This window comes from Thioalkalivibrio sp. ALE11 (assembly GCF_000381205.1).
In the GTDB taxonomy this organism is placed as follows: domain Bacteria; phylum Pseudomonadota; class Gammaproteobacteria; order Ectothiorhodospirales; family Ectothiorhodospiraceae; genus Thioalkalivibrio.
This window is the reverse complement of record NZ_KB906166.1, coordinates 57672-173014: the sequence shown is the minus strand read 5'-3', so window position 1 is coordinate 173014 and position 115343 is coordinate 57672. Positions and strand designations below refer to the sequence as shown.

The following is a 115343-nucleotide window of genomic DNA, read 5'->3' as shown; positions in this document are numbered from 1 at the left end:
GGACCTCGTCGAGGCGCGGGTTGTCGAGGCCCTCGATGATCTCGCCGGTGGACTTCTTGCCGCCCTGCTCCGGGTCGTACAAGTGCACCGCATCGCGGCGAATGTGATAGACGCCGCGAAAACGCTTGCCGCTGCCGATCGGCCAGGTGACGGGGGCGCACTGGATCTTCAGCACCTCCTCGACCTCGTCCAGCAGTTCGATCGGCTCGCGCCCCTCGCGGTCCATCTTGTTGACGAAGGTCATGATCGGGGTGTCGCGCAGGCGGCAGACCTCCATCAGCTTGATGGTGCGGTCCTCCACGCCCTTGGCCGCGTCGATGACCATCAGCGCGGAGTCGACGGCGGTCAGCGTGCGGTAGGTATCCTCGGAAAAGTCCGCATGCCCCGGGGTATCCAGCAGGTTCACCATGCGCCCCTTGTAGGGGTACTGCATCACCGAGGAGGTGACCGAGATCCCGCGCGACTGCTCCATCGCCATCCAGTCGGAGGTGGCGTGGCGCGCGGACTTGCGCCCCTTGACCGTACCGGCGAGCTGGATCGCGCCGCCGTACAGCAGGAGCTTTTCGGTCATGGTGGTCTTGCCCGCGTCCGGATGCGAAATGATCGCAAAGGTCCGGCGGCGGGCGGTCTCGTCGACAAAGGACATCGGTCGGGTCCCGTACGGGGAGAAAGCCCGACATTCTAACGTATTCCGCCCGCCGCATTGGGCGGCGGGCGGGAACGGTTCAGCGTACGGCGGCTTCGGTGCGCATGGCCGTGCGCTGCTCGGCGAGGCTCTCGCGCGCGGCCGCCAGCTCTGCCTCGCTCATGCGGGACTCCAGGCGTTCCACGTGCTCGCCATCGTCGCCGAGGCTGTACCAGACCCAGGCCTGGACGCGGTCGCGATTCACGCCGCGGCCGGCCATGTGCAGGCGCCCGAGCCCGCGCTGGGCCTGGGCGTTGCCCTGCTCCGCCGCGAGCACATACCACTCGACGGCGTCGTCCACCGAGCGCTCGACCCCGCGCCCGGTCTCCAGCAGGTAGCCCCAGTGATACTGGGCGGAGGCCAGCCCCTGACCGGCGGCGCGTTCGATCCATTCCGCGGCTTCGGCCGGATCGGCCGATTCGTCCGCCAGCAGGTCACGCCCGAGGTGATACTGGGCATCCATGTCGCCCAGTTCCGCCGCGCGACGGTAGTGTTCGCCGCTTTTCTCCGAGTCCACGGGAACCCCGCGTCCGGTGGCATGGAGGTAGCCGAGGAAGTAGTGCGCGCGCGCATGCCCCTGCTCGGCGGCCTGCGCGAACCATTCGGCTGCCGCCGCGTCGTCCTGTTCGGTGCCACGCGCGGTGTAATGGGCCATGCCCACGTCGAACTGCGCGTCACGGTCGCCGCGTTGCGCATTGCGTTCACGGATACCGAACCAGACACCCAGCAGTTCCTGCTGGCGTTCGGCTTCGTCGTAACCGAATTCGGTGGCCACCGCGGGGCCGGCGGTCAACAGGAGCGGCAGGGCCGCGGTCAGGGCAAGAAGGGACTTTTTCATCACAGCCTCGATACGGAACCGGTCGTAAGGCCCTGAGAATAGACACATGCCCGTGGAACCGCAAAACCGACAGTGCATTTTTGCGCACCCTGACCGCAGAATGCGCCAGGGAAACGCTGATCAGCGTTTCCCTAGGCCCCCGCCGGTTCCTCGCAGCTGCGGCGCAGCACCCAGGCATCCTCGCGGCCGCTGGGAAGCGGGTAGTAACGCGGTCGGGTGCCGATGTGCTCGAAGCCTTCCGAGCGGTAGAGCTGCACGGCTGCGGCGTTGGAAGGACGCACCTCGAGGAACAGGGCCTCGGCGCGTTCATCGCAGGCACAGGCCAGCAGCCGGCGCAGCATGAAGCGCCCCAGCCCGTAGCCCTGCCAGCGCGGATCCACCGTCAGATTCAGCAGATGCGCCTCGCCGGCGGCCACGGTCAGGATCGCATGCCCCACCTGACGGCCATCCACGGACAGGATCCAGCCGTCGTAACCGACCTTCAGGCAGTCCTGGAAGATCCGCGCGGTCCAGGGATAGTCATACGCCTGGCGCTCGATCACCATCACGCGATCGATGTCGGCCAGCTGCATGCGCCGCAGTTCGGGTCGGGTGCGGGCTTCGGCACTCATCGGTCATCTTCCCTCGTGCAGGAGTCGACCCCCGGATGGAGCCGGTGGTTCAGTCGGTGGCCGCGGACGGCAGGCACGCACGCGCCCGCTGCAGGTCCTCCCAGGCACGCGCCTTTTCCCGCGGCGAACGCAGCAGATAGGCCGGATGCCAGGTCACGACCAGCGGAATGCCGCGATACTCGTGGACGCGCCCGCGCAGGCGCCCCACCGCGGTCTCGGTCTCCAGCAGCTGGTGCGCCGGGACCCGCCCCAGCGCCACGATGACCTCCGGGGCAATCGCCTCGATCTGGCGATCCAGGAAACCCCGGCAGGCCCGTGCCTCCTCCGGCTTCGGATCCCGATTGTTGGGCGGCCGGCACTTCAGGATATTGGCGATGAACACGTCGTGCTCTCGATCCAGTCCCAGCGCCGCCAGCATGTTGTCCAGCAGCTGCCCGGCCCGCCCGACGAAGGGCTCGCCGCGACGATCCTCCTCGGCACCCGGGGCCTCGCCGACGAACAGCCAGCGGGCGCCGGTATCGCCCACCCCGAAGACCGTCTGCCGCCGGCTGGCCGCGAGCTCGCTGCAGGCAGTGCAGCCCGCGACTTCGTCTCGCAGGGCCTGCCAGTCGATGCCCGTGGCCGCCACGGACGACTCCCGCGGCGCCTGCTCCACGCTCAGGCCGGCCACCGGTTCAGGTAGTGGCTCCGGGGACGCTTCCGGCGCGGCGCCGGTATCCGCCGACGCGCGCGCCCGCCACAACGGGATGCCCATGTCGGCGAGGATGCGCCGCTTGTGCCGCGAGAGTTCCACGCCCGCCTCCCCGCTCAGGCTTGCGGGGCACGGCCGCGACGCCGGTGGCGCTGCCAGCGCACCAGCGTCAGCAGCGGCCCGGACAGCGCGTACACCACGAACCCGGCCAGCAGCATCTTGGGCGGATCCAGGGCCGCCAGCATCAGCGCCCCGACCACGCCCAGCATGGCCAGGAACGGGACCCGGTGGCGGAAATCCATGTCCTTGAAACTGAAATAGGTCAGGTTACTGACCATTGCCGCGCCGGCGAGCACGGTGATGATCAGCACCGCCACCGCCCCGGTGTCCCCCAGCTCCGCGGCCATGCCGAGGTCCTCGACCACCCAGACGGTCCCCACCAGCAGTGCCGCACTGGCGGGACTGGGCAAGCCCTGGAAGAAGCGCTTGTCGGTCACCGCCAGGCGGCTGTTGAAACGCGCGAGTCGCAGCGCCGCCGCCGTGGCAAAGAAGAACGCGGCCACCCAGCCGAAGTTGCCCAGGTCCTGCAGCTGCCACAGGTACACCACCAGTGCCGGGGCCAGACCGAAGGAGACCAGATCGGAGAGCGAATCGAACTGCGCGCCGAACTCGCTCTGGGTATCGGTCATGCGCGCGACCCGGCCGTCCAGGGTATCCAGCACCATGGCCACGAAGACCGCGATGGCCGCGGTAATGAACTCCCCGTCGATGGCGGACACGATCGCCAGGAATCCGGAGAACAGGACCCCGGTGGTGAACAGGTTGGGCAGCAGGAACACCCCGCGCCGCCGCCGCGAACGCGGAGGCTCGTCGTCCAGCTCGTCCTCGCCACGGATGATGTCGGGGTCTTCGTCGGGATTCATTCGGCCAGCTCCACGGCGCCGCCCTGATCACCCGGCTCGCGCGGCGGGAGCCCGCCCAGCAGGGTCGTCCCCGCCAGCACGACCTGCCCCGGCCGCACCATCACGTGCGAGCCCCGGGGCAGCCACAGCTCCGCACGACCGCCGAAACCGGCAAACCCGATGCGCTTGCCACGGCCCAGCCGGTTGCCGGGCAGCACCTCCGCCATGCGGATGAACCGCGGCCAGTGCGTCACGCCGAGAGCCAGGGTCATGCGGTCATCCTCGTCGGTGGCCAGCGCGAACGCAAGCCGGCCGGCGAGCTGCGGATCGGGCTCGCGATCCGTCTCCTGCCCCGGCCAGACGCGCTCGCGCACCTCGACCTCCTGCGGGGCATGGATGTTGTATTCGCCGAGATAGCGCTGGCGCATGCGGATGCGCTCGGCCTCGCGCCCGGTGAACGGGTCGGTGGTGGTCTCCACCGATTCCACTACGCCGTCGACCGGGGCCACCAGGCCCAGGGCCTGGGCCGGCGCCCGGCGCCGCAGGTCGCGGAACAGGGCCATCAGGGCCAGCATCAGGATGACCAGGAACAGACCCAGATCCGCCAGCCCGGACAGCAGCGTGATCACCGCCATCCAGGCGGTGACGATGACGAACAGGCGGCCTTCCTTCGCTACCGGAAACAGCATGCCTCCTCCGCGGCCCGCGCCCGGGGCCGGTGGTGCCGCGGATCAGTTGCGCGACTTGTCGACCAGCTGGTTGGCCTGGATCCAGGGCATCATCGCCCGCAGCCGCTCACCCACCTGCTCGATCTCGTGGGCGGCGTTGCGGCGGCGATTCGCGGTCATGGAGGGATAGTTGGTATCCCCTTCCTGGATGAAGCGCTTGGCGTACTCGCCGGTCTGGATGTTGTGCAGGGCCTCGCGCATGGCCTCGCGGGACTGCTGGTTGATGACCTTCGGGCCGGTCACGTACTCGCCGTACTCCGCGTTGTTGGAGATGGAGTAGTTCATGTTGGCGATGCCGCCCTCGTACATCAGGTCGACGATCAGCTTGAGCTCGTGCAGGCACTCGAAGTAGGCCATCTCCGGGGCATAGCCCGCCTCGGTCAGGGTCTCGAAGCCGGCCTTGACCAGCTCCACCGCGCCGCCGCACAGCACGGCCTGCTCGCCGAACAGGTCGGTCTCGGTCTCGTCCTGGAAGCTGGTCTCGATGATGCCGGTGCGGCCGCCGCCGATCGCCGAGGCATAGGACAGCGCGATGTCACGCGCCTTGCCGGAGGCGTCCTGCTCGATGGCGATCAGGTCGGGAATGCCACCGCCGCGGGCGAATTCCGAGCGCACGGTGTGACCCGGCGCCTTGGGCGCGATCATGATCACGTCGAGGTCGCCGCGCGGCTCGATCTGGTTGTAATGGATGGTGAAGCCATGGGCGAACGCCAGGGTGCCGCCCTGCTTGAGGTTGGGCTTGATCTCCTCGCTGTAGAGCTTCGCCTGGTATTCGTCGGGGGCCAGCACCATGACCAGATCGGCGGCGGCCACCGCGTCGGACACGTCGGCCACCTTCAGGCCGGCTTCCTCGGCCTTGGCGCGCGAACCGGAACCGGCACGCAGGCCGACGGTGACGTCCACGCCGGAATCCTTCAGGTTGTTCGCATGGGCGTGTCCCTGCGAGCCGTAGCCAATGATGGCCACCTTCATGCCCTGAATGATGGAGAGGTCGGCGTCTTTGTCGTAATAGAGCTTCATTGCGGTTTCCTTGGCAATCGGTGAAAGGTGTTCAGATCTGGAGCGTGACGTCCCCGCGCGCGATGCCCATGACCCCGGAGCGCACCACCTCCTGCACGGGGAAGGGCTCCAGGGCCTGAAGGAAAGCATCCAGCTTGGAGCCCTCCCCGGTGATTTCGATGACGTAGGTCTTTTGCGTGACGTCGATGATGCGGCCGCGGAAGATGTCGGCGAGGCGCTTCACTTCTTCGCGGTCGCCGGGTTCGTCCACGCGGACCTTGACCATCGCCATCTCGCGCTCGATATGCGGATAGGAGGTCAGGTCGAGCAGCTTGATCACGTCGATCAGCTTGTTCAGCTGCTTGGTGATCTGCTCGACGATCTCGTCCGAGCCGCTGGTGACGATGGTCATGCGCGAGAGCGTGGGATCGTCGGTGGGCGCGACGGTCAGCGATTCGATGTTGTAGCCGCGAGCCGAGAACAGGCCGGCCACCCGCGACAGGGCACCGGATTCGTTCTCCAGCAGGACACTGATGATGTGACGCATACGGAATCCTTCCCTGTCAGACCAGGATCATTTCGTTCTGACCGGCACCGGCCGGGATCATCGGGTAGACGTTCTCGGACTGATCGGTGATGAAGTCCAGGAACACCAGGCGGTCCTTCTGCGCCAGGGCCTCCTTCAGCGCGCCCTCCACGTCGCCCGGCTTGTCGACCTGGATGCCCACGTGGCCGTAGGCCTCCGCCAGCTTGACGAAATCGGGCAGCGCATCCATGTACGACATCGCATAGCGGCCCTGGTAGAAGAACTCCTGCCACTGCCGCACCATCCCCATGTAGCGGTTGTTCAGGTTCAGGATCTTCAGCGGCAGCTGGTACTGATAGCAGGTCGACAGCTCCTGCATGCACATCTGGATGCTGGCCTCGCCGGTGATGCAGCCCACCGTCGCATCCGGATGTGCCAACTGCACGCCCATCGCGAACGGCAGTCCCACGCCCATGGTTCCCAGACCGCCGGAGTTGATCCAGCGGTTGGGCTTGTCGAAGCCGTAGAACTGCGCCGCCCACATCTGATGCTGGCCCACGTCGGAGGTCACGAAGGCGTCGCCGCCGGTCAGCTCCCAGAACTTCTGCACCACAAACTGCGGCTTGATCAGCTCGGAATCGCGATCGTACTTCAGGCAGTCCTGGCCGCGCCATTCGCGGATCTGGTCCCACCAGGCCTTCAGCGCGTCGGCGTCGGGCTGGCCGCCGTTCTCGTCCAGCGCGCGGATCAGCTCGCGCAGCACCGGCTCCACCTCGCCGACGATGGGCACGTCCACCTTCACGTTCTTGGAGATGGAGGCCGGGTCGACGTCCACATGCACGATCTTCGCGTGGGGGCAGAACTTCTCGATGTTGCCCGTCACGCGGTCATCAAAGCGCGCGCCGATGGCAATCAGCACGTCCGCGTGGTGCATCCCCATGTTGGCCTCGTAGGTCCCGTGCATCCCCAGCATGCCGACGAACTGCTCGTCCGAGGCCGGATAGGCGCCCAGCCCCATCAGGGTGTTGGTGATGGGGTAGCCCAGCTTGCGAGTGAATTCGGTCAGCGCCTCGGAGCCGCGACCCAGCACCACCCCGCCGCCGGTATAGATCATCGGCTGTTTCGCCGACAGGATCAGCTCGATCGCGCGCCGGATCTGTCCGGTGTGGCCGCGGGTCTTCGGGTTGTAGGAGCGCATGTGGATGCTCTCGGGGTACTCGAACTCGCAGCTGTCGGCGGTGACATCCTTGGGGATGTCCACCACTACCGGGCCGGGCCGGCCGGTGGTGGCAATGTAAAAGGCCTTCTTGATGGTGGTCGCGAGATCCTTCACGTCCTTGACCAGGAAGTTGTGCTTCACGCAGGGCCGCGTGATCCCCACGGTGTCCACTTCCTGGAAGGCATCGTTGCCGATCATGCTGGTCGGCACCTGGCCGGTGAACACCACCAGCGGCACCGAATCCATGTACGCATCGGCAATGCCGGTCACTGCGTTGGTCGCCCCCGGACCGGAGGTGACCAGGGCCACGCCGGGCTTGTCCGAGGATTTGGCGTAGCCCTCGGCGGCATGGATCCCGCCCTGTTCGTGGCGGACCAGCACATGCGAGACCTGGCTCTGCTTGTACAGCGCATCGTAGATGTGCAGGACCGCGCCGCCGGGGTAGCCGAAAACCAGGTCAACGCCTTCGGCCTGCAGGCTGCGGACGAAGATTTCGGCACCGGTGATGGCGGTGGACGATGCAGAGGTCTCGGACATGACGGTTGTTCCTTACCAGGGGCTGTCGGGCGATCGTGATCCGAGCGGACACGCCGAATCAAAATAGCCCACCATACTAATATGAAATCGCCCGCGCTTCACGCCATACGGCGCGCCAGCGAGCACGGTCCACGTGAGGGGCGCAACGCCACGGCACCCCCGCCCTTCCCGGGGCGAGCGGAACCCAACGCCGGAGGCCCCGTCCGGAGATTGCCACGGCCCCTGGCGGGGCCTCGCAATAACAGGAAACAACCCGCGGGGCCCCGCAAGGGCGAAAGACAACTGGCGTGGCCTCGCGATGACGGGACGCAACCAGCACCGTCATCGCGAGGCGCGCAGCGCCGTGGCGATCTCCGGGGGCGGCCCCGGCGGAGCCGATCGTCAGTCGGGTTCGGCGCCGGCCTGAGCGGTGGGCAGCTCGGCGAAGTGCTGGCGCGCGCGCGCCACCAGGTCCCCCGGCAACCCTTCCTTCTCCGCGATGGTCAGGCCGAAGGACACCCCCGGCTCGCCGATCAGCAGGCGATAGGTGGGCGACAGGGTATCCGGGTCGAACTGCATGGAGGCATTGAGGATGCCCGACTGCTGCGCCGCATAGTCCTTCAGCGGCGCCAGGTGGGTATTGACGATCCCGCGGGTGCCGCGCGCGCGCAGCTCGTCCAGCATCGCCATCGCCAGCGCCGCGCCCTCGTCCGGGTCGGTCCCGGTCCCCAGCTCGTCGAGCAGGATCAGGCTCTCCGGGCCCGCGTTGTCCAGGATGCGCTTGAGCACCGCCACGTGCCCGGCGAACGTCGACAGGTGGTGCAGCAGGCTCTGGTTGTCGCCCACGTCCACCATCACCTGGTCGAAACGGCCGATGCGGCAGTCCTGCTCGGCGGGGATGTGCAGCCCGCACCAGGCCATGGTCACCAGCAGGCCGAGAGTCTTCAGCGCGACCGTCTTGCCACCGGTGTTGGGGCCTGTGATCAGCAGCAGCGGCTGCTCGTCGTCCAGACGGATGGACAGCGGCACCGGCTGCGGCCCGTTGCCCTCGGCGAACTGCAGCAGCAACAGCGGATGATAGGCCTCGTCCAGCTCCACCCCGGGGCGGTCTTCCAGGACCGGCGCATGGGCGTTCATCTGCGCGGAGAGCTGCGCGGCGGCCGAGGCCAGGTCGATCCAGGTCAGCGCCGTCAGCATCAGATCCAGCGGCTCGCCGTATTCGCGCACGGTGTCGGTCAGCTCGCGCAGCAGCCGCTGCTGCTCGTTGTTGATCTGGCCGTTCACGGTGTCCAGCTGGTTGTTCAGCGGCACCGCCTCGATCGGCTCGATGATGTGATCGCGCCCGCCCATCGCAGTGCCCCGGCGCACGCCCTTGACCGCGCCGGCGGCATCCCCGCGCAGCACCATCACCGCACGCTCCTGATGCCACTGGACCTTCAGCGCTTCCTCGCCCGACTGCGCCAGGTCCGACTGGGTCAGGCGCTTGTGCACCACCGTCTCGACCTCGCCGCGCAGCCGGTTGCGCTCGCCGAAGGCCTGCACCAGCGATTCGCTGGCGTCCTCGCGCAAGGCCCCGCCGGGGTTCAGGCAGGCAGACAGGCGCTGCTCCAGCGCCTCCGGCGGGTACAGCTTGTTCAGGTCCGCGGGGTAGATCTCCGGGGTATCCGCCAGCTGATCGGCCAGCTCGCGCGCATGGCGCATGATGGTCTGCAGGTTGTGCAGCGCCTGCACCGGCAGCGCGGAACCCGGGTTGCCGGCCTGGCGCAGCGCCGCACGCACATCCGGCAGCTGCCCCAGGCGCGGCAGCGTGCCCGCGTCCAGACGCTGGCGGGCCACCGTCACCGCCTTCTGCAGCGCGCGCGCCGCCTCCAGGTTGGGGGCGGGTTCCAGCCCGCGCGCGGCATCGGCGCCGTAGGGCGTGGCGGTCAGGCGTTCCAGCAGGCGCTGGATCGCGGGAAATTCGAGGGCCTTCAGATCAACCTGCATGGGCTTGGACCTTGTGGATGTCGTTTCTTCACGGCGTTTGTTCGAACCCCCGTCATTGCGAGGTTCTTCACCCCCCCGTCATTGCGAGGAGCGCAGCGACGAAGCAATCTCCTCGAGCTTGCAGAGCGCGTGCAATCGAGACTCCGGTGGTTCCGGATGGAGATTGCTTCGTCGCCTGCGGCTCCTCGCAATGACGGGGGGCGCCATGACGGGGGCCGGATGGTTCGCAATGACGCCGGGTGGATGGTTCGCCATCACGGGAGATGGCGGTCCGGTGCTAATCCTCCTCGGCCTTCTTGAACATGCCGAGGTAGGCCTTCTTGTCCAGCATCGGCTCGCGCATCACCGCCAGCATGTCGTCCAGGTGTTCCGGCGTGCTCATGCCCACCAGCGAGGTCCCCAGACCCGGCGTCGAGCGATTGAACTGCATCGCGCGCTGCGCCGGATTGGCCAGCCCCGCCAGCTCCTTCTCCACCACTTCCACCGACTGCTGCGCCAGGTGGCCCTTGAGCATGGTGTGCGAGGCCATCATGTAGATCTCCAGCTGATGCGCCGCCTGCAGCGGGCTGGCCACGTTGCCCTGCCCGGTGGCCGTATTGAAGCGCGTGAAGCCTTCCAGCATCACCTGATTGAACGGCAGCATCGCCAGCTTGAAATGATCGCGCGCGAAATCGTCGCCGGTCACGGTCTGCGCCGCTCGCTGAGCCAGCCCCTGGATCGAGGTCAGCGACTGGAACACCGCGGCGTCGGTCTCCTCGCGAAAGCCCTCGAAGGTCGAGATCCCGTAGGCGCGGATCTTCTTGTCGCGCACCGCACGCTCCAGCATCTCGAACACCGGCTCCAGCTTCCAGTTGGTGCGTTCCTTGCCGATCTCGTGGATGTGCACCTCCGGCTGGTCGATGATGAACGCATCCAGGGTCTCCACACCCATCAGCGAGCGCGACAGCTCCATCTGGTAGTGGATATATTCCGGCGTCAGCAGATGCGCGCCCTTGGCCAGGTCCTCCTTCGTGCCCATGCCCGGGGCCTCGATCTCGCGCTGGAACCAGGCGTCCATGTCGTCCGGCTGACCGCCGCGCAGGGTCAGGAAGCCCCCCTTGGAGATCAGGAACATCGCCTCGCGCGGGACCCCGGCCTCCAGCGCCGTGCGCACGCCCGCGCCCACGGCCGCCAGCGAGCGGCCATAGCGGTAATGCGCGGAGGTGTCCACCACGTTGATGCCCTCGGCCAGCCCGCGGGCCACGATCGCGGAGATGGCCGCGTCCACCTCGGCGGTGGCCGCCCCGCCAAAGGTGCCGATGCCCAGACTGGACAGGCGCATCCGCGCGCGCGAGAACTCGCTGTAATGGCCCTCGGCCGCGCGCCCGTCGGCGAGGAACGACTCGGCGTACTTGCGCGTCGCCTTGGCGTTGGCGTAGCCGGGAATCAGTTTCTGCGAAGCTTCCATATTCCTCTCTCGAACCGCCGCAACTGGGGCAACCGCCGGATCCTGGTCTTCCGGCGCATCGCATCGGGAATGCGAATCCTAGGGAAACACCGCTCGATGTGCACGTTTCCCTCGACAGACGGAGGGTGCCCGACCTGCGTCCCCCCGATCGTTTGCGGCCAGCCCCGGAATGCTGCGAAGCTGGCGGCTCCATCGTGCCGCCCGGAATACCGCCCGAGATGACCGCCCCCGAAGACCCCGAACACGCCCCGCAGACGGGCGTCGAACCGCAAGACGAAGCCGGCTTCGAGGCCCTGGAACGCGGCGACTTTGCCGAAGCCCACCGAATCTGGAGTGAACGCGCCGACGGACCGCATGCCGGCGCCCATCTTGGCCTGGGCGTGCTGTACGCCAGCGGCCTGGGCGTCGAATCGGACGTGCAGCGGGCCCGCGAGCACTGGAAACGCGCAGCCGAGCTGGGCCTGCCGGATGCCTGCTTCAACCTCGGCCTGCTGGCCGAACAGGGGGTCGCCGAGGGTGATCCCGCGGAGGAGGCCGAGACCTGGTATCGCCGCGCGGCGCAGGCCGGTCACGCGAACGCCCAGTACAACCTGGGCGTTCTGCGCTTCGCCAGCGAAGTCACCCCGGAAGCCGCCGCGGAGGCCGTCGCCTGGTGGGAGAAAGCGGCCGAACAGGGCGATCCCGATGCCCTGAACAGTCTGGGGGTGGCGTACGAAACCGGCCGCGGCTGCGATGCCGACCCCGCCGAAGCCGGCCGGCTGTACGCACGTGCCGCCGGCGCCGGTCATGCCGGGGCGGCCTGCAACCTCGCCCGGCTGCTGGAACAGGGCCACGGCGTGATCGCCGATCTGGCCGAGGCCGTGCGCTGGTACCGCCAGGCCGCGGAGGACGGCGACAGCGAGGCCGCCGCCCGCCTCGGCAACCTGTACCGCGACGGCAAGGGCGTGGAATGCGATCCGGCGCAGGCGGCACACTGGTATCGCGTCGCCGCCGATACCGGCCATCCCGCGGCGCGTACCAACCTGGGCGTGCTGCTGGACCGCGGTCACGGGATCGCCCGGGACCAGCGCGAGGCCGCTCACTGGTACCGGCTGGCGGCCCGCCAGGGGCAGATGCAGGCGCAGTACAACCTGGGCATCTTTCTGGCCGAAGGCCATGGCGTGGAACAGGATCTGGTCGAGGCCTGGGTTTGGTTCTCGCGCGCGGCCGACCAGGGACACCCCTCGGCCGCCGACGCCCGCGACTATGTCCATCAGCACCTGTCACTGGAGCAGCAGCAGGATGCCCTGGCCCGCAAGTCGCGCGAGTAACCGCCATCGGCCGCCGGAGCGGCGTTTCCCCGGACCCGGCCTCATCCGACCCGCCCCCCTTCAGTCGCGCAGCAGATAACGCTCCGTGAACAGGTCACCGAAGGCCAGCAGGCTCACCGCCACCACGGTCGCCACCAGCCATGCCCCGTCACCGCTGCCCAGCGCCCCGCCCACCGTCAGACTGAGCACCAGCACCACGGGGATCATCACCGACCGCGCCAGCAGCACCGCCGGGGCATTCTCGGTATCGATGCGGCCGGTCAGCCGGATCAGGGCGGTCGCCAGCACCAGCAACAGGGCCCCGACCCCCATTTCCTGCAGTCCCTCCCACAGGCCGATGAACATGAAGACGAATGCGCCCTGGATGCCCGACATGATCAGCGCCGGCTTGATCAGCCGGAACATCGCCTCGGCCCGGGGCAGATCGGTGAGCCGAACGCGGGGTCGCCCGTCGGATGGGCTCGCGGCCGGGTCGCCGATCCACAACACTTTCACCGCACCGCCACGGCCCGAATCACGCCAGTCCGGTCGGCGTCCCTCCGGCGGCAGGCGCCACAACGCCCGGACCCCGAGCGCCAGTACCGCCAGGGTCTCCAGCCACACCACCAGCAGCACCGCCCCGAACGGGACCCACCCCGCCAGCGCCGCGATCAGCAGCAACCCCAGCCCGAACAGCGGCCCCCAGTGAGCCAGCCGCGCTTCCGCCGCACCTCCGCCCGGAATCTCCATTCCCGCCCTTCCCTGTCCGTTTCCCACCATCCCTGCCGGCGCACTCCGCAGGGTCCGGGACGATCATAATGGAAGCCCGGCACCGCATGGAAAACCGACCCGCCCCGGTTACAACAACCAGTCGCGGTAGGCCCCGGTCGACAACACCTGACGCACCATCTCGGTCGCGTTGTGGACCTCCAGTTTCTCCAGCACCCGGGCACGGTGGATCTCCACCGTGCGCACGCTCAACCCCAGTTCCGCGGCGATCACCTTGTTCAGCCGCCCCAGCAGCATCTGCTCCATCACCTCCCGCTCGCGCGGGGTGAGCCGCTCCAGCAGACGTTCGATCGCCCGGCGCCCCTGCTCCTCCCGGCGCTGCGCGCGGTCGTGCTCCAGCGCGCCGTGGATGCGGTCCAGCAGCACCTCCTCGTCGAAAGGCTTTTCCAGGAAATCGAAGGCACCGGCATTCACCGCGCGCACCGCCATCGGGATGTCGGCGTGGCCGGAGATGAACAGGATCGGCATGCGCACCTCGCGCACGCCCAGCGCCGCCTGCAGTTCCAGCCCGTTCATCCCCGGCAGGCGCACGTCCAGCACCAGACAGCCGGGATGGGCAGGACCGATGCGATCGAGGAGCTCCTGCGCGGAGGCACAGGTCACCACCGGCAACCCGGCCGTGCGCAGCAGCAGATGCAGCGAGTCGCGCACGTCGCGATCATCATCGACCACGTAGACCTTTTCGTCAGGCGTAACCATCCCCGGCCTCCCCCGGCCCGGCGGGATCCGCCCCGCACGGCAGACAGACCCGGAACCGGGCACCCGCGCCGGGCGCATTGTCCGCCACGATGGTCCCGCCATGGCCTTCCACGATGGATCGGGTGATCGCCAGGCCCAGACCGGTGCCCCCGTCACGGTGGCTGACCAGCGGCTGGAACAGATCCTCGACCGCCCCCGGGGGCAGACCGGGGCCCGTGTCCGTGATCACCAGCTCCACGGCCCCGTGATCGGCCGGGCCCAGGGCCACCCGCACCCGGGGCTCGCCCCCCTCGGCGGCGGCTGCGGCGATGCCGTTCTGCACCAGATTGATGACCACCTGCTGGAGTTCCACCGCGTCCATCCACAGCGGCGGCAGACGTGTCCCGGGCCCGTCCAGACGCAGCTCGACGCCCTGGCGGACCGCCTCCGGCTGCAGCAGCGCCAGCGCCTCGCGCACTGCCGCCGCGGCGTCCACCGGCCCGCCGGCGGCGGGCTCGCGGGCCAGCATGGACCGCGTGCGGCGCACGATGGAGGCCGCGCGGTCCGCACCCTCGGCGATGCGATCCAGCGTCGGCGCGACTTCGTCCGCGGGTGCCCCCTGCTGCATCTGGCGCCGGGCGGCACGGGCATAGCTGGACAGGGCGCACAGCGGCTGATTGAGCTCATGTGCCAGGGAGCCGGCCAGCGTCCCCGCGGCATTCAGCCGGCCGGCCCGGTTCAGGGCATGCAGATGCTCGCGCGCCCGCGCCTCCGCGGCGATCCGTTCCTGACGCACCGCCGCGATCACCAGCGCGGTCAACGCCAGCAGCGCCAGCTGGGCATGCAGGCTGAGCAGGTCATACGGCAGACCGGCCCCCGCGAACGGCCCCTTGCCCGCCGCAGTACACATCAGTGCCACCATTGCGGCCGCGGCGACCGCGGCCGCGGCCACATGCACCCGATGACGCAGGGCCGTGGCGATCACTACCGGGAACACCGCGTAGGACAGCGGCATGGCCACGACGTCCGGGAGCCCCGCACCGTAGATGCCGAAGGCCAGTACCGGCGCCAGCACCACCCATCCGGCCGCCTCGCCGTCGCGGGCTCGCCAGCGCCCCGCGGACAGCACCCGTGGCCACGCCAGCAACAGCGGCGTGAACAGCACCACCCCCATCAGATCGGCCGCCCAGCAGAGCCCCAGCACCTCCGGGAAACCGGTATCCAGTCCGGTGATCGCCAGGGTGCCCGCCATCGCACTGACCCCGGCACTCACACCGGCACCCACGCCCAGGAACACCATCACGTCGCGCAGCTGAGAGAAATCCGCCCGGAAGCGGCAGCGCATCAGCAGCCAGGCCCCGATCGCCGCCCCGCCCGCCTGACCGGCGGCCATCAGCAGCGCACCGGCCAGCTCCGCCCCCATCACCAGCTGCACCGCCACCGCCACGACCACCAGCGGCACCAGCAACGAGTAGCCGTAGCGGTACACGAACGCCAGCCCCACACCGGTCGCCGGCCAGACCAGCGGCAGCGGCGGCTCCTCCAGGGCGAACAGGGATCCGGCCCACCAGGCAAGCAACAGGTAGATCCCCACCAGCGCCACATGGGGCGCCCACACCCGCGCCGAACCGTGCCGGCCGGCCGGTTGCTCCTGCTGCGCCGATGCCTCCACTCGCTCCATGACCGTTCGCCTCATCCCCGTTCCCCGAAGGTAGCGCATTTCGTGCCGAACCGAATGCGGGAAATCCCGTACGGGTTTCTCCCGATATCTATCCGCTGTCACGAGCCCTACCCTCAAAGAAAGGCAACCATCCTGAAGGACATCCCATGGTCACCGCATCCTTCCCCGATCTCGCCGGACAACGGGTCCTCGTCACAGGAGGCGGCAGCGGCATCGGTGCCGCGATCGCCCGGGCCATGGCTGGCGCGGGCGCGTGGGTGGCCATCAGCGACCTGGGGGCCGGGGAACACTGCGACGCCACCCGTGATGCCATCCAGGAAGGCGGAGGCGAAGCGATGACCCTGCAGGCCGATGTCAGTGACGAGGCGCAGGTACAAGCGCTGTTCCGGCAGGTGGTCGACACCTGGGGCGGCCTCGACACCCTGGTGAACAACGCCGGTATTCAACAGGACGCCACGTTCTCCGAGATGACACTCGCCCAGTGGCAGAAGGTGCTGGACGTCAACCTCACCGGCCAGTTCCTCTGCGCCCGGGAAGCCATCCGCACCTTTCGGCAACAGGGCACTGCCTCCCGGGGCTCCCGCGCCAAAGGGTGCATCGTCTGCATGTCTTCGGTACACGACACCATTCCGTGGGCCGGACATACCAACTACGCCGTCTCCAAGGCCGGCGTGCTCATGCTGGTGCGCAGCCTCGCCCAGGAGATGGCCCACCTCGGCATTCGCGTCAACGGCGTGTCGCCCGGCGCGATCCGCACCGCCATCAACCGCGAGGCCTGGTCCGATCCGGAGGCCGAGGCGACGCTGCGCACCCTGATCCCCTATGACCGGGTCGGCGATCCCGACGACGTGGCAGCGGCCGTGCTCTGGCTGTCGTCCGACGCCTCCGACTACGTCAACGGCACCACCCTCTACGTGGACGGCGGCATGTCGCTCTACCCCGGCTTCCGGGACAACGGCTGATGGTTTCCCGCGATTCGCCCGGATCCCGGCGCATCATCGGGAGTAAACGGTGATGCGACCCGCAGCGGACATCCGCCTGGGTCGCGCAATCTGCGGCGACCTGGCACAGGCCGAGCGTCGTGAATGGTGGCTGGGCAACGGTCGCGGCGCCTACGCCGCCGGCACCGTGGCGGCGACCCTCACGCGGCGCTACCACGGCCTGCTGATCGCCCCGGTCGAACCACCCCTGGGGCGCCGGCTGCTGGCAACCCGCGCCGAAGCCACCCTGCTCGTCGACGGTGACGCGATCCCGCTGTTCACCAATCGCTGGGCGGACGGTGCCGTGGATCCCGAGGGCCACCGGTGGCTGGAGTCGTTCCACCTGGATGGACGCATGCCGGTCTGGCGCTACGCCCTCGGCAGCCTCGTCCTCGAGTGCCGGATCTGGCTCATGCCCGGCGAGGACACCGCGCGGATGGCCTGGCGGGCGGATCCCGGCCCCGGCCGGGAGAAGACGCCCCTGCAGCTGCGGGTGGCGCTGCTGGTCAACGACCGCGACCACCACCAAAGCACGCCGTCCGATGCGCCGGAGCCCGCCGTGCACGCCGCCGGCGGCGAACTGCGCGTCGAACATCCGGGGCACACCTGGATGGGGGCCGTGGCCGATGGCGTGTGGCAGACCGTAACGCCGCAGTGGATCGAGGCCTTCGACCTGCCGCTCGAGCGGGAACGGGGGCTGCCCGACCGGGACCGTCACCTGCACGTGGCCAGCGTGGTGCTGCCCCTGGAGCCCGGGCGGTGGACAGGCCTGGGCGTCGCGCGGGAGGCCGTGCCCGAGGCCGACACCGGCGGCGCCCTGGACGCCTTCCGCGCCGCCGACGACGGAGAAGTGGCTCACTGGCCGCGGGCGGCCCCCGAGATCGTGACCGCTCCCGCATGGATCCGGCGGCTCGCCCTCGCCACCCGGGACTACCGCTTCGCCCGCCCGCTGCCCGACGGCAGCGAAGGGGCCTCGGTGATTGCCGGCTACCCCTGGTTCGGCGACTGGGGGCGCGACACCCTGATCGCCCTGCCCGGCCTGACCCTGGCCACCGGGCATCCCGACGAGGCGCGGCGCATCCTGGAAACCTTCGGCTGTTTCCTGGATCGCGGCATGCTGCCCAACGTGTTCCCGGGCGCCGGCGACAGACCGGAATACAACACCGCCGATGCGGCCCTGTGGTATGTGCATGCTTGGTGGTGTTACTGGCGCGAGACCGGCGACTTCCGCGCCGTCGCCCGGGCCCTGCCGGGGCTCGCGTCCATCATCGACCATTACACCGCCGGCACCCGGTTCGGCATCGGCGTCGATCCCGCCGATGGCCTGCTGCGTGCCGGCGAGCCCGGCATCCAGCTCACCTGGATGGACGCCAGGATCGGCGACCGCGTAATCACCCCGCGCACGGGCAAACCGGTGGAACTCAATGCCCTTTGGCACAACGCCCTGGCCGCCATGGCCGAGCTCGCCGAGGCCGCCGGACAGGAGGGCGAGGACTACCAGCATCACGCCGGGAACGTCGCGGGCGCCTTCGTGCGTTTCGACCGGCCCCGTGGCGGCCTGCTGGATGTCGTCGACGGCCCGAACGGGGACGAGCCGGCGGTGCGGCCCAATCAGATCCTGGCGGTCAGCCTGCCGTTCTCCCCGCTGGACCCTCGCGCGCAGGCGCGGGTCGTGGCGGAAACCGGGCGTCACCTCCTGACCTCCAGCGGCCTGCGTTCCCTGGCCCCCTGCGAAGCCGGTTATCGCGGGCGCTATCGCGGCGGGGTCGAGGAACGTGACGGTGCCTACCATCAGGGCCCCGTCTGGGGGTGGCTGCTGGGCCCCTGGGCGCTGGCCGAGTACCGGATCACCGGCGATGCCGATGCAGCCCGCGCCCGGCTGCTTCCCGTCGGCGACCACCTGACCGACGCCGGACTGGGCCACGTCAGCGAAATCTTCGATGGCGATCCGCCCCATACACCCCGGGGCGCCCCGGCGCAGGCCTGGTCGGCCGCGTGCGTGCTGGAGGCATGGTGGCGTCTCGAGCGTGTGACATCGGGCCGCGCCCCGGGCCCGTACCAGTCCCCGGTACCGAACCACGAAGGAGGGTGACATGGACCACGACCATCGACATGACGCCGAACGACAGCGACTGGAACAGCAGCGCCATGGCGAAATCGACTGGCGCCGCTGGGGGCCCTACCTCGCCGAGCGCGCCTGGGGCACGGTGCGCGAGGACTACAGCGCCAAGGGCGAGGCCTGGGAATACTTCGACCATGACCAGGCCCGTTCACGGGCCTGTCGCTGGAGCGAGGACGGGCTGGGCGGGATCTGTGACCAGGAGCAGCGCCTGTGCCTGGCGCTCGCCCTGTGGAACGGAGTCGACCCCATCCTCAAGGAACGCGCCTTCGGCCTGACCGGCAATCAGGGCAACCGGGGCGAGGACGTCAAGGAACGCTATTTCTACCTGGACGCCACGCCCAGCCACAGCCTTCTGCGGTACCTCTACCGTTACCCGCAGGGCGAGTATCCCTATGCCGAGCTGGTGGCGGAGAACCGGCGCCGCGGCCGCAGCGACCCGCCCTTCAACCTGCGGGACCACCCGGTGTGGGAGGCCGGCTACTGGGATGTGGTCATCACCTGGGCCCGGGCGGCGCCCGGAGCCATCCACTGCCGCATCCGCGCCCACAACCGCGGGAATGCCCCGGCCACGCTCCACCTGCTGCCCACGATGTGGTTGCGCAATACCTGGGCCTGGGGTGACGACGATGTCGTGCAGCCGCGCCTCACGACGACCGGAGCGCCCGCGGGCGCGAACTGGGCCGTCCGGGTGACGGCGCCCGCCCCGGGGCACTGCTATCTGTACGGGGCCGGGGACGCCGCCCTCCTGTTCACCGAGAACGAGACCCATCAGGAGCGGCTGTTCGGCGTACCGAGCGCCTCCCGTTACGTGAAGGATGCCTTCCACCGGCGGGTAGTGAACGGCGAGACGAGCGCCGTCAACCCGGTCCCGGAAGGCACCAAATGCGCCGCCTGGTACGCCGCCGAGACACCTCCCGGCGAGGCCTTTCACGTGGATCTGGTGCTCTCGGAGGAAGCGCTGGACACCCCCTTTGCCGACCACGAAGCCGTCCTCGCGGCGCGCACGGCCGAGGCGGATGCGTTCTACGCCGATCTGCTGCCGGACGCCGGCACGGCGGATGCCGCAACCCTGCGTCAGGCGCTGGCGGGCATGATCTGGAATCAGCAGTTCTACCACCACGAGGTACGGCGATGGCTGAACGGGGACCAGCTGCCGCCTCCGTCCGAACGCCGGGCTGGCCGCAACCGGCACTGGCGCCACCTGCGGGCCCGCGACATCCTCTCCATGCCGGACACCTGGGAATACCCCTGGTTCGCCGCCTGGGATCTGGCCTTCCATGTCCCCCAACTGGCCCTGCTGGACCCGGAACTGGCCAAAGGTCAGGTGGAAACGCTGCTGTCGGAGCGCTACCTGCACCCCAACGGCCAGATCCCCGCGTACGAATGGGCCTTCGAGGACGTGAACCCGCCGGTCCATGCCATGGCGGCGCTGGAGGCCTTCCGCGCCGAGCGTGCCCGGCACGGGGCCGGCGATACCGCCTTCCTGCAGCGGGTCTTCCAGAAGCTGCTGCTCAACTACGCCTGGTGGATCAACCGCAAGGACACCGAGGGTCACAATCTGTTCGAGGGCGGATTCCTCGGTCTGGACAACATCTCGGTCTACGATCGCTCCCGATCCCTGCCTCCGGGCTACACCCTCAAGCAGGCCGACGCTACCGGCTGGATGGCCATGTTCGCCCTCAACATGACGGTGATGGCCCTGGAGCTGTGCCGCAGCGACCGCAGCTACGACGACATGGCCGTACAGAGCTTCGAACAGTTCCTCGCCATCGCCGAGGCCATCGCCGGCAGCGAGGAGTCCGGCCACGCCGGTCTGTGGGATGAGGCATCGGGGTTTTTCAAGGATGTGGTGGTGACCCCCGAGGGTACCGGCCACCCGATCGACGTCTACTCGTGGGTGGGCCTGATCCCGCTGTTCGCGGCCGAACTGGTGGGCCCGGAGCTTTTGAGCTGCGCGCCACGTTTCCGCCGGGCCCTGCACGAGCACCAGGGCGGTGCCTACCGGGGCAGCGTGGTCTGCGCATGTCCGGACGCGGAGAACGAACACGGCGAACACCTGCTGGCGCTGGTGGATGCCCGCCGACTGGCGGCGGTCCTGCGCCGCCTGCTGGACGAAGACCAGTTCCTCGCCCCGCACGGAATCCGCAGCGTAAGCCGCATCCACGCCGACTACACCGACCTGGGCGAGATCCCCGGCATCGGCCACACCACTATCGAGTACATCCCGGGGGAGAGCACCTCCGACCTGTTCGGCGGCAACTCCAACTGGCGCGGGCCGATCTGGCTCCCCACCAACTACGCGCTGGTGCAGGCACTGCGCAGGTTCCACCGTTTTCTGGGCGACGGCTTCCGCATCCCGGCCCCCTGCCTGGACGGCGCGGAAGTCACCCTGGCCGAGGCCGCCGACCTCATTGGCGAACGCCTCACCGGTCTCTACCGGCCCGACGCCTCCGGCACCGCTCCGGCACTGGCCGGCGACGGCCCCCTGTGCGGTCCCGAAGGCGAACCCCTGCTGCAGTTCTACGAGTACTTCCACGGCGAGGACGGCCGCGGGCTGGGCGCGGCGCACCAGACCGGCTGGACCGGGCTGCTGGCGAAACTGCTGGCCGATTCGCACCGGCCACCGACGTTGTAGGGGAAAACCCCGATTCGCCGCGGTCGGCGGGGGCCTATGTTCAGGACAAGGCGTTCATGTGAACGCCGACCGCACAAAAAACAGGAGGAGAACCGCCATGCCTGCTTCCACTCTGAACCGTCGCAACTTCCTGCGTCTGGGCGGGGCCGGCGCCGCCGGCCTGGCCCTGGGCGCCGCCTTTCCCGGTCTCGCCCTGCAGGGCCTGGCCGGCACCGCACGCGCCGCAACCACATCCAGCCGGGCCATCGTCGGGGACGTGATCGACTACAGCATTCGCCCGGGCGACTGGCCCGGCGCCTTCGGCCACGTGACCATGCGTCTGCACCAGGCCGTGCACGCCTCCGGCCACGCCTGGTTCATCCGCACCGACGCCTCCGATCCCGAGTTTGCCGAGCGCGAGGGGCTGGTCCACGTGCCACTGCTGAACACCGCCCAGGGGCGCGGCAGGGCCAACGAGCTGTTCCTGCGCGGGGACGGCGTGCCACCGGTGATCCGCTCCGTGCCGCCGGCCGACGACTATTCGCCGCTGATGGAGATCAAGCGGGTACGGGCGGCCGGTCGCGAAGGCGAATCCGACCCGGCGAGTCTGGACAGCGCCGAAGCCATCCGCTCGGCGGAGGAGGCCGGCGCCGTGACGGTGGAGTCCACCGGGGTGTTCGTGAACTATCCGCTGATGGCCTGGCCGGAAGGCAGTCTGACGGTGGACGACGACAAGCAGGAATATCTCGGCGGCGGCCAGTTGCTGGAGCCGCTGGATACCGGCTCCGGCCGCGTCACCCTGAAGCTCCACGAGGCCTTCCCCGGCAGCTACTACCTGGTCACCGACGCGTCCCTCGGAGGGCCGGCCGAGATGATGAGCGTTCCGGTCTCGGCACCGCTGGACGATCTGGTCGACGTGGGCGGCACCGACAAGGTGTGGGTCTTCACCAACGGCATCGAGGGCTCCGGCGTGATGGGCCACCAGCCCGCGGTGTTCGGCAACCCGGCGGGACACCCGGCATGGAGCCCGTTCTGGGACCACTTCGCCCTGACCTGGGAGGATCCCTCGCAGGCGCACCTGCTGACCTCCGCGGCCGACATCCGCGCCGCGCTGGAGGCGGACGAGCTGGTGTCCCACGACGGGACGCCGAACAGCCCGCGCGGCTTCGTGGTCAACTGCCCGGTCCCGGTAACCGGCGACAATCAGACCGGCTGACCGCCACGCGCCGTCCCCCGGCCCTCGGCGCCCCTGGCGCCGGGGGCCTTCCCCTGCTGTCCATCGACAAGGAGCCATCATGAAACGCAACCTTCCGGCCACGACCCTGCTGTCCGTCCTGCTGGCCCTGGCGGCCACGCCCGCAGCGGCCGGCGATGTACCCGGCCTGATCATCAAGACCAGCCCGCACTCGCCGGCAGAGACCCTGGACCGTCTGGAACACGCGCTGGAGGCCAACGACATCGGCATCGCCCTGCGCTGGGACCACGCGGCGAAGGCCGAGGGCGTGGACATCCCGCTGCGGGACACGGAACTGCTGCTGTTCGGCAACCCGGCGGCGGGCTCGCATTTCTTTACCAGTGCACAGAGCGCCGGCATCGACCTGCCCATGAAGGCCCTGGCGTGGGAGGACGCCGACGGCCGGGTGCGACTGGGCTACAACGACCCCGGCCACATCGCCGAGCGCCACGGCATCGACGACCGCGACAAGGTCATCGGCAACATGCAGCGGGCACTGGACAACCTCACCGACGCCGCCATCGCCCCCGACTGATCCCCGGCGCCGGACGCCGCCGTCACCCGGCCCGCCAGCGGGCCTCCAGCTCGCCGGCGGGAACCGGGTGGCCGTAATGAAAGCCCTGGATGCTGCGGCAGCCCAGCTCCCCCAGCGCCGCCACCTGCCCGGCTTCTTCGGCCCCTTCGGCCAGCACCCGCAGGCCGAGGCCGGCGCCCAGGGCGACCACCGCACTGCAAACGGCCCGGTCATGCGGGTCGTCCGGCAGGTCGCGGACGAAGGCGCGGTCGATCTTGATCTTGTCCACCGGCAGGGTCTTCAGGTAGGCCAGCGAGGAATACCCGGTGCCGAAGTCGTCCACTGCGATCCCCACGCCCAGCTCGCGCAGGCGGCCGAGGATCGTCCCCATGCGCTCCACGTCCGCCATCATCGCGCTCTCGGTCACTTCGAGTTCCAGGGCACCGCCCGGCACGCCGTGGGTCTCCAGCAGCCCCGCCACCCGTTCCACCAGGCCGTCGTCGGCCAGCTGCAGCGGCGATACGTTCACCGCCACCGTGACCGCCTCCCAGCCCGCCGCGCGCCAGCGTGCCACCTGGCCCACCGCCTGCTCCAGCACGCGATCGCCCAGCGCGCCGATCAGGCCGCCGGCCTCGGCCACCGGGATGAAATCTCCCGGCGACACCCGCCCCTCCCGGGGATGATGCCAGCGCACCAGCGCCTCGGCCCCGGTCGCGCGTCCGGTCACGCTGTCCACCTGCACCTGATAGAAGGCCTCGAACTGATCCTCCGCCAGCGCGGTGCGCAGTTCGCGCAGGCGCCGGTTGTGGTGCTCCACTGCCGCGTTCATTTCCGCCGAAAAGAAGCGCACCCGGGCGCCGCCTTCCCGCTTGGCCCCGGCCATGGCGAGATCCGCGTTGCGGATCAGCGTGGCCGCCTCCTCGCCCGCCGCCGGATAGCTGGCAATACCGGCGTGCGCGCCGCTCTCCAGCGGTCGCCCGTTCACCTCGTAGGGCTGCGCCAGCGCCCCCGCCAGCCGCTCGGCCAGACACGAAAGCTCGCCCGGGTCGTCGAATGCGGGCACGACCACCCCGAACACGTCGCCGCCCACCCGCGCCACGGTATGGTCGGCCGGGACCTCGGCCTGCAGCCGCTGCGCGGCCACCGCCAGCACGGCGTCCCCGGCGCGGCGGCCGGCCATGCCATTGATGTGCTGGAACCCGCTCATCCCGAGAAATACCACGGCGGCCCGATGAGCGTGCAGCCGCGCCTGCTGCAGGACCTGCTGCAGACGGTCCTGGAACACCGGCAGGTTGGCCAGACCGGTGGTCTCGTCCTGCGTCTGGCGCTGCAGCAGCGCATCCTCGTAGGTCTTGCGCTCGGTGATGTCTGTGCCGTAGAGGTTCACGTAGCCGGCATCGGTAACCGGCACCACATGGATCTGGAACCAGCGCTCGCCCAGCCGCACCTCCAGGGTGCGATATTCGCCGTCGTCCAGTGCCGCCGCCGCGGTATCACGCCAGTGTTCCGGGAGACCGTCCCCCTGCTGGATGCCCCATTCGGCCAGCAGCTCGGCGCTGGCCGGATTGGCGTACTGCAGGACCCCGGCCCGATCCGCGCGCAGCACCGGAAACACGTTTTCGTCCGGGAACCGGGCCATGCTGCGGATTTCCTCTTCCGCCCAGCGTCCCAGCGCAGCCTCGCGCTCGGCCAGCCGCTCCAGGGTTTCGGCGGAACGCTGCTGCAATACGTCGAACGCCGTGCCCAGCCGGGCCAGCTCATCCCCGCCCTGCATCCCGGAGCGATAGCGCAGGGGATGCTCGGGATCTCCCGCCGCACCCTGCATGGCCCGGCGCAGCCGCTGGATCGGGAGCAGAACCAGGCGATCCATCAGCATCAGCATCGCGGCCGCCGCCATCAGGGCCAGCAGCACCGCACCCGCGATGACCGGCAGACCGGCCGCCCCGTCGCCCGGCATCGTCGGGATACCGGGCTCCACCCGGTACAGCAACCCCAGCAACAGGGCCTGGAGCAGCAGAACCCCCAGCAGCACCACGGCACTGACCCGACGCCCCAGACGCCCCCCGAAACAACGTTGCAGACTACCCATGGTCTTTCCCTCCGTCGGCGGGCCCGAGCAAACGCACCAGTTCTTCGCCGGCGCTGCTGTTGGACGCCGATCCCTCGATGGCACGCCGGGTATCCGCCTGTACCTGTTCCAGCCGGGATACCAGCTCGTCCAGTTCCTCCGCCTGCTGCGATGCCCGGGCCGCGGCATCGTCCGAGGTGGCCGCGGCCCGCCCGATGGTATCGGCAATGGATTCCACCTCGCCGGCCGCCTCCTCGCTGCGCGCGCGAAGATCGTCCATGCCGTTCGCCAGTGTCTCGATCCGGCCGGTGATCCGTTCAACCGCCCCGGACAGCTCGTCCACCAGCGAGGCCACCTCGTCCGCGGAGCGCCCCGCGCTGTCCGCCAGACCATTGACCTCCTCGGCGACGACCGCAAACCCCCGCCCCTGTTCGCCGGCGCGCGAGGCCTCGATGCGGGCATTCAGGGCCAGCAGATTGGTCTGGCCGGCGATGTCGCGGATATCGCCCGCCATGCGGTGGATCTCGGAAAAACGCTGCTTGAAGGTGCGAACCTCCCCGGCCAGGGAGCGACCTTCGTCGGCCCCCTCGTTCATGCCCTCGCGGGTCGCGCCGATTTCCCCGCGCACCTCCCCGGCCTGGCGGTCGGCCTCCTTGAGTTCGAGACAGCTCTGCTGCGCCGCCGACTCGGTCTGCCGCGCCTCGTCCACGGCCTGGCGAGTGCGTTCCAGCACCCGGTCGACATCCGCCAGACGCTGTTCGGAGGCCTGATTGACCTGACCGGCATTGTCACGCACGCGGGCCGCGAGCGCGGCCAGACGCTGCGGATCGCACGACGCAGCGCCGTCTGCAGGGGCCTCGGGCACCGGCTCGGCGGATGCCGGTTCGGCATACCGGGCGTGGCACCGGAACTGGGCCGCCGTCGCACTGACCGTGGCCACCAGGAACGGCACGACCAGGGTAAGCGCGGCCTTCAGCCAGTCGACCGGCGCGGCCCCCACCAGCGCCTCCCACTGATTCACGACGATGAGCACCGGGCCCACCACCATCGCCACCTTGAACGCCCGCAGCGGGATGCCGTGGCTGCCGGCCGTTTGCAGAAATCCCTGCGCCGTCATCGTTGTCCCCTCTCCCAACGCTCGTTTCCTGCGAAACTAGACCGCAGTAGAAACCCTGACATCGGGGTAATCACCTATCCCTCGCGGCCCCGGACCGGCACGCAGGCCGCCCGGAAGGGCTTGATCGGCCCGTCGCTGTGTGGACACTTCGCCCGCATGAGCGAGGAGATGCCCATCGACGCCCTGCGCGGGGACTTTGCCGCGGCGCTGGCCGCCGGTCCGGTGGTGGTGTCGGCGGCAACCGGCTCGGGCAAGTCGACGCGCCTGCCGGTGTGGGCGCGGGACCAGGGGCGCGTGCTGGTGGTGGAACCCCGCCGAGTGGCGGCCACCAGCCTGGCGCACTGGGTGGCCGGTCTGCTCGGCGGAAAGCCGGGGCGCGAAGCGGGCTTCGCGGTGCGCGGCGAGGTGCGCTGCGACCGCGACACGCAGATCGTGTTCGCCACACCCGGGATGGCCCTGCAATGGCTGGCGCACAACGGCCTCGCGGATTTCGCGGTGGTGGTCCTCGACGAGTTCCACGAACGCCGCTGGGATACCGACCTGCTCTACGCCCTGCTGACCGAGGCCGGACGCCACCGCCTGGTGATCACCTCGGCCACCATCGACGGCGCGCGCCTCGCCCGCGATCTCGGCGGCACCCACCTCGAGAGCCCCGGCCGTTCCTGGCCGGTCGCGCTGGAACACCTCGCCGCAGAGCCGCAGGCGATGCCCCATGCGAAGGACCTGGCCACGCGCGTGGCCGAAGGCGTACGCACCGCACTGGCGCGTACCGACGGCGATATCCTCGCCTTTCTGCCCGGGCGCGGCGAGATCGCCGCCGCGGCGCGGGCCCTGAAGGACGAGCCGGTGGCCTGCATCGAGCTGCACGCCGGCGCCAGCGCCGAGGCGCAGCGCCATGCCCTGCAGCCGGGCCAGGAACGCCGGGTGATCCTCGCCACCAACGTCGCCGAGAGCTCGGTGACCGTGCCCGGGGTCACCGCCGTGGTCGACAGCGGTCTGGAGCGCCGTACCGGACGGCGCAACGGCCGCACCGTGCTCGCGCTGCAGGCGATCGCCGCCGACAGCGCGGAGCAGCGCCGCGGGCGCGCGGGCCGCACCGCACCGGGGCTGTGCCTGCGGCTGTGGGGGCGCAATGCCCCGCTGGCTGCGAACACCCCGCCGGAGCTGCAGCGCGAGGACCTCACCGAACCGGTACTGGCGGCCGCCTGCTGCGACCGCCCGGCGCGCGAACTCGCATTCCCCGATCCCCCGCGCGAGGAGGCCCTGGAACGCGCCGAAGACCGGCTGCGGGCGATGCACGCGATCGACGCGGATGGCCGCGCGACCGAGCACGGGCAGCGCCTGTTCGCCCTGCCGGTGGACACCGCGCTGGCCCATCTGGTGCTGGCCATGCCGGATGCGGCCACGGCCGCGTTCATGGCCGATCTCGCCGGCGCCCTCGGCCGCCGCCGGGCGGTCGCGGTGCCGCCCAACGACGAACGCGAGCGGCAGGAGGCGGTCGCCGCCCTCGGGCGGGCCTGTGATGCGACGCTGCGGGTCGCCGCGGTGCGCGGCCACGCCCCCGAGGGGGTCCATATACGCCGGGAGGAACGCCGCGAGGCGCTCCATCTGGCCCGTCAGGTGCGCGAGCTGGCCGGCCTGCCCGCCCGGGAATCACAGCAGGAACCGCAGCAGGAGCCGGAGTCCGAATCTCTCGCGGCCACCGCGCCGCGGGCGCTGACCGCCGCGGTCGCCGCCGCTCCCGAGCTGGCCTTCGTCCGCCGCGAGCGCCGCCGCTTCGCGCTGGGCAACGGCGGCGAGGAGGCGGAAATCGGTCGCGATTCGCTACTGGCCGAGGATGCCGAGGCGGCCGTGGTGTTCGACAGCCACAGCCTGCCCGGCAAGGGCACCCGCGACACCCGCACCATCGCCACGGTGCTCGCGCCGCTGGAGCCCGATGCCCTGATCGACGCGGGGGTGGCCACGCCGGCCATCGCCGATCCCGAATGGTCCGCCGACGGACTGGTGGTCCGCCGCGACTGGTGGCATGCCGGGCGCGTACTGCACAGCGACCGCACCCGCCCCGCAGGCGCCGCGGCACGCGAGGCACTGGCCGCGCTGATCCTGGAGGACCAGCTGCTCGCCCCCGCCGGCTCGCGCCTGCGCGACGACCTGGACGCCTGGGCGCTGTATCTCGCACTGGGCTTCGAGCAGGGCGAGGTCCCGGACGCCCGCGACTGGCTGGCCCGCCGCCTGCAGACCCTGGGCGTGGAATCGGACGAGGACGTGGCCCTGCTGGAACCGGAGGATCTGGTGTTCGAGGGCGTACCCGAGTGGGAACGCGAACGGTTCGATCGCCGCTATCCGCGCGAGGTGCGGCTCTCGGGCCTGCACATGCGCATCCATTACAACGTCGCCCGCCGTACCGTCACCGCAGAGAAAATCGACGGCAACCGGCGCGACGACCCGAAGCGCTGGGAACTGCCCGCCTGGCAGGGCTGGCACGTTCGCTTCCAGCGCGCCAGCCGCGTGGTCGACGTCCGTTAGCCCCTGGCTGGCCGCGAGATCACGTAGCGGTTGCGCCCGGCCGCCTTGGCCCGGTACATCGCCTGATCCGCCTCGCGCAGCAGCTGTTCCGGGCCCGGTTCGGGGTCGTGTCCGTAGAATGCGATCCCCAGGCTGGCGCTGATCCGGAACACGTTTTCGCCGTCCTCCACGGGCGCCGCGGCGGCCGCCAGCAGGCGTTCCAGCAACGGGACGGTGGCTCCCGGGTCCACGTCCTCAAGGACCGCGACGAATTCGTCGCCCCCCAGCCGGGCGAAGGTATCGCCCTCGCGCAGGCAGGCCCGCATGCGTTCGGCGACCACCCGCAGCAGACGGTCCCCGGCGTCGTGACCATAGCCGTCGTTGACCGCCTTGAAACCGTCGAGGTCGAGGAACACCACCGCCAGCTGGGTTCCCCGGCGCCGGGCCCGGACCATGGCCTGGTGCAGGCGATCGAGCAGCAGGACCCGGTTGGGCAGCGCGGTCAGGGCATCGTAATGGGCACCGTGCTCGAACTCGCGCAGCAGATCCTTCTGCCAGGTGATGTCGGTGGAGATGCCCAGCAGGCTGTCGGGAAGAGTGCGGGACGAGTCCGTGTAGACCGGGGTCTTGACCTCCCAGCAGACCCGGTGGCCACCGTCCTCCTCGAGCGCCTCGATCTCCTCGCGGCTGTCCTCGCCGGCGAGCACCCGGCTGTCCACCTCGTGCAGACGGGCGACCGTGGCCGGCGGGAAGAAATCCTCGTCGCCGCGTCCGTAGAGCTCGTCCGCCGTGCAACCGAACACCCGCAGGGTCTCGCGGTTGCCATAGGTATAGCGACGCTGCCGGTCCTTCACATAGACCGCGACCGGCACACGGTCCAGGGCCTCGTGCAGCACCTGGATGTGGTGCAGGGAACGGTGCAGCTCCTGTTCCGCGGCCCGACGCGCGGTGATGTCGTAGTAACAAAAGCCGACATAGCCCCGGAACTCGCCGTGCGGGTCATGGCGCGGCCCGCCCTCGTCGAGGATCCAGCGATACTCGCCGTCGGCGCGGCGCAGGCGGTATTCCAGGGTAAAGGTCCGGCGCGCGGCGACGGCGGTTCGGTAGCTCTGCATGCAGGCGGCGCGGTCGTCGGGGTGGACCCCCTCCAGCCAGCCGTCGCCCTGCTCCTGCGCCAGACTGCGGCCGGTGAAACGCAGCCAGGGCTCGTTGACATATTCCACGCCCCCGTCGGCCCCGGAGACCCAGATCAGGACCTGACCGGCGTCCGTCAGCTGACGGTAGTACTCCCGGCACTCCTCCAGCTCGCGGATACGCTCTGCCGCGTCCCGGAGCACCCGTCGCCAGGCGACCGGGATCGGCTCCTCGGGGAGATCGGTAAAGGGAAGCGCCGCACGCAGCTGCGACTCGAATTCGTCGTCCATCCGGGGCACCTGATCCATGCCCGCCTGTGCGGGGCCATTGTTCGAGCTTATACCATGACGGGCCACGGTCAACGGCGCCGGCGGGCTATCACCCCCCAGCGGCACTGCGCAGCAGGGGGTGGGTGCGGAACAGCCGCTCCAGGCGCTGTTCCAGTTCGGCGCGCACCGGGCCGCTGCGGTCGGCGTCGAGGCGGGATACGAACAGGTTGTCGTACCACTCCTCTTCCTCGTCCATGTCCCAGTCGACCTCGCGCAGCAGGGCCTGCCCGGCCTCGGGCAGCAGGGCGGGCAGCTCGCGGCCGGTGAGCTGTGCCCACACGCCGGTCCAGCAGCGGGCCAGCGCCAGCGGATGGTAGCCGCCGCCCCCGAGCACCAGCAGCTTCGGCGTGCCGTCGCCGTGGCGCGGGCTGGTCTCGATCACGTCGTCGATGCAGGCGAGGAAGCACTGGGTGGAGATGCCGAACTTGCCCAGCGGGTCCGGCAGCAGCGCATCGGTGCCGGCCTGCACCACCACGCAATCCGGCTGCCACCGGGTACGCGCCGCCTCCCAGATGCGGCTGAAGGCGCTGTGGAATTCCGTGTCGTTGGTCTCTTTCGGCAGCGGCAGGTTGACCGCGTTGCCCAGCCGGCCGGTGTCCTCGATGCGCCCGCCCTGGAACGGATAGCCGTATTCGGTATCCATGTGCAGGGACACGGTAAGCACGTCCGGGTCGTCGGCGAATGCCGCCTCCACACCGTCGCCATGATGGGCGTCGATATCCAGGTACAGCACCCGTGCCCCCCTCTGGCGCAGGCGCATGATGCCCAGGGCGCAGTCGTTGAAGTAGCAGAAGCCGCGCGCCTGGTCGGGGGCGGCATGGTGCATGCCGCCGGCCGGATTGAAGGCCATGCCACCCTCCAGCACGACCTCGGCACCCTGGATGGAACCATAGGTGGCGGTGGCCGGGGTGGAGAAGAAGCCGGCGAAGAACGGGTTCTCGAAGTTGCCGATGTTGTGGCGGTCGCGGTAGCGCTGGAACACCTTGCCCAGCGCCTCGGCGCGCTGCATGGCGGTCACGTAGTCGCGGGTATGCAGCCACTCGAGCTCGGCGGGCATGGCCTTGCGGGTCACCGCCATCTCGCCGGGGGTGACGGCATCGTAGGCCTCAATCAGGTCGATGGTCAGCGACACCCGCGGGATGCCGAGCGGATGGTTGTCGCCGTAGCTGTGCCCGCGATAGCGCGGGGCGTGCAGCAGCGTCGCGTGGCGGCGCGCCGGACCGGATGCGGCGTCCGGGGCAGCGACGGGGGCGGCTTCGGGGGTGGCATTCACTGGTGGCGCAGCCTCAGGTAGATCTCGGGCAGACGGCGCGGCAGCTCGTCCACGTGGTCGATGATGGTGTAGTGGCCGGGGCCGAAGATCGCCGGCAGGTATTCCGAGCCGGATGGGTCCAGGGTGACGCAGAACGGGTGCACGCCGGCGTCCACCGCCTCTTTCATGGCCATGCGCGTGTCCTCGTGCAGGTAGCGCTGATCGCCGCCGTCGTCGTAGTCGGCCGGGCGGCCGTCGGACAGGATCAGCAGCAGGCGGCGCTGGGCCGAGCTGCGCCGGAAGGCCTCCAGCGAGTGGCGAATGCCCGCGCCCATGCGCGAGGCCAGGCGCCCGGAGACCCCGGCGATGCGGTTGCGCACGGTGGCGCTCAGGTCTTCGTTGAAGTCCTTCAGCCAGTAATAGTTGACCTGATCGCGCTGTTTGGAGGCGAACCCGGCGAGCGCACAGGGATCGCCGACCCGGTCGATGGCCTCGGCGAACAGCATCATGCCCTCGCGCACGCGGTCGACGATCTTGCCCTGCCCGCCCGGATGACGCGCCATGATGGAGGTCGACATGTCCGCCAGCATCAGCACCGAGGTGTCGCGGTGCTGCACCGCGCGACGGCGGTAGATGAAGGCCTTGGGCGACAGCCCCGCCTTCTTGTCGGCGACATAATCGATCACTGCCTCGGTATCCAGCTCGTCGCCGTCCATCTGTTTGCGCAGCGGCGCCGGGCGCATCGGGCGCTGCATCTCCAGACCCCGGGTCAGGCGCTTCAGGGTGTCGGCATGCCGGGTGAGGATCTCCGCCGCGCGGTCGGGCTCTTCGTCGTCCAGCACGCGCTCGTAGAGGTTGACCCAGTCGGAGATGTAGCGCTGCTCGCGGTAGTCCCACTCGGGGTACAGGATGCCGTCCTTCTTCGGCGTGTACGGCGCCGCGCGCTTGGCCACCTGGGCCGGCTGCGGGATCCCGGTGCCGATCCGCCCGCCGGTGCCGGAGGTCTCCTGCTGCGGGGTCTGGATGTCCGCGTCCGGGTCCTTCTGTGCGTCCTCCGGGGCCTGCTGCGGCTGCTCTTCCTGCTTCTCGTGCTCGAACTTGTGCTCGTCGTGCGCCTCGTGGTCGCGGAAGTCCGCCAGCTCGCCGTTACGCTCGCGCTGGGGATAGACCGGCAGCGCCGCGTTCAGCGACAGCCCGGGCAGGTAGGCCTCGGCGCGTTCCTCGATGGTGATCTCGGGGAAGGCCCCGTCGGCGAACAGCTCCTCGGCCACCTCCCAGGCGGTCACCACGTCGGCCTCGGGCGCCAGCATGCGCGCGAGCCGTGGATCCTCCGGCTCACGCCCCTCCAGCAACGCCCGGTGCGCCCGCAGGGCGAAATCGAAATAGGTGCCGGCCGGTTCGGCCGGGCGCTCGTAAGCCTCGGCCAGCCGCACCAGCCGTTCGAGAAAGCGCGGGATGCGCGGCGCGACCCGGGCGTTCACCCGCAGGTCCTCGGCCAGGTCGAACAGGATCTGGAAACGGAACATGCGCTCGCCGAAGGCGGCGAACAGCGGCCGCCAGGTGATGCGCGAGCGGTCGTCCAGCGGCGGGTGCTCGCTGCCCGCGCGCTCGAACAGGCGCTCCACGCGGGACAGGGCGTAGGTGTCGTAGGCCAGATGGGCGGCGGCGTGCTGGGTGGCCACCAGGGCCTCCTCGCGCGAGTCCATCACCGCCGGCATGAACAGCCGCCGGCCGTCGGTCTCCAGCATCGGCCGGCCCTCGCCGGGCTTCCAGCTGGAATCCGCCAGCGGGATGTCGGCGTCCAGCCAGGCCAGCATCACCAGCCGCAGGAAGCGTCCGTGCATGCGCGGACGGAACCCCGGCAGCGCGTCCAGCAGCAGCTTCAGGCTCTCGTCGCTCTCCAGGCGGAAATACGCCTCGCCGCGCGAGCGCCCGGCCTTCAGCAGGTCGGCCCCGCGCCGCGCCCAGGACAGCAGACCACCATCGCCGACCAGGTTGCGCGCGATCGGCGCCCCTTCGAGGTAGCAGTCCAGGGTCAGGCCGCGCTCGTCGAACAGGGTCTCGGCCGGGTCGATCAGGGCCCGCAGCCCCTCGATGCCGCGACCGGCCGCGAGCCTGTCGAAATCGGTCTCGAAATAGGCCCGCGCGTCCGGCAGGCTGCGCTCGCACCAGCGCAGACCGGTCGCGTACCACTCGCGCTCGCCGTCCTCGCCCCAGGCGGCGAACACCCGGTCGGCCTGGCTCATGAACCCCTCGAGCGCATCGGCGGAATTCACCCAGCGGGCGAACTCGGCGGCCTGCGCGCGCCACGGTTCCACCCCGCCGACGTGTTCGGCCATCCGCGCGGAATGCCGCATGAAGCTCTTGCCGGCCTCGCGGTCATGGAAGAACAGGTCGCGCGCGGTCTCGATCCACCGCCGGGCGGGACCGGCACCGAACTCGCGGATCGCCGGCAGGGCCTCCTTCGCGTCGCGGTGGGCGACGAAGCTCATGTCCTCGAGGTGCTGCAGGATCTCCTCGATCTCGACGAGATCCTCGGCCTCGGTGTTCGCGCCCCCGTCGTTGCGGGCCTGCTCGCTCACGCGGCTTCCGACTCGGGGAAGTGGGCGTCGAAGATCTCCTCCAGCGCCTGGATCAGCTCGGGGTCATCGGTGATCGGCGCGATCATCGCGGCGCGGCAGGCCACGCGCGGGCTCAGGCCCGCCTGCATCAGCTCCCCGGCATAGGCCAGCGCGCGGGTGGAGGTCGCCTCCTCCAGGCCGTGGTCCTTCAGCGCCCGCGCCTTGCGCCCGGCGGCGACCAGCTTCTCCACCCGATCGGCGTCCAGACCGCCGGACTCCTTGGCGACGATCTCGCGCTCGACCTCTTCCGAGGGGTAATCGAAATGGATGCCGACGAAGCGCTGCTTGGTGGACGGCTTCAGGTCCTTCAGCACGGTCTGGTAACCGGGGTTGTAGGAGATCACCAGCATGAAGTCCTCGTGCGCATCGATGATCTGCGACTTCTTGTCCAGCGGCAGCTGGCGCCGGTGGTCGGTCAGCGGGTGGATGACCACGGTGGTGTCGGTGCGTGCCTCGACGATCTCGTCGAGGTAGCAGATCGCCCCCTCCTTGACCGAGCGGGTCAGCGGCCCGTCCTGCCACACGGTCTCCTCGCCCTCCAGCAGGAAGCGGCCCACCAGGTCGGAGCTGGTGAGGTCCTCGTGGCAGGACACCGTGACCAGCGGCTGGCCGATGGTATGCGCGACATGCTCCAGAAACCGGGTCTTGCCGCAGCCGGTCGGCCCCTTGAGCATCACCGGAAGGCGCTTGGCATAGGCCGCCCGGAAGATCTCGACCTCGTCGGCCTGGGGCTTGTAGAAGGGCGCGCCGCCCTGGCTGCCATCCTGGCCGGGCTTGTCGATGACGTCGCGTTCCACTCCGCGCATGCGGTTGATCAGGTTCTTCATGCTGGCTCCTGTAGGCCGCCTCGTATGTCGCGTCGCATGACGATTCCGGGCACATTCCCGGGGGGCGCACCCCCGGAATCGTCATCGCGCGGGGATTGTTGTATGATTTCGGGTTTGATTATACCCAACCAGTTCACTCGGATTCAGCGCGTAAATAGAGGACCCGCAATGAAACTTGTCAAACTCGTCAAGCTGAACAACCTGCAGTACAACCCGAACCGCGACCCGGAAGTGTACCGTCGCCCGGTGAACGAGGAATTCCGCCTGCAGGCCATGCTGAACGGCTCGGGCACCGCGCAGTGCCGCTTCACCGTGGAGGGCGAGACCCTCTGCGAAAGCAGCGTGTCCCTGCCCGGCAGCTTCGACTGCAAGTTCAGCTACGACACCGCGGGGACCCGCATGGGTGACCTGGAGATCGAGGGCAACGGCGAGACCTACCACCAGAAGATCCGGATCGACGTCCTCGAGCACGCCTGGATCGGCTGAAGGCCGCGCCATGCTCCCGGCCGGCGGCACACGCAGGCCGGCGAATCGAAAAGGCCCCGTGGCTTGAGCCCGGGGCCTTTTCTGTTGGGGGCCTTTCTGACGGGTCTCAGCCCCAGTCGTACATGCGGATGAACTCGGGGAGCTTTTCGACCATCTCGTCCCGGTCGAAGAAGCGATCCGCCCGCGCCAGACGCATCTCGTCACGAATGTCCGCATCCCCGCCGAAACAGAACACCGGCAGGTTGATCTGGTATTCCATGCGCAGGGTGCGGATCACGTCCAGCGGATCGAACACCTCGATCTCGTCCAGATCCAGCAGCAGGAAGCGATACAGCAGGACCTCGTTCCAGTCTCCCAGACCCTCCAGATCGGTGGTCGCTTCCATGTGCCAGTCGTCGGGCAATGGCGCCCGCAGGCGCTCGGTCATCTCGCCGTCCCGGCTCATCAGGATCATGCGCTTTTCCAGACGGCGCTGGATCGTCGGTTCGGCCATCTCGGTGTCTCCTTCGAAATTCAGGCGATGCCGCGGTACAGCGCATCGATGCGGGCGCTGACCGCATCGGCCACCGCCGGGTCAAGGCAGCCGGCCAGGCGCGAGCGCAGATGCAGACGCTCCGGCAGCTCGCCCGCCACGCGCTCGCCGAGGACGCGGTCCACCGCGGGGTCCTCGCACCACACCCGCGCGATGTGCTGTCCTTCCACGTGCAGGCGCAGGCGCCCGCAGGCCACCCGTGTCTCGAACACGTGATTGTCACGATTGACCCGGATCCCCTCCGGCACGGACGGGCGCGCATCCCCGTCCGCGAGATCGTCCAGTTCTTCGTAGCCGGCCGCCAGCCAGGCCTCCAGGGTCACCGCGTCCGGCGTCACCTCCACCGGCGGCGCCTCGAAGCGGCGTTCCGCGACCCGGCGCAGCGAGTCGCGCAGGGCCGCGGAATCCGGCGCCCGCCCCAGCTCCCCGGCGCAGTCGGTCATGCCGGCCTCCAGTACCGGACGCAGCCATTCGCGATACCCCTCGCTGGGGGCCCGCACACAGGCGAGGAAATCCTCCACCGGGAAACGACCGAGAAAACTCGCGCCGAATACCGAGCCCTCGTTCAGGGTGGCCGCACCGGTACCCATGATCTTGCGGCCCTGCACCCAGACATCCTGTCCTCGGGGTTCCACCCCCTGCAGGCCCAGCTCGCGCAAGACGTCCACGGCCATGGCCAGGCCCTGCGCGAACAGATGCCGGGGGCCGCGCTTGAGGACACGGCTCGGCCGGATCACGAAGAAGCAGTCCTGGTCGGCATCCACCCATACCGAACCACCGCCCAGGGGGCGCCGCACCACCGGGATGCCACGCGCGGCACAGTGGTCCAGATCGAGGTCGGCTTCGGGGTCCTGACTGCCGCCCACCGAGACATGCGCCTCGCGCGAGCGCATCCACAGCACCCGGGGCGGAGCGTCCGGCGGGGTGGACGCCGCCAGCCCGGTATACAGGGCATGCAGCTCCGTCGCCGACCGCTCCCCGGCATCGATCCATTCCGGAGCGGCCGGGGTCGTCATCGCGCCTTATTCCTCCGACGGCTGACCGGCGGCCGCGTCGCCCTGCTGCTCCTGATCCTTGTCATCGTTCCCCGGCTTGTAGAAATAACGGAAATAGAAGTCGGAGCGCGACAGATCCTCGTACAACTTGGCCCGTTCTTCGACTCCGGTGCGCATGATATCCACCAGCGCCTCGGCCTGCTGGCCGTCGATGATGTGCATGCCGCCCAGCAGCTCCTGGTCGGTGTCGAGGAAATGCTGCGCCAGCTCCTCGGGCTCCTGCACGAACACCAGGAACGCCTTGCATTCGGGATCTTCGAGGTCCAGCGGCTGCATCACCAGTTTGCCGAGCCACGCCTGACGCGCGACCTGGTTGAACTGATGGATGTCCAGCTTGCGACCCTTCTTGTACTTGTTGAGTTCGTTGCGGATCTCGCCCATGTTGGCGATTTTCATTGATTTCATGGCCTGCTTCCTGCCGCGAGTGAACGGGGAGGATAAACAACCCCGCCCCCCCTACGTAAGAAACCCCGGCGGACCGGGGTTCTTGAGTGCAACCAGGGGTTTTTCCCGGGCCGGGATTCAGTCATCCCACTGGAAGCCGGAGGACGCGAATCCGGCGGCCTCCTGCAGGGCCTCTTCCACGGCTCCCGGGGCATTGCGCAGCTGGATGAAACTGTTCGACCCCAGCATGCTCAGGTCGGGGAAATGCAGCGCCATGCGAAAGCGCATGTGGAGCGCCTCCACGTCGCCGCCATTGACCAGGACCTCGTAGGGCACGTAGGCGGTGTGGCGACGTGCGTTGACGTCCACGGTCTCCAGGGCGTTGCGATCGGACGCATCCTCCTCGGCCCCGTCCGCGACGCGGATCGCCACGCCGACCAGGGTTGCGTCGCGCCCCGGGATATCCACGCGATAGACCTCGCTGACACCCCCGGCCCGCTCCTCCAGACCTGCACTCAGCGCCTCGAGCGCTTCCGCACGCGAGCCCTGGCTGCCCAGCTCGTAGGGCGCGTCGAAACGTTCCATGCCGAAGGCATAGCGATACCGGTTGAGGTCGCGCTGGCTCTTGCCGTCCTCGTGGCCGAAGGTCTCCTCGGCCCCGAGGGCCTCTTCCAGCGACGCCGCGACACCGTCCAGCGGCTGCTCGACACGGTAGGCGTGCTGGAAATAAACCGGATGCGTGTAGCTGACCTGCACTTCGCCGTCGACCTCGGTGATGCCGACGCGCATCGGTGCGATATAAGCGGCACGGTCATGCGAGGCGGCCGCCTCCAGCAGGTCGTCGCTGGTTGCCACCAGCACGCGGGCCGAATCGGTGACGTCGTACTCACCGAGGATCTCGAAATCCGCGCCTTCCAGACGCTCGCGCGCCTCGTCGGCCACGTCGGAGACGCCGGCCCCGCCGTCGGTCCAGGCCAGCACAAACGGGCGATACTCGTCCGCGGTGGCGGACGCAGCCGCGGCCATCAGGGTCACGGCCGCCAGCCCGGCCGTCAGAGACCGGACGATCCCGGTCGAGCCGCCGGCTTGCAGCGGCTTGCGATGAAACAATGACATGGATACTGCTCCTTCGATCAATGGGAAGCGGGACATCGCCGTCGACCCCGGCCGGGGCCGCAACCCCGGGGCCGGTGGATCGACGGGCCGACCTCAGAAGCGGTAGCTGTAGCCCAGCTCCAGCTCGTACTGCTTCATCTCGATCTCGATGTCCTGGTCCTCATCAAACGCGTTCGATCCGGAGACCGAATTGCTGGGCGCGTACATGGCCGCGAAGCTCAGCTCGTGCTGGTCGCCGAAGGACTTGGTGAAGCCCGCGGTGTAGTGATGCTTCATCACCCCCGGGGCGAGGATGTTCATGGTCACCTCGTCCGAATCGATCGGGTTGTCGCCGCGGTTGTAGCCCACGCGCACCTGCCAGTCGTTCGGCAGCTCGAACTGGGCACCGATCTTGTAGACATTGATGTCGTCCCAGCCGAAGCCCCGACCGTCGGAGGTACCGAAGAACGGAGCCGACCCTCCCTGCATCTGCGCACCCATGGCGGCCTGCAGGTCCTGTGCATCGGGGCCCGAGTTGGAGATCGCGTCCACGTCGGAGTAGTTGATGCGCTGGTAGTCGGCCACCAGGGTCACCGTGGGCGTCACCTCCCAGGCCACCCCCATGCCCCAGGTCGACGGGATGTCGAATGACCCGCTCTCGGCGAACAGCCCGGCATAGTCGTCGAAGTCGGAGTTGCGGATCTTGGAGCGGTAGTTGGCACCCAGCCGCACCCCTTCGGCCACCTGGGCCTGGATGCCGATCTGCGCGCCGTAGCCCCAGGAATCGTCCGTGCCGTTGCCGCTGAAATTCTCCGAATCGTCGGACGCCCCGAAATCGGCAAAGGTCTGGATCCCTTTCGCCTCGAACCGCTGATAGGAGATGATCGGGCTGAAGCCCACGCTCACCCGGCCGTCGGCGAACTTTTGCGCGTAGGTCGGGATGATCGCCAGCTGTTCGAGGTCGACGCCGGCCGATCCGTCACAGAACGGGCCGGATTGGCTTCCAATCGGCACGAAAGTGCCGGAACCCGGAGGATTCTCCATCTGGCAGAACTGAGAGTTTTCGAACCCCGGGTAGTTGGTGTTCATGCCACCGTTGCCGAGGAAGGCGATGCCCCAGGAGCGGTCTTCATCGATCTGCTGGACGAAACCCAGCGACGGGATGAAGAAGTTCTTGCTGTCACTCTCGACCTCGCCCGGGGCCAGAGGGAAGGTCCCCGCTTGCCCGGGCTGGCCCGCCTCATACGAACGTTCGGGCCGAAAGTAAGTCAGGGCCCCGTCGAAGCGGGTTTCCATGCCGGCGATGCCGGCCGGGTTGATGCCCGGGGCGTAGGCGTCCTGCGAGATGGCCATGCCGACGCCGCCCATGCCCTTGGCCTTGATGCCGTAGCCATGGGCGAAGTAGCCGTTGGTGGCCTGTGCGGTACCGGCGGCCCCCAGGGCCAGGCCGACCGCCATCGTCATCGCGCTGCGGCGAATGAAGCGTGCTTCCATTGTTGTCTCCTTTGGTGGTCTTCTTGTTGTAGCCGGGGGCGGATTGGCTCCCCCATCGGCTCGGGATACCCGCACCGCTGACCATACGGACGGGCATCTTTTTCGGCGGCCCCCTGCCGCTCGAAATTTCGGCGGCCCCCCTGCCGCTCGAAACCTGAATATTCAAAACCGCTTATCGGCGCCCAGACGTGCGAAAGCCCCGCAGGGCGGGGCTTTCGTCGGGGACTTGATTGTTATGCTTACCGGGCCGATGTTTCGTCCTCGGCCTCATCGTCGGCGTCGAAGTCGAAGGTCCCGACGTCTTCGCCATCCATCTGCCGCTTCACGAATCCGACGTCGCTGCTGTTCAGCGCGAACGGGAACGACAGGATGTCCGTCGGGCTGGAATCGCCGTAGGGGCGATTGCAGGCCGAGACCTCCTCGTCCGACTTGCCGGGGCAGCCGGAGGTCTGGAACGGCTTGCCGGAGGCGATCAGTTCCTCGACCTCGGACTGCGGCAGACCGAAGTCTACCACCTGGCCGTCGTCGTTGAATTTCATGTCGTCGATGCGGCCACCGGCGTAATCGATGATGAAGCGGCCCAGCTGCACGCGGCGCCACTGATCGCGCGGGACCGGCTTCCAGTCTTCCATCAGCGAGCCTTCCTCGGGGAAGAAGGCGAACATGTGGTTGTGGCCACCCAGGTCGCGGATGCGCTGGCAGACCTGCAGGATCTCTTCCTCGGTCTCGCCCATGCCGCAGATCAGATGCGCGCCGAACTTCTCCGGGCCGAAGATCTCGGCGGCCCACTCGATGGACTGCCAGTACTTGTCCCAGGTATGCGGGCTCTCGACCGACTTGCCGCGGGTGCGCTCGAAGATCTCCGGGGTCACCGCATCCAGCGCGACGGTGAAGATGTCCGCGCCCTTGTCCCGCAGGAGCTGGAGGTCTTCATAGCTCATGGTGGTCGGGTTGGACAGGATCGACACCGGGATGTGATTGACCTCGGCGACCCACTTCTCCAGCAGCTCGACGGTGTCGGCATCGGAGTTGGGATGGGTGATCATGGAGATGCACATGCGCTCGAACTGGCCGGCGTCGGCGTTGTTCTTCACGCGCTCGATCACCTCGTCGTATCTGGCGGTGGGCCAGTCGACGCGGATGAAGTTGCGGTCGGCGTAGTCACGCGATTCCTCGCGGTGGCGCGCCAGCCCGCAGTAGGAACAGTTGGCGCGGCAGCCTTCCGGATAGGTGACCAGCAGGTTCAGACAGTGGGTGCAGGACGTGCGATGCATGGTCCCCGGCACCAGGCCCAGCGTAATCGCGGCCGCCGTGGACATTTGCACGTACTCCGGCGAACGCATGTCCGGGGTCTTGATGTGATAGTCCGGCCGATAGAAGTTTACCGGCGCGACCATCTCCTCTGCACTTGCACTCATTGTTTTCCTCCAGCGTTGTCTCGGGGATGCGGGGCATCCATCGACCGAGCCCGATTACGCGGCCCGATCACCATCGTCGAAATACTCGGAAAATGCAATCCATCCACGACGCTGCGTTGCGTCTTCGTTCGCCCGCGGCGTGCGCCAGTGCTGATTGAGAAACGCACGCCGGCGGCAGGCGCGCTCCAGCGCCGGGCCATACTGGCTGCGCATCTCGTCGTCGTAGTCCTCCAGCGCCTCGTCATCGCCGCCCAGGTCATCCACGATCGCCTGCGCGGCCGCCTCGCCGGAGACCACCGCCGCGGCGATCCCGGCCCCGGTGATCGGATGGGTCAGCCCGGCGGCGTCGCCCACGAACAGCACCGGCCCGTGGACCAGCTGCTCGCGCAGACCGCCCACCGGGATGGCACCGCCGGTGCGGTGCACGATCTCGGTGCCCAGCAGCCCCTGCTCCACCAGCTGCGCATGCAGCGTCTCCAGCGGGGTCTTCATGTCGCGCTCCAGGCGCTTGTCGGCGCCCAGCCCGAGGTTGGCCCATTCCCCCTTGGGGAACAGCCAGGCATACCCGCCGGGGAAATCATCCGACAGCCAGACGTCGGTCGCGGTGTACGGCCGCAGCAGCGGCACGGTGTACTGGCGGGTCTGTACCACCGGCAGCGGATCCAGCCCCAGGGCCGCGGCCACAGGGGAATGCGGGCCGTCGCCGGCCACCAGGAAGCGGAAACCGATCTCCTGCTCTTCACCCGCGTGCTTCACCCGGGCGACGCGCCGTTCCGGATCCACACCGATCAGCGGGGTGGACATCGCCACCTGGGCCCCGGCAGCCTCCGCGGCACGAATGATCGCGCGGTCGAACTCACCGCGGTCGACCATCAGGCCGGGGAAGTCGGACTGCTCTACCGCACCCGAGGGCAGGAAGCTCTGCATGGAATCGATGCGCTGATGCAGCACGCCGTCCGGCTTCGCATAGGCGCCCATGGGGTTGGGGATGAACTCGGCGCATTGCACCGGCTCGCCGCGTGCACGGTTGCGTTCCACCGCCAGCACCGACAGCCCCGCTTCGGCCGCCACGCGGGCGGCGGAGGCCCCGCCGGGCCCCAGCCCGACCACCAGTACGTCGACCGAAGCGGGCAGCATCAGGCGCACCCCGCCGGGTTGGGGATACCGTTCATTATTCGGCGGCCTCGTCGGTTTCCGCCTGCGCCAGGGCCTCGCGCAGGGCGGCGATGAAGTCTTCCGGGGTCAACTGCAGCATCTCCACCTCGCGTGCCGCGAAGAAGGCGCGCACACGGTCCTCCATCTCGGCGACGGGCGTATCGCGCAGGCTGGCCTCCAGATCCGCGATGGTGCGGGTCGGCTTGACGAAGACGTCGCCTGTGATCCAGAGCTGCTTGATGTGGCTGCGCTCGGGGTCCACCGCCGCGCCCACGCGCATCAGGCCGCCGTCGCAGCGATACACCGCCTCGTGCAGCGGGGCATCGGTCGCGGGGCGGTTGCGCTGGTACACCCATTCGTCGCTGTCGATTTCGGCCAGCGCCTCGCGGAACGCGGCGTCTTCTTCCTCCAGCAGGCCGGCCGGTGCCGCCTCCACCGCGAACTCGCGCGCGATCGCCTCGGCGATGGTGCGCTTCACGTGGTCCAGATCCGGGGTCTCGCCGAGCAGGGTCGCCATGTTGGCGACGCGATCGCGCGCCGACTCGATCGCCTTGTCGGAAAGCTTCTCCGCCGGGATGCGCAGGATGCTCAGCATGTCCTCGACGTCGAACTCGATCAGCAGCGTGCCCTGGTAGAGGATCGACTCGCCGTCGAAGGCGCCGCCGGTCCCGGAGATCTTGCGGCCGTCCACCTCGATGTCGTTGCGCGGACGGAAGCGCGCATCCACCCCGAGCTTCTGCATGCCCTCGGCCGCCGCGGTGCAGATCCGTTCGGCGATGCGCCCCATGTCGGCGGTGCCGAGGAACTGCTTGTCCAAGTAAAGCTCCCAGCCCAGCTGGGTGCTGTCGAAATAGATCGCGCCACCGCCAGTGATCCGGCGCTGGATCGCGATCCCTTGCTCGCGGCAGTAATCGGCGTGGATCTCCTGATCCACGTTCTGGTGGAAGCCCACCAGCGCGCAGGGCTCGAACTGAAGAAAGCGCAGGGTATGCGGCGAATGGCCCTCCTGGTGGCACTCCAGCAGGGCGCGGTTGAACGCCATGTTCTCTGCGGCCGGGCGCAGGCCGGTATCCAGGATGCGCAGCGTCTTTTGATCACGTTCAGGCATGACAGCCACCCCCCGAGGCCACGGCCCCGCCTTCGGTCACGATGCGAATACCGCCCAGGCCCTCGCGCGCCTTGCGCTCCTGTTCGCGCCGGCGGGCCTCTTCGGCAACGATGGTGTCCAGATCCAGTTCAACCCCGCTGGCGTTGTCCGCGGCCTCGGCCATCACCTCGTCGCCCACCGCGATGGAACAGCAGGCGGGCGTGACGCGTACGTTCTTGCCCAGCCGCGCAGCCAGCTCGACCACGCCCTCCGCCGGGTGAGCGATCCCCGACAGCCCGGCCATCACCGCATAGCTGTCGATCTGGCTCTTGGCCTCGCCCGGCGGCCGGGCGCACCCGAGCAGCAGCGGGGTGTCGCCCAGGCGTTCGCGGGCGTCATGGAAGAAACGGCCCACCGCGTGCACGTCCGGGGTTTCGAACGGCCGACTGGCAGGGGCATAGAACGGCATGACCACCACCAGCACCACCGCATCGGGCAGATGCCGGGCCAGCATCTCGAGCGCGTTCCACTCGCCGAGCAGCTTGCCGTAGTGGAGACCGACCACGATATGCGGCACCACCTTCATGTTGGTCTTGACCAGACTCTCCAGGGTCCGCTCGAAGTCGTCGACGCTGCGGCGCAGGTGATACACCTGCGTAATGGTGTCCTGCGCACCGATCACGTCCATCATCGCCGCGTCGATCCCGGCCTGCTCCATGGACAGCGCGATGTCGTCGTCCACCAGGGCGGTGTGCATCGCGATACGGAAATCCGGGAACTCGTCCTTGATCCGGCGGATGGTCGAGTAATAGGGCCCGTACTCCACCTCGTTGCGGTGGTTCGAGCCGCCGGTGAGCAGCATCCCCTGGGCGCCGGATTCGATCACCTGATTGACCTCCCGCCACAGGTCTTCGGGGCTGCGCACCGGAATCATCGGTTCCAGGATCTTGGCCTTGCAGTGGTCGCAGGCCAGCTTGCAGTCCCCGCCGGTGATCGACATCGCGGGCCAGGCGCTTTTCCCGCAGTCGGCCAGTTCGCTGGTCTGGTAGGACTTGAAGGTCGGGGTGTAAAAATGGACCGAGTCACTGCCCGCAATCGCGCCGCCTCCCCGGGCCTGAAGATCCTCCACCAGCAACGGATCCACGGGGACGTCTTCCAGGGGTTCAACCCGCCGGATCACATCGTTCCAGCTCGTCATCGGCTCTCTCCGGGTGCGCGCAATTTGTTGAACGTTTTACTGCGGTATTAGTGACAAAAAAGAGGCCGCCGATCCCTCGGGAACGACGGCCCCTTCGCGAAAGACCTTCAGCAGCCGCCGAAGCCGTCCGCTTCCATCTTGGCTTCGAACGCCGCCAGGGCATCGGAGCCGGTCTTCAGCTCGGCGCTTTCGCCGTCCCAGTCTTCCGGCTTCAGCTTGATCAGCCAGCCTTCGCCGTAGGGATCTTCGTTGATCAGGCCCGGGTTCGCGGCGACCTTGTCGTTGGTCTCGGTGACTTCGCCGGTGACCGGGGTCTTGGCCGGGCCAACCCACTTGCCGGATTCAACCGTGGTGCAGGACTTGTCCTTCTTGACCGACTTTCCCACTTTCTTGGGGGTGTACGACACGATCGTGCCGGCCAGCGAGCAGGCATAGGAGGTCAGGCCGACGGTGGCGGTACCATCGCTCTCCTTGCGCACCCAGACGTTGTTTTCAACGTTGTACATCAGATCTTCCGGAATATCACAACCCCGAACAGCGCCCATAATTACCTCCTGGATGAGTAAAGCGGGAAAGACTAGAAAGTTATCGTTTTGTCACTACGCAGGATCAGGTCAGCGAGCTCGCTGGCCCGATTGACTTCATCGACCTCGTCCACGAGATCGGAAGACGCGTCGATTCTATACCCCGGCAAAGCGGGCTGGCAAACGTGCAAACGAACCCCGGCACGCTTTGCGTCCCGGATGAACTCGCTGATCGGCTTGCCCCCTTCCATGGCCCTCAGATTCTCCGCCACGCCCTGCTCCATCAGCTTCACCCCTTCCATGGTGAAAAAGATGTACACGTCCACGTCCATCGACGCCATCACCGCGCCCAGATAGAACGGCGTGGCGCAGCGCGCGGGCGTCGACGGGCCCGAAGTCATCACGAACACGACGGTCTGTTCGTCGTTATCGAGATAGTAGTCGTCGTCGAGATCGGCCATGGTCACCCCTCAGCGCAGCTTGCGCTGGCACTCGATATCGTCTTCACGCGCCCGCCGGCAATAGCCTTCGTGCGCCTTGTCACCGGTGACGAACTCCGCCAGCGCCGCATCCGCCCCGTTGGTCGCCTCGACCCGCGCGATCCACGCGTTGTACGGGTCCGAATTCAGCAGGACCGGGTTCTCCAGCACGTCCTCGTTACCCTCGACGATCTTGCAGTCGATGAAGTTGGGGATCGGGCCGGCCCACTTGCCGCTTTCGATCGTCGCAACCGGCTTGCCCGGCGGGCGCCGGGTTCCGGGACGCCGCACACGCACGTGGATGATCTTGCCCGCAATGGTCTGGGACAGATCGGTCATGCCGACGGTCAGCGTGTCATCGTCCTCCCGTCGCAGCCAGATCTGGTATTCGTCGTCGTAGAACAGTTCAGGATGGAACTCGCAGCCGTTGCAATCCATGATTCGCCTCGTTCCCGGACGCCCACGCGCCCGTGCTCCACAAAAAAACGGGCGCAGTGCGCCCGTTTTGTCGTATCAAGCCTGGATGCCGAAAGAAGGGGATCAGAGGACCCCCTTCTCCTTCAGCAGGCCGATCGAGTCACTCACGTTCTCGTGAATGCCCAGCTTGCGCGGCGACAGGCCCATGGCCAGGCCCAGCAGCTGCGTGAAGTAAAGCACCTTCACGTCGGTCTTGATGCCGAACTCGGTTTCGGCACGGACCTGGTGCATCTCCAGACCGGAGTGGCAGGTCGGGCATTCGGTCGCGATCACCTCGGCGCCGGAATCCTCGGCCGACTGCAGCAGGTTCAGCACCAGCTGGGTCGAGGTATCCGAGTCGGACAGCGTATGGGCGCCGCCGCAGCAGGACGTCTTCAGCGGGAAGTCAACGTTGACGCCGCCGGCGGCCCCCAGCAGGTCATCCATGAAATGCGGCTGATAGCTGGAATCGGAGCCCGGGCCGTTGTCCTTCTCCGGGAAGATCTGCCGCGGCCGGGTGTACATGCAGCCATAGTAATTCGCGATCTTCAGGCCGTTCAGGCTCTTGGTCATCTTCTGCTTGATGCCCTCGGGACCCAGCTCCTCCATCAGCCATTCCAGCAGATGCAGGGTGCGCACGTCCCCGGAATACACCGGATCGTCCGACTTGCGGGCCAGGTCCTGAACCGTATTCATCGTCTCGTCGGACGTCGCGGTCTCGTACTCGGCCTTCTTCAGATTGTGATAGCAGCCATTGCACGGCGCCATCACCGTGTCCATGCCCATCTGCTCGGAGGCGATGGCCATGTTCCGGGCCGACAGATAGGTCTGCAGCATCGGATGGACGTTCTTCACCTCCATCGCGCCGCAGCAGTTCCAGTCCCGCAGGTTCTCCATCTCGAGGCCCAGCGCCTTGACCAGCACGCGGGTCGAACGGTCGTAGGGACCGCCGGAGCCCTCGAGGGCACACCCGGGATAGTAAGCAACCTTAGCCATGAGCGGCCTCCTTCTGTTCGCGCACGTAGTTCTTCAGCACGTCCCCGGTCTTGCCCCAGGACTTGGTGCGCGGCGTATGTACGGTATTGAAGCCCATCGCCATCAGGTGCTTCACCGGCAGGTGCTTCATCATGCGGAAGATGAACACCTTCAGCCATTCCTGGACCAGCGGCTGGCCGGACTTCTTGAAGAAGTTCTGCATGACCTTGCCGTCTTCAATCCGACCGGTCTTGTAGATCTGGTCGGCGAACTCTTCGTCGAACATCGTGGAGGGGGCCTTTTCGGTGATGCCCTCTTCCTCCATCCAGTGCGCCAGCGCCTTCATCACGCCCTCGGGCTTCACGTCCTTGGGGCAGATGTTGGTGCACTTGTTGCACGACACGCACTGCCAGATGATGTCCTTGTCCTTGACCAGCTCTTCCTTCATGCCAAGGCGGGTCAGGTAGATCCAGTAGCGCGGATTGAACTGCACGTTCTGCGCATACATGGTGCAGGAGTTGGTGCAGGACCCGCACTGCCAGCAGCGGTGCACGTACTCGCCGCCGGTGTAGCTCTGGATCTTCTTCTCGAAATCGTCGTCGTAGTCGCGGACCGTGCGCGGGGCAATCATGGTGTTCCAGTGCCCGGACACGTCCACGCCGTCGACCACCAGCTCGTCGTGCTGCTGGAGCCGCTCGTCCTCGATCAGTGCCTTCTCGTGTATTGCCATGACGTCTCTCCGAAAACCTGTCCAACCAGGCTCAAACTCGATTCAGTTATTATTCAGTGCAACGAAGCCTGCTCGCCCTTCAGGCGCCCCTCGGGAGAATCGATCCCGAGCAGTTTCACCACAAGCTCCAGCGGATCCTCGCGGGCCCCGAACTGGGCATCGATCAGCCCCAGGCTCATCGACAGCGACTTGGCGTAGTCGGAATACGCCTGCACCCAGAGCAGATCCGTCACGAAATGGAGATCCCGATAGAACCCCATGTCGTGCAGGGCCTCGTAGAACCATTGCCGCATGCCCAGCAGCGCTGCATAGCCGTCGTCGATCGGGATCTCCCGCAGGGTGTCGTTCCCGCGGATGAATTCCCGCATCGCGCCGGCCGTGGTACCGGAGTCCCACACCCAGCGATTGGCCAGCGGCAGCGCCTCCGGATCCGCGAAGTGCAGGATCTCCGAACCGAAGTCCCACAGTCCGCGCCGCAGCTTGCGATCGTCGCCGGCGAGATCGGCGAAGGCCTGCACCCGTTCATCCGGATGAACATCCGGCCGTACCAGACTGCGTACGCCTTCGACCACCGCGCCCTGACGCTCCGCCAGCAGCGGCCCCAGCTTGCGCCGCACCGAGAACACCAGGCCCCCCAGGGTCCGCACGTCGGCATCGTCGATCTCGTCACCCTTCGCGACGACCTCGGCGAACACCTCGTGTTTGGACTGCAGCGCCTCAATGAAGGTCTGCAATCCCTGAACCCCGCCGGCGTCGGCGATGTTCTCCTGCAGCGTGTTCAGCTTCGTTGCAAGGATGTCCCTGTCAAAGGTGACACGAGGCGGTACCGGCGTCAGATCCGGCACCGCCTCGTCCTTGACCACCTCAGCCGGCTTTCTGAACCAGCGCATGCAGGTCCGCCACGGCCCGGCCACCCGCGGCCGCACCCTGGGCGATCGAGTCGTCGATCGTCTCGGGGCCGTACGCCGCGCCGCAGGCATAGATGCCCTTGCGCGTGGTACCGCAGGTGTTGGTGTACTGCTCGGCCTTCTCGAGGAAGCCGTGCTTCTCGAGACCAACGCCGAACACCTGGGAGATCTCCGGGTTGTCGGCGTTGGGGTCCATGCCGATCGCATGCACGACCATGTCGAACGGGATCACGATCGGGCGCTTGACCAGGGTGTCCTCGCCCTTGACCAGCAGGCGGCCGTCACCGGAGGACGTCACTTCGGCGATACGCGCCTTGACGAACTTGGTCTTGAACTCTTCCTGGGACTTCCAGTAGTACTTGTCCTCGTACAGACCGAAGGTACGGATGTCCATGTAGTAGATGAACACGTCGGTCTCGGGGGACAGTTCCTTGATCTCCATGGCCATGTTCGCGGACACGGTGCAGCAGATCTTGGAGCACCACTCGCGACCGATCTGGCGGTCACGCGAGCCCACGCACAGCAGGATGCAGACCCGCTCCGGCACACGGCCGTCGGAGGGGCAGGCGATGTTGCCCGAGGCGACCATCTGTTCCACCTGGGTGGTGGTCAGCACGTCCTCGTAGGTGCCGAAGCCCCACTCCGGCTTGTTGATGGAGTCGAAGTGGGTAAAGCCGGTGGCCAGCACGACCGAGCCGGCCTGCACGGTTTCGCCATTGGTCAGCGTGGCGGTGAAGTTGCCCGCCTCGCCGTCCAGCTTCTCGACCTTGGCACTCTTGTGCACGGCCACGCTGGAGTCGTCCTCGACGCGCTTGACCATGCGGCCAATCGCCTCGGAAGCCCACTCGCCGGAGGGGACCAGCTTGGCATAGCCCGACAGGATCGGGGCACCGCCCAGGACGTCTTCCTTTTCGACCATGACGGCCTTGTAGCCGGCCGAGGTCACGTTCGCGGCGGCGGACAGGCCCGCCGGACCTCCGCCAACAACCAGTACAGTATCTTGCATCACACCTTGCCCCCGTATGCGAGTTCAGGATTGTAGAGGTATTCGATGTTCCCGGCCTCGACCTCCTTGAGGTACTCCTGGAAGGTCTTCTTGGCTTCGGACCAGGACATGCCCATCTTCTCGACCAGATCTTCGCAGGGCGACGCGTGCCACTGCAGCTGGACGATCTTGAACGGATCCGCGCCGCAGGCCAGGGCCGCGAACTGGACTTCCGCCATGATCGGGATCTGGAAGTTCTGGTTATGCGCCTTGCCGATCCACTGGTTCTTGTCCATGGTCGTGACGCAGCCGGTGTCGTTGGCCAGCATCACGTCGGCATTGGCCTCTTCGCGTGCCACCCGGATCTTGCGGTCCATCGTGAACGAGCGGGTGAACTCACGCTCGGAGATGATGTGCCGGAAGCCGAAGCCGCAGCAGTCGTACCAGGTGGAGTAGTCGATCACCTGAGCACCCAGTGCCTGGGCGGTGGAGGTGATGATGGCGGTACGGTTGCCGCCCAGCACGGACTGATCGTAGACCGCGTCCTCGTGCACCATCTTGTAGTAATGGCAGGCCACGTGGGCGGTGGTGCGGATGTTGGACACGTCGATGGTCTGCAGCTCGGACGCGATGCGGTTGCGCATCACGTGGACCCACTCGGAGTAGTGGATGATCTCTTCAGGGATCACGAGCTTGCCGTCGACCAGACGGCCCAGCTTGCCGAGGATCTTGGTGACCTTCTCGCGCAGTTCCGCGGACTCCACCAGGAACTTGCGGATCTCCTTGTAGTTGCCGAAGGAGGTGCCGCAGTGGACCAGCGGATAGAAGTGGCCCAGGTCGTGGCCGTGCTGCTTGCCGGAGACGTAGGCCTGGTGGAAGTTACGCAGGAATACCGCGGCCAGCGACTCGACGTTGCCGATGCCGGAACCGTGGTAGTTCCACGCGGTGCAGGACGTCTGGTCGGTCTCGTCGAGGTAGTCCTTGCCGGGTTCGAAGCCGAACTGGTTCATGAACCACAGCAGCGATGTCGGATAGCCCGGGATGTTGCCGCACTGGCCACAGGACTTGTGGTGCCACAGCTGCTTGGTCGGGACCTGCTTGTCCCAGCCGAACAGGGTCTGCACGGTCGCCGGCTCGTGACCGTCGGTGATGCGGTGGATAATGATCTGACCGTCCTTCTCGAGCTCGTACATGTGCTCGCGGACGTCATCCATGCGGTCGCCGAGGTCGATGGTGCGGCGGTCGACGTGCTTGCGCACCCAGTCGGTGGCCTTGACGGCTTCTTCCTGCGACAGATCGGTCGCCTGGAAGAAAGAACCGTGACCGGCAACTCCCTGGCCGTCGGTGTTGTGATAGCCCGGCTTCATGGCGCCGGCGCCGGCACCTTCACCGTTCTGGTTGTGATTGCCTGGGGTCTGTTCACTCATAACGCTTCTCCTGATGTCGCGGAACCGGAGGGACAGAGACGATTACTCGTCGTCTTCCTCTTCCTGCTCCTCGAGCCAGTCTTCGTAATCCTCGCGCTTCTCGTCGATGAAGTCCTCGATCACGTCGAAGAGGTTTTCATCCATCAGTTCGAGGGACTTCAGAACGCCGGTCATTTCCCAGATGGTGTACATCTCGACCGAGGTCTTGAGCGAGACCTCCCAGGCGGTTTCCACGGTCTGCAGAGTCTTCACCGGGATGGCCTTGCGCAGGACCTGGAGATCGCCTTCCACCTTCTGGATGTTGGGACCCCAGTCCGGGAAGTGATCGGGCTGGATCATGTCGGGCGAAAGCTGGTTACCCGTCGTGATCAGCTTGAGCATCACGCGCCCGAACGGACGAAGCACGTCCTTGGCCGACTGCATCTCGTGCTTGATGGCCACCTCGCGCATGATCGCGACGAGACCGCCGGGGGAGTTCTTGAACGGGCAGCGGGCGGCGCAGGTCATGCACTGGGCGCAGGCCCAGATCTTTTCCTGCATCGCGTCGTAGATCTGCTCGACGTTCTCGGTCCAGAGCAGCTGGACGATCTCGCGCGGGGAATAGTCGTAGAACTGGGCGGAAGGGCACGTCGCCGTGCAGATCCCGCAGTTCAGGCAGCCGTTGAGATCATGGTCGTAGCGAAAATCTCCGCGGATGTCGTCGAAGATTTGCTGCATCTCAGCATATGTCGCCATATGTCACCTCTTCGCTGTGGGCGAGCAGGCCTCTTTTGTACGGACCTTGCAGCCAGCCTAGATCGGGTCCAGGCATCAATCCAGTTACCTCACGGTAACCGCGTCTACCGGCAGCCCGGGGCCGTTCGCGGGACCGGACCCGGGCTTCGATGCGTCAGGAGACCTCAGGCCTTCTTGACCAGGAAGTAGAACTTGCCGCCCTCTTCCTTGTGCTCCATCAGTTCGTTGCCGGTCTGCTTGGAGAACGCCTCGAAGTCCTTCACCGCGCCCGGATCGGTGGCGATGATGTGCAGCACCTGACCGGCGTCCATGGAGGCCAGCGCCTTCTTGGCACGCAGGATGGGCAGCGGGCAGTTCAGGCCGGAGGCGTCGAGCTCTTGATCGAAGTTGGCCATGGCTTTCTCTCCTTTGTGAGTCTTCGTAATGGTTGACCGTTACCGGTCGTGGATCCGCCGAACTCCCCCTTATAGGGGAAACGGAATCGGAATACAACCAGATGCTAATCGGGCGTGACAATCGAGCGGCCGGACTGCGCCCAGCCCATGATGCCGCCCCGCAGGTTGTAAACGCCCTCCACGCCCTGCTGGGACATGAAGGCGCAGGCCTGCGCCGAACGCGCCCCGCTCTGGCAGTAGAACACCACGGGGACTTCGTCCTCGGTGAACTCGTCCTTGCGCGGCGGCACCGCCGCCAGCGGCACGAGTTCGGCGCCGGGGATCACCCCGCGTCCGGTCTCGCCCGGCTGGCGCACGTCCACCAGACGGAAGGCTCGACCTTCCGCGCGCCACTGTTCCAGTTCATCCGGGGTGATTTCCGAGAATCCGTACACGGCCAGCTCCAGTTTCCGGTTAACGTCCGGGCGGTGTAGCAGGTGCGCGCTACCCATGCATAAAGGCCACGCACACGGTGGGCGCGGAGCATATCGAAACCGCGCACAATTGCAAATGGCTGCGGGCGACTGACGTTACCATTCGGCAACGCCGGCCGAGGGAACCGGTCTCGCCCGCGGCGGTCAGACGTGGTAAGGTCACGCCCGCCTAAACAGTCCTGCGGAGGATTTTCCGGTGGAAAAGAGTGATTTCCAGGTAGACGGCCACTACGCCGTGACGATGAAGGACGCTCAGGGCAAGCTGCGCCCGGCGAACATCTACGTCCATCGCATGGAGGACGATCACATGATCGTTCGTTACACCTCCGGCGGCGACGTGGGCCTGCTGTTCAAGCTCAAGTACGACGACGTGGTGAAGATTGCACGCACCCACAAGGTTCTGGACCGCAAGAAGTTCATGGTCCCCGATTCCGTGCTGGATCCGAAACTGTGGAAGGACCGCGACAGCATGCGGGCTTACTCCTCGGCCCCCGGCCTGGGCAAGTAACCCGCAAGCGGCAGCACCACGCTGCGGGGGCCGGCACAGCGCCGGCCCCCGTGTCATGAAAAAGATCTTCCTCACGCTCCTGATCCCGCTTCTTCTGGTGCTCTTTCTGACACCGGCGAGCACCTCTGCGGATACCTCCCTCCCGCGCCTCGGCGAAGCCTCGGGCGGCGTCCTGACACCCGCCGAAGAAAGCGAGCTCGGCCGCTCCCTGCTGCGCGAAGTACGCCGCTCCCTGCCGGTCGTGGACGATGCGGAAATCCGCTTCTACGTGGAATCGCTGGGCCGCCAGCTTGCCAGCCACAGTGACGGCGAACGCATCACCTTCCACTTCATCCCGATCGACAACGATCAGGTCAACGCCTTTGCGATGCCGGGCGGCATCATCGGTGTCCACACCGGGCTGATGCTGGAGACGCGGGACGAGGCGGAGCTGGCCGCGGTCATGGCGCACGAGATCGCGCATGTCACCCAGCGCCACCTCGCACGCATGTTCGCGCGCGGGCGCGAGGTCAATTTTCGCACCGGCCTGGCGATCCTCGCCGGGGTCCTCGCAGCGGGGATCGACCCGCAGCTCGGTCAGGCGGTGATCACCGGCGGCGTCGCCAGCGGCATGCAGTCCCGGATCAACTTCACGCGCGCCAACGAGGCGGAAGCCGACCGCGTCGGCATGCGCATCCTGGCCGCCAGCGATTTCGACGCTGATGCGATGGCCGATTTCTTCGAGCGCATGCAGGAGCTTTCCCGGGGGGCGGGCGACGCGGTACCCGAATATCTGCGCACCCATCCGGTCACGCTCGACCGCATCACCGATGCGCGCAACCGTGCGCGCGACAAGCCCGAAGGCGTGCGCAACCAGGGACCCGAATTCGCCTGGATGCAGGCCCGTGCCCGGGCGCTGAGCGATCCGCGGCGCGCGCTGGACCGGATCGGCGAGGATGCCTCCGCCGCCGAGCTGTACGGGGGCGCCATCGCACAGCTTGAACGCGACAATCCGCGCGAGGCCCGCCAGCTCCTGGACCGTATCGACGCGCCCGACGCCCCCACACTCACCCTGGAACTGGCGCGGATCGCCGTGGAACGCGCAACCGGGGAACACGAAGCAGCCCTCAACAGCCTCGAGGACCTGGACACCGTCTACCCCGGCCACCCGGTGGTGCGCGAGCGCATGGCCCGCGTCCAGCGCGACCTTGGAAACTACGACCAGGCCCTGCGGATCACCTCGCGCATGATTCGCGAAACCGAAGCACCGGAGCCGGCCCTGCTGCGCCTGCAGGCGGACATCGCCAGCGAGGCCGGCCGCGAGGCTCTGCGCCACGAAACCATGGCCGAGTATTTCTTCCATCGCGGACAGTACGAAGAAGCCGTGCGGCAGTTCGAGGTGGCCCTGGAGGCGGGGGACGCCAGCGAGCGCGACCGCCAGCGCATCGAGGACAAACGCGAGACGGCCAGCCGCACGGCGCGAGAATTCCGCGAGGAGCGGTAACAGCCCTGCGCGCGCACGCAGACGACACCCGCGCGGTCAGAGGAAACTCGCGAATGTCCGCTGCAGGGCACGAATGTCAGCGAGGTCACTGCGCAGGACCCGGTACACCTGCCTGCGATCCAGCTGCAGGTAGGCATGGACCAGGATGTTTCGGAAACCGATCATCCGCAACCATTTTTCTTCCAGCGCGCTGTCAATGTACCCGTGTTCGCGGAACAGACGGGGGATGTCCCGCCCCTGGTTCACCGAGCCCAGACCATTGTCCGCGATCACGTGGCTGCCCATGTCCAGCAGCGCTTCCAGCGCAAGCTGGAGGAAGCGTTCGGCGCTACCGTAATGCTCCGGGTCAGCGAGGAACTCGTCCTCGTCGTACCGCGCAAGCCGTTCGAGGACCTCGAGGTTCTCCGAGACGGCCTCGATGCGCCTGCGGATGACCTCAGGCCTGACCATCGAGCAGCCTTTCCTTCAGGGCCTCGCGCTGGACACGGAGGTAGGGTTCGAAATCGAAGTATTCCCGCAGCGCAAGCGAGTAGTAACTGCCCCGATCGAAGTCGGGCCCGGCATGCAACAGGCAGTTCGGCCGTACGGCCTCGAAACGCAATGCCGGATCCGCGCCATCGAGCAGCACCAGATCCACCGCATCCAGCCCTTCCCGCGCCAGATCCGTCAGGATGTCCAGGCGGCGCGGCTCGATCGCCCCGGCGGGGCCGACCAGCGCAAGATCGATGTCACTGCCCTCCCGCGCCCGACCCTCCGCGCGAGAGCCGAACAGAAAGACCGCATCCACTTCACGGTAGCGCGCGAATACCCTTTTCACCCGCTCGGCGATCGTCTCGATTGTCAGGGCAGCCGTCATTGATCGTGTTCCACACCGGAGTATCCATCAATGTAGCACGGCGCGATCCGGCTCCGGGGCCATACCGCCGGTGGGGTACGCATGCGGGGGGGCACTCATGGCGCGGCCTCGAGGCTAGTGGCCGCCGGGGCGTTCACGATCTCCCCGTCCGGGAGCTGCCAGACAGCTCGGGCCAGGATGCAGAAATAAAGACAAGGATGGTGGGCCGTGAAGGAATCGAACCTTCAACCAATGGATTAAGAGTCCACTGCTCTACCAATTGAGCTAACGGCCCCCGGTACGGACGAGTACAAACGAGGGATGGGGTGACCGATGGGACTCGAACCCACGACAACCGGAGTCACAATCCGGGACTCTACCAACTGAGCTACGGTCACCACCGTATTGTTTCACTGCTTCGGCCATTGCCGATCCGGGCTCTGGCGCGCCCGGCAGGACTCGAACCTGCAACCGCCGGCTTAGAAGGCCGGTGCTCTATCCGGTTGAGCTACGAGCGCGTTTGCCGCCGGGCATCCGGGTTGTTCCAGCCGGTTGCGTCCGCCATGGTCGGGGTAGAGGGATTTGAACCCCCGACATCCTGCTCCCAAAGCAGGCGCGCTACCAGACTGCGCTATACCCCGTCGAGCCGTTCCCGCAATGGGTCCTGCACAGCGAGTGCGAAATCGTAGCGCCGGGAGGCCCCCGGGTCAAGCCATGGCCCGCATCGCAGCCCCCGGGGATCGTGTCCGACCTTCCTTGAGGACCCGGCTGTGCCATGGGATCATCGCGTTCAGCCCTCCTGCCGGACGAGACCGAATGACAGCCCAGACCATCGACGGACGCGCCATCGCGCAGACCCACCGCGCCCGCATCGCCACCGAGATCGAATCCATGACCTCGCGCGATCTGCGCCCGCCGGGTCTCGCTGTGGTCCTGGTGGGGGCCGATCCGGCTTCGCAGGTGTACGTGCGCAACAAGCGCAAGGCCTGTGAACAGGTCGGCGTGGTCTCGCACTCCTACGACCTGCCGTCGGGCACGCCGCAGACCGATCTGCTGGCGCTGATCGACCAGCTCAACGCCGACCGCACCATCGACGGGATCCTGGTCCAGCTGCCGCTGCCGGAGCACATCGACCCGGAGACCATCATCGAGCGCATCTCCCCGGCCAAGGACGTGGACGGCTTCCACCCCTACAACGTCGGGCGGCTGGTGGCGCGCATCCCGCGCCTGCGGCCCTGCACGCCCTGGGGCGTCATCCAGCTGCTGCGGCATATCGAGGAGCCGTTCAAGGGGCGCACGGCCTGCATCATCGGCGCCTCCAACATCGTTGGCCGGCCAATGGCGCTGGAACTCCTGCTGGCCGGCGCCACGCCGACGATCTGCCACCGGTTCACCCCGGATACCGCGGCCATCGCCCGCCAGTCCGACATCCTGGTGGCCGCGGCGGGCAAGCCCGGGCTGGTCAAGCCCGACTGGATCAAGCCCGGCGCCACGGTCATCGACATCGGCATCAACCGGCGCGATGACGGCACGCTGTGCGGCGACGTGGAATTCGACGGCGCGGCGGAGCGCGCGGACTGGATCACCCCAGTCCCCGGCGGCGTGGGCCCGATGACGGTCGCCATGCTGCTGGACAACACCCTGCGGGCGCGCGCGTTCGGCACCCACGAGGCGGCCTGAACGGCCACCCCGCCGACCCGGCGGATCAGTCGGCGGCCGCGGCCGCCACGTCGCGCGCGGCCTGCAGCCGGACCCGGGTGCGCTCCGGGCCCAGATATTCGCGGATGCGCGGCAGCTCCGGCCCGAAGGTCTGTCCGGACAGCGCCGCGCGCAGCGGCATGAACAGGCCGCGCCCCTTGCGACCCGTCGCCGCTCCCGCGGCCTTCGCCATTTCGGAGAAATCCCTGCTGGTATCCAGCGCCTCCAGCGCGACCTCGAACAGCGCCGGCCCGGCGGCCTCGATCTCCCCGCGGGCCGCCTGGCTCAACGGCGGCGGATCCTCGGCGAACGCGGCCACCCAGCACCGCGCGTCTTCGACCGATGCGATGTTGTCGCGCGCCAGCGCAACCCACTCCGCGCGCCCGGCCTCCGGCAGCGGCTCCAGCACGCCCAGCCCCGCGAGATGCGCCTGCAGATCCGTGTCCGACAGCGCGCGCAGGGCCTCGGCCTGCCAGTGTTCCAGCTGGCGCGGGTCGTGGCGCGCGGCGGAATGGCCGATGCGCCCCGGGTCAAACCCCTGCGCCAGCCCCTCCAGCGACAGCAGGCCCTCCTCCTCGTAACGATGACCCAGCCGCGCGAGGTGGTTGAGGATCGCCAGCGGCAGCACCCCGGCCTCGCGCAGTTCGCGGATGCTGGCCGAACCGTTGCGCTTGGACAGCGGAGCCCCGTCGTCGCCGTTGACCAGCGGCAGGTGGTGATAGCCGGGCGCCGGCAGTTCCAGCGCCTCCAGCAACAGCAGCTGGCGCGGGGTGTTGGCGATGTGATCCTCGCCGCGCACCACGTCGGTTACCCCCATCAGGGCATCGTCCACCGCGTTGGAGAAGAAGAACGCCGGCGTACCGTCCGAGCGCCGGATCACGAAGTCGCCGATCTCGTCGGTGCGGAACTTCACCGCGCCGCGCACTCCGTCCTCGAAGCGCACCGTGCGCCCCAGCGGCACGCGGAAACGCAGGGTCGGACGCTGCCCTTCGGCCTCGCGGCGTCGCGCCTCCTCCGGGTCCAGTCCGGCACAGGTGCCGGGATAACGCGGCGGCTTGCCCTGGGCACGCATGCGCTTGCGCCCGCGCTCCAGTTCTTCCGGCGTGCAGAAACAGGGATACGCCAGGCCGGCCTCGATCAGCCGGTCGTAGTAGGCCTGGTAGAGTCCCGTACGCTGCGACTGGGCATAGGGGCCGGCGTCGCCGGCGGCCGCGCCGTATCCTTCGTCCCAGTTCAGCCCCAGCCACTGCAGATCCTGCTGCAGCGCCTCGACGAACTCCGCACGCGAGCGTTCCGCATCGGTGTCCTCGATACGCAGCAGGAAATGCCCGCCGCGCGCCCGCGCCAGCAGGGCGCTGAACAGCGCGGTGCGCAGATTGCCAAGGTGCAGCAGCCCGGTGGGACTGGGCGCAAAACGGGTGCGGGTCACGGTTGTCGTCATGGCGCGCATGGTAGCCGAGCCACCCCGGTGCGACCAGCACCACCCGTCTCGAGGGGCGCTCGCGCCAGGCCATTCGTGCCCCGGTCATCGCGAGTCGCAAAGCCCTCGCCCTCGTCATCAGCGAGGAACCGCAGCTCTCCCCCCGTCATTGCGAGGAGCCGAAGGCGACGCGGCAATTGGCCGGGGCTGGCTTGCGCGCAGGATCAGGTGGCTGCGGATGGAGATCGCCACGTCGCTGCGCGACTCGCGATGACGAGGGCGAGGGCTTTGCGACTCGCGATGACGAGGGGAGAGAGCTTCGGGACTCGCGATGACGGGAGGCGGGCAGCGGGACGCGGGACGCGGGCCGACTGGAACCGGCGGGGGTCCCCGGTTACCATGCCGGCTCCTGATTCCGGAGTGTCGTCATGCCCCGTCCTGTTCCGCCGGCCGGCATCGCCGCGGCCCTCCTGATCCTCGTCCTCAGTTTTCCGGGAGCCCTCATGGCCGAATCCAGCCCCAAGGTCGCGCTTGAAACCACGCACGGCCGCATCGTCCTGCAACTCGACGCCGAAGCGGCGCCGGAGACCGTCGCCAACTTCCTGCAGTACGTCGACGACGGCTTCTACGACGGCACGCTGTTCCACCGCGTGATCCCCGGCTTCATGGTCCAGGGCGGCGGCATGGACAAGGACATGCGCCAGAAGCCCACGCGCGACCCGATCCGCAACGAGGCGGACAACGGCCTGAAGAACAAGGTCGGCGCGGTCTCCATGGCCCGCACCCAGGACCCGCATTCGGCCACCGCGCAGTTCTTCGTCAACGTCAACGACAACGACTTCCTCAACCACACCGCACCCAACCCGCAGGGCTGGGGGTACACGGTGTTCGGCGAAGTGGTCGAGGGCATGGATGTCGTGCGCACCATCGAGGGCGTGCCCACCGGCCGTTCCGGCATGCATCAGGACGTGCCGCAGGAACCCGTGGTCCTGGAAAGCGCCCGCCGCGCCGACTGATCCCGTGAGCGAGACCGCGCCCGCCCTGGTCATCTCCGACCTGCACCTGGAGCGCGAACCCGGCCCGACGCTGAACGCCGCGCTGGCGTTCCTCGACGGCCCGGCGCGGGCCGCCTCGGCCCTGTACATCCTGGGCGACCTGTTCGAGTACTGGGTCGGCGACGACGCCTCGCATCCGGCGGCAGAGCAACTGGCGGCGGCGCTCTCCGCGCTGGAGGCGCCGGTCGTGTTCATCCATGGCAACCGCGACTTCCTCGTGGGCCCGGACTACGCGGCCCGCGCCGGCATGACCCTCGCCCCCGAGCCGCTGCACGCCACGCTGCCCTGCGGCCCGGCCCTGCTGATGCACGGCGACTCCCTGTGCACCGACGACAGCGAACACATGGCCTTTCGCCAGATGGTGCGCAGCGAGGCCTGGCAACGGGATTTCCTCGCCCAGCCACTGGAACAGCGCATTACACGCGCCGAGACCATGCGCGAGGCCAGCCGACACAACGGGCAGATGAAGGCCGCCGCAATCACCGACGTGAATGGCGAGGCCGTGGCCGCGACCTTTCGCGACGGCGACGTGCCGCTGCTGATCCACGGACACACCCACCGCCCCGCGATCCACGATCTGGAGGTCGCCGGCCAGCCGCGTCAGCGCTGCGTGCTGCCGGCCTGGGACGAGCACCCCGGCTTCCTGGAGCTCGGCCCGGAAGGCCCGGTCCTGCGCCAGCTGGACGAAACGCCCTACCCCGCACACCTGCTCCACGCCTGAGACTGTCGCGGGTTACCCCGGGGCTGCTTCAGCGCCGCCCCTGCGCCTCCAGCGCCCCCATCTCCGACTCGGTGAACCCCGCCGCCAGGCGGGCCTCGTGCGCGAACGGCGGGCGGACCCGCCCCGGCATGTGTTCGGCCAGCAGCTCGAGGAACAGCGGCTCGGGATCGAGCCCGCGTGCGTGGGCCAGCTCGCGGAACCAGCGCGTGCCGATCGCCACGTGGGCAACCTCCTCGCGCTGTATGATCTCCAGCAGCGCCACGGTGGCGTGATCGCCCGCCGCCGTCAGACGCTCGATCATGCCCGGGGTCACGTCCAGCCCGCGCGCCTCCAGCACCCGCGGCACCAGGGCCATGCGGATCATCACATCGTGGTCGGTCGCGAGTGCGGCCTCCCACAGCCCGTTGTGGGCCGGCAGGTCGCCGTAGTCCGCCCCCAGCTCGTGGAGCCGCGCACGCAGCAACCGGAAATGACGCGCCTCCTCGACCGCCACCTGCAGCCAGTCGCTGACAAAGGGTGCCGGCATATCACGAAAGCGATACACGGCATCCAGCGCCAGGTTGATCGCGTTGAACTCGATATGCGCGACCGCATGCACCAGCGCCACCCGCCCGGCCGTCGTGTGCAATCCGCGCCGCGGCAGATCCTTCGGGTGCACCAGCACCGGCCGTTCCGGACGCCCGGGCACCTCCAACCGTTCCGGCCCGGAACTGGCGAGCGCCTTCAGCTCATCGGCCCACCAGGCGTCCATCAGCGCCAGCACGCGCTCGCACTTGGCCTCGGGATCGCTCTCGCGCAGCGCCGTTTCGGCCACACGGTAGAGATCGGGACCCCCGGGATTGTTGATCGGCTGACTCATGGCGGCCAAGGATACTCGTTCAGCGCTCGTCGGTCGGCATGCTGCGACGCAGCAGGATGGAGTTGCCGATGACCGACAGCGAGCTGGCGGTCATCGCGATCACGCCGATCATCGGGTGCAGCAGACCGACTGCAGCGATGGGGATCGCGGCGGAGTTGTAGCCCCAGGCCCAGAACAGGTTCTGCACGATCTTGCGGAAGGTCAGGCGCGAGAGCTGTACGGCCTCGACCACCCTGGTCAGCTCGCCGCGCACCAGGGTGACGTCGGCGGCCTCGATGGCCACATCCGCCCCGGCCCCGATCGCGATGCCGACATTGGCCTGCTGCAGGGCCGGGGCATCGTTGATGCCGTCGCCCACCATCGCCACGTGGTCGCCGTACTCCGCCTGCAGTTCGCGGATCGCCTCGACCTTGCCCTCCGGAAGCACGCCGGCGCGGACCTCGTCGATCCCCACCTGCGCGGCCACGGCCTTCGCGGTGCGCTCGTTGTCGCCGGTGACCATCACGCAGCGGATGCCGAGGGCATGCAGCTGTTCGATGGCGCTCTGCGACTCATCCTTGAGGGTGTCGGCGACCGCGACGATGCCGGCCGGTCGATCGCCGATGGCCACCAGCATCGCGGTCTTCCCGGCATCTTCGAACTGCCGCAGCGATTCCAGCAGGCCGGACGGATCCAGGCCCTGCTCCTCCAGCAGCCGCTGGCTGCCGACCAGGACGCGCTCCCCGTCGAGGCGGGCCTCCACCCCGCGCGCGGTGTGCGACTGAAACCGGTCGACCTCGGCGACCGTCAGCCCCCGGTCGCGCGCGCCCTGCACGATGGCCTCGGCCAGCGGGTGCGCGGAGCCGGCCTCCACGGCCGCGGCCGCTTGCAGCACACGAGCGTCATCGAAGCCCTCGGCGGCGACCACGTCGGTCAGTGCCGGCTGCCCGCGGGTGAGGGTCCCGGTCTTGTCGAGCACGATCACGCGGATGTCCTTCAGCGTCTGGATCGCGGAGCCCGAGCGGACCAGCACCCCGCGCTCGGCCCCCATGCCGGAACCGACCATCAGGGCGGTGGGTGTGGCCAGCCCCAGCGCGCAGGGGCAGGCGATGACCAGCACGGCGATGGCCGCGAGGATGGCCAGCACGATGGGCGGGCGCTCGGCGTCGACCCAGGGCAGGAAGCCCTCGCCCCAGATCAGGATCGGCTGCAGCGCCCCGGAGAACGCCAGCCAGGCCGCGAACGCCGCCAGCGCGATCACCAGCACCGCCGGCACGAAGCGCGCGGTGATGCGGTCCGCCAGCTCCTGCACCGGCACCCGCGAGCCCTGGGCCTCGTTCACCAGACGGATCACCTGCGACAGGAAGGTGTCGGCCCCCACGCGGGTCGCGCGCACCTTCAGCCGCCCCTGCTGGTTCAGGGTCGCGCCGAGCACGCTATCGCCCTCGCCCTTGTCCACCGGCACCGACTCGCCGGTGGCGATGGATTCGTCCACCGTGCTCTCGCCGGCGACCACCTCGCCATCGGTGGGGATCTTCTCGCCCGGGCGCACGATCATCACCTCGCCCACCTGCAGCGCTTTCACCGGCACCTCGACCTCTTCGCCGTCGCGTTCGACCCGGGCGGTCTTCGCGCCCAGATCCAGCAGCTTGCGGATCGCGGAGGAGGCCTCGCCCTTGGCGCGGTACTCCAGGTACCGCCCGAGCATGTGGAAGGCCATGATGGTCGCGGCCATCTCGATGAACGAGGTCATCGGGTAGACGAAGCCGATCAGCCCCAGCAGGTAGGGCGGCAGCGAGCCCATGGAGATCAGCACGTCCATGTTCAGACTGCCGCTTTTCAGCGCGCGCCAGGACGAACGGTGGGTGGCCGCACCCCCGGCCATGAACACCACCGGGAAGGCCAGCACGGCGATGATCAGCAGATAGCCGGGGATCGGCTGCCAGAACATGTGGACCATCATCAGGACCATGATCGCGATGGTCGGGATCATCGCGATCCACAGCCGGCGCCAGGCCTGCTTCAGGTAGGCGGCGTCAATCTCGGCGTCGTCCGCCTCGCTGCCGGCCTCCTCGGTCTCCACCGCCGCCACGTCATAACCGGCGCCCTCGACCGCGGCGCGCAGGGCCTCGGCGTCGGGGCCTCCGGGACCGGTTTCCACGGTCACACGGTGGTCACCGATGTTGGTGCGCACCGCCTGGATGCCGTCCAGCTTCTCGATCGCACCGCGCACGATCCCCGTGCAGTGATCCGACCCCATGCCGGGCACCACCAGACGCACCGTACCCGTGGCGCCCGTTTCACCCTCGACCCGGGCGACGTCGTAGCCGGCCCCCTCCACGGCAGCCCGCAACCCATCCGGGTCCACCTGCTCGGGATCGTATCCCACCGTCACCCGGTGGCGGGCGATATTGGTCCCCACCGAGGCCACGCCCGGGGTCTTCTCCAGTGCCGCGCGGACGATCCCCGCGCAGTGGTCCGACCCCATGCCGGGGACGATCACCACCGCCTCTCTCCACTGCGAGGACGCCTGCATCATCGAGCCTCTCCTGCACGGTCATTGACCCGGATCGTCGACCGGCCGCCCGGCCGGACACTCTTCCCGAGTTGTAGCCTCCCGACAGGCGAAGTGCCAGCATGCACACCACCTTGACCTCCCGGGGCACCACGACGGATGCAGGCCGATGCAACGCCGCGCCGTGCCCGCCCGTCAGGCAAGTCCTGTCACAGGGCGTCGAGCCCGCGGGCCAGGTCGCGCTGGATGTCGGCGACCGACTCCAGCCCCACGGCGACCCGCACCAGGGCCTCGGTGATGCCCTGGGCCTCGCGCTTGTCCGGGTCCACGCGACCGTGAGTAGTGGTGGCCGGATGGGTGATGGTGGTCTTGGCATCGCCCAGGTTCGCGGTGATCGACAGGAACCTCGTGGCGTCGATCACCGACCAGGCGGCCTCGCGCCCGCCGGCGACCTCGAAGCTCAGCACGCCGCCGAAGCCGCTTTGCTGGCGCTTCGCGATCGCATGCTGCGGGTGGGATTCGAGCCCCGGGTAATGCACCGCCGTGACCTTCGGGTGGGCCTGCAGCCACTGCGCCAGGGCCAGGGCATTGTCGCTGTGGGCACGCATGCGCAGGGCCAGGGTCTCCAGCCCCTTCAGGAACACCCAGGCGTTGAACGGCGACAGGGTCGGGCCGGCAGTGCGCAGGAAGCCGTAGACGTCCTTGCCGACGCGCTCGGCGTCGCCCACCACCGCGCCGCCCAGGCAGCGGCCCTGGCCGTCGAGGAACTTGGTCGCCGAGTGAATGATGAGGTCGGCCCCCAGATCCAGTGGACGCTGCAGGATCGGCGTACAGAAGCAGTTGTCCACCGCCAGCAGCGCGTCATGACGATGCGCGATCGCCGCCAGCGCGGCGATGTCCACCACCTCGCCGAGCGGGTTGGAGGGCGTCTCGCAGAAGTACAGCCGGGTGTTGGACTGGGTAGCGGCCTCCCAGGCCTCGAGGTTCGACAGCTCGACGTAGGTCACCTCCACGCCGAAGCGGGCGAGGTAGTTGTTGAACAGCACCGTGGTGGTGCCGAACACCGAGCGCGAGCAGACCACGTGATCGCCGGCCTTCAGCAGTCCCATCATGGTCGCCAGGATCGCCGACATCCCGGAGGCGGTGGCCACACAGGCCTCTCCGCCTTCCAGCGCCGCGAGCCGCTCCTGGAAGGTCCTCACCGTCGGATTGGTGAAGCGCGAATAGATGTTGCCGGGCGACTCCCCGCCAAACCGCGCGGCGGCCTCCGCGGCGCTGCCGAACACGAAGCTGGAGGTCGGGAAGATCGCCTCGGAGTGTTCCTGCTCCGGGCTCCGACGGTAGCCATGGCGGATGGCGACGGTATCGGGGTCGTAGTCGGCGGGATCGAATTCTTCGTGCATCGGGGCTTCCTGGCTCGCGTGAACGGGCCAGTTTACGGATGCCCGCCGGCACTCGCTACGCCGGGCGCAGACGCCCGGCCACCCGCGTGAGCAGCTCGTAGCCAATGGTGCCGGCGGCACGCGCCACGCGCTCCACCGGCAGGCCCTCGCCCCACAGGGTGGCGAGATCCCCCACCGCGGCCTCGGGCACGTCGGAGAGATCCACCGCGAGCATATCCATCGAGACCCGCCCGACCAGCGGGCAGAGCTGACCGCGTACCCGCACCGGCGTGCCGGTGGGGGCGTGGCGCGGGTAACCGTCCGCATAGCCCATGGCCACGATGCCGATGCGCTCCCCGCCATGCGCGATCCAGGTGGCGCCGTAGCCCACCCCGTCACCGGGCGCCGGATGCTGGGTCCCGATAATCGGGGCCTGCACGGTCATCACCGGGCGCAGGTCGGCATCCGGACCCTCAGGCGGCGCTTCCGTCGGAACCGAGGCCGGGTGACAGCCGTAGAGCATGATGCCCGGGCGGGCGCGGAAGACCTCGTCCGCCTCATGACCGGCCCCGCGCGCCCAGCCGGCGAACAGCGACGCCGAGTTGGCCACCGAACGCGCCCCGTCGCGCCCCGCCACGGCCGTGGCGAAGGCCGACAGTTGCGCGGCGTTGTGGTCATCCGCCGGGTCGTCGGCACAGGCCATGTGGGTCATCCAGTGCAGGCCGCGCCCGCCGTGACCGGCCGCCCGCAGGGCACGTTCCACGGCATCGGCTTCGGCCGGGGCGAATCCCAGCCGATTCATCCCGGTGTTGAGCTTGATCCAGACCTCGGGCAGGACCACGCTGGCGGCGTCCAGCGCATCCAGCTGCGCCGGAGCATGCACCGCCGGCTGCAGCGCGAGCTCCGCACAACGGCGAAAGCCGGCGGCGTCCCGCCCGCCCTGCAGCACCAGCAGCGGGCCATCGAATCCGCTCCGCCGCAGGACCTCGGCCTCCTCCACCGCGGACACGGCCAGCCCGTCGGCCACTTCGCCCAGTGACTGCGACGCCCACTCGAGACCATGGCCATAGCCCTCCGCCTTGATCACCGGCCACATCGCGACCCCCGGGGCGAGCCCGCGGGCCACGGCGAGATTGTGGCGCAAGGCGTCGGGATCGAGCCGAATGCTGGCCGCTCGCTGCATGCCGCGCTCAGGCCTCGGGGCCGACGTCCCCGTACACGTCCGGGGCGTAGTTCTCGAAGCGGGTGAACTGGCCACGGAAGGTCAGCCGCACGGTGCCGATCGGCCCGTTACGCTGCTTGCCGATGATGATCTCGGCGGTCCCCTTGTCCGGCGATTCTTCGTTATAGACCTCGTCGCGATAAACGAACGCGATGATGTCTGCATCCTGTTCAATCGCTCCCGAGTTGTGGCTAACGATGCCGTCCGCCAGCCAGCAGGCATTTCCGGGGACGGTCAGGTCGAAGACCTCTTCCTCCCCCTCCTCCTCGACGGACACCACCCGATCCCAGAACAGATCGTCGGAGGCCAGTTCGTCCAGCCAGGGATCGTCAAGGATCTCGGCATAACTCGACAGGGTCTGGCGCGACGGAGCAAAGCCGAAATGGGCGTTGCCACCGTACGCAGTGCCCCGGGACGCCGCCATGTGGCGATGGCTGACCCCCTGTTGCCACATCCGTTGGCGAACATGGTTGAAGACTTCCTGCGGCAGCGTGTCCGTGTTGGTCCCGCCGCCGGAACGCTCCAGGGAGCTGAGCATCCGGCGGGCGATCCCTTCCTGCTCGCCCACGGCGCCGATCTCGCGCAGGAACGTCTGCTGTTGCTCGCCCCCCGAGATGTCTACCGTAAACCATCCCTCACTGTTCGCGGCCACCACATGGCGTATCCGGGCCACGATACCGAATCGCAGCAGCAGTGCCGCAACATCCTGTGCCAGACGTTCGCTGGCGGTGGAAAAATAGATGCGATGGCGTCCGCTGCTGGCGGTCGTGATGCTCCCGTCGGTCGCCCACAGATGGCGCAGGAACAGCGCCAGCGGTTCCCGGGGTTGCCGGTAGATCCCTTCGGGGATGTGTTTCTCGCGGGAACGCTGGCCGAAGACGCCGAGCCCCTTCAGCCATGCGCCCACCCCTGCCGGGCGCCAGCGATTGCCGTTGCCGCGAATCACCAGTTGGTGCCACTTTCCGCGACCCGGGTATCGCGTGACCTCCGAGCCCATGGCGCGCGCCGCGGCAGCCACGGTTTCACTGTTGTGTTCGCTCGCGGTGGTGTAACGCAGGGGCTGCCCCTTGACGTAACTGCCATCGCCCAGGAGGTGGGCCAGAAGAATCAGCTCATGTTCCGGCCAGGCCCCGGCGTCTGCCGGCTCGGGGATCCGCCGTGCCACCGCCAGACGGTCGCCCGGGGCCAGTTCCCGAACCTGCTTCCAGTCATACAGTGCCCGCAGACGATGGTCCGGGGTGCAGCGAATACTGCGACCACTGGCCAGACGCACCCGCACGACGGGTCGGGTCCCGACTGACCAGACCAGGTCGGTATCGGCCGGTTCCATCCGGCCGCCGGAACCCATCGACACCACGCCCGGCGTCGCACCCACCAGGTCCCGAACCGGAACATGGCGGCCATCCGCAAGTACGACCCGGGTATCTCCGGTCACGCATTCACGCAAATCGGACATCACCGGGCGCTTGTTCGGGCGCTGTTCCAGCGAACGGTTGAGCTGTGACAGGGCGATCACCGGGACCTCCAGCTCCTTGGCCAGGGCCTTGAGCGAGCGCGAGATCTCGGAGATCTCGTGGGCGCGGTTATCCCCGGAGCCCGGGTACTGCATCAGCTGGAGGTAGTCGACCACGATGAGCTTGAGGCCCTTGTGCTCGCGCATCAGGCGCCGCGCACGGGCGCGCAGCTCGGTGGGCGTCAGGGCCGGGGTGTCGTCGACGAACAGCGGCGCCCCGGAGAGCATCTGCACGGCGCTGGTCAGGCGCGGCCAGTCGCCGTCGTCCAGGCGCCCGGAGCGCAGCTTCTGCTGGTTGATCCGGCCCATGGAGGACAACAGGCGCATCGCGATCTGCTCGCCCGGCATCTCCATGGAGAAGATCGCCACCGGTTCCTGATTCTTCATCGCCACGTATTCGGCGATGTTCATCGCGAAACTGGTCTTGCCCATCGACGGACGTCCCGCAACGATCACCAGATCGGAAGGATTGAGCCCCGAGGTGAGCTCGTCCAGGTCCTGATAACCGGTCGCGATGCCGGTGATCGGGCTGGTGCTCTCGTAGAGGAACTCGATCTGCTCGACCGCGGACGCCAGCAGGGGCTTCATCCCGCGAAAGCCCTGGGCCCCGCGCGCGCCCAGCTCGGCAATGCGGAACACCTTCTGTTCCGCCTCGTCCAGCAGCTGCTTGGAATCGCGCCCCTCGGGCACGAATGCCGAATCGGCGATCTCGGTGCCGACCGTGATCAGCGAGCGCAGAATGGAGCGTTCGCGGACGATGTCCGCATAGGCCACGATGTTCGCGGCCGAAGGGGTGTCACTGGCGAGCTGGCCAAGATAGGCCATGCCGCCGGCGGCTTCCAGTTCGGCGGTGCGTTCCAGCTGTTCGGAAACCGTCACCACGTCGAACGGAGCATTGCGCTCCGCCAGCTGCCCGATCGCCCGGTACAGCACGCGGTGGTCATGGCGATAAAAGTCGTCCGCGGTAATGCGGTCAGCGACCCGGTCCCATGCCCCGTTGTCGAGCATCAGACCGCCGAGGACGGACTGTTCCGCCTCTTCGGAATGCGGCGGGACGCGCGGCATGTCGGTCATCGCCATGCCGTGTCCCCGCCGCCATCATGCGGGCCCGCGGCGGCAGCGGCCCGCCCGGCGGTCCGCCCGTCCGCCATCGGGAGCCTCACTCCTCGGGGGTGACGGTGACGCGGATCTCCGCGTCGACACCCGAGTACAGGTGAACACCCACCTCGAACTCGCCGGTCGCCCGCAGCGGGCCCTCGGGCATGCGCACTTCCTTTTTCTCCACTTCCACGCCCTTCGCGGTCAGCGCATCGGCGATGTCGGCCGGGCTCACCGAGCCGAACAGCTTGCCTTCGGCACCGACCTTGGCCCGGATCTCCAGATCCATGCCGTCGAGCTTTTCGCGACGGGCTTCGGCGGCCGCCACGGCCTCGGCCGCGGCCTTTTCCAGCTCGGCACGGCGCGCCTCGAACTCGGCGATGTTCTCCGCGGTGGCGAAGGCCGCCTTGCCCTGCGGCAGGAGGTAGTTGCGCGCAAAACCGGGGCGCACGCGGACGCGATCGCCCAGCCCGCCCAGGTTGTCGATCTTTTCCAGCAGAATGACTTCCATCTTGGTCTTCCCGTCAACGATTGAACCAGCGACCCGAGGTCGGGCCGTATTCTACACCGTGTGCCGCGCCGGCCGAACCGCGCGCGTCACACGCTCAGGATTCCGGGGGATCGTCGCCGGCATCGCGCTCGCGACCGATCCCCATGCGCCGGCGGATATCCGCCCACGCGTCGATGACCCCGATGGTGGCCAGCAGCAGGAACATCTGCGGCAGCGCCAGGGCCATCAAAACGTACATACCCACCAGCCAGAACACGCTCATGCCCTGACCGTGCGTCAGCGCATGCATCAGGGCGATCCCCTGGAGGAAGAACAGCACCCCCAGGATGAAGGCCAGCTCCATCGCCAGCGGCGACGGCACCAGCTGCCCCACCGCGAGCAGCACGACCGCGGCGGCGCTGACGCCCGGCCCCAGTTGCAGGGCGCGGAATTCCGCGCCGAAGGCCCCCGGGTTGTACAGCGCCGACTGCCAGTAGCGGGCGATCAGCATCGCCAGGGTCACGCTCAGCAGCACGATGCCCGCCAGCAGCCCGGCCAGGTAGGGCGCGAGGTCGGCCAGCACCGCCTCGAGCTCTTCGCGCGCGGCCGCCTCGCCGGTCTCCACCAGCGGCGCCAGCAACTCCATGCCGGCCCGCACCCAGAAGGCCTCGGCATCCGGCACCAGGGCGTGCATCAGCAACACTCCGGCACCGGCCACCAGCGCCCCGGCCTTGAGGGTGATGCGCCAGGACACCGTGCGCCGCAACAGCTCGGACAGCAGCGCGACCGGCAGCCACTGGATGACACCGGCCAGCAGCACCGCCGGTCCCGGTGTTCCGGGGCTCGCACCCCACAGGGCCGCGCCCAGCAGGGCCGAGGCGATCGCGAGGACGACCAGGGCCTGACCGAGCCCCAGACGCAGCCCGACCAGCGCCACCAGGGCACTGCTGACGATGGATACCGGCGGCAGGAACAGCCCGGCAATACCAAAGCCGGCGACCGCACCCACGGCGCGGCCCCGGCTCTTCATCGCGAATTCGGCGAGGATCTGCATGACCGTTGCACTCCGCCCGGCGGGCGGCGATCAGGCAGCGTTCAGGCGCCGATCAATGCGTATCGCTGTACGGAAGCAGCGCGAGAAAACGCGCGCGCTTGACCGCCGTGGACAGCTGACGCTGGTACTTGGCGCTGGTGCCGGTGACGCGGCTGGGCACGATCTTGCCGGTCTCGGTGATGTAATTCTTCAGCAGGTTCAGGTCCTTGTAATCGATGTACTCGATACCTTCGGCGGTGAACCGGCAGAACTTGCGACGACGCGGGAAACGGGCCATGTCCGATCTCCTTCAGTAAACGGGGGTGGGGTTCGGGATCACTCGTCGGCGGGGGCTTCGGCCGACTCGTCCGCGGAGGCGTCCTCGCGGCGGCGGCTGCCCTTGCCTTCTTCTTCCTCGCGGCCCTTGGCCAGCGGGGACGCTTCGGTGATCGCACGATCCATGCGGATGGACAGGTGACGCAGCACCGCATCGTTGAAGCGGAAGGCGCTGTCGAGCTCTTCCATCGCGGCCTCGTCGGCCTCGATGTTCATCAGCACGTAGTGGGCCTTGACCAGCTTCTGGATGGGGTAGGCGAGCTGCCGGCGGCCCCAGTCCTCCAGACGGTGGACCGTGCCGCTGTGGCCTTCCACCAGACCCTTGTAGCGCTCGATCATCGCCGGGACCTGCTCGCTCTGGTCGGGATGGACCAGAAACACGACTTCATAGTGACGCATATCCAACTCCTTGCGGGTAACAGCCTCCCGGTGCGCCGGTGAGGCAAGGAACCGCCCTAACGACGGGCGGAAAGGCGCAATACGTTAACCGATGTTGCCCGCGGTCACAACACGGCGCTGGCGCCGGACTTCGAACAGCGACACGCCGGTGGCAACCGACACGTTCAGGCTCTCCACGGTGCCGGCCATGGGTATGTGCGCCAGATGATCGCAGGCCTCGCGGGTCAGGCGTCGCAGGCCCTCGCCCTCGGCGCCCATGACGATCGCGGCGGGCGGGCGCAGATCGACGTCATACAGGACCTCCTGCGCCTCGCCGTCCAGTCCCGTGGCCCACATGCCGGTTTCCTTCAGCGCGGCAAGGGTGCGGGCGAGGTTGCCCACGCTCACCACCGGCACGGTCTCCGCCGCGCCGGAGGCGACCTTGATCGCCGCCGGGGTCAATGGAGCACTGTGGTGGCGCGGGACGACCAGGGCCCCGGCGCCTGCGGCGTCGGCCGTGCGCAGACAGGCACCGAGGTTGTGCGGATCGGTGACGCCATCCAGCACCAGCACCAGGTCCAGGCCCCGCTCCACGCGTTCGCGCAGCTCGCGTTCGTCCACCACCGGGCGCGGTGCACAGTGCACGATCACGCCCTGGTGCTGAAATCCGGGGTGCTGCTGGTCCAGGCGCTCGCGGGCCACCCGCTCCACCGCCACCCCCAGGGCACCGGCGCGCTCCAGGATGCGCTGCAGGGACGCATCCACCTCGCCGCGCGCGAGCTGCAGGCTCTTGATCCGCTCCGGAGCACGCTCGAGCAGCGACGCCACCGCATGGATCCCGCCGAAGGCCTCGCCCCGGGAGCGCCCCTTTCCGCCGCTACGGCTCATCCCGCATGTCTCCGCACTTTCGGTCGCGGTACGGATAGGGCGCCCGCAACGGCGCCGCTAACGCCAGGCATCCGTGGATCACTCAGGAGGACGCCGGGCGACGGCGACGGCTCCGGCGTCGCCCCGGCCTGGCCCCCGTTTCGCCGTCTGCGGAGCCGCCCTGGCCGGTGGCCTCTTCGGGCGGGATGGTGTTGCCATCCTTGTCCGGAACGGCCTCGGCCTCCGGAAGCCGCTCGTTGCCGGGCTCAGGGGCATCTGCGGAGTCCTCGTCGGAGGCACCCCCGCCGGCACCCTGCGCGGCGGCATCACCCTCCTCTGCGGAAGGCTTGTTGCGCCGACGCCCGCGCCGCCGGCCCTTCTTCTTCGGTGCGTCGTCACCGACGGGCTCCGGCGCCGGTTCGGGGGCCGGCTCCGCCGCTGTACGTTCGCCGTCGCTGGCCGCCGAGGCCGAATCGTCGGGCGTCGGGCCCGCATCCGGGCCGGCAGCCGGCCCCCCGTGCGCCTGGGCATCGCCTCCTCTGCTGCGGCGCTTGCGTCGGGCGTTGTCGCGGGCGCTGCCACGCTTCTTCCCGCCGGCACCGGGACCTCCGCCCGGGCCCTTGCGACCGGCGGGGCGACCGGCCGGTGCAGCCTTCTCCGCGGGCTTCGACTCACCGGCCAGGGCCAGATCGATCTTGCGGTCATCCAGACTCACCCTCACCAGCTGGACCTGGAGCTCGTCACCGATGCGGAACACGCGACCGGCGCGCTCGCCGGTGAGGGTGTGGCGCTTGGGATCGAAGTGGTAGAAGTCGTTGTCGAGGCTGGAGACATGCACCAGGCCCTCGATGTACACCCCCTGGATTTCCACGAACAGGCCGAACCCGGTCACGCCCGAGACGATGCCGGTAAACACATCCCCGACCTTGTCCTGCATGTACTCGGCCTTCAGCCAGGCCTCGACGTCCCGGGTGGCGTCCTCGGCGCGGCGTTCGGCCATCGAGCAGTGCTCGCCGAGGCCCTCCATGCGCTGATGGGTATAGGGGAAACCCTTGTTGCTGCCATGGCGCAGCACGTGGCGAATGCCCCGATGGACCAGCAGGTCCGGATAACGCCGGATCGGCGAGGTGAAATGCGCGTAGTCATCCAGCGCAAGGCCGAAGTGACCGCCGAGATCGGGCGAATACACCGCCTGCGACAGGGAACGTAGCAGGACCGTCTGGATCAGTTTCTGGTCCGTACGCTGCTTCGCCGCCTTGAGGACCTCGGTGTAATCCCGCGGCGTCGGCTCGTCGCCTCCGCCCAGGGACAGCCCCGCCCCATTGAGGAATTCACGCAGCTCTTCGACCTTCTCCGCGGGCGGCTGATCGTGGTTGCGGTAAAGCGTCGGAACCTTGTGCTTCTTGAGGAAGCGCGCCGCGGCCACGTTGGCCATGATCATGCATTCCTCGACCAGGCGGTGGGCATCGGTACGCTCCACCGGCACGATGCGCTCGATCTTGCGGTCCTCGCCGAACACGATCTGTGTCTCGGTGGAATCGAAGTCGATCGCACCGCGGCGGTTGCGCGCCGCGTGCAGCGCCCTGAACACCCGGTGCAGCTCTTCCACGTGCGGCAGCACCTGCGCATTCTGCTCGCGCAGGCCCTCATCGCCCGCGAGCATTGCGGCCACATCGTCGTAGATCAGGCGGGCGTGCGAGCGGATCACGCCCTCGTGAAAACGGTAGCTCTTCAGCGCCCCGCGCGCACCGATCTCCATCTCGCATACCATGCTCAGGCGGTCGACGTCCGGATTCAGCGAGCACAGCCCATTGGACAGCGCCTCCGGCAGCATCGGGATGACCTGCTCGGGGAAATACGCCGAGGTCGCGCGGTTGACCGCCTCGCGGTCCAGCGCCGAGTCCGGCTCGACATAGTGCGACACGTCGGCGATCGCGACCCACAGCCGCCAGCCCTTGCCCTCCGGTTCACAGTACAGGGCGTCGTCGAAATCGCGCGCATCGCTGCCGTCAATGGTCACAAACGGCTTGTCGCGCAGATCGAGCCGCCCCTTCTTCGCCTTTTCCGGCACCGAATCGCCCAGCTTTTCCGCCGCTTCGGTGACCTCCTCCGGCCATTCGAAAGGCAGACCCTGGGCACGGATCGCGATGTCGATCTCCATCCCCGGTGCCATGTGCTCGCCGAGGACCTCCACCACATCACCGCGCAGACGCGACTTGCGCGACGCCATCTCGCGGATGCGCACGACCACGATCTGGTCATCCTGCGCCTCGCCCAGGCCGTCCGGCGGCACCAGGATCTCGTGGGTGATGCGCTTGTTGTCCGGGGTCAGCAGGCCCACGCCGTCCTCGATGCGCAGACGCCCGACCACCTTGGTGGTGTTGCGCTCCAGCACCTCGACGATGCCGCCCTCGCGGCGCCCGCGCCGGTCCACGCCCATCACGCGCGCCACCGCGCGGTCCCCGTGGAACACCCCGCGCATCTGCTTCGGCGACAGGAACAGGTCGTCATCCTGCTCGTCCGGCACCAGGAAACCAAAGCCGTCGGGATGGCCGATCACGCGCCCGCGGATCAGGTCTTCCTGATTGACCGGGAGGTAGGCACCCCGACGGTTGCACAGCGCCTGACCGTCACGCTCCATCGCCTTGAGCCGCCGCCTCAGGGCCTCCAGCCGTTCCTCGTCCTCGATGCCGAGACGCCCGGCGATTTCCTCGAAGGACAGCGGGTTCCCCTCGAGCTGCAGCAGGTCGAGGATGTACTCGCGGCTGGGGATGGGGTTGTCGTACTTCTGCGCCTCGCGTTCGAGGTTGGGGTCGACCTGCGGCTTGCTGCGTTTTCCTGGCATTCAGTGAACTCTTTCTTCTGGTGTTGTGCCGCGCACCCGAGGTGCCCGCGGCAGTGACAGGCCGGAGCCGGCCCGGTGCCCATTATGGCCCCGATGCGGCGCGGGCGCATTTCTTTCATCTGCGGAGCTCGCAGGGTTTGACAGATCCGCCAGCGCGGATTACCTTACGCGTTCCTGAAGCGCAGGCCCCCTCACAGGGCCGACCTCAAGTGCCGAGGTGGCGGAAATGGTAGACGCGCTAGCTTCAGGTGCTAGTGGGGGTAACCCCGTGGAGGTTCAAGTCCTCTCCTCGGCACCATTTTTATTCGCTTCCCGCTTCGTGCCCGAAGCAATCCTCAGATCCCGCGTCCGCAATCGCTTGTATGGCAATGGCCTGCGGGGCGTCTTTGCATGTGCGGTCGCCACCCGGCCCGCAACCGGACCGGACGGCCACCCCCGTCAGCCCCGGAACGGGTCGCGCATCACCAGCGTCTCGTCACGGTCCGGTCCGGTGGAAATCATGTCGATCGGAACACCCACCACCTCGGACAGGCGCTCCAGGTAGGCGCGCGCATTGGCGGGAAGCTGCGCATACTCCCGCACCCCGACAGTGGATTCCTGCCAGCCCGGCATCTCCTCGTAGACCGGCGTACACGAATCGTAGGCCTCCGCCCCCGCGGGCGGGATCTCCACGCGACGGCCGTCAACGTCGTAACCGGTGCAGATCTGGACCGTCTCCAGACCGTCGAGCACGTCCAGCTTGGTCATGCACAGACCACTGATGCTGTTCACCGCGACCGCGCGCCGCAGTGCCACCGCATCGAACCATCCGCAGCGGCGCGCACGGCCGGTGGTGGAACCGAATTCGTTGCCACGGCGCGCGAGATGTTCACCCATGTTGTCGAACAGCTCGGTGGGAAAGGGCCCCGCCCCGACCCGCGTGGTGTACGCCTTGGTGATCCCCAGCACGTAATCCAGGTCGCGCGGACCCACCCCCGAACCGGTGGAGGCCCCGCCGGCGGTCGTGCTGGAGGAAGTCACGAACGGGTAGGTGCCGTGATCGATGTCCAGCAGCGTCCCCTGCGCCCCTTCGAACATCACGTCGCGGCCCGCAGCACGCAGCTCGTGCAGGCGGCCGGCGACGTCGGTCACCATCGGCTTGAGGCGCTCGGCATGCTCGAGGCACTGCTCCAGCACCTGCTGATGATCCACCGTCGCCGCCCCGAAATAATGTTTCAGGGCAAAGTTGTGATAATCCATCACCTCGCCCAGCTTGGCCGCCAGACGCTCGCGATGGAACAGGTCGTCCAGCCGCAGTCCGCGACGTGCGACCTTGTCCTCGTAGGCGGGACCGATGCCGCGGCCCGTGGTACCGATGGCCGCCTTGCCGCGCGCCTTCTCGCGCGCATGATCCAGCGCCACGTGGTATGGCAGGATCAGCTGGCAGGAGTCCGACAGCCGCAGGCGATCGGTCACCGGCACGCCGCGGGCCTCGAGCTCGTCCATCTCCTTGAGCAGGGCTTCCGGCGACAGCACCACGCCGTTGCCGATCATGCACTCCACGCCTTCGCGCAGGATGCCCGAGGGGATCAGGTGCAGCACCGTCTTCTCGCCATCGATCACCAGCGTGTGGCCGGCGTTGTGCCCGCCCTGGAAGCGCACTACCGCCGCGGCATCCTCGGTCAGTCGGTCGACGATCTTGCCCTTGCCCTCGTCACCCCACTGACTGCCCAGTACGACTACGAAACGTCCCATCAGTGCTCCACCACCGTCCATTGTTCATTGCGGTACTCCAGGCGAGCGACCCCGTCCGCCACCGGTGTCTCGCCGCGCAGCTCGCGGACCACCCGCACGCCGCGCCCGCGCAGCTCGCGCACCGCGGCCTCGAGCTCCGGATCGGTTCCGGCGGGCGCGAGCACGCATTCACGCGGCCGCGCCGGATCGCCGTCGGCGTCGCCGTGCCGGACCAGCTCGCGCAGGTCGGTACTGAAACCGGTGGCCGAGCGCGCCCGCCCGAAAACGCGGCCGATCTCGTTGTAGCGCCCGCCCCGGGCGATGGCCTGTCCCGACCCGGGGATAAAGGCAGCGAAGACCAGACCGGTGTGATAGGCATAGCCACGCAACTCCGCAACGTCCACGTGCAGATCCACGTCGGTATCCAGCGCCTGCAGCGCATCCACCACCGCCGCAAGGTGATCCAGGGCCGCATGCACCTCTGCGGGCGCCCTGCCCAGCGCGGCGCGCGCGCTCGCCAGGACCTCGGGTCCGCCATTGAGATCCGGCAGGGCACGCAGGGCGTCGGCCAGATCGGGGTCGAGGCCCGCCTCACGCCATTGCGCCAGGGTCTGTTCGATTTCGGGGATGCTCTTGCGCTGCAGCTGATCGAAGAAGGTGCGCTCCTGCTCCGGCTCCAGACGCGCGGCCCGGGCAAGACTGCGGAAGATCCCGACGTGCCCCAGATCCATGCTCGGGCGGCGCACACCGCAGACCTCCAGGGTGGCCAGCATCAGACGGATGATCTCGACATCGGAATCCAGACCGTCGTGTCCGAAAAGCTCGGCCCCGGCCTGCAGCGGACTGCGAGACCCCGACCATTCGTCGGCACGCGCACGCAGCGTCGTGCCGACATAGCACAGCCGGTTGGCCCCCTCCACATGCTGGCGGTGGGCGTCGATGCGCGCGACCTGCGGCGTCAGATCCGCACGCACACCCATCAAACGACCGGTCAGCTGATCGGTCAGCTTGAACGTCTGCAGATCCAGCTCGTGGCCGGCACCGGTCAGCAACGACTCCAGGTATTCCGCCAGCGGCGGCATCACATGGTCGTAGCCCCAGACATCGAAATGGTCGAGCACACGCCGCCGCAGGCCCTCCAGGCGCCGTGCCGAATCCGGCAGCGCCTCTTCGAGTCCGTCCGGCAGCAGCCAGCGATTGATTTCCGTCATGTCATCCTTGCCTGCACGGCCTGACCCGTCCGCAGGCGGGCTGGCCAGAAGAAGGGCCCGCGGTGCGGGCCCGGCTTGTGGTTGGCAGAGCCTGTCCGCACCGGCCCCGCAGCGGGGCCGGCCGCACGATCACTCGGCGGGCTGCGGCAGCTGCGGGGCCCGGGACGGACGCTCGCCGCCCGGAGCGTTGAAGAACTGGAAGAACTCCGAGTTCGGTTCCAGCACGAACGTGCTGTTCTCGCCCTGCAGGCTGTTGCGGTAGGCGATCAGGCTGCGATAGAAGCGGAAGAACTCTTCATCTTCGCCGAAGGAGGTACCCAGGATCTCGGTGGCCCGGGCATCGCCCGCCCCGCGGATCTCCTCGGAGTCACGGTACGCGTTCGCCAGGATCACCGTGCGATCGCGGTCGGCACGCGAACGAATCCGCTCGGCCTCCTCCTGCCCCCGGGCGCGGAAGTCCTGCGCCACACGTTCGCGCTCGGCCCGCATCCGGTCGAACACCGACTCGGACACCTCGTCCGGCAGGTCCATGCGACGGATGCGCACATCCACCAGATCGACCCCCAGCTCCAGCGCCGTCTCCAGGGCGGCCTGGCGCACCGCGCCCATGATAGTCAGGCGCTCGCCGGCAACCACGTCCTGCAGCTCGTAGCGGGCGAATTCGTTACGCATCCCGTCCCGCAGGATCTGCGACAGGCGTTCCTCGGCCAGTCGCTCGTCACCACGGGTCGCGCGGTAGAACTGACCGACATCGTTGATCCGCCACTTGGCGTAGAAATCCACGATGATGTTCTTCGCCTCGCTGGTCAGGAACCGGTCCGGCGGGATGTTCAGGGTCATGATCCGGGCATCGAACTTCTCGACGTTCTGGATCAGCGGGAACTTGAAATGCAGCCCCGGCTCCTGGTCCACCTCGCGCAGTTCCCCCAGGGCGAACTTGATCACGCGCTCGCGCTCGTCAACGGTGTAGGTCGACAGGGCCACGACGATCCCGATGACCACCACGGCAATTCCGGCAATACGCAGCATCAGCGAACCTCCCGCGAGCGCAGGCTCTCGGTATCACGGGTCATGGAACCCCTTCCGGTGGTTCCGGAGGCACCCCCGAGGGCGCCGCGTCCGGTATCCAGCGGACGCGGCGTCGGCGCATCACCCGAATTGCGGGTGCCCGGCTGACCGGAGAACATCTCGCCCAGCGGCAGCATCATCAGATTGCCGCTGGCGCCCACGTCCAGCATCAGCTTGCGCGAATCCTGGAGCACGGCTTCCACCGCCTCGAGATAGAGGCGATCACGCGTGACCTCGGGGGCCTGCTGGTACTCGGCCAGCAACTGATCGAAACGGGACGCATCACCTTCCGCCCGGGCCACGACCTGATCGCGATAGCCCTCGGCTTCCTCGATGATACGGGCCGCCTGACCGCGCGCCCGCGGGATCACGCCGTTGGCGTAGGCCTCGGCCTCGTTGCGGAAGCGGACCTCGTCCTCGCGTGCACGGATGGCATCGGCAAAGGCTTCCTGCACCGCCTCCGGCGGCTGGGCCTGCTGCATGGAGACCGCGGTCACCACGATCCCGGCGCCGTAGGCATCAAGGTTCTCCTGCATCACCGTGCGGGTGGACTGGGCGATCTCGCCGCGGCCCTCGCCGAGGATGAATTCAAGATTGCCCTTGCCGACCCGTTCACGGATGGCCGACTCCATGACCTGATGCACGGTGGCATCCGGGTTGCGGACATTGAACAGGAAATCGACCAGGTCGAGGATGCGGTACTGCACCGCGATGTCGACATCGATGATGTTCTCGTCGCCGGTGAGCATCAGCGCGCGGCTCTCGATGGTCCGCACGTTGTCCACGTTCTCGATCTCGATCCGCTCGATGGGATACGGCAGGTGCCAGCCCGGCCCCGGACTCTTGACCTCCTGGAACGCGCCGAAGCGCAGCACCACGCCGCGCTCGCCTTCGGAGACGATGTGGAAGCCGGAGGCGATCCAGACCACCAGGGCGATGATCAGGCCGAGGCTGATCAGCGCCTGGGAGCCGCGCCCCATGCCGCCGCCGCCCAGGCCGCTTCCGCCCTGGTTGCCGCCACCAAAGATGCCGCTGAGCTGCCGCGACAGCTTGCGCAGCATCTCCTCCAGATCCGGCGGCTGCTGGCCGCCTCCGCCACCGCCGCTGCCGCCGCGGTTACCGCCTCCCCCGCTCCAGGGGTCGCGGTTGTTGTTTCCCGGTTCGTTCCAGGGCATGAATCAGGGACTCCGTCGATCGCTCGGGATGTGCCGAGAAGGCACAGGGAGCGGACATTCTAGGGGGGCACCCGGGGGCGGGCAAGCGCACCCCTGCGGGAGTCGGGTTGAGGGAAGGGCGATCCGCGGACGATCGCGGGCCCCGCGGGGCCCGCGACTCGCCGGGGCGGACGGGTCAGGCCGCGTCGCGCCGCCCGGAAGGAGAGGCTTCTCCGACGCCGGCCGCTTCCCAGGCGCCCATGCCGCCGACCACGTTCATCACGTGGCGATAGCCCAGGCGCTGCAGGATGGAAGCCGCGACCGTGGAACGGTAACCGCTGCCGCAGACCACGGCCACCGGCTCTTCCGGATCGACACCCGGGACGCCCTCACGGGTCTCCGCCACCGGCCGATGCACCGCCGCGTCGACGTGTCCCGCGGCGTACTCGGCCGGGGTACGCACGTCCACCAGCCGGGCCTCGCCGCGTGCCACGCGGTCCGCGGCTCCGCTGGCATCGACCTGGGCCAGGGTATCCAGCGGCAGGCCCGCGCCCGCCCAGGCGGCCATGCCGCCGCGCACGTAGCCGTCGATGTAGTCGCGCCCGGTGCGGACCATGCTGCGCACGGCCTGCTCGATCACTGCGGGATCACCGCTGCCGTCGATCAGGATCACCGGGCGGTCATCCGGCGTGACCCAGCCCGCCCAGTTGGCGAACGGGCCGCGGATGCCGATGCCCAGGGCCCCCGGCACGTGGCCGCCCCCGAACGCCAGCGGATCGCGCAGGTCGATCACCGTGACCTCGCCGGCTTCCACGCGCCGCGCCACCTCGTCGGGTTCGATGGCCTGCATGCCCGGCAGCGGGATCACGTCCTTCGGACCCTCGGAGTTGATACCCTTGTTGCGCGGATAGAAATCCGGGATCTCCGGCAGCCCGTGCAGCAGCTTCTCCACGAAGGCGTCCTCGCTCAGCGACGGATCCAGATAGGGGTTGGTCGCCCGCTCGTAACCCAGGGTGGAGACGGGACGCCCGGCCATGCCCGCGCCGCAGGCGGAACCGGCCCCGTGCCCCGGGTGGACCTCCACGCCGTCGGGCAGGTCGGCCAGCTTGTCGCGCACACTGGCGAACATCTGCCGCGCCAGCGCGCGCTTGGCCTCCTCGCCCAGCAGGTCGGGCCGGCCCAGCGAGCCGACGAACAGGAAGTCGCCGGTGATCAGTGCGATCGGCTCATCACGCGACCGTGCCCCGTCGAACACCACGAACATCAGATGTTCCGGCGTATGCCCGGGAGTGTGACGGACCTCGATGCGCACGTTGCCAATGTCGATGCGGTCCCCTTCGTGCAGATCCTCGTGCGGGAACTGCACCCGGAAATGCTCGCCGGCATCGTAGCCCGAGAGCATCAGCCGCGCCCCGGTCTTGTCCGCCAGCTCGCGAGCGCCCGAAGCAAAGTCGGCGTGGATGTGGGTATCCATCACGTACGCGATGCGATAGCCATGGTCCCGCGCATAGTCCAGGTAGACATCCACGTCGCGCTGCGGGTCGATCACGGCGATCTCGCCGCTGCCCTGGCAGCCGACCACGAAGGAATGCTGTGACAGTCCGGAATCCACGAAACGTTCAAAGATCATCGTTCTACCTCCTTTCCCTGCAGCCATCGCAGGGGGTTGCCCATTTCTTGACTAATTTGGTCAGGCATTAGGGCAAAAGTTCCCGGAAGGAGGTTCTGATAGAAAACGTAAATGAGACTCCCGGTGCCGCGTGGCTGCCCGGGAACCCGTCAGGGGGCGCGATCAGGCACCGGAGCCCGGTGCCTGATCGCGCGCACCGGCGGCTTGCGCGTCCTCGGCGTCCCCGGGGTCCTCGCCCGGCCCCACGAAGGCCGTTTCCGGATCCAGCCCGGCCTCGCGGAACAGGTCCTGAAAGCGCCGCTCGGGCAGCTGCACCCGCAGGCGGATCGCACCCTCATCACCGGTCTGCTCGGCCTCCACGGCGTTCTCGTCGTACAGCCGACCGCGCAGCCGCCCGGCGGACGGCGGCACCTCGACCCAGCCACGGCGCATGGATTCGGTGAAGGACTCGGCCAGGCGCTGGTACAGCCGCTCCACCCCTTCGCCGGTTTGCGCCGACAGCCAGAAGGCCTCCTCGCCCTCGCCACCGGCAAAGCGCTCCGCCGCCGCGTCGTCGCGCTCCGGCAGGGTGTCGATCTTGTTGTAGATCCGCCAGCAGGGCACGTCCTCGGCGCCGATCTCCGCGAGCACGTCCTCCACCTGGGCGATGTGCCGCTCGCGCTCCGGATCGGCGGCATCGATCACGTGCAGAAGCAGCGCCGCCTCGCGGGTCTCGGTCAGGGTTGCCTTGAAGGCCGCCACCAGTTCGTGCGGCAGGTCGCGCACGAACCCGACGGTGTCCGCGAGGATCACCGACTGGTGCGGCGCCAGATCCAGCCGGCGCAGGGTCGGATCCAGGGTCGCGAAGAGCTGGTCGGCCTGATAGACGTCGGAATCGGTGAGACGGTTGAACAGGGTCGACTTGCCGGCATTGGTGTAGCCCACCAGCGAGACGGTCGGCACCTCGTTGCGCAGGCGCGCCTGGCGCCCCTGCTCGCGCGTGCGCTCGACCTTTTCCAGTCGCCGCTCGATATGCTTGATGCGCGCCGCCAGCAGCCGGCGGTCGGTCTCCAGCTGGGTCTCGCCGGGACCGCGCAGGCCGATCCCGCCCTTCTGCCGTTCCAGGTGGGTCCAGCCACGCACCAGCCGGGTGGACATGTGACGCAGCTGCGCCAGCTCCACCTGCAGCTTGCCCTCGTGAGAACGCGCGCGCTGGGCAAAAATGTCGAGGATCAGCCCGGCGCGGTCCAGCACGCGACACTGCAGGTGCTGTTCCAGGTTGCGCTCCTGACTGGGCGACAGCTCGTGGTTGAAGATGACCAGGTCGGCCCCGTGCGCCGCCACCTGATCGCGAATGGCGTCCGCCTTGCCGGACCCCACGAACAGGCGCGAGTCGGGACGGTGCCGCGAGCCGGATTCCACGGCCACCACTTCGGCCCCGGCCGAACGCACCAGCTCCTCGAATTCCTGCAGCTGAACCTCGAGATCGGTCGCACCGCCGATGGCCATGGCCACCAGCACCGCCCGGTCGCCACCGGTCTGCGGACGCTCAAACAACGCGCGACCACCCCCGATTCGGGACCGGGCCACCCCGGAGGTGTACGACGCCCCTATTCATCCGCGGCCTCTCCGCCGCTGGCCGCGGCGCTGTCTTCATCCAGCGGCATGCGCACCTGCCGCGCGGGCACGATGGTGGAGATCGCGTGCTTGTAGACCATCTGCGAAACCGTCGAGCGCAGCAGGACCACGAACTGATCGAACGACTCGATCTGCCCCTGCAGCTTGATGCCGTTCACGAGATAGATCGACACCGGAATCCGGTCGCGGCGCAGCGCGTTGAGAAAGGGTTCCTGCAGCATTTGCCCTTTGGCCATCGGTACATTCCCTGGTTGCATTCGTCGGGGCCCGCGCCGCGGGCCGAAACCTGTAAAAAGAGTAGCATATCGTCAGCGTGATGCCGTCTCGCGCAGGGCCGCCAGGGCCTGCTCCGGGTCGACGGTTTCCGCCGGCAGCCGCGCGTGCAGCGGGAAGCGCCGCAGGCCGGTCAGCTGGCGCTTGGCCAGATGCCGCGTCGCGGCGATCACCCGGCTGCGGAACGTGGCGAAATCGACCTCGCCGTCCAGCCACTCCCAGCCCTGGCGATAGCCCACCGCCCGCTGCGAAGGGTGCTCCGCGGTCAGTCCGGGGCGCGCACGCAGGGCCCGCAGCTCCTCCACGAACCCCGCCTCCAGCATGGCATCGAAGCGTTCGGCAATCCGCGCGCGCAGACGTTCCCGATCTTCCGGCCACAACGCCAGTGCGCACCAGCCCGCTGGCAGCCGCGCCTCGCCCCCCTGCTGGAAGCTCGACAACGGGCGCCCCGTGGCCTCGAACACCTCCAGCGCCCGCAGGATGCGCTGCGGGTCGTTGGGATGGATGCGCCCGGCGGCCGCCGGGTCCACCGCCTCCAGGGCCTCGTGCAGGGCCCGGGCGCCTTCCGTCTCCAGCCGGGCGCGCACCGCGGCGCGCACCGCTTCCGGCACCGGCGGCATGGGGTCGATCCCCTCCAGCAGCGCCCGCAGGTACAGCAGGGTCCCGCCCGCCAGCAGGGCGACGCGCCCGCGCGCATGGATCGCGCGGATGCAGGCCCGGGCATCCGCGGCGAAGGTCGCCGCGTTATAGGTCTCCTCCGGATCCCGGATGTCCAGCAGGTGATGCGGCACCCGCGCCCGCTCGTGCGCATCCGGCTTGGCGGTACCGATGTCCATGCCGCGGTACACCTGCGCCGAATCCACGGTCACGATCTCGGCGTCCAGCCGCTGCGCGAGCTCCAGCGCCAGCCCGGTCTTGCCGGTGGCGGTGGGCCCGGCAAGCAGCACCACCGGCGGTTGCGGGACGTCCATCAGCGCCCGCGCATGAACAGCCCGTCGAGGGCGGCGTGATCCAGCTCCACCCAGGTCGGCCGGCCATGGTTGCACTGGCCGCTGCGCTCGGTGGCCTCCATGTCGCGCAGCAGCTGGTTCATCTCGGGGACGGTCAGCCGGCGCCCCGACCGCACCGAACCGTGGCAGGCCATGGTGCTCAGCACCTCGTTGGCCGCCGCCTCGGTGCGCTGGCTGTGACCGCTTTCGGCCAGATCCCCCAGCACGTCGCGCAACAGCGCCGGTGCATCGCGCCCCCGCAGCAGCGCCGGCGCCGCACGCAACCGCAGACGTTCGCGCCCGCAGCGGTCCACCTCGAAACCCAGCCCGGCCAGCGTATCGGCCTGTTCCTCGGCGCGGTCGGCCTCGGCCGGGGTAACTTCCACCTCCTCCGGCACCAGCAGCGGCTGGGCGGTCACGCGTTCACGCTCCCATTCGCGCTTGAGCCGCTCATAGGTGATGCGCTCGTGTGCGGCATGCATGTCCACCAGCACCAGCCCGCGGGCGTTCTCCGCGAGCACGAAGGTATCCGCGACCTGGCCGATGGCGAACCCCAGCGGGGGCATCTCCGCAGCCTCCGCGCCCTCGCCGGGAGCGGTTTCCGCCCCGGCGTAATCCGCTGCCGCAGGCTCGCCCACGGCGGCGGAACCGGCGCCTTCCGGCGGCCGGAATGCGGCCCAGGCCGCGGCAAACCCGTCACCCCGCCCGGGGTCCGCGCGCCCCCCGGCACCGGATCCGCCCCCGGGGGGCGGAGCGGGGCGCCCGCCACCGCGCGCCGCACGGTCGCCCGGCACCCCGTCAAGCAGCCCCGGCCGCGCATGCGGAGGGGCCTCCGGGCGCGGCGCGCCCGCCGGGGCGGCACCCAAGGCGGCACTCGGACCGCCCCCGGCTGCCCCGGCCCCCGCCTCCGCGCCCTGACCGGCCTTCGCCTGCCCCAGCGCGGCATGCAGCGCATGGAAGATGAAGTCGTGGACCATCCGCGACTCGCGGAAGCGCACCTCCTGCTTGGTCGGATGCGCGTTCACGTCCACCTGCGCCGGATCCAGCTCCAGCTCGAGCACGAACATCGGATGGCGCCCGTGGTAGAGCACATCCTGATAGGCCTTGCGCACGGCCGCCGTCAGCACCCGGTCGCGGATCGCACGGCCGTTGACGAAGAAATACTGCTGATCCGCCTGGGCCCGGGAACGCGCCGGGGAGCCCAGCCAGCCGGACAGCACCAGCCCGGAACGCTGCTCGTCCACCGGGAGCGCATCCGCCAGAAACGCCTCGCCCAGCAGGGCCCGCACGCGCGCCGCGGGGTCACCGGGTGCCGCCGGCAGGTCCAGCGTCACCCGATCGTTGTGCCGCAGCACGAAGGCCACCTCGGGGTGCGCCGCGGCCTGGGTGCGCAGCACGGACTCGCAATGGCCGTACTCGGTACGTTCGGTGCGCACGAAGCGCCGCCGCGCCGGCACGTTGAAGAACAGGTCGCGCACCTCGACCGTAGTGCCCGGCGGATGCGACGCCGGCATCACCTCGCCGAAGACATCGGAACCGTCCCCGGAAAGCTGCCAGGCGTTACGCTCGCCGGGCACCGCCGAGGTCAGGGTCAGGCGCGCCACCGAGGACACCGACGGCAGCGCCTCGCCGCGGAAACCCAGGCTGTGCAGGGCCTCCAGGTCATCCATGCTGCGGATCTTGCTGGTGGCATGGCGCGACAGCGCCAGCGGCAGTTCTTCCCGCGCGATGCCACAGCCGTCGTCGGTCACCCGGATCAGGCGGGTCCCGCCCTGCTCCAGACGCACCTCGATGCGCGAGGCCCCGGCATCCAGCGCGTTTTCGACCAGCTCCTTGACCACCGAGGCCGGTCGCTCGATGACCTCGCCGGCGGCGATCTGGCTGATCAGCTGATTGGAGAGTTTCTGGATGCCCACGTCACGTCCCGGGAAAGCACTGAAACGCAGGGTAAGGAAACACCGGCGAATGTGCACGTGCGTGCTCGCCGAATCCCGTATTCGGACCGGGAGTCAACTGCCGCGGGAAGGGACCTCGAGGACCTGACCGGTATAGATGGTGTCACCGTTGACGCCGTTGACCGCGCGCAGCTCGGACAGGGACACGCTGTACTGGTCCGCGATCCCGGACAGGGTCTCGCCGGGGCGGATGATGTGCTGCTCGGTGTCCTTGCCGCCATCGGCAATCAGCGTGCCCGGACGCGCGTGGGTGGAGAAGTACGCCCGCAGACCGGTCAGCAGGGCTTCGGCCAGCGACTGCTGGTAGCTGGAGCTGCGCAGGCGACGTTCGTCCTGCGGATTGGAAATGAAACCGGACTCGACCAGGATGGACGGCACATCCGGCGAACGCAGCACGGCGAAATTGGCCCGCTCGACCTTCGGGCGACGCACCTTGCCGACCCGGTCCAGCTCATCGATCATCCGCTCGGCCAGGGTGGAACTGGCCTCGAGGCTGCCGCTCTGGGCCAGATCCAGCAGCACGTTGCTCAGGGAATCATCACGGCCGTTCATCGGCACCCCGCCCAGGCGCATGTCGGCCTGATTCTCGCGCTCGGCAAGGAAGCGTGCGGCCTCGCTGGATGCCCCGCCCTCCGACAGCATGTACACCGAGGACCCGTTCACGCTGGGGTCCGGGAAGGCATCCGCGTGGATCGACATGAACACGTCGGCCTCCGCCTCCCGGGCGCGCTTGACGCGCTCGCGCAGGGGCAGGAAATAGTCGCCGGTGCGGATCATCACCGCCTCCATGCCCCATTCATCCTCGACCAGGTCCGCAAGCCGCTGCGACACTTCCAGCGCCACGTCCTTCTCGCGCGTGCCGTTGGGCCCGATGGCGCCGGGATCATGGCCGCCGTGGCCGGCATCGATGGCCACGATCACGTCGCGCAGATCCTCCTGCGAGCGACCGCGACGCGGTTCGCGCTCCTCCCCCGCTTCCACCCGCGTGCCCGCCGAGCCGCTGCGCGTCAGGTCCAGCACCAGCCGGTGCGGGGCGCCCTGAGCCGGCATCAGCTGGAAGCTGCGCGGGTTCACGGCCTCGCGCAGATCCAGGACCACGCGCAGATCGGAACCGTTGCGCGGCGCGTGGCGCACGCCGTCGATCACCGAACGCGGATGATCATTGACTTCCAGGCTGGTGTCGGTGCTCGCGTTCGTCAGGTCCACCACCAGCCGTTCCGGCGACTGCAGGCGAAACACCTCGTACTCGGCCTCGCCCTCCATGTCGAAGACCAGACGCGTGGTTTCTCCGTCCACGGACATGCGCAGGCGCTCGACGCGCGCCCCGGCCGCCGCCGGGAGGGGCAGCGTCGCCAGACCCAGTGCACCCAGGGCGCGCAGGATCTGGCGGCGATTCGGATCGATGTCGGAACGGTGATGGCCCACGCACATACCCCGGCTGGTCAGGGACTCCACTCTTATTGTGGACAGATCCTCTGAAAAAGCAACCCGGAATGTCGCGAATTTTTAGGAAGATACCGAGGTTTCTGCGTGTATCCTCACAACCTGCGACCTCGCTCCCCACATCTCTCCGGGCGCCACCAACCACTACATGTGGTATGCGGAAAAACCCGCCAGTCCCAGATCTATTCCTGCCCCGGCGCCGCCGCCAGCGCGGCGCGACCGGCCTCGGCGGCCGGCCCATCCAGCCACAGCCGGCGTCCGTACTCCGGCCCGTCCGGATGTTCCTCGAGGTGGATGCGCAGGTCCGGCTCCGGCAGCCAGCCGCAACCGCGCTCCGGCCACTCGACCAGCCACAGCACCCCGGTGCCGTGCACCTCGCGCACGCCGAGGTACTCCAGCTCCTCCGGATCCCCCAGACGGTAGAGATCGAAATGCAGTACTCGCCGGGAATCCAGCTCGTACGGTTCGACCAGGGTATAGGTCGGGCTGCGCACCGTCCCCGCATGCCCCAGGGCCCGCAGCAGGCCGCGCACCCAGGTGGTCTTCCCGGCGCCCAGGTCGCCCTCCAGATAGACCGTGCGCAGCCCCGGCACCGTCGCCAGCGCCGCACCGGCCGCCTCGGTGGCGGCCGCATCCGGCAGTTCCACCGGGGCTCCGTCGAAGGCCGCCCGGTCAGAGGCCATCGTCGCCCCCCGCGGCGGCCGGCAGGGCCGCGATCAGATCCCCCGCCAGCATGCCGACGGTGCCCCCCAGTCGCCGCGCCGCGACGCGGCCGGCCGCCGCATGCCAGCCCGCCCCAATACGCGCGGCGCCCCGCGCGTCCAGGCCCTGTCCGCGCAAAGCCGCGATCACGCCGGTCAGCGCATCGCCACAGCCGGGGGTGGCCATCCCCAGATGGCCGTCGGTGACACAGTCGTACGGTCCGTCATCGGTGTCGGCGATCAGCGTCCCCGCCCCCTTGAGCAGCACGGTGCCGCCAAACCGCAGGACCAGCTCGCGCAGTCGCCCCGGTCGGTCGACCTCCACCGCCGCGGCATCCAGGTTCAGCAGACGCCCGGCCTCGCCGGGATGCGGCGTCAGGACCCAGTCGTTGCTGCGTCGCGGGGTCTGGGCCAGCAGGTTGAGGGCATCGGCATCCACCACCAGCGGGCGGCCGGAATCGGCCGCCGCCAGCCACAGCTCACGCCCCCACGGACCCTGATCCAGCCCTGGCCCGATGGCCACCGCGTCCGCCCGCTCCAGCCAGCGCAGCAGCTCCGGGCCTTCGCTCACCCCGCGCGCCATGATCTCGGGGCGGTCACTGCACACGAAGGCCGCATGTTCGGGATGCGTCAGCAGGGTCACGCGCCCGGCCCCGGCACGCAGCGCCGCGGTCGCCGCCAGCCGCCCGGCCCCGGCGAACCCGGGAGCCCCGCCGACGATCATCACGTGGCCCGCATCACCCTTGTGGGCCCCGGCCCTCCGCCGCGGCAGACCCGCCCGCCAGTGCCCGGGACCAATGCGCCACGCCGCCGGTGCGAAGCTCTGCGCCAGCGAATGCGGGAGGTCGAGTGTGGCCACGCGGACCGTGCCCGCGTAGTCCACCGCAGCCCCCGTATGCAGCCCCGGCTTGTCGGCAATGAATGTCAGGGTGCGTGTCGCCCGCGCCGCCTGCCCGCGCAGCGCGCCATTGTCGGTATCGACCCCCGAGGGCGCATCGGCCGCCAGCACCGCCCGGTCCGCACGGTTCAGCCGCTCGATCACCTCGCCGTAGACATCGGTCAGCGGACGCTGCAGACCGATACCGAACAGCGCGTCCACCCACACATCCGCAGTGGCGGGATCGAACGTCTCCAGCGGGTGGATTTCGCCCCCGCTCTCCTCCCACAGACGCCGGGCCCGCTTCCCGTCCGACTCCTCCCGCGCCCGCGAGGACCCCGCATGCAGCACCACCTCCAGCCCGGCCGCCCGCGCGCGGCGGGCCAGCACGAAACCGTCGCCGCCGTTGTTGCCGGGCCCGCAGAGCACCCCGACCCGGGACACCCCCGGCCAGCATTCCTGCAGATGCTCGAGCAGCGCCGCACCGGCCCGGTCCATCAACTCGCCCGGCGCCATCCCGGGCAGGGCCATGGCGGTGGCATCCAGCTCGCGCATGCGCGCGGTGTCGAACAACCGCTCGCCGGGCGCGGGGCTGGCCGGGGACGGGTGTGCGGGGGCATCATTCATGTCCGTTCCTCTCCTTGCTGGCCTGTCGATCGTGCCTGACCATCCCGACCCGCGCCAATGCGCCGAACTCGCCGATCGCATCCGCCAGTGGGGGCGCGAACTCGGCTTCGCGGAACTGCGCATCGGCCCCGCGCGGGTCCCCGAGGCCGATCGCCGGCACCTGGACGCCTGGCTGGAGCGCGACTCCCACGGCGACATGCAATGGATGGCCGAGCGCGCGCCGCTGCGCCGCGACCCCGACGCCCTGGTTCCCGGGGTGCAGCGCATCATCAGCGTGCGCATGGATTACTTCCCGCCACGCACCCGCCGTCCGGCTGCCCAGCTGGCGGATCCCGAGGGTGCCTATGTCTCGCGCTATGCCCTGGGCCGTGACTACCACAAGCTGCTGCGCAAGCGACTGACCGAACTCGGCCGCCGGATCGAGGCCGAGGCACCGCACGGCTACCGCGCCTTCACCGACAGCGCGCCGGTGCTGGAGAAGGCCCTGGCGCAGCAGGCGGGGCTCGGCTGGATCGGCAAGCACACCAACCTGCTGGCCCGCGGTACCGGCTCGTGGTTCTTCCTCGGCGAACTGTTCACCGATCTGCCACTGCCGCTCGATTCCGGCCCGGCCGAGGACCACTGCGGGAGCTGCCGCGCCTGCCTGGACGTGTGCCCCACGCAGGCCTTCCGCGGCCCGCACGACCTCGACGCCCGGCGCTGCATCTCCTATCTCACCATCGAGCTGAAAGGCCCGATCCCGGAAGACCTGCGCCCGCTGATCGGCCACCGCATCTACGGCTGTGACGACTGCCAGCTGGTCTGCCCCTGGAACCGCTTCGCCGAGGTCGCGGCCGAACCGGACTTTATCGCCCGCCATGGCCTCGACAGCGCCTCACTGGTCGAGCTGTTCGCCTGGGACGAGGCGACCTTCCTCGAACGCACCGCCGGCATGGCGATCCGCCGCATCGGCCACGAACAATGGCTGCGCAACCTCGCCGTGGGGCTCGGCAACGGTCCGGCCACCGATCAGGCGCGCGAGGCTCTGGCCGCGCGCGCCGACCACCCGTCGGCGCTGGTGCGCGAACACGTGGCCTGGGCCCGGGCACGCCTGGACGAGCGGGCCGCCGGCCGGCTCGCCGAACCGCCGGCCATCCCGGTGAAGGCGCTCACTCGCGCACCGGTCGACCCGGCCGCAAGGCCCGCCAGCATCCCCGCCCCGGAGGGCGGCACCGGACCGCCACACGAGGACCCCACGACCGGTTCCTAGGCTCCGGCCTCCGGACGGATCCAGACCAGGCTCGCGAGGCGTCCGGTGGTGCCGTCACGACGATAGGAGAAGAACCGGTCGGGGTCGCTGAAGGTGCATTCGCCGCCGCCATGCACGGCCACGCCCGCACACTGCAGGCGGTCGCGCGCCAGCGCCGACAGATCCGCCAGCCAGTGACCGTCCCGCGCGGCCGGGCGAAAGGCCCCGGCCATCCCCGGCTGCACCGCCAGGAACCGCTCGCGCACCTCCGTGCCGACCTCGAAGGCGTCGGGGCCGATGGCCGGCCCCAGCCAGGCGTGCCAGGCCGCCTGCGGACGGGCCTCGCGCAGCGCCGCCAGCGTGGCCTCCAGGACCCCGTCCACCAGCCCGCGCCAGCCGGCATGCGCCGCCGCCACCGCCTCCCCGCCGGTGCCGGCGAACAGCACCGGCAGGCAGTCGGCCGTCTGCACCGCGCAGACCCGGCCGGGCCGGGTGGTCATCACCGCATCGGCCTCCACCGGCGCGTCGGCGGCGGCCAGTTCTTCCGCGCGCACCACTCGCGTGCCATGCACCTGTGCCGGCCAGTGCAGCTCGGCGCCGGGCACGCCCCGCGCGGCCACCGCCTGCGCCAGACGGCGCCGGTTCCCGGCCACTCGCTGCGGATCGTCCCCGGTATGCAGCGCGAGATTCAGACCGGCCCACACGCCCTCGCTGATCCCGCCGACGCGGGTGGTCTGCAGGGCCCCGACCGCGGAGGCAGCGGGCCAGTCGGGCGTGATCAGGGCCGCGTCCGGCAGCGCGTCAGCGGCGTTCATGCCTGCGCCTCCGCGTGGGCGGCATCCGCGCGCAACACCTCCAGCAGCGAGGCGAAATCCGCGGGCAGCGGCGCCTCGAAGGCCTGCGGCTCGCCCGTGGCGGGATGACGGAACTCCAGGCGCGCGGCGTGCAGCGCCTGACGCCGGAATCCGTTCACCGCCTCGCGCGCCGACTCGTCCATCCCGCGCACCGGCCGCGGCCGCCCGCCATACACCGGATCGCCCACCAGCGGGTGGCGCAGATGCGCCATGTGCACGCGGATCTGGTGGGTACGCCCGGTCTCCAGTCGCGCGTTCAGCAGGGTGTGGCCACGAAAGCGTTCCGCCACCCGGTAGTGCGTGGTCGCCGGCTTGCCCGCCGGGTTCACCGCCATGCGCTTGCGGTCCACCGGATGGCGACCCACCGGCGCATCCACCGTGCCGCCGGCGATCACCCGGCCGTGGACCAGCGCGCGGTATTCACGGTGCACGCTGCGCTCCTGCAGCTGACGCACCAGGGCGGTCTGCGCCTGCGCGTTGCGCGCGACGACCATCAGGCCGGTGGTGTCCTTGTCCAGCCGGTGCACGACCCCGGCGCGCGGCAGCACGCCGACCTCGGGCGCGTGATGCAGCAGCGCGTTGACCAGGGTTCCCTGACGATGACCCGCGGCCGGGTGCACCACCAGCCCCGCCGGCTTGTCGATCACCAGCACGTCGGCATCCTCGTACAGGATGTCCAGCTCGATGGGTTCCGGGGCATCCTCCAGCGACGGGGTCTCCGGCGGAATCAGTTCCACCGCCTCGCCACCGCGCACCGGCGTGCGCGGGCGGGGCCGGGCCCCGTCCACCCGCAGGTCGCCGGCCTTCAGCCACTGCACCAGCTGGCTGCGCGAATACTCGGGAAACGCGCGCGCCAGAGCCGCATCCAGGCGCTGCCCGGCCTCTTCCTCGGGCAGGGTTGCCCGGCGTGGTTCGCTCATGCCCTCACCCTCCGGAGGCAGGCCGCGTCAATGTTCGTCAATGGTGTAGAATCCGGATTTCATCCGCGCACAACGGTTCGCAACGAGGTTTCCGTGCTCCCAGCTTCCACCCTGCCACGCCTGTTCGTCATCCTGATTGTGGCCCTGCTCATGGCCGGCTGCGAAAGCTGGCGCGCCGATCCCACGGCCGGCTGGTCGGCCAGCCAGCTCTACAGCGAGGCCAAATCCGCCCTGGACAGCGGCAACTACAGCCAGGCCGTGGAATACTACGAGCTGCTGGAGGCCCGCTATCCGTTCGGACGCTTTGCCCAGCAGGCGCAGATCGAGATCCCTTACGCGTATTACAAGGCCGGCGAACCGGAACCCGCGCTCGCCGCGGTGGACCGCTTCGAGCAGCTCAACCCGCGTCATCCGAACCTCGATTACGCCTACTACCTGCGCGGCCTGATCAACTTCAACCGCGACCAGGGCTTCCTCAGCAACGTGTTCCCGATGGATCCCACCGAGATGGACCAGAGCCCGCTGATGGACGCCTACGAGGACTTCGACCGGCTGATCCGCACCTTCCCGGACAGCCCGTACAGCGCCGACGCGCATCCGCGCATGGTGTTCATCCTCAACACCCTGGCCGCCAACGAGCTGCGCATCGCCGAATTCTACATGGAGCGCACCGCCTGGGTGGCCGCCGCCGAGCGCGCGCGCCACGTGCTGGCGACCTACCCCAACGCCGACGTGATGCCGCAGGCGCTGTCGGTGCTGTACCACTCCTATCGCGAGCTGGGTCTGGATGACCACGCCGACGCGACCCTGAGCGTGCTGGAACTGAACGATGCCGAGGCCGCGGTGGCGGTGCGTGGCGGCGAGCACCTGTCGGTGGAAGTGGAACGTGGCGGCCTGTGGCGCGCCTTCGAGCGCCTGCCGTTCTTCAACTGAACGGCGGCGCCCCGCGACAGACGGCCCGTCAGAGGGCTTCGCTGCCCTCCTCGCCGGTGCGGATGCGCACCACGCGATCCATGTCGGAGACAAAGATCTTGCCGTCCCCGATCTTCCCGGTGCGCGACGCCTTCACGATCGCGTCGATGCAAGCATCGACCCGATCATCGTCCACCACCAGCTCCAGCTTCACCTTGGGCAGGAAGTCGACCACGTACTCGGCCCCGCGGTAGAGCTCGGTGTGGCCCTTCTGCCGGCCGAAACCCTGGACCTCGGTGGCGGTCATCCCGGCGATGCCCATCTCGGTCAGGGCCTCGCGGACGTCTTCCAGCTTGAACGGCTTGATGATCGCCTCGATCTTCTTCATGCGAATCCCCCGGTCTGCGCCCGCGTCCGCGGGCGAATCGTGTGCGGTTGAGTGTACCAGACCACCGGCCTCATTCCGGACGGTAGCCGGAGGTGACGGGATAGCGGCGATCGCGGCCGAAGGCGCGCGGGCTGACCCGCACCCCGGGGGCGCCCTGACGGCGCTTGTACTCGGCCCGCAGCACCATGCGCGCGACCCGCTCCACGGTCTCGCGCTCGAAACCGCGCGCCACGATGTCCGCCACCGAGGCCTCCTCTTCCACGAAGGCCTCCAGGATCGCGTCCAGCACCGGGTACGGCGGCAGGGAATCGGAATCGGCCTGCCCCGGCGCCAGCTCGGCGCTGGGCGGACGCTCGATCACCCGTGGAGGGATCACCTCGCCGCAGGTATTGCGCCAGCGCGCCAGGCGCCAGACCCACTGCTTGGAGACATCCTTCAGCGGGGCGAAGCCGCCGTTCATGTCGCCGTACAGCGTGGCATAGCCGACTGCCAGCTCGCTCTTGTTGCCGGTGGCCAGCAGCATGCGACCGGTGCGGTTGGACAGGCCCATCAGGACCACCCCGCGCGAGCGGGACTGCAGGTTCTCCTCGGTCACGTCGCCGGGCGCCGGCGGCACCGACGCCAGCGCACTGTCGAGCCCGCCGAGAAACGCCTGCACCATCGGCTCGATCGCCACCTCATGGTAATCCAGCCCCAGGGTTTCGGCCTGGGCGCGGGCATCCTCCACCGACATCGACGCGGTATAGCGGTAGGGCATCATCACCGCGGTGACCCGCTCCGGGCCCAGGGCATCGGTGGCCAGGGCCGCGGTCAGCCCGGAGTCGATGCCGCCGGACAGCCCCAGGATGACCCCGGGGAAGCCGTTCTTGTTGACGTAGTCACGGATGCCGGTGACCAGCGCGGCGTAGAGATCCGCGACTTCCGCATCCGCGGCGTTCGCGGAGCTGTCGGCCTCGGATACCGCCGCCGGGGCCGGCGGCAGCGGCGACACCCCTTCGGCCTCCACGGCCACCGGGGACGGCCTTCCGGCCTCCCCGGCCTCCAGGTCCACCAGCGCCACCCCCTCCTCCCAGGGATCCAGCAGGGCCTGCGGCACGCCGCCGGAGCCGGGATGCAGAAAACTGCGACCGTCGAACACCAGTTCGTCCTGGCCGCCCACCTGATTCACGTAGAGCACCGGGCACCCGGTCTCGGCGACCCGCGCGGCCACCACCGCGGAACGCTCCGCCGGCTTGCCGCGATGAAACGGCGAGGCATTCAGGTTGAGCAGCACGTCGGCCCCGGCGATGCGGGCATGCGCCGCCGGGGCCGGCTGCCAGATGTCCTCGCAGACCGTGACGCCCAGGCGCCAGTCGCCCAGCTGGACCACGCAGGGTTCGTGGCCGGCATGGAAATAGCGGACTTCGTCGAACACCGAGTAGTTGGGCAGGATGTGCTTGGCGTACGTCGCGTGGATCACGCCGTTGCGCAGCCACACTGCGGCGTTGGCCAGCCCTTCTTCAATGCGCCGTGGCGCGCCCACCAGCAGGTCAATGCCGATACTGGCCTCCGCCAGGCGCTCCAGTGCCGCGTCCACCGCATCCAGGAACGCGGGGCGCAGCAGCAGGTCCTCGGGCGGATAGCCGGTCAGCGCCAGCTCGGGGAACATCACCAGGTGGGCGCCTTCGGCGCGCGCCTGGTCGACGAATTCGCGCATGCGCCGGGCATTCGTGTCCAGTGCCCCGACCACGGGGTTGAACTGGGCCAGGGCGATGCGTGGCGCTTGTGCGGTCATCAACGGGGGCGCCGGATCAGCGTGCGGAAGCGGTGTTCAGGGCCTGCTGCATGGCCTGACCCAGCTCGGCCGGGCTCTCCGCCACCACGGCACCGGCGCCGCGCAGGGCGTCCATCTTCTGCGCGGCAGTCCCCTGCCCGCCGGCGATGATCGCCCCGGCATGCCCCATGCGCCGCCCCGGCGGGGCCGTGGCCCCGGCGATGTAGGCGGCCGCCGGCTTGTCGAATTCCTCACGGATGTAGCGCGCCGCGCGTTCCTCGGCATCGCCGCCGATCTCGCCGACCATCAGTACGCCGTCGGTCTCGGGGTCCTCGCGGAACATCCGCAGGCAGTCGACGAAATCCAGCCCCTGAATGGGGTCGCCGCCGATGCCCACGCAGGTACTCTGCCCCAGCCCCAGCGCAGTGGTCTGGTGCACGGCCTCGTAGGTCAGCGTGCCCGAGCGCGAGATGATGCCGATGCGTCCGCGGCTGTGGATGTAGCCGGGCATGATCCCCACCTTGCAGGCCTCCGGGGTGATGATCCCCGGGCAGTTGGGGCCGATCAGGCGGGTGCCGGTGTCGGCCAGCATCTGCTTGACCCGCACCATGTCCTGCACCGGGATGCCCTCGGTGATGCACACCGCCAGTTCGATCCCGGCATCGGCCGCCTCGCAAATGGCATCGGCGGCGAACGGTGCCGGCACGTAGATCATGCTGACCGTGGCGCCGGTGGCCGCCACCGCACCGGCCACGGTGTCGAACACCGGGCGATCGAGATGGCTCTGCCCGCCCTTGCCCGGGGTCACCCCGCCCACCAGGCGGGTGCCGTAGGCGATGGCCTGCTCGGAGTGGAAGCTGCCCTGCTTGCCGGTGAAGCCCTGGCAGATCACCCGGGTGTCGCGGTCGACCAGGATACTCATGCGGCGGCCTCCACCACGGCGCGCGCGGCCGCGTCCAGATCGGCGGCCGGGATCACGTCCAGGCCGGAATTCGCCAGGGCCTCGCGGCCCTGCTCGGCGTTGGTCCCCTCCAGACGCACCACTACCGGCACGTCCACCTGCACCTCGCGGATCGCGGCGATGATCCCCTCGGCGATCAGGTCGCAGCGCACGATGCCGCCGAAGATGTTCACCAGCACCGCCTGCACCGAGTCATCGGACAGGATCAGCTTGAAGGCGGCGGTCACCCGTTCCACGGTGGTTCCGCCGCCCACGTCGAGGAAGTTGGCCGGCTCGCCGCCGTGGTGCTGGATCAGGTCCATGGTCGCCATCGCCAGGCCGGCGCCGTTGACCATGCAGCCGATGGAGCCGTCCAGCGGGATGTAGTTGAGGTCGTGCTCGCGGGCGCGCTCCTCGGAGGGGTCGCGCTGGTTCGGATCGCGCAGCTCGACCAGCGCCGCCTGCCGGTAGGCGGCAGAGTCGTCCAGACTCAGCTTGGCATCCAGGGCCAGCAGCTCGCCGTCCCCGGTCTGCACCAGCGGGTTGATCTCCAGCAGCTGGGCATCCGTGCGGGTGAACAGGGCATGGGTGCTGGTCGCCAGCTGGGCCATCGCCTTCGCGGCCGCGCCCTCCAGCCCCAGGGCCGCGGCGATGCGCCGGCCGTGGAACGGCATGATCCCGGTCGCCGGGTGCACCGGCAGGGTCAGGATCGCCTCCGGGCGCTCGGCGGCCAGGGTCTCGATGTCCATGCCGCCCTCGGCGGAGACCACGAAGGTCAGGCACTCCCGCGAGCGATCGACCAGCAGGGCAAAGTAGAACTCGCGTGCGATGTCGGCCGCCGGTTCCAGCAGCACCCGCTCCACCGGCTGCCCCTCGGGCGCGTTCTGGTCAGTCACCAGACGCGTGCCGAGCATGCCGGCCGCCGCATCCCGCGCGGCCTCGGCGTCCTCCACCAGGGTCACCCCGCCGGCCTTGCCGCGACCGCCGCTGTGCACCTGCGCCTTGACCAGCGCACGCCCCCCGCCCAGCTCGCGCCAGGCTTGTGCGGCAGCGTCCGCCGTGTCGACGACCCGGCCCTCGGGCACCGGGATCCCGGCGTCGCGAAACGCCGCCTTGGCCTGAAATTCGTGCAGATTCATGGCGGCGAGGATAGCGGCGCGCCACCGTGGCGACAACTGCCGCTCCCGCCGCGCGAGACCTCCGGGCGTGCCCTCGTGCGGATGGCGGACCCGCCCGACACCATCATCGGGGTTGCGGTAACCTAGGGGGCATTCACCGAAAGCGAAGCAAGGCGCCCCGACCCATGTCCGAACGAGCCTACTCCGCCTTCAACTACCTCGTTGCCGAGAAGGCTCCGGTCTACCGGGCGATCATGGCCGCCTTCGTCGAGGCCAAGGAGCACTTCACCGTCCATCTGCGCCCGGAGGACGTTCAGCAGCGCGCCGGACTGGACGCCCTGGAGGAGGTCCAGAGCGCCCTGGGCCAGCTGGTCCAGTGGGGCAACCTGGAGGCCGATCCCGATACCTCGCGGGTGACCAGTGTCGAGGAGTTCTATCGGGCCCGCTATCTTTATCAGCTCACCCGCGCCGGAGAGGCCGCCGAGGCCGCGCTGCGGCTCTTCGACCGCGAACTGGGCCGGCGCGGCGCGCTGCAGACGGTGGCCCTGGACGATGTGCGCCTGCGGCTGCGGTCCCTGGAGGAGCTGGCCGGCCAGGATGTGCCCGACGCCAACGAGGTCCATCTGCTGCTGCGCGATCTCACCGCCGTCTTCAGCGATCTGGCGGAGAACGCCCGGGCCTTCATGAGCGGGCTGTCGCGCACGCTGGAGCTGCGCGGCGACGATCAGCAGGCCCTGGTCGCCTACAAGGAGCGGCTCATCGACTACATCGAGCGCTTCATCGGTGACCTGGTCACTGCCTCGGCGGAAATCGCCGGCGCCATCCGCCGGCTCGACGACGACGCCGGCGGCGAGCGGCCCATCGCGGCGCTGCTGCACCTGGCCGCCGAGCGCGACAGTGAGGACATTGCCCCGGAGCTGGCGGGCGGTGGCGACCCCGAGATCGCTCGGCGCAGCGAGCGCGACCGTGCCCTGACGCACTGGGAGGGCCACTGGGAAGGGCTGAAGGCGTGGTTCCTGGATCAGCCCGAGCGCCGCGCCCAGGCCAGCCTGCTGCGGGCGCAGGCCCGGCGCTCCATCTCGCAGATGCTGGAGGCCATCCAGCGGCTCAACGAGCGCCGACTGGGCCGCAGCGACCGCTCCGCCGATTTCCGTACCCTGGCCCGCTGGTTCCTGGAGTGCCCCGACGACGACCACGCCCACCGCCTGTGGCGGGCGGCCTTCGGGCTGACTTCAGCCCGCCATCTGGGCGTCGATGCCGATACCCTGGCCCACTGGCAGGAACGCCGGGTTGCGGCCAGCGTGTCGTGGTCCGAGGCGCCGCCGCTGCGCATCAGCGCCCGCCTGCGTGCCACCGGGCAGTACCAGAAACGGGGCGCCCCGCCCCGTATGCGCCGCCGTGACCAGGAGAAGTCCTGGCTGGCGCGCCAGCTCTCCGCCGAGGCCGCCGAGGCACGGGCGGCCCGCGCCAGGCTGGCCACCGGAGAGATGCTGCGTCTGTCGGAGATGGGCCACCTGGACCACGATGCCTTCGGCCTCTTTCTGCAGCTCCTGGGGGATGCGCTGGCGGCCGCCGATGCCCCTGACCAGCCCATTGCCGCGGTCAGCGGTGACGGCACCCTGGGCATCGAGATGGAGCCCCTGGGCGCGGAGACGCAGGCGGTGCTGCACACGCCGGGCGGCACCCTCAGCGGCCCCGACTACCGCATCCGCATCACCGAGCTGGAGTCCGCGCCCTGATGGCCGACGACGCCACACTCACCGACGTCCTGGAGCGCAACCGCGCCGACGAGCGCCAGCGTGCCCTGCGGGCACTGCTGCTGAACCCGCTGATGGACGCCCGGCATCCGGCCTTCGTTCTGGTCCGCCGCCATCAGACCGAGCTCCGTGACTGGCTCGCCGCCAACACCGGCTGGCAGCTGCAGGTGGAGTCGGAGTTTGCCCGGCTCCACAAGCGCCCGGCGGATTTCGGTGACCCCACCCGGCCGGCCACTACCGGCAGCGGCGCCCAGCGCGCGCCCTTCCACCGGCGGCGCTATGCGTTGCTCTGCCTGGCGCTGGCCAACCTGGAGCGGGGGGATAACCAGGTGACCCTCGGGCGGCTGGGCGAGGCGCTGATCCAGGAGGCCGCCGACCCGGCGCTGGAGACGGCCGGGCTGGACTTCGGCCTGGAGGGTCGCGACGAGCGCCGCGATCTGGTGGCGACGGTGCGGCTGCTGCTGGAGCTGGGGGTGCTGTCCCGGGTGGCCGGTAACGAGGACGATTTTGTCCGCCGGGGACGGGACGGCGACGTCCTCTACGATATCCATCGCCGCGTCCTGGCCGCCCTGCTCGTGACCCTGCGGGGGCCGTCACTGGTGGTGCTCGACGGTGACCCCGGTGACTTCGAGGCGCGCCTGCGCGCCATCGTCGAGCCCTTCGTCCCGGACAACCACGAGGCGCGCAACCGCGCCCTGCGTCAGGATCTGACGGCGCGGCTGCTGGACGATCCGGTGGTCTACTGGGACGACCTCGACGATGCGGCGCGCCAGTACCTGGCCGGCCAGCGCGGCGCCATCACCCGGCGGATCCAGGAGGCCACCGGCCTGGTGGCGGAGGTCCGCGCCGAGGGGATCGCCATGGTCGATCCGCAGCAGTCGCTCACCGACCGGCAGATCCCCAGCGAGGGTACCGAGGGGCACGCCACCCTGCTGATCGCCGCCTATCTGGCCGGCCTGGGGGGCGCCCCGGTGACCCTGGAACACCTGGCGGAACGTGTCGCCGAATGGCGTGAGTCGTATCGCGGCTACTGGCGGCGCAACGCCCTGGAACCCGGTGCCGAGCGGCCCCTGGCCCGGCAGGCGGTGGAGCAGCTGCGCGGTCTGCGCCTGATCCGGATCGACGACCAGGGGCGGGTATCGGCCAGGCCGGCCCTGGCGCGCTTCGCGGTGGACGAGCCGCGCACGCCGGAGGGCGCCCAGGCCGAACTGGTGCCCGGGGAGGCCGACGCATGAGCGCGACGCCCGTGACCGGACCCGCCGGCGACCTGCCGGAGCCGACCGGGGAGCGCTGGCAGCCTCTGCGCCTGGGCCTGGTCGACCTGTTCCACTACGACCACGAGGAGTTCCGTTTCCACGACGGCCGCCTGTTGCTGCGTGGCAATAACGGCACCGGCAAGTCCAAGGTCATGGCCCTGACGCTGCCCTTCCTGCTGGATGGCCAGATGAGTCCGGCGCGTGTGGAGCCCGACGGCGATCCGAGCAAGCGCATGGAGTGGAACCTGCTGCTCGGCCAGGCCGGCGAGCGCCAGGGGTACACCTGGCTCGAGTTCGGCCGGATGGGCGAGGCGGGGCCGGAGTACCGGACCATCGGCTGCGGCCTCAAGGCGGTGGCGCAACGCGGGGTACGCTCCTGGTTCTTCATCACGCCGCAGCGCCCCGGAGAGTCGCTCTTCCTGGTGGAGGACGGCCGCACCCTGGGGCGTGACCGGCTCGCCCAGGCACTGGACGATTCCGGCGCCCTCTACGATCAGGCCCAGGCCTACCGCCGGGCCGTGGACGAGCAGTTCTTCCAGCTCGGGGCCGAGCGCTACGAGGCCCTCCTCGACCTGCTGCTGCAGCTGCGTCAGCCGCAACTGTCCAAGACGCCCGATGAGTCCCGGCTCTCCCGGGCGCTAACCGAGGCGCTGCCGCCCCTGGACCAGGGGGTGATCAACGACGTGGCCGACGCCTACCGCAGCCTCGACGCGATGGTCGACGAAGCCGACGCGCTGGAACAGGCGCGGGACGCCGTCTTCGAGTTTCTGCAGCACTACCGCCGCTACGCCGCCGTGGCCGCCCGCCGCCGGAGCGCCGAGGTCCGGGCGGCGCACAGCGAGTACGAGGACGTCCGGGCGCAGCTGGGCCGTGCCCGCGAGGAGCTGGAGCAGACCCGGGAGCGCGAGGCGGATGCCGGCGAGCGCGAGCGCACCCTGCGCACCGAGGTGGACGCGGCCGAACAGCGCCGGCGTACCCTGCGGGACAGCCCCGCCATGCGCTCGGCGGAGTCGCTGCACAACGCCGAGCAGGCCGCCGAGCAGCAGCGGCGCTACGCCGATCAACAGGCCGAACGCCACCGGGAGAGCGAAAACCGGCTCCGGGAGGCCGAACAGCGGCGCGACGAGCAGCGGGAACTGGCCGAGCAGGCCCGCACCGAGCTGGAGGAGGTGCTGACGCGTCTGGGGGCCTGCGCCGAGGGCGCCGGGGTTGTCTCCGCCCATCGTGAGCAGATCCAGCGCCTCGGGCTCACCGCCGGGGGAGCACCGGACGGGGAGGTCCCGGGGGAGCCCCCGGAGCGGGTGCGCGAGCGGCTGCTGGAGATCCACCGCCGACGCCAGGAGGCCGTGGCCCTGCTCGAGGAGCACCACCACGCCGTGGCGGAGGCGGAGCGCCGGCTGGCCCGTGCCCAGGGGGACTGGCAGCACCACAGCGACGAGCAGGATCGCGTCGAGCAGGCCCACCAGGCCGCCCGCCAGGCCACCGAGGAGGCCGGCGAGACATTGCAGGGGGCGTGGCGGTCGTACCTCGCCGAGCTCACCGAATTGCGCCCGGACGACGCCGAACAGGTGCTGGCGGAGCTGACCGACTGGGTGGCCCGGGTGGATGACCGCAACCCGGCGGAGAACACCCTGGAGGCTCGTCGGCAGGCCCTGACCGCCGAACTGGCCGGCGCCCGCAGCGAGCGCGAACACCAGCGCCAGCAGGTGGATCGATCCATCGAGGCGCTGGAGGCCGAGCGGGCCCGCCTGACCACGGGTGAGGAGCTGGCTCCGCCGGCACCGCACACCCGGTCCGACGAACAGCGGGCGGAGCGCCCCGGGGCGCCGCTATGGCAACTCGTCGATTTCCGGGACGAGGTGCCCGAGGCGGAGCGGGCCGGGCTGGAGGCGGCACTGGAGGCCGCCGGGCTGCTGGACGCATGGATCCTGCCGGAGGGCACAGCAATGGACGCGGGGGTCCGGGACACCCTGCTGACCACCGAGGCCCCCGAGCCGGCCGTGGCAGTGGATCGCTGGCTGGTCCCGGACGTCCGACGGCCCGACGGCGACCCGCCGGTGAGCCCCGAGCGGGTGGCGGCGCTGCTGGCCCGCATCGGCGCGGGAGAGCCCGCAGAGGCCGCCGCGCCGGGGCCTGCCTGGGTCGCCGTCGACGGACGCTGGCAGCTCGGGCCCGCCCGGGGGGACTGGGGCAAGGAACGCGCGCGCTACATCGGCCACACCGCCCGCGAGGCCGCCCGACGGGCACGCCTGGAGGAGATCGACGCCGAACTCGCCGAACTCGGCGCTACCCGGGAGGAGATCGACGCAGCACTGGCCGGGATCACGGAACGCAGCGACCGGATTGACCAGGAGTGGGCTCGCCGCCCCGCCGACACCCCGCTGCGCGACGCCCACGCGGCCGAGGCCGCGGCGTTGCGTGCCGTGGAGGCCCAGACCGAACGAACCGAACAGGCCCGCCAGACCCTCGAGGCCCGCCGCCGGGAGGCGGAGCAGGCGCGCCAGGAACGCGACGAACGGGCCGCTGAACTGCACCTGCCCACCGCCGAGGGCCAGCTCCAGGCCGTGCGCCAGGCCCTGGCGGAGTACGCCGACGCCTGCCGCGGGCTGCGCGACGCCCTGCGCGTACACGGGCGTGAGGCCGAACGGCTGCGCCGGGCGGAGGAAGAGGCGCAGCGCGCCGACGAGGTGCTGCGCGTGGCGACCCGGGAGCGCGATGAGGCCGAGCGCCAGGCGCGGGACGCCGAGACCCACCGCGACACCCTCCGCGAGAGCATCGGGGCCGAGGTGGCGGCGCTGGAACGACAGCTCCACGAGGTGGACGCCACCCTGCAGGAGCTGGCCGAGCGGCGCGAGCACCTGCAGCAGGAGCGCACGGAGCTCAGCAAGCGGATCGGTGCGCTGGAGAGCGATATCGCCAACGCCGAACAACGGCTCGAGGAGCTGGGCCAGCGTCGCGAGCACGCCGTCCAGCGGCTGCGCCGGTTCGCCGAGGCCGGCCTGATGCCGGTGGCCACCGACGGCGAACTCACCGTGGACGACGACGCCTCGTGGGCCCCGGAGCCAACGGTCCAGCGTGCCCGGCGACTCGAACAGGCCCTGGCCGATGTCGACGCCGGCGACGCCGCCTGGCAGCGCCAGCAGAAGGGGCTCCACGAGCACTTCACCGCCCTGCAGACCGCCCTGGGGCGACAGCCCGGCCACGACGCCCAGATCGAACAGCAGGACGATCTGCTGCTGGTGCGCGTCACCTTCCAGTCCCGCCACCACGGGCCCGACGAACTGGCCGCGGAGCTCGACCGGGAGCTGGAACGCCGCCGCGAGCTGCTCACCGCCCGGGAACGGGAGCTGGTGGAGAACTACCTGATCGACGAGGTCGCCAGTCACCTCCAGCACCGGCTGGCGGCCACCGAGCGGCAGGTGCGCCAGATGAACGAAGAGCTCGCCCAGCGGCCCACCAGCACCGGCATGCGTCTGCGCATCGCCTGGCAGCCGCTGGCCGAGGGAGAGACCGCCGGCGGATTGAACATCCCGACGGGTCTGGAGGCCACCCGTGACCGCCTGCTGCGCCAGAGCATGGACGCCTGGACCCCGTCGGATCGCCAGGCGGTGGGCGACTTCATCCAGCTGTGCATCCAGGAGGCGCGCCGGGAGTACGAAGGGGCGGCGCTGCCGGAGATCCTGGAGCGGGGGCTCGACTACCGCTACTGGCATCGCTTCACCGTGGAGCGCTGGCAGAGCGGCCGCTGGCGCCCGGCCTACGGGCCCGCCTCCGGGGGTGAGCGGGCCCTGGTCATCACCCTGCCGCTGTTCGCCGCCGCCGCCAGCCACTACGGCAGTGCCCATCCGGCGGCACCGCGGCTGATCATGCTCGACGAGGTCTTCGCCGGCGTGGACGACGACGCCCGCGCCAAGAGCATGGGCCTGCTGGCGCAGTTCGATCTCGACGCCCTGATGACCTCCGAACGCGAATGGGGCTGCTACCCGGAGGTGCCGGGGCTCGCCATCGCGCAGCTGGTGCGGCGCGACGATGTGGACGCGGTGTTCGTCTCCCGCTGGCGCTGGGACGGCGCCCGCCGCATCCGCGAGGCCGAGCCCGGCACCCCGCTGGAGCGCCCCGGGCGCGCACCGGCGCCCGATTCCGAGGAGGGACCGGAAGAGGGGTCGCTGTTCTGAGCGCCGCGGATTTCAGTCGCGGGCGGTTTACGGCCTACAATTCAGGGAAAGGCAGCCGTGCACAGAGGGTGGACGCCATGGAAGCAGCGCATTACCGGGAGCACTATACGGTGGACGACTACCGCCTCTGGGAAGGCGACTGGGAGCTGATCGAAGGCGTGCCACTGGCCATGGTGCCGTCGCCGGGGATCACGCACCAACGGCTGGCCATGCGCATCGCCACCCAGCTGTCCCAGGCGCTGGACGACTGCCCGCGCTGCGAGGCGCTGTTCGAGATCGATGTGGAGTTCTCCCGCGACACCGTGGTCCGCCCCGACGTATTGGTCCTCTGCCAGCCGCCGGAGGGCGAACGGCTGACCCGCGCCCCGGAGTGGATCTTCGAGATCCTCTCCCCGCACACCGCGCGGCGGGACGAAGAGGCCAAGTTCCGGCTCTACCGCGACGAAGGCGTCAGCCACTACGTCCTGGTCTATCCCGACGCCCGCAAGGCCAAGGTCTACCGTCTGGTGGACGGCGCCTACCGCAAGGTCGGCGACTTCCGCGACGAGCGCCACCGTTTCGAGCTTCCCGACTGCAGCGTCGACTTCGACTTCGCCCGGCTGTGGGACGGCAACCACGCGCCGGCGGGTTGACGGGCTCCGGGTGCTGACCCGGAATCACCAGGATCTCGACGACCTCCCCGGCCCCGACTTATCGACTTCACCGCATGGTCACAGGAGCGAGTCCGGCTTGTCCGTCAACCATGAGCGCCTCCATCGCCTGCTCGGCGGCGCCGCGCTGGAACGGCTGCGCCGGCGCCTGCGCGAGCGGATCCTGCGTGGCGGTGGCGATACCATCACCCTGACCCGGGCGAGTGGAGCGGAACGCGAGGCCGTCGAGCGCCTGCTCGGCCGTCCGCCACGCGCCGGGAACAGTCTGCGCCTGTCGCTGGCAGAGATGGAGCGGATCCTGCAGCGGGCCGAACTGGCGCCGAGCCTGCGTGAGGCCCTGGAAGTCCTTGACGGCCCCCTGCGGGATCCCGCGCGGGAACGGACCGAGCTCCAGCAGCGCTGGGATGAGGTGGTCGCGGCTCTGCATCCGCGCGCCGCGGCGGCGGACCTGGCACAGTGGCTGGAGTCGGTGGTCGATCGAGGTCTGGTCAAACGTCTTGCCAATCGCGACCCCGCGCGCGGGCGCGAGCTGCTGGAGCGCAGCCTGGTGGTGCTGGAGGCCCTCCCGTGGCCCGGGGCCAGTCGCAGCACCCTGGCCGCCCGCTGCCTCGGTGACGCCCACGCGCTGGACGCCGGGCAGCCGGTGGCCGCCCTGGTCCGTCACGCCCTGCACCGCTACTGGCGGGGCGGTGTCGGCGACGACGACCCCGACGAGCGGACGCTGTGGGCCCACGCCGGCATCCTGATCGGTGGGGACATCACCAGCACGGTGCTGGTCCACCGCCTGCCGGCCACCGGTGACACCGCCACTGCCCGCGCCCTGGAGGCGCACAGCGCCGCCGCCGAGCCCCTCTACCTGACCCTTCGCCAGTTGCTCCGCCAACCGCCGCAGTGGGATGTCGACGGCCGGATCGTCCACGTCTGCGAGAACCCCGCCGTGGTCTCCGAGGCCGCCGAACGCCTGGGCACCGACTGTGCGCCGCTTGTCGCCACCTGGGGTCGTCCCCGCGCCGCAGTCTGGGTCCTGCTGGAGCAGCTCCGCGACGCCGGGGCGAAGCTGTGGTTCCGTGCCGATTTCGACTGGACGGGCATCGCCATCGCCAACGCGGTCATCCAGCGCCTCGGCGCCCGGCCATGGCGAATGGACACGGCGACCCTGGAGGCCCACGCCACCCTCTCCGACCGCCCGCTGACGGCCCGGCCCGTGGCCGCCTGCTGGGACGACGCCCTGCAGGAGGCGCTGCAACGCCGGGGCTGTGCCCTGCACGAGGAGCAGCTGCTGGAGGCGTTGCTGGAAGACCTGCGTCGCTGAACCGGCGCACGTTCAAACCGTTGATAGCTCGCCCCAATGAGGCATATGTTCAAGCATATGCCTGCTATCGGAGGATCCTCGATGGAAACCGAACGTCGCGTCCGGCTGTTTCGCAACGGGCGCAACCAGGCGCTTCGCATCCCCCGGGAGCTGGAACTGGAAGGGGATGAAGCGATCCTGCGAAAGGAAGGTGACCAGCTCGTGCTCACGCCCTTGAAACGCAAGGGACTGCTGGCCGTTCTCTCGGAGCTCGAACCGCTGGACGAACCCTTTCCGGACGTCGACGAGCCCCCGCCGCGGCCCCCGTACCGTGGACCTCACCGGATCGGGTAGACTGCGCGGCTTCACGCATACCCGCGACGATGCCGCATGACCCTGGCCCTGTTCGATCTCGACAATACCCTGCTCGCCGGCGACAGCGATCACGCCTGGAACGAGACCCTGATCGCCCGCGGGGCGGTGGACCGCGAGTCCTTTGCCGCGGGGAACGATCGGTTCTACGAGCAGTACCTGGCCGGCACGCTGGACATCTTCGAGTTCTGCCGCTTCGCCTTCGCCCCGCTCGCGGAGCAGCCCCGCGAGCGGCTGGAGGCCTGGCGCGAGGCCTTCATGCAGGAGGTCATCGAGCCGATGATCGCACCGGCCGCCCATGCGTTGCTGCAGCACCATCGCGAGGCCGGCGACGAGCTGGTGATCATCACCGCGACCAACCAGTTCGTCACCGCTCCGATCGCGCAGCACCTGGGGGTGCCGAATCTGCTGGCCACCATAGCGGAGGAGCGCGACGGCCGCTTCACCGGCGAGGTCGCCGGCACGCCCTGCTTCCAGCATGGCAAGGTCGACCGCCTGCACGCCTTCCTCGCCGACCACCACGACGACCCCCACGCGGTGATGGCGCAGGCCTGTTTCTACAGCGATTCGCGCAACGACATCCCGCTGCTGGAACGGGTGGGCCGACCGGTGGCCGTGGACCCGGACCCGACCCTGGAGGCGCACGCCCGTGGACAGGGTTGGGAACGCCTGACCCTGCGGGCCGGGGCGCAGCCGGTCGCCCTGGACTGAGACCCGCCGCCCGCCGGGACGCGACCGTCAGGCCGGATTGAACACGCCGTCCAGCGCGACCAGACGCTGGCCTGCCGGGGTCAGGGCCCGGCCGGCCTCGTTCATCGCCGCGCGCCAGCCGGCGATCAGCTCGGGCAGGGCCTCGACCACCTGACGGCGCCGCAGCCGCCCGGTGCCGGACATCGGCCACATCGGCCGGTAGTCGCAGTTGTCGGCCGCATCGCAGACCATCACGCCCCATTCACGCCGGGTCACGTCGTGCTCGTGTTCGCGCACCACGATGCGGTAGGCCCCTTCGGCGTTCATGTCCGCCATGCCCACCCCGGGCCCGACGTGCTCCACCTGCAGTTCGGCGGCGATCGCGTTCAGCTCCGCCTCCAGCGCCTGCAGGGCATTGTCCGCCGCGGCGGACAGCCCCGCCTCTCCGCGCGCCACCGCCAGCAGCGGCTGCGCCTGTTCCACATCGAACTCCGTGCTCATGCTGCGTACACTCCCCTGCTGAAATGGCGACCGAAAAGGCATGCCCCGGCTCGCGGGGCGCGCGAACCATAGCACGGGAGACCGCGAGATGACTCATCCCCCCATCGCCCTGACCATTGCCGGTTCGGACCCCGGGGGCGGCGCCGGCCTGCAGGCGGACCTGACGACCTTCACCCGGCTGGGGGTGCACGGGGCCACGGCGGTCACCGCCATCACCGTGCAGGACACCCGCAACGTGATCGACTTCAGCGTGCTTCCGGCCGCCCGGCTGCGCGCGCAGGTCGAGGCCACGCTGGCGGACCTGGACGTGGGTGCGATCAAGATCGGCATGCTTGGCTCGGTGGAGAACGTGGAGGCCACCGCCGCGCTGCTGGGCGCGCACCCGCATATCCCGGCGGTGCTCGACCCGGTGATGGTCGCCGGCGGCGGGGGCGAACTGGCGACCGAGGCGGTGATCGACGCGACCCGCGAGATCCTGCTCCCGCGCGCCACCCTGATCACCCCCAACGGTCCGGAGGCGCACGCCCTGGCCGGGCACGACACCCCGGAGCGCCAGGGCCCGACCCTGCGCGAACGCGGCGCGCGCAACGTGCTGATCACCGGTGGCCACGAGGGCGGCGAGGACGAGCCGATCCGCAACCGGCTGTTCCGCGAGGACGGTCACCAGCGGATGTTCGAACTGCCGCGTCACCCGGCCGGTTTCCACGGTTCCGGCTGCACCCTGGCCGCCGCCATCGCCGCCTTTCTCGCCCGCGGGCGCGACCTGGAACCGGCGGTGATCGAGGCGCAGAACTTCATGAACCACGCGGTACAGACCGGCTATGCCCCCGGACAGGGGCAGCACGTGCCCAACCGCCTGTGCCCGGCCAGCCATGACTGAACCCGTGACCGAGTCCGTAATCGAGCGCGCGCCGCTGCGCGGGCTGTATTTCGTCACGCCCGCCCCGCCGCCCGGGGCCAATCCGCTGCCGGCCCACACCGGCGCGGCCGCCGCCGCACTGGCCGGCGGGGCCTGCTGCGTACAGCTGCGCGACAAGCATCTGGAAGGGGAAGCACAGGAAACCGTGGCACGGGCGCTCGCCCGGCTCTGCCATGACCACGGGGCGTATTTCATCGTCAACGACGACGTCGAGCTCGCCGCGCGCATCGGCGCCGACGGGGTGCACCTGGGGCGCGACGACCCCGACCCGGCCGGCGCCCGCGCCCGACTGGGCGATGCGGCGGTGATCGGCGTGTCCTGCTACAACGAGCTGGCGCGCGCCCGGGTGGCGCAGGCGGCCGGAGCCGATTACGTCGCCTTCGGCTCGATGTTCCCGTCACCGACCAAGCCGGAGGCAGTACGGGCCACCCCGGAACTGATCCGCCAGGCCCGGCGCGAACTCACCGTGGCGATCTGCGCGATCGGCGGCATCACCGCGGACAACGCCACGCAGGTGGTGGCCGCCGGCGCCGACATGGTCGCGGTGATTCAGGGCATCAGCGCCGCCCCCGACCCCGAGGCCGCCGCCCGCCGCATCGCCGCACTGTTCCGCACGACCTAGCGCCTCTTTGCACCGCCGCCGCCCCGTCGCTATGGTTGCGGGGTTGCACGGTCGGGGTCGCGGTCGCGGCCCCGACCCCGCTCCCAACTCCCATTGCAGACAGGACACCGCCATGCAGGAAACGCTTCGCCTCTTTGAAGCCGCCAAAAACCGGATCCCCGGCGGCGTGAACTCCCCCGTGCGCGCCTTCAAGGGCGTCGGCGGGACCCCCATCTTCATGGACCGCGCCAACGGCGCCTACATGTGGGATGCCGACGGCAAGCGCTATATCGACTACATCGGCTCCTGGGGCCCGATGGTCGCCGGGCACGCCCACCCCGAGGTGATCGAGGCCGTGCGCGAGGCCTGCAACGACGGCCTGTCCTTCGGCTGCCCGACGCGGCTGGAAAGCGAGATGGCCGAGAAGATGTGCGAGCTGGTCCCGTCCATGGACATGGTGCGCATGACCAACTCGGGCTCCGAGGCGACCATGAGCGCGATCCGCCTGGCGCGCGGCTATACCGGCCGCGACCGCATCGTGAAGTTCGAGGGCAACTACCACGGCCACGGCGATTCCCTGCTGGTGAAGGCCGGCTCCGGCGCCCTGACCCTCGGCCAGCCGAGCTCGCCCGGCGTGCCGGCCGAACTGGCGGCGCTGACCAGCACGCTCAGCTACAACGACCCCGAGGGCGTGCGCGAGTTCTTCCGCGAGAAGGGCGAGGAGGTCGCCTGCATCATCGTCGAACCGATCGCCGGAAACATGAACTGCATCCCGCCGGTGCCGGGCTTCCTCGAGACCCTGCGCGAGGTCTGCGACGAATACGGCACGGTGCTGATCTTCGACGAGGTGATGACCGGTTTCCGCGTGTCCGCGAACTGCGCCCAGGGCTATCTGGGCGTCACCCCGGACCTGACCACCCTGGGCAAGATCATCGGCGGCGGCATGCCGGTGGGCGCCTTCGGCGGCCGCCGCGAGATCATGGAGCAGCTGTCCCCGCTGGGGCCGATCTATCAGGCCGGTACCCTGTCCGGGAACCCGATCGCGATGACCGCCGGGATCCGCACCCTGGACATCCTCAGCCGCCCGGGTTTCCACGAGGACCTGGAGGAACGCACGCGCAAGGTCGTCGCGGGCTTCGAGGAGGCCGCGCGCGAGGCCGGCGTGGCCCTGACCACCAATCAGGTCCCGGGCATGTTCGGGCTGTTCTTCAGCGAGGAGAAGGTCACCGATTTCGCCGGTACCACCGCCAGCGACACCGCGGCCTTCGGACGCTTCTTCCACGCGATGCTGGAAGAGGGGATCTATCTCGCGCCCTCGGCCTTCGAGGCCGGCTTCATGTCCAGCGCGCACTCCGACGCGGACATCGAGGCCACCGTCGAGGCCGCACGCAAGTGCTTCAAGGCGCTGGACGCCTGAGCGTCACGCCCCGGCGGGTCGGCACCGATGCGCGGACCTGTCGCCCTGAGCGTGGCCGGGCTGGCCCTTCTGGCGCTGGCCTGGGTCGCGCTGAGCGGGGCCTTTCAGGGCCTGGCCAAAGACTTCGAGGGTCCGGGCAGCACCGAGGTGGAGATCCCGCGCGCCGGTGACTATCGCCTGTGGCTGTACACCCGGACCTACCTCGACGGGACCTTCCGCGAGTTCCCCGAGCAACTTCCGGACGGAACCCGGGTCGTCGCCCGGACGCCCGACGGGGACGAAGCCGCCCGGCTGCAGCCTTCGCGGGCCACCCTGACGTACACCTCCGGACAGACCGAACGGGTCTCCCTGGGACAATTCCACTTCCCGGAACGGGGGACGTACACGATCCTCGCCGAAGGGATGGAAGACGCGCGGGCCTTCACCCTCCGCGAGGCGCGCTTCCTCGAACATGCCCGACGCGCCGCCCTGTTCGGGATCCCCGGCGTGGTGATGTTCCTCGCCGGTGTCGTCCGGGGCATCGTGGTTGCCACCTCCGGACGCCGCGACGAGGAACCCGGTTCGTGACGCCCGCTGACGGCGCGCGGGCATGCCCCTGATCGAACCACTCGCGGCCACGCCCGCCGGGCTGGCCGTGCTGTTCGTTCTCCTCGGCCTGATCACCGGCATCCCCGCCGGGATGTTCGGGATCGGTGGCGGACTGGTACTGGTGCCAGTGTTCGTCGCGGTCTTCACCGTTTTGGGCTTTCCCGAGACGGGGCTGGTACAGCTGGCCGTGGGATCGTCACTGGGCGCCATCATCCCCACCGCGGTGCTGTCGGCGCGAGCCCACCACCGCCGTGGCGGGGTGGACGGCGAGGCCGTGCGCCGGCTGCTGCCGGGGATCATCGGCGGGGCCCTGCTGGGTGCCGGCCTGGCCACCCAGCTCGACAGCGACCACCTCGGGCGGATCTTCGGCGCCTTCGAGGTCGCGATCGGCATCTGGATGCTGCTCAACCTCCAGCCTCCACGCGCCCCGGTCCCGCGCCGCGGCGTGTGGCTGGGCGGGGGCGGCATCATTGGTGCGGTGTCCGCGCTGATCGGGATCGGCGGCGGCACCCTGACCACCCCCTTCCTGGTCAGCCAGGGGCTGGAACTGCGCCGCGCCATCGGTTCGGCCGCGGCCCTCGGAGTGCCCATCTCCATCGGCGCAACCCTGGTGTTTGCCCTGCCGCAATGGACCGCCGGCGACCCGGCCACCCCGGAATGGAGCCTGGGGTATCTCTACCTGCCGGCCATCGCCGGGGTGGTCGCGGGTACCGCCATCAGCGTGCGCGCCGGGGTCTGGCTGGCGCACCATCTGCCGGTCGCGGTGCTGCGCCGCGGCTTCGCCGGGGTCCTGATCCTCGCCGGCCTGCTGATGCTTCTGCGCTGAATCCGGCCCGGCAGTGCGGGGATCCGCAACCGCAGGGGGCGGCGCTCCCGCGCCGCATCGCGCAGGGGGCTGCGCTCCCACAAGGGGTGGGGCACCCCGGACTGCAGGAGGCCAGCCCTCTGACCGATTCAGGCGTCGGCCAGCGCGCGCTCGATCACGTCGCGCAGGTCGCGCGAGATTTCGAGGGCCGCGAGGCGCTCGAGTTCCGCGCGCATCTGCTCGCCGCGCGCCGGATCCACCTTGCGCCAGCGGGTCAGCGGCTGCACCAGACGCGCGGCTGTCTGCGGGTTCATCCTGTCCAGCTTCTCCACGAAGCCGGCAATGCGGTGATAGCCCTCACCGTCGGCCTGGTGGAAATGGCGTTCGTTGCGGGCCATGAACGGGCCCAGCACCGCACGCACGCGGTTGGGGTTGGACCAGCGGAACCCGGGATGCTGCAGCAGGTACTCCAGGCGATCGAAGCCGCCCGGCACCTGGCTGGCCGCCTGCAGGCCGAAATACTTGTCCAGCACCAGCGGGTCGTCGTGGTAGCGCCGCTCGAAGTCGGCCAGCAGCAGGCCCCGGGCCTCGTGGTTCAGGTCGTTGATGGCGTTCAACGCCCCCATGCGCATGGTCTGGCTGCGGGCCTTGCGGTACTGCTCCAGCACCTCGGGCACCGCGGATTCGTCACCGGCCGCCACCCGCAGTGTCAGCAGGCGGTTGCGCAGGCGCCGCTGCCCCATGGCATCGGCGGTGAACGCGCCGTTGTCGATGTCGTCCAGCTTCGGCTGGCGATCACGCAGCCGGTCCGCCAGCGGGGCGTACAGCCGCGCCTCCAGGGCATCACGCTCGTCGCGCAGACGCACCGGGTCCACGCAGTCGAACAGCTCCGCCAGCTCGCGCGGCGGCGGCAGCTGGAGGATCGTGGCCAGCAGCACGGGCTCGATCGCCGGATCCTCCAGCAGGGCCGCCAGGGCGTGCTGGATCTCCGCCTCCAGCACCGGGTCGGCGGCGTCATCCTCGATGCGCGCCCGGATCGCGCGCCGCATCAGGGTCTGCGCCGCCTCCCAGCGGCTGAAGGCATCGTCGTCATGGGCCAGCAGGTGGGCGAGGGTCGTCGCGCTCTGGTTGGCCTCCAGGATCACCGGCGCGGAAAAGCCGCGCAGCCAGGACACGGCCTGCGGGGTCGCCGAGAGTTCGTCGAAATGGAAACTCCGATCGGAGCGGTCGAGCTCCAGCACCCATTCATCCTGTTCCGGGCCGCCCTCCAGGCGCCCGCGGATGCGCCGCCCGTCTCCATCCAGCATCGCCACCCGCACCGGGATGACCACCGGCTCCTTGTGTTCCTGACCCGGCGTCGGCGGGGTGTACTGCCCCAGGCTGATGCGGAACTCGCCGGTGGAACCATCCTGCGCGGTGGCGGCGGTCACGTGCGGGGTGCCGGCCTGGGTGTACCAGCGCTTGAATGCGGTGAGGTCGCGCCCGCTGACCTCGGCCATCACGGCCACGAAGTCGTCGGTGGTGACCGCCTGACCGTCGAAGCGCTCGAAGTAGACATCCAGCCCGCGGCGGAACGTCTCGCCCCCGATCAGGGTGCGCAGCATGCGGATCAGCTCCGCGCCCTTCTCGTACACCGTCAGGGTGTAGAAGTTGTTGATCTCGGCGTAGTGATCCGGGCGCACCGGGTGCGCCAGCGGACCGGCGTCCTCGGGGAACTGATGGGCACGCAGCAGCGAGACATCGTCGATGCGCTTGACCCCGAACAGCGTGCAGTCGGTGGTGAATTCCTGGTCGCGGAAGACGGTGAGCCCTTCCTTGAG

General features: G+C 69.2%; 101 protein-coding genes and 5 tRNA genes (2 of these 106 cut by a window edge). 28 read left to right on the top strand and 78 right to left on the bottom strand.

Annotated elements, in window-relative coordinates; genetic code table 11:
- The 11 genes from F620_RS0104805 to F620_RS0104755 all read right to left on the bottom strand — a co-directional run.
- Positions 1-646, bottom strand: partial view of a peptide chain release factor 3 gene (locus F620_RS0104805; protein WP_019569663.1) — the 5' portion only. Its footprint begins 947 nt before the window's first position; the window shows 646 of its 1593 coding nt (coding positions 1-646); it begins with the start codon at positions 644-646; the stop codon falls past the left edge of the window.
- A 79-nt stretch (positions 647-725) separates the two neighbouring features.
- Entirely contained in the window at positions 726-1523 is a 798-nt protein-coding gene (locus F620_RS0104800) for a tetratricopeptide repeat protein (RefSeq protein WP_019569662.1), read from the bottom strand.
- A 131-nt stretch (positions 1524-1654) separates the two neighbouring features.
- Complete coding sequence (gene rimI, locus F620_RS0104795) at positions 1655-2134, bottom strand: ribosomal protein S18-alanine N-acetyltransferase (protein ID WP_018870291.1); 480 nt, start codon at positions 2132-2134, stop codon at positions 1655-1657.
- Between the two features lie 49 nt (positions 2135-2183).
- Entirely contained in the window at positions 2184-2927 is a 744-nt protein-coding gene (locus F620_RS0104790) for a uracil-DNA glycosylase (protein WP_019569661.1), read from the bottom strand.
- Positions 2928-2941: 14 nt separating this feature from the next.
- Entirely contained in the window at positions 2942-3748 is an 807-nt protein-coding gene (gene pssA / locus F620_RS0104785; RefSeq protein WP_018870293.1) for a CDP-diacylglycerol--serine O-phosphatidyltransferase, read from the bottom strand.
- Positions 3745-4416, bottom strand: coding sequence for a hypothetical protein (locus F620_RS0104780; RefSeq protein ID WP_019569660.1), 672 nt, complete (start codon positions 4414-4416; stop codon positions 3745-3747). The genes pssA and F620_RS0104780 overlap by 4 nt, the downstream gene beginning before the upstream one ends.
- A 42-nt stretch (positions 4417-4458) precedes the next feature.
- Positions 4459-5475, bottom strand: coding sequence for a ketol-acid reductoisomerase (ilvC, locus tag F620_RS0104775; RefSeq protein ID WP_019569659.1), 1017 nt, complete (start codon positions 5473-5475; stop codon positions 4459-4461).
- 31 nt (positions 5476-5506) lie between these two features.
- On the bottom strand, positions 5507-6001 hold the full coding sequence (gene ilvN, locus F620_RS0104770; RefSeq protein WP_018870296.1) for an acetolactate synthase small subunit: 495 nt from the start codon (positions 5999-6001) through the stop codon (positions 5507-5509).
- A 16-nt stretch (positions 6002-6017) separates the two neighbouring features.
- Positions 6018-7736 carry a biosynthetic-type acetolactate synthase large subunit gene (ilvB, locus tag F620_RS0104765; RefSeq protein WP_019021808.1) on the bottom strand — a complete coding sequence of 573 codons (1719 nt, stop codon included), beginning with the start codon at positions 7734-7736 and terminating at the stop codon, positions 6018-6020.
- Between the two features lie 381 nt (positions 7737-8117).
- The gene (locus F620_RS0104760) at positions 8118-9701 is read right to left on the bottom strand and encodes a DNA mismatch repair protein MutS (protein ID WP_019569658.1); all 1584 of its coding nucleotides are present in this window, start codon (positions 9699-9701) and stop codon (positions 8118-8120) included.
- Between the two features lie 277 nt (positions 9702-9978).
- On the bottom strand, positions 9979-11148 hold the full coding sequence (locus tag F620_RS0104755; protein WP_019569657.1) for an aldo/keto reductase: 1170 nt from the start codon (positions 11146-11148) through the stop codon (positions 9979-9981).
- Positions 11149-11366: 218 nt separating this feature from the next.
- On the opposite strand from F620_RS0104755, the gene F620_RS0104750 reads away from it, so the two are divergent.
- The gene (locus F620_RS0104750) at positions 11367-12458 is read left to right on the top strand and encodes an SEL1-like repeat protein (RefSeq protein WP_019569656.1); all 1092 of its coding nucleotides are present in this window, start codon (positions 11367-11369) and stop codon (positions 12456-12458) included.
- A 60-nt stretch (positions 12459-12518) separates the two neighbouring features.
- On the opposite strand, the gene F620_RS0104745 is transcribed toward F620_RS0104750, so the two are convergent.
- The 3 genes from F620_RS0104745 to F620_RS14210 form a co-directional block, all read right to left on the bottom strand.
- A complete protein-coding gene (locus tag F620_RS0104745; protein WP_019569655.1) occupies positions 12519-13187 on the bottom strand; it encodes a hypothetical protein in 669 nt (222 codons plus the stop codon).
- A 108-nt stretch (positions 13188-13295) separates the two neighbouring features.
- Positions 13296-13925, bottom strand: coding sequence for a response regulator transcription factor (locus F620_RS0104740; protein WP_019569654.1), 630 nt, complete (start codon positions 13923-13925; stop codon positions 13296-13298).
- Positions 13912-15600 carry an ATP-binding protein gene (locus F620_RS14210; RefSeq protein WP_196802035.1) on the bottom strand — a complete coding sequence of 563 codons (1689 nt, stop codon included), beginning with the start codon at positions 15598-15600 and terminating at the stop codon, positions 13912-13914. Before F620_RS14210 ends, F620_RS0104740 begins: the two co-directional genes overlap by 14 nt.
- 131 nt (positions 15601-15731) lie before the next feature.
- On the opposite strand from F620_RS14210, the gene F620_RS0104730 reads away from it, so the two are divergent.
- The 5 genes from F620_RS0104730 (at position 15732) to F620_RS0104710 (ending at position 23070) form a co-directional block, all read left to right on the top strand.
- Positions 15732-16547 (top strand): glucose 1-dehydrogenase, encoded by an 816-nt coding sequence (locus tag F620_RS0104730; RefSeq protein WP_019569652.1) that lies wholly within the window; start codon positions 15732-15734, stop codon positions 16545-16547.
- Between the two features lie 52 nt (positions 16548-16599).
- A complete protein-coding gene (locus F620_RS0104725; protein WP_019569651.1) occupies positions 16600-18657 on the top strand; it encodes an amylo-alpha-1,6-glucosidase in 2058 nt (685 codons plus the stop codon).
- Position 18658: 1 nt separating this feature from the next.
- Positions 18659-21322 carry a hypothetical protein gene (locus tag F620_RS0104720; protein WP_019569650.1) on the top strand — a complete coding sequence of 888 codons (2664 nt, stop codon included), beginning with the start codon at positions 18659-18661 and terminating at the stop codon, positions 21320-21322.
- A gap of 97 nt (positions 21323-21419) precedes the next feature.
- A complete protein-coding gene (locus tag F620_RS0104715) occupies positions 21420-22517 on the top strand; it encodes a hypothetical protein (protein ID WP_019569649.1) in 1098 nt (365 codons plus the stop codon).
- Between the two features lie 79 nt (positions 22518-22596).
- Positions 22597-23070, top strand: a complete 474-nt coding sequence (locus tag F620_RS0104710; protein ID WP_019569648.1) for a DUF302 domain-containing protein — start codon at positions 22597-22599, stop codon at positions 23068-23070.
- Positions 23071-23092: 22 nt separating this feature from the next.
- Here the strand turns inward: F620_RS0104710 and F620_RS14205 are convergent, their stop codons facing one another.
- On the bottom strand, positions 23093-25138 hold the full coding sequence (locus F620_RS14205; RefSeq protein ID WP_019569647.1) for a bifunctional diguanylate cyclase/phosphodiesterase: 2046 nt from the start codon (positions 25136-25138) through the stop codon (positions 23093-23095).
- Positions 25131-26234, bottom strand: a complete 1104-nt coding sequence (gene nrtS / locus F620_RS0104700; protein WP_019569646.1) for a nitrate/nitrite transporter NrtS — start codon at positions 26232-26234, stop codon at positions 25131-25133. The genes F620_RS14205 and nrtS overlap by 8 nt, the downstream gene beginning before the upstream one ends.
- 168 nt (positions 26235-26402) lie before the next feature.
- Between nrtS and F620_RS0104695 the strand changes: the two genes are divergently transcribed.
- The gene (locus F620_RS0104695) at positions 26403-28760 is read left to right on the top strand and encodes a helicase-related protein (RefSeq protein WP_026331315.1); all 2358 of its coding nucleotides are present in this window, start codon (positions 26403-26405) and stop codon (positions 28758-28760) included.
- Here F620_RS0104695 and F620_RS0104690 read toward each other — a convergent pair.
- The 4 genes from F620_RS0104690 to F620_RS0104675 form a co-directional block, all read right to left on the bottom strand.
- Complete coding sequence (locus F620_RS0104690; RefSeq protein WP_231373871.1) at positions 28757-30163, bottom strand: diguanylate cyclase domain-containing protein; 1407 nt, start codon at positions 30161-30163, stop codon at positions 28757-28759. The two genes, F620_RS0104695 and F620_RS0104690, sit on opposite strands and share 4 nt — an antisense overlap.
- 88 nt (positions 30164-30251) lie before the next feature.
- Positions 30252-31475 carry an acetoin utilization protein AcuC gene (locus tag F620_RS0104685; RefSeq protein ID WP_019569643.1) on the bottom strand — a complete coding sequence of 408 codons (1224 nt, stop codon included), beginning with the start codon at positions 31473-31475 and terminating at the stop codon, positions 30252-30254.
- A complete protein-coding gene (locus tag F620_RS0104680; RefSeq protein ID WP_019569642.1) occupies positions 31472-34036 on the bottom strand; it encodes a VWA domain-containing protein in 2565 nt (854 codons plus the stop codon). Before F620_RS0104680 ends, F620_RS0104685 begins: the two co-directional genes overlap by 4 nt.
- Positions 34033-34902, bottom strand: a complete 870-nt coding sequence (locus tag F620_RS0104675) for a CbbQ/NirQ/NorQ/GpvN family protein (protein ID WP_018870305.1) — start codon at positions 34900-34902, stop codon at positions 34033-34035. Before F620_RS0104675 ends, F620_RS0104680 begins: the two co-directional genes overlap by 4 nt.
- Positions 34903-35070: 168 nt before the next feature.
- Between F620_RS0104675 and F620_RS0104670 the strand changes: the two genes are divergently transcribed.
- Positions 35071-35388, top strand: coding sequence for a hypothetical protein (locus tag F620_RS0104670; protein WP_018870306.1), 318 nt, complete (start codon positions 35071-35073; stop codon positions 35386-35388).
- 106 nt (positions 35389-35494) lie between these two features.
- Here the strand turns inward: F620_RS0104670 and F620_RS0104665 are convergent, their stop codons facing one another.
- The 20 genes from F620_RS0104665 to F620_RS0104570 all read right to left on the bottom strand — a co-directional run bounded on the left by F620_RS0104665 (position 35495) and on the right by F620_RS0104570 (position 52854).
- Complete coding sequence (locus F620_RS0104665; protein ID WP_019569641.1) at positions 35495-35881, bottom strand: hypothetical protein; 387 nt, start codon at positions 35879-35881, stop codon at positions 35495-35497.
- Between the two features lie 20 nt (positions 35882-35901).
- The gene (locus F620_RS0104660) at positions 35902-36936 is read right to left on the bottom strand and encodes a lipoate--protein ligase family protein (protein ID WP_019569640.1); all 1035 of its coding nucleotides are present in this window, start codon (positions 36934-36936) and stop codon (positions 35902-35904) included.
- Between the two features lie 6 nt (positions 36937-36942).
- Positions 36943-37380 carry a hypothetical protein gene (locus F620_RS0104655; RefSeq protein ID WP_026279531.1) on the bottom strand — a complete coding sequence of 146 codons (438 nt, stop codon included), beginning with the start codon at positions 37378-37380 and terminating at the stop codon, positions 36943-36945.
- A 117-nt stretch (positions 37381-37497) separates the two neighbouring features.
- On the bottom strand, positions 37498-38475 hold the full coding sequence (locus tag F620_RS0104650; RefSeq protein WP_019569639.1) for a hypothetical protein: 978 nt from the start codon (positions 38473-38475) through the stop codon (positions 37498-37500).
- A 93-nt stretch (positions 38476-38568) separates the two neighbouring features.
- The gene (locus F620_RS0104645) at positions 38569-39948 is read right to left on the bottom strand and encodes an OmpP1/FadL family transporter (RefSeq protein WP_019569638.1); all 1380 of its coding nucleotides are present in this window, start codon (positions 39946-39948) and stop codon (positions 38569-38571) included.
- A 239-nt stretch (positions 39949-40187) separates the two neighbouring features.
- Positions 40188-41366, bottom strand: a complete 1179-nt coding sequence (locus tag F620_RS0104640; protein WP_026331313.1) for a radical SAM protein — start codon at positions 41364-41366, stop codon at positions 40188-40190.
- A 54-nt stretch (positions 41367-41420) separates the two neighbouring features.
- A complete protein-coding gene (locus F620_RS0104635; protein WP_026331312.1) occupies positions 41421-42503 on the bottom strand; it encodes an NAD(P)/FAD-dependent oxidoreductase in 1083 nt (360 codons plus the stop codon).
- Between the two features lie 34 nt (positions 42504-42537).
- The gene (locus tag F620_RS0104630; protein ID WP_019569635.1) at positions 42538-43629 is read right to left on the bottom strand and encodes a biotin/lipoate A/B protein ligase family protein; all 1092 of its coding nucleotides are present in this window, start codon (positions 43627-43629) and stop codon (positions 42538-42540) included.
- Positions 43622-44806 carry a radical SAM protein gene (locus F620_RS0104625; protein ID WP_018870315.1) on the bottom strand — a complete coding sequence of 395 codons (1185 nt, stop codon included), beginning with the start codon at positions 44804-44806 and terminating at the stop codon, positions 43622-43624. The genes F620_RS0104630 and F620_RS0104625 overlap by 8 nt, the downstream gene beginning before the upstream one ends.
- A 107-nt stretch (positions 44807-44913) precedes the next feature.
- Positions 44914-45351: a glycine cleavage system protein H gene (locus F620_RS0104620; RefSeq protein WP_077244523.1), complete on the bottom strand. Its 438-nt coding sequence runs from the start codon at positions 45349-45351 to the stop codon at positions 44914-44916.
- 32 nt (positions 45352-45383) lie between these two features.
- Positions 45384-45791 carry a DsrE family protein gene (locus F620_RS0104615; RefSeq protein WP_018870317.1) on the bottom strand — a complete coding sequence of 136 codons (408 nt, stop codon included), beginning with the start codon at positions 45789-45791 and terminating at the stop codon, positions 45384-45386.
- Positions 45792-45800: 9 nt separating this feature from the next.
- Positions 45801-46247 carry a glycine cleavage system protein H gene (locus F620_RS0104610; protein ID WP_019569634.1) on the bottom strand — a complete coding sequence of 149 codons (447 nt, stop codon included), beginning with the start codon at positions 46245-46247 and terminating at the stop codon, positions 45801-45803.
- Between the two features lie 102 nt (positions 46248-46349).
- Positions 46350-47261 (bottom strand): CoB--CoM heterodisulfide reductase iron-sulfur subunit B family protein, encoded by a 912-nt coding sequence (locus F620_RS0104605; RefSeq protein ID WP_018870319.1) that lies wholly within the window; start codon positions 47259-47261, stop codon positions 46350-46352.
- A complete protein-coding gene (locus tag F620_RS0104600; protein ID WP_018870320.1) occupies positions 47254-47970 on the bottom strand; it encodes a 4Fe-4S dicluster domain-containing protein in 717 nt (238 codons plus the stop codon). Before F620_RS0104600 ends, F620_RS0104605 begins: the two co-directional genes overlap by 8 nt.
- A gap of 53 nt (positions 47971-48023) precedes the next feature.
- Positions 48024-48896 (bottom strand): hypothetical protein, encoded by an 873-nt coding sequence (locus tag F620_RS0104595; RefSeq protein ID WP_019569633.1) that lies wholly within the window; start codon positions 48894-48896, stop codon positions 48024-48026.
- Entirely contained in the window at positions 48835-49884 is a 1050-nt protein-coding gene (locus F620_RS0104590; protein WP_018870322.1) for a CoB--CoM heterodisulfide reductase iron-sulfur subunit A family protein, read from the bottom strand. The genes F620_RS0104595 and F620_RS0104590 overlap by 62 nt, the downstream gene beginning before the upstream one ends.
- Positions 49884-51290, bottom strand: a complete 1407-nt coding sequence (locus tag F620_RS0104585) for a heterodisulfide reductase-related iron-sulfur binding cluster (protein WP_019569632.1) — start codon at positions 51288-51290, stop codon at positions 49884-49886. The genes F620_RS0104590 and F620_RS0104585 overlap by 1 nt, the downstream gene beginning before the upstream one ends.
- 42 nt (positions 51291-51332) lie before the next feature.
- Complete coding sequence (locus F620_RS0104580; protein WP_018870324.1) at positions 51333-52007, bottom strand: 4Fe-4S dicluster domain-containing protein; 675 nt, start codon at positions 52005-52007, stop codon at positions 51333-51335.
- Between the two features lie 182 nt (positions 52008-52189).
- Entirely contained in the window at positions 52190-52420 is a 231-nt protein-coding gene (locus tag F620_RS0104575; protein WP_019569631.1) for a sulfurtransferase TusA family protein, read from the bottom strand.
- 104 nt (positions 52421-52524) lie between these two features.
- The gene (locus F620_RS0104570; RefSeq protein ID WP_019569630.1) at positions 52525-52854 is read right to left on the bottom strand and encodes a rhodanese-like domain-containing protein; all 330 of its coding nucleotides are present in this window, start codon (positions 52852-52854) and stop codon (positions 52525-52527) included.
- A gap of 235 nt (positions 52855-53089) precedes the next feature.
- On the opposite strand from F620_RS0104570, the gene F620_RS0104565 reads away from it, so the two are divergent.
- Both F620_RS0104565 and F620_RS0104560 read left to right on the top strand, forming a co-directional pair.
- Positions 53090-53401 (top strand): hypothetical protein, encoded by a 312-nt coding sequence (locus F620_RS0104565; protein ID WP_018870327.1) that lies wholly within the window; start codon positions 53090-53092, stop codon positions 53399-53401.
- A gap of 55 nt (positions 53402-53456) precedes the next feature.
- A complete protein-coding gene (locus F620_RS0104560; RefSeq protein ID WP_019569629.1) occupies positions 53457-54884 on the top strand; it encodes a M48 family metalloprotease in 1428 nt (475 codons plus the stop codon).
- 36 nt (positions 54885-54920) lie between these two features.
- Here the strand turns inward: F620_RS0104560 and F620_RS0104555 are convergent, their stop codons facing one another.
- The 6 genes from F620_RS0104555 to F620_RS0104530 form a co-directional block, all read right to left on the bottom strand.
- A complete protein-coding gene (locus F620_RS0104555) occupies positions 54921-55334 on the bottom strand; it encodes a DUF86 domain-containing protein (protein ID WP_019569628.1) in 414 nt (137 codons plus the stop codon).
- Entirely contained in the window at positions 55321-55740 is a 420-nt protein-coding gene (locus tag F620_RS0104550; RefSeq protein WP_019569627.1) for a nucleotidyltransferase domain-containing protein, read from the bottom strand. Before F620_RS0104550 ends, F620_RS0104555 begins: the two co-directional genes overlap by 14 nt.
- 198 nt (positions 55741-55938) lie before the next feature.
- Positions 55939-56014, bottom strand: a tRNA-Lys gene (locus F620_RS0104545).
- A 27-nt stretch (positions 56015-56041) separates the two neighbouring features.
- Positions 56042-56117: transfer RNA gene (locus tag F620_RS0104540), tRNA-His, on the bottom strand.
- Between the two features lie 43 nt (positions 56118-56160).
- Positions 56161-56237 (bottom strand) — tRNA-Arg (locus F620_RS0104535).
- A gap of 46 nt (positions 56238-56283) precedes the next feature.
- Positions 56284-56360: transfer RNA gene (locus F620_RS0104530), tRNA-Pro, on the bottom strand.
- Between the two features lie 175 nt (positions 56361-56535).
- Between F620_RS0104530 and folD the strand changes: the two genes are divergently transcribed.
- Positions 56536-57399 (top strand): bifunctional methylenetetrahydrofolate dehydrogenase/methenyltetrahydrofolate cyclohydrolase FolD, encoded by an 864-nt coding sequence (folD, locus tag F620_RS0104525; protein ID WP_019569626.1) that lies wholly within the window; start codon positions 56536-56538, stop codon positions 57397-57399.
- 25 nt (positions 57400-57424) lie between these two features.
- On the opposite strand, the gene gltX is transcribed toward folD, so the two are convergent.
- Positions 57425-58867: a glutamate--tRNA ligase gene (gene gltX, locus F620_RS0104520; RefSeq protein WP_019569625.1), complete on the bottom strand. Its 1443-nt coding sequence runs from the start codon at positions 58865-58867 to the stop codon at positions 57425-57427.
- A 473-nt stretch (positions 58868-59340) separates the two neighbouring features.
- Here gltX and F620_RS0104515 point away from each other — a divergent pair, with 473 nt between their 5' ends.
- Both F620_RS0104515 and F620_RS0104510 read left to right on the top strand, forming a co-directional pair.
- Positions 59341-59853, top strand: coding sequence for a peptidylprolyl isomerase (locus tag F620_RS0104515; RefSeq protein WP_026288965.1), 513 nt, complete (start codon positions 59341-59343; stop codon positions 59851-59853).
- A gap of 4 nt (positions 59854-59857) precedes the next feature.
- Positions 59858-60613 (top strand): UDP-2,3-diacylglucosamine diphosphatase, encoded by a 756-nt coding sequence (locus F620_RS0104510; protein ID WP_019569624.1) that lies wholly within the window; start codon positions 59858-59860, stop codon positions 60611-60613.
- Between the two features lie 28 nt (positions 60614-60641).
- On the opposite strand, the gene F620_RS0104505 is transcribed toward F620_RS0104510, so the two are convergent.
- The 11 genes from F620_RS0104505 to rnr all read right to left on the bottom strand — a co-directional run bounded on the left by F620_RS0104505 (position 60642) and on the right by rnr (position 75130).
- Positions 60642-61472 (bottom strand): ferritin-like domain-containing protein, encoded by an 831-nt coding sequence (locus tag F620_RS0104505; RefSeq protein WP_019569623.1) that lies wholly within the window; start codon positions 61470-61472, stop codon positions 60642-60644.
- A 19-nt stretch (positions 61473-61491) separates the two neighbouring features.
- Entirely contained in the window at positions 61492-63990 is a 2499-nt protein-coding gene (locus F620_RS0104500; RefSeq protein ID WP_019569622.1) for a heavy metal translocating P-type ATPase, read from the bottom strand.
- 185 nt (positions 63991-64175) lie between these two features.
- A complete protein-coding gene (locus tag F620_RS0104495; protein WP_019569621.1) occupies positions 64176-65369 on the bottom strand; it encodes an O-succinylhomoserine sulfhydrylase in 1194 nt (397 codons plus the stop codon).
- 55 nt (positions 65370-65424) lie between these two features.
- Complete coding sequence (gene alr, locus F620_RS0104490; RefSeq protein WP_019569620.1) at positions 65425-66531, bottom strand: alanine racemase; 1107 nt, start codon at positions 66529-66531, stop codon at positions 65425-65427.
- Between the two features lie 7 nt (positions 66532-66538).
- The gene (locus F620_RS0104485) at positions 66539-69148 is read right to left on the bottom strand and encodes a replicative DNA helicase (protein WP_231373874.1); all 2610 of its coding nucleotides are present in this window, start codon (positions 69146-69148) and stop codon (positions 66539-66541) included.
- Between the two features lie 94 nt (positions 69149-69242).
- Complete coding sequence (gene rplI, locus F620_RS0104480) at positions 69243-69692, bottom strand: 50S ribosomal protein L9 (protein WP_018870340.1); 450 nt, start codon at positions 69690-69692, stop codon at positions 69243-69245.
- 94 nt (positions 69693-69786) lie between these two features.
- Positions 69787-70725 (bottom strand): hypothetical protein, encoded by a 939-nt coding sequence (locus tag F620_RS0104475; RefSeq protein WP_019569618.1) that lies wholly within the window; start codon positions 70723-70725, stop codon positions 69787-69789.
- 52 nt (positions 70726-70777) lie between these two features.
- Complete coding sequence (gene rpsR / locus F620_RS0104470) at positions 70778-71002, bottom strand: 30S ribosomal protein S18 (protein ID WP_018870342.1); 225 nt, start codon at positions 71000-71002, stop codon at positions 70778-70780.
- A gap of 38 nt (positions 71003-71040) precedes the next feature.
- The gene (gene rpsF / locus F620_RS0104465; RefSeq protein WP_018870343.1) at positions 71041-71439 is read right to left on the bottom strand and encodes a 30S ribosomal protein S6; all 399 of its coding nucleotides are present in this window, start codon (positions 71437-71439) and stop codon (positions 71041-71043) included.
- Between the two features lie 84 nt (positions 71440-71523).
- Positions 71524-72306 (bottom strand): 23S rRNA (guanosine(2251)-2'-O)-methyltransferase RlmB, encoded by a 783-nt coding sequence (gene rlmB / locus F620_RS0104460; RefSeq protein ID WP_019569617.1) that lies wholly within the window; start codon positions 72304-72306, stop codon positions 71524-71526.
- 82 nt (positions 72307-72388) lie between these two features.
- On the bottom strand, positions 72389-75130 hold the full coding sequence (rnr, locus tag F620_RS0104455) for a ribonuclease R (protein WP_019569616.1): 2742 nt from the start codon (positions 75128-75130) through the stop codon (positions 72389-72391).
- A 211-nt stretch (positions 75131-75341) separates the two neighbouring features.
- Here rnr and F620_RS0104450 point away from each other — a divergent pair.
- A tRNA-Leu gene (locus F620_RS0104450) sits at positions 75342-75428 on the top strand.
- Positions 75429-75568: 140 nt separating this feature from the next.
- Here F620_RS0104450 and F620_RS0104445 read toward each other — a convergent pair.
- The 12 genes from F620_RS0104445 to F620_RS0104390 form a co-directional block, all read right to left on the bottom strand.
- Complete coding sequence (locus F620_RS0104445; RefSeq protein ID WP_018870346.1) at positions 75569-76864, bottom strand: adenylosuccinate synthase; 1296 nt, start codon at positions 76862-76864, stop codon at positions 75569-75571.
- Positions 76864-78054, bottom strand: coding sequence for an ATP phosphoribosyltransferase regulatory subunit (locus F620_RS0104440; RefSeq protein WP_019569615.1), 1191 nt, complete (start codon positions 78052-78054; stop codon positions 76864-76866). The genes F620_RS0104445 and F620_RS0104440 overlap by 1 nt, the downstream gene beginning before the upstream one ends.
- 129 nt (positions 78055-78183) lie before the next feature.
- Positions 78184-79083: a protease modulator HflC gene (gene hflC, locus F620_RS0104435; RefSeq protein ID WP_019569614.1), complete on the bottom strand. Its 900-nt coding sequence runs from the start codon at positions 79081-79083 to the stop codon at positions 78184-78186.
- A complete protein-coding gene (hflK, locus tag F620_RS0104430; RefSeq protein WP_019569613.1) occupies positions 79083-80297 on the bottom strand; it encodes an FtsH protease activity modulator HflK in 1215 nt (404 codons plus the stop codon). Before hflK ends, hflC begins: the two co-directional genes overlap by 1 nt.
- A 175-nt stretch (positions 80298-80472) precedes the next feature.
- On the bottom strand, positions 80473-81906 hold the full coding sequence (locus F620_RS0104425) for an MBL fold metallo-hydrolase (protein ID WP_019569612.1): 1434 nt from the start codon (positions 81904-81906) through the stop codon (positions 80473-80475).
- Between the two features lie 162 nt (positions 81907-82068).
- Positions 82069-83442: a ribosome rescue GTPase HflX gene (gene hflX / locus F620_RS0104420; protein WP_019569611.1), complete on the bottom strand. Its 1374-nt coding sequence runs from the start codon at positions 83440-83442 to the stop codon at positions 82069-82071.
- Positions 83443-83495: 53 nt separating this feature from the next.
- Positions 83496-83759, bottom strand: coding sequence for an RNA chaperone Hfq (gene hfq, locus F620_RS0104415; protein ID WP_018870352.1), 264 nt, complete (start codon positions 83757-83759; stop codon positions 83496-83498).
- A 72-nt stretch (positions 83760-83831) separates the two neighbouring features.
- Positions 83832-84767: a tRNA (adenosine(37)-N6)-dimethylallyltransferase MiaA gene (gene miaA / locus F620_RS0104410; protein ID WP_019569610.1), complete on the bottom strand. Its 936-nt coding sequence runs from the start codon at positions 84765-84767 to the stop codon at positions 83832-83834.
- On the bottom strand, positions 84767-86701 hold the full coding sequence (gene mutL / locus F620_RS0104405) for a DNA mismatch repair endonuclease MutL (RefSeq protein WP_026331311.1): 1935 nt from the start codon (positions 86699-86701) through the stop codon (positions 84767-84769). The genes miaA and mutL overlap by 1 nt, the downstream gene beginning before the upstream one ends.
- 93 nt (positions 86702-86794) lie before the next feature.
- Positions 86795-88171: an N-acetylmuramoyl-L-alanine amidase gene (locus tag F620_RS0104400; protein WP_019569608.1), complete on the bottom strand. Its 1377-nt coding sequence runs from the start codon at positions 88169-88171 to the stop codon at positions 86795-86797.
- A 194-nt stretch (positions 88172-88365) separates the two neighbouring features.
- On the bottom strand, positions 88366-88830 hold the full coding sequence (gene tsaE, locus F620_RS0104395; RefSeq protein WP_019569607.1) for a tRNA (adenosine(37)-N6)-threonylcarbamoyltransferase complex ATPase subunit type 1 TsaE: 465 nt from the start codon (positions 88828-88830) through the stop codon (positions 88366-88368).
- 25 nt (positions 88831-88855) lie between these two features.
- Positions 88856-90388, bottom strand: a complete 1533-nt coding sequence (locus tag F620_RS0104390; protein WP_019569606.1) for a bifunctional ADP-dependent NAD(P)H-hydrate dehydratase/NAD(P)H-hydrate epimerase — start codon at positions 90386-90388, stop codon at positions 88856-88858.
- Here F620_RS0104390 and queG point away from each other — a divergent pair.
- Positions 90387-91637 carry a tRNA epoxyqueuosine(34) reductase QueG gene (gene queG, locus F620_RS0104385; protein ID WP_019569605.1) on the top strand — a complete coding sequence of 417 codons (1251 nt, stop codon included), beginning with the start codon at positions 90387-90389 and terminating at the stop codon, positions 91635-91637. The genes F620_RS0104390 and queG overlap by 2 nt on opposite strands.
- On the opposite strand, the gene pgeF is transcribed toward queG, so the two are convergent.
- Positions 91634-92431, bottom strand: a complete 798-nt coding sequence (gene pgeF, locus F620_RS0104380; RefSeq protein ID WP_019569604.1) for a peptidoglycan editing factor PgeF — start codon at positions 92429-92431, stop codon at positions 91634-91636. The two genes, queG and pgeF, sit on opposite strands and share 4 nt — an antisense overlap.
- Entirely contained in the window at positions 92428-93390 is a 963-nt protein-coding gene (gene rluD, locus F620_RS0104375; protein WP_018870360.1) for a 23S rRNA pseudouridine(1911/1915/1917) synthase RluD, read from the bottom strand. Before rluD ends, pgeF begins: the two co-directional genes overlap by 4 nt.
- 30 nt (positions 93391-93420) lie before the next feature.
- Between rluD and F620_RS0104370 the strand changes: the two genes are divergently transcribed.
- A complete protein-coding gene (locus tag F620_RS0104370) occupies positions 93421-94323 on the top strand; it encodes an outer membrane protein assembly factor BamD (RefSeq protein ID WP_019569603.1) in 903 nt (300 codons plus the stop codon).
- A 28-nt stretch (positions 94324-94351) separates the two neighbouring features.
- On the opposite strand, the gene F620_RS0104365 is transcribed toward F620_RS0104370, so the two are convergent.
- From F620_RS0104365 to sucC, 4 genes are all read right to left on the bottom strand, one after another.
- The gene (locus tag F620_RS0104365) at positions 94352-94690 is read right to left on the bottom strand and encodes a P-II family nitrogen regulator (protein WP_018870362.1); all 339 of its coding nucleotides are present in this window, start codon (positions 94688-94690) and stop codon (positions 94352-94354) included.
- Between the two features lie 70 nt (positions 94691-94760).
- The gene (locus F620_RS0104360; RefSeq protein WP_019569602.1) at positions 94761-96464 is read right to left on the bottom strand and encodes an NAD+ synthase; all 1704 of its coding nucleotides are present in this window, start codon (positions 96462-96464) and stop codon (positions 94761-94763) included.
- A gap of 16 nt (positions 96465-96480) precedes the next feature.
- Positions 96481-97365 carry a succinate--CoA ligase subunit alpha gene (sucD, locus tag F620_RS0104355; protein WP_019569601.1) on the bottom strand — a complete coding sequence of 295 codons (885 nt, stop codon included), beginning with the start codon at positions 97363-97365 and terminating at the stop codon, positions 96481-96483.
- The gene (gene sucC, locus F620_RS0104350; protein WP_019569600.1) at positions 97362-98522 is read right to left on the bottom strand and encodes an ADP-forming succinate--CoA ligase subunit beta; all 1161 of its coding nucleotides are present in this window, start codon (positions 98520-98522) and stop codon (positions 97362-97364) included. The genes sucD and sucC overlap by 4 nt, the downstream gene beginning before the upstream one ends.
- A gap of 164 nt (positions 98523-98686) precedes the next feature.
- Between sucC and F620_RS0104345 the strand changes: the two genes are divergently transcribed.
- The 7 genes from F620_RS0104345 to F620_RS0104315 all read left to right on the top strand — a co-directional run bounded on the left by F620_RS0104345 (position 98687) and on the right by F620_RS0104315 (position 108713).
- Positions 98687-100240: a TIGR02677 family protein gene (locus F620_RS0104345; protein ID WP_019569599.1), complete on the top strand. Its 1554-nt coding sequence runs from the start codon at positions 98687-98689 to the stop codon at positions 100238-100240.
- Positions 100240-101493: a TIGR02678 family protein gene (locus F620_RS0104340; RefSeq protein ID WP_019569598.1), complete on the top strand. Its 1254-nt coding sequence runs from the start codon at positions 100240-100242 to the stop codon at positions 101491-101493. The genes F620_RS0104345 and F620_RS0104340 overlap by 1 nt, the downstream gene beginning before the upstream one ends.
- The gene (locus F620_RS0104335; protein WP_019569597.1) at positions 101490-105689 is read left to right on the top strand and encodes a TIGR02680 family protein; all 4200 of its coding nucleotides are present in this window, start codon (positions 101490-101492) and stop codon (positions 105687-105689) included. Before F620_RS0104340 ends, F620_RS0104335 begins: the two co-directional genes overlap by 4 nt.
- Before the next feature lie 77 nt (positions 105690-105766).
- Positions 105767-106321 carry a Uma2 family endonuclease gene (locus F620_RS0104330; protein WP_019569596.1) on the top strand — a complete coding sequence of 185 codons (555 nt, stop codon included), beginning with the start codon at positions 105767-105769 and terminating at the stop codon, positions 106319-106321.
- 97 nt (positions 106322-106418) lie between these two features.
- Positions 106419-107651 carry a TIGR02679 family protein gene (locus F620_RS0104325; protein ID WP_019569595.1) on the top strand — a complete coding sequence of 411 codons (1233 nt, stop codon included), beginning with the start codon at positions 106419-106421 and terminating at the stop codon, positions 107649-107651.
- 81 nt (positions 107652-107732) lie between these two features.
- Positions 107733-107984, top strand: a complete 252-nt coding sequence (locus F620_RS0104320; RefSeq protein WP_019569594.1) for an antitoxin — start codon at positions 107733-107735, stop codon at positions 107982-107984.
- 36 nt (positions 107985-108020) lie between these two features.
- Positions 108021-108713, top strand: a complete 693-nt coding sequence (locus F620_RS0104315; RefSeq protein ID WP_019569593.1) for an HAD family phosphatase — start codon at positions 108021-108023, stop codon at positions 108711-108713.
- A gap of 27 nt (positions 108714-108740) precedes the next feature.
- Here the strand turns inward: F620_RS0104315 and F620_RS0104310 are convergent, their stop codons facing one another.
- A complete protein-coding gene (locus tag F620_RS0104310) occupies positions 108741-109193 on the bottom strand; it encodes a hypothetical protein (protein WP_019569592.1) in 453 nt (150 codons plus the stop codon).
- Between the two features lie 88 nt (positions 109194-109281).
- On the opposite strand from F620_RS0104310, the gene thiD reads away from it, so the two are divergent.
- From thiD to F620_RS0104285, 5 genes are all read left to right on the top strand, one after another.
- Positions 109282-110073 carry a bifunctional hydroxymethylpyrimidine kinase/phosphomethylpyrimidine kinase gene (gene thiD, locus F620_RS0104305; RefSeq protein WP_019569591.1) on the top strand — a complete coding sequence of 264 codons (792 nt, stop codon included), beginning with the start codon at positions 109282-109284 and terminating at the stop codon, positions 110071-110073.
- Positions 110066-110734 (top strand): thiamine phosphate synthase, encoded by a 669-nt coding sequence (gene thiE / locus F620_RS0104300; RefSeq protein WP_026331308.1) that lies wholly within the window; start codon positions 110066-110068, stop codon positions 110732-110734. Before thiD ends, thiE begins: the two co-directional genes overlap by 8 nt.
- A gap of 112 nt (positions 110735-110846) precedes the next feature.
- Positions 110847-112130, top strand: coding sequence for a glutamate-1-semialdehyde 2,1-aminomutase (gene hemL / locus F620_RS0104295; protein ID WP_019569589.1), 1284 nt, complete (start codon positions 110847-110849; stop codon positions 112128-112130).
- A 27-nt stretch (positions 112131-112157) separates the two neighbouring features.
- Entirely contained in the window at positions 112158-112697 is a 540-nt protein-coding gene (locus tag F620_RS0104290) for a hypothetical protein (protein WP_019569588.1), read from the top strand.
- A 22-nt stretch (positions 112698-112719) separates the two neighbouring features.
- A complete protein-coding gene (locus tag F620_RS0104285) occupies positions 112720-113544 on the top strand; it encodes a sulfite exporter TauE/SafE family protein (protein WP_019569587.1) in 825 nt (274 codons plus the stop codon).
- Positions 113545-113672: 128 nt separating this feature from the next.
- Here the strand turns inward: F620_RS0104285 and pepN are convergent, their stop codons facing one another.
- Positions 113673-115343 carry the 3' portion of an aminopeptidase N gene (gene pepN, locus F620_RS0104280; RefSeq protein ID WP_019569586.1) on the bottom strand. The gene runs 969 nt beyond the window's last position, so the window shows 1671 of its 2640 coding nt (coding positions 970-2640); its start codon lies beyond the right edge, outside the window; its stop codon occupies positions 113673-113675.

Bases quoted from the DNA above. Each gene is read 5' to 3' on its own strand.
- F620_RS0104800 (WP_019569662.1), bottom strand. From the start codon at position 1,523: ATGAAAAAGTCCCTTCTTGCCCTGACCGCGGCCCTGCCGCTCCTGTTG.
- rimI (WP_018870291.1), bottom strand. From the start codon at position 2,134: ATGAGTGCCGAAGCCCGCACCCGACCCGAACTGCGGCGCATGCAGCTG.
- pssA (WP_018870293.1), bottom strand. From the start codon at position 3,748: ATGAATCCCGACGAAGACCCCGACATCATCCGTGGCGAGGACGAGCTG.
- F620_RS0104780 (WP_019569660.1), bottom strand. From the start codon at position 4,416: ATGCTGTTTCCGGTAGCGAAGGAAGGCCGCCTGTTCGTCATCGTCACC.
- ilvC (WP_019569659.1), bottom strand. From the start codon at position 5,475: ATGAAGCTCTATTACGACAAAGACGCCGACCTCTCCATCATTCAGGGC.
- ilvN (WP_018870296.1), bottom strand. From the start codon at position 6,001: ATGCGTCACATCATCAGTGTCCTGCTGGAGAACGAATCCGGTGCCCTG.
- ilvB (WP_019021808.1), bottom strand. From the start codon at position 7,736: ATGTCCGAGACCTCTGCATCGTCCACCGCCATCACCGGTGCCGAAATC.
- F620_RS0104760 (WP_019569658.1), bottom strand. From the start codon at position 9,701: ATGCAGGTTGATCTGAAGGCCCTCGAATTTCCCGCGATCCAGCGCCTG.
- F620_RS0104755 (WP_019569657.1), bottom strand. From the start codon at position 11,148: ATGGAAGCTTCGCAGAAACTGATTCCCGGCTACGCCAACGCCAAGGCG.
- F620_RS0104750 (WP_019569656.1), top strand. From the start codon at position 11,367: ATGACCGCCCCCGAAGACCCCGAACACGCCCCGCAGACGGGCGTCGAA.
- F620_RS0104745 (WP_019569655.1), bottom strand. From the start codon at position 13,187: ATGGAGATTCCGGGCGGAGGTGCGGCGGAAGCGCGGCTGGCTCACTGG.
- F620_RS0104740 (WP_019569654.1), bottom strand. From the start codon at position 13,925: ATGGTTACGCCTGACGAAAAGGTCTACGTGGTCGATGATGATCGCGAC.
- F620_RS14210 (WP_196802035.1), bottom strand. From the start codon at position 15,600: ATGAGGCGAACGGTCATGGAGCGAGTGGAGGCATCGGCGCAGCAGGAG.
- F620_RS0104730 (WP_019569652.1), top strand. From the start codon at position 15,732: ATGGTCACCGCATCCTTCCCCGATCTCGCCGGACAACGGGTCCTCGTC.
- F620_RS0104725 (WP_019569651.1), top strand. From the start codon at position 16,600: ATGCGACCCGCAGCGGACATCCGCCTGGGTCGCGCAATCTGCGGCGAC.
- F620_RS0104720 (WP_019569650.1), top strand. From the start codon at position 18,659: ATGGACCACGACCATCGACATGACGCCGAACGACAGCGACTGGAACAG.
- F620_RS0104715 (WP_019569649.1), top strand. From the start codon at position 21,420: ATGCCTGCTTCCACTCTGAACCGTCGCAACTTCCTGCGTCTGGGCGGG.
- F620_RS0104710 (WP_019569648.1), top strand. From the start codon at position 22,597: ATGAAACGCAACCTTCCGGCCACGACCCTGCTGTCCGTCCTGCTGGCC.
- F620_RS14205 (WP_019569647.1), bottom strand. From the start codon at position 25,138: ATGGGTAGTCTGCAACGTTGTTTCGGGGGGCGTCTGGGGCGTCGGGTC.
- nrtS (WP_019569646.1), bottom strand. From the start codon at position 26,234: ATGACGGCGCAGGGATTTCTGCAAACGGCCGGCAGCCACGGCATCCCG.
- F620_RS0104695 (WP_026331315.1), top strand. From the start codon at position 26,403: ATGCCCATCGACGCCCTGCGCGGGGACTTTGCCGCGGCGCTGGCCGCC.
- F620_RS0104690 (WP_231373871.1), bottom strand. From the start codon at position 30,163: ATGGACGACGAATTCGAGTCGCAGCTGCGTGCGGCGCTTCCCTTTACC.
- F620_RS0104675 (WP_018870305.1), bottom strand. From the start codon at position 34,902: ATGAAGAACCTGATCAACCGCATGCGCGGAGTGGAACGCGACGTCATC.
- F620_RS0104670 (WP_018870306.1), top strand. From the start codon at position 35,071: ATGAAACTTGTCAAACTCGTCAAGCTGAACAACCTGCAGTACAACCCG.
- F620_RS0104665 (WP_019569641.1), bottom strand. From the start codon at position 35,881: ATGGCCGAACCGACGATCCAGCGCCGTCTGGAAAAGCGCATGATCCTG.
- F620_RS0104660 (WP_019569640.1), bottom strand. From the start codon at position 36,936: ATGACGACCCCGGCCGCTCCGGAATGGATCGATGCCGGGGAGCGGTCG.
- F620_RS0104655 (WP_026279531.1), bottom strand. From the start codon at position 37,380: ATGAAATCAATGAAAATCGCCAACATGGGCGAGATCCGCAACGAACTC.
- F620_RS0104650 (WP_019569639.1), bottom strand. From the start codon at position 38,475: ATGTCATTGTTTCATCGCAAGCCGCTGCAAGCCGGCGGCTCGACCGGG.
- F620_RS0104645 (WP_019569638.1), bottom strand. From the start codon at position 39,948: ATGGAAGCACGCTTCATTCGCCGCAGCGCGATGACGATGGCGGTCGGC.
- F620_RS0104640 (WP_026331313.1), bottom strand. From the start codon at position 41,366: ATGAGTGCAAGTGCAGAGGAGATGGTCGCGCCGGTAAACTTCTATCGG.
- F620_RS0104635 (WP_026331312.1), bottom strand. From the start codon at position 42,503: ATGCTGCCCGCTTCGGTCGACGTACTGGTGGTCGGGCTGGGGCCCGGC.
- F620_RS0104630 (WP_019569635.1), bottom strand. From the start codon at position 43,629: ATGCCTGAACGTGATCAAAAGACGCTGCGCATCCTGGATACCGGCCTG.
- F620_RS0104625 (WP_018870315.1), bottom strand. From the start codon at position 44,806: ATGACGAGCTGGAACGATGTGATCCGGCGGGTTGAACCCCTGGAAGAC.
- F620_RS0104620 (WP_077244523.1), bottom strand. From the start codon at position 45,351: ATGGGCGCTGTTCGGGGTTGTGATATTCCGGAAGATCTGATGTACAAC.
- F620_RS0104615 (WP_018870317.1), bottom strand. From the start codon at position 45,791: ATGGCCGATCTCGACGACGACTACTATCTCGATAACGACGAACAGACC.
- F620_RS0104610 (WP_019569634.1), bottom strand. From the start codon at position 46,247: ATGGATTGCAACGGCTGCGAGTTCCATCCTGAACTGTTCTACGACGAC.
- F620_RS0104605 (WP_018870319.1), bottom strand. From the start codon at position 47,261: ATGGCTAAGGTTGCTTACTATCCCGGGTGTGCCCTCGAGGGCTCCGGC.
- F620_RS0104600 (WP_018870320.1), bottom strand. From the start codon at position 47,970: ATGGCAATACACGAGAAGGCACTGATCGAGGACGAGCGGCTCCAGCAG.
- F620_RS0104590 (WP_018870322.1), bottom strand. From the start codon at position 49,884: ATGCAAGATACTGTACTGGTTGTTGGCGGAGGTCCGGCGGGCCTGTCC.
- F620_RS0104585 (WP_019569632.1), bottom strand. From the start codon at position 51,290: ATGAGTGAACAGACCCCAGGCAATCACAACCAGAACGGTGAAGGTGCC.
- F620_RS0104580 (WP_018870324.1), bottom strand. From the start codon at position 52,007: ATGCAGCAAATCTTCGACGACATCCGCGGAGATTTTCGCTACGACCAT.
- F620_RS0104575 (WP_019569631.1), bottom strand. From the start codon at position 52,420: ATGGCCAACTTCGATCAAGAGCTCGACGCCTCCGGCCTGAACTGCCCG.
- F620_RS0104560 (WP_019569629.1), top strand. From the start codon at position 53,457: ATGAAAAAGATCTTCCTCACGCTCCTGATCCCGCTTCTTCTGGTGCTC.
- F620_RS0104555 (WP_019569628.1), bottom strand. From the start codon at position 55,334: ATGGTCAGGCCTGAGGTCATCCGCAGGCGCATCGAGGCCGTCTCGGAG.
- F620_RS0104550 (WP_019569627.1), bottom strand. From the start codon at position 55,740: ATGACGGCTGCCCTGACAATCGAGACGATCGCCGAGCGGGTGAAAAGG.
- folD (WP_019569626.1), top strand. From the start codon at position 56,536: ATGACAGCCCAGACCATCGACGGACGCGCCATCGCGCAGACCCACCGC.
- gltX (WP_019569625.1), bottom strand. From the start codon at position 58,867: ATGCGCGCCATGACGACAACCGTGACCCGCACCCGTTTTGCGCCCAGT.
- F620_RS0104515 (WP_026288965.1), top strand. From the start codon at position 59,341: ATGGCCGAATCCAGCCCCAAGGTCGCGCTTGAAACCACGCACGGCCGC.
- F620_RS0104505 (WP_019569623.1), bottom strand. From the start codon at position 61,472: ATGAGTCAGCCGATCAACAATCCCGGGGGTCCCGATCTCTACCGTGTG.
- F620_RS0104500 (WP_019569622.1), bottom strand. From the start codon at position 63,990: ATGATGCAGGCGTCCTCGCAGTGGAGAGAGGCGGTGGTGATCGTCCCC.
- F620_RS0104495 (WP_019569621.1), bottom strand. From the start codon at position 65,369: ATGCACGAAGAATTCGATCCCGCCGACTACGACCCCGATACCGTCGCC.
- alr (WP_019569620.1), bottom strand. From the start codon at position 66,531: ATGCAGCGAGCGGCCAGCATTCGGCTCGATCCCGACGCCTTGCGCCAC.
- F620_RS0104485 (WP_231373874.1), bottom strand. From the start codon at position 69,148: ATGCCGCGCGTCCCGCCGCATTCCGAAGAGGCGGAACAGTCCGTCCTC.
- rplI (WP_018870340.1), bottom strand. From the start codon at position 69,692: ATGGAAGTCATTCTGCTGGAAAAGATCGACAACCTGGGCGGGCTGGGC.
- F620_RS0104475 (WP_019569618.1), bottom strand. From the start codon at position 70,725: ATGCAGATCCTCGCCGAATTCGCGATGAAGAGCCGGGGCCGCGCCGTG.
- rpsR (WP_018870342.1), bottom strand. From the start codon at position 71,002: ATGGCCCGTTTCCCGCGTCGTCGCAAGTTCTGCCGGTTCACCGCCGAA.
- rpsF (WP_018870343.1), bottom strand. From the start codon at position 71,439: ATGCGTCACTATGAAGTCGTGTTTCTGGTCCATCCCGACCAGAGCGAG.
- rlmB (WP_019569617.1), bottom strand. From the start codon at position 72,306: ATGAGCCGTAGCGGCGGAAAGGGGCGCTCCCGGGGCGAGGCCTTCGGC.
- rnr (WP_019569616.1), bottom strand. From the start codon at position 75,130: ATGCCAGGAAAACGCAGCAAGCCGCAGGTCGACCCCAACCTCGAACGC.
- F620_RS0104445 (WP_018870346.1), bottom strand. From the start codon at position 76,864: ATGGGACGTTTCGTAGTCGTACTGGGCAGTCAGTGGGGTGACGAGGGC.
- F620_RS0104440 (WP_019569615.1), bottom strand. From the start codon at position 78,054: ATGACGGAAATCAATCGCTGGCTGCTGCCGGACGGACTCGAAGAGGCG.
- hflC (WP_019569614.1), bottom strand. From the start codon at position 79,083: ATGCTGCGTATTGCCGGAATTGCCGTGGTGGTCATCGGGATCGTCGTG.
- hflK (WP_019569613.1), bottom strand. From the start codon at position 80,297: ATGCCCTGGAACGAACCGGGAAACAACAACCGCGACCCCTGGAGCGGG.
- F620_RS0104425 (WP_019569612.1), bottom strand. From the start codon at position 81,906: ATGATCTTTGAACGTTTCGTGGATTCCGGACTGTCACAGCATTCCTTC.
- hfq (WP_018870352.1), bottom strand. From the start codon at position 83,759: ATGGCCAAAGGGCAAATGCTGCAGGAACCCTTTCTCAACGCGCTGCGC.
- miaA (WP_019569610.1), bottom strand. From the start codon at position 84,767: ATGGACGTCCCGCAACCGCCGGTGGTGCTGCTTGCCGGGCCCACCGCC.
- F620_RS0104400 (WP_019569608.1), bottom strand. From the start codon at position 88,171: ATGTGCGTGGGCCATCACCGTTCCGACATCGATCCGAATCGCCGCCAG.
- queG (WP_019569605.1), top strand. From the start codon at position 90,387: ATGTCCGTTCCTCTCCTTGCTGGCCTGTCGATCGTGCCTGACCATCCC.
- F620_RS0104390 (WP_019569606.1), bottom strand. From the start codon at position 90,388: ATGAATGATGCCCCCGCACACCCGTCCCCGGCCAGCCCCGCGCCCGGC.
- pgeF (WP_019569604.1), bottom strand. From the start codon at position 92,431: ATGAACGCCGCTGACGCGCTGCCGGACGCGGCCCTGATCACGCCCGAC.
- rluD (WP_018870360.1), bottom strand. From the start codon at position 93,390: ATGAGCGAACCACGCCGGGCAACCCTGCCCGAGGAAGAGGCCGGGCAG.
- F620_RS0104370 (WP_019569603.1), top strand. From the start codon at position 93,421: ATGTTCGTCAATGGTGTAGAATCCGGATTTCATCCGCGCACAACGGTT.
- F620_RS0104365 (WP_018870362.1), bottom strand. From the start codon at position 94,690: ATGAAGAAGATCGAGGCGATCATCAAGCCGTTCAAGCTGGAAGACGTC.
- F620_RS0104360 (WP_019569602.1), bottom strand. From the start codon at position 96,464: ATGACCGCACAAGCGCCACGCATCGCCCTGGCCCAGTTCAACCCCGTG.
- sucD (WP_019569601.1), bottom strand. From the start codon at position 97,365: ATGAGTATCCTGGTCGACCGCGACACCCGGGTGATCTGCCAGGGCTTC.
- sucC (WP_019569600.1), bottom strand. From the start codon at position 98,522: ATGAATCTGCACGAATTTCAGGCCAAGGCGGCGTTTCGCGACGCCGGG.
- F620_RS0104345 (WP_019569599.1), top strand. From the start codon at position 98,687: ATGTCCGAACGAGCCTACTCCGCCTTCAACTACCTCGTTGCCGAGAAG.
- F620_RS0104340 (WP_019569598.1), top strand. From the start codon at position 100,240: ATGGCCGACGACGCCACACTCACCGACGTCCTGGAGCGCAACCGCGCC.
- F620_RS0104335 (WP_019569597.1), top strand. From the start codon at position 101,490: ATGAGCGCGACGCCCGTGACCGGACCCGCCGGCGACCTGCCGGAGCCG.
- F620_RS0104330 (WP_019569596.1), top strand. From the start codon at position 105,767: ATGGAAGCAGCGCATTACCGGGAGCACTATACGGTGGACGACTACCGC.
- F620_RS0104320 (WP_019569594.1), top strand. From the start codon at position 107,733: ATGGAAACCGAACGTCGCGTCCGGCTGTTTCGCAACGGGCGCAACCAG.
- F620_RS0104315 (WP_019569593.1), top strand. From the start codon at position 108,021: ATGACCCTGGCCCTGTTCGATCTCGACAATACCCTGCTCGCCGGCGAC.
- F620_RS0104310 (WP_019569592.1), bottom strand. From the start codon at position 109,193: ATGAGCACGGAGTTCGATGTGGAACAGGCGCAGCCGCTGCTGGCGGTG.
- thiD (WP_019569591.1), top strand. From the start codon at position 109,282: ATGACTCATCCCCCCATCGCCCTGACCATTGCCGGTTCGGACCCCGGG.
- thiE (WP_026331308.1), top strand. From the start codon at position 110,066: ATGACTGAACCCGTGACCGAGTCCGTAATCGAGCGCGCGCCGCTGCGC.
- hemL (WP_019569589.1), top strand. From the start codon at position 110,847: ATGCAGGAAACGCTTCGCCTCTTTGAAGCCGCCAAAAACCGGATCCCC.
- F620_RS0104290 (WP_019569588.1), top strand. From the start codon at position 112,158: ATGCGCGGACCTGTCGCCCTGAGCGTGGCCGGGCTGGCCCTTCTGGCG.
- F620_RS0104285 (WP_019569587.1), top strand. From the start codon at position 112,720: ATGCCCCTGATCGAACCACTCGCGGCCACGCCCGCCGGGCTGGCCGTG.